The organism is Zunongwangia sp. HGR-M22 (genome assembly GCF_027594425.1).
Classification (GTDB): Bacteria; Bacteroidota; Bacteroidia; order Flavobacteriales; family Flavobacteriaceae; genus Zunongwangia.
This window is the reverse complement of sequence record NZ_CP115159.1, coordinates 2,565,001-2,680,343: the sequence shown is the minus strand read 5'-3', so window position 1 is coordinate 2,680,343 and position 115,343 is coordinate 2,565,001. Positions and strand designations below refer to the sequence as shown.

The 115,343-nt window shown below is 34.6% G+C and carries 103 protein-coding genes, 4 tRNA genes and 1 rRNA gene (1 of these 108 running past the window's edge); 43 read left to right on the top strand and 65 right to left on the bottom strand.

Features of this window, described 5'->3' with window-relative positions:
• Together sucC and PBT91_RS11820 are read left to right on the top strand one after the other, a co-directional pair.
• On the top strand, positions 1 to 356 hold the 3' portion of the coding sequence (gene sucC, locus PBT91_RS11825; protein WP_270058669.1) for an ADP-forming succinate--CoA ligase subunit beta. Its footprint begins 838 nt before the window's first position; the window shows 356 of its 1,194 coding nt (coding positions 839-1,194); its start codon lies beyond the left edge, outside the window; it ends in the stop codon at positions 354 to 356.
• Positions 357 to 730: 374 nt separating this feature from the next.
• Complete coding sequence (locus PBT91_RS11820) at positions 731 to 1,081, top strand: hypothetical protein (RefSeq protein ID WP_270058668.1); 351 nt, start codon at positions 731 to 733, stop codon at positions 1,079 to 1,081.
• A 97-nt stretch (positions 1,082 to 1,178) separates the two neighbouring features.
• Here PBT91_RS11820 and PBT91_RS11815 read toward each other — a convergent pair whose 3' ends face one another.
• Both PBT91_RS11815 and PBT91_RS11810 read right to left on the bottom strand, forming a co-directional pair.
• On the bottom strand, positions 1,179 to 1,991 hold the full coding sequence (locus tag PBT91_RS11815; RefSeq protein WP_270058667.1) for an MBL fold metallo-hydrolase: 813 nt from the start codon (positions 1,989 to 1,991) through the stop codon (positions 1,179 to 1,181).
• A gap of 68 nt (positions 1,992 to 2,059) precedes the next feature.
• Positions 2,060 to 2,518, bottom strand: a complete 459-nt coding sequence (locus PBT91_RS11810; RefSeq protein ID WP_270058666.1) for a GNAT family N-acetyltransferase — start codon at positions 2,516 to 2,518, stop codon at positions 2,060 to 2,062.
• 477 nt (positions 2,519 to 2,995) lie between these two features.
• On the opposite strand from PBT91_RS11810, the gene PBT91_RS11805 reads away from it, so the two are divergent.
• From PBT91_RS11805 to PBT91_RS11790, 4 genes are all read left to right on the top strand, one after another.
• A complete protein-coding gene (locus tag PBT91_RS11805; RefSeq protein ID WP_270058665.1) occupies positions 2,996 to 3,187 on the top strand; it encodes a hypothetical protein in 192 nt (63 codons plus the stop codon).
• A gap of 59 nt (positions 3,188 to 3,246) precedes the next feature.
• Positions 3,247 to 4,872 (top strand): alpha,alpha-trehalase TreF, encoded by a 1,626-nt coding sequence (treF, locus tag PBT91_RS11800; RefSeq protein WP_270058664.1) that lies wholly within the window; start codon positions 3,247 to 3,249, stop codon positions 4,870 to 4,872.
• 43 nt (positions 4,873 to 4,915) lie between these two features.
• A complete protein-coding gene (locus tag PBT91_RS11795) occupies positions 4,916 to 5,734 on the top strand; it encodes an SDR family oxidoreductase (RefSeq protein ID WP_270058663.1) in 819 nt (272 codons plus the stop codon).
• Positions 5,735 to 5,927: 193 nt separating this feature from the next.
• A complete protein-coding gene (locus PBT91_RS11790) occupies positions 5,928 to 6,452 on the top strand; it encodes a sigma-70 family RNA polymerase sigma factor (protein ID WP_270058662.1) in 525 nt (174 codons plus the stop codon).
• A 96-nt stretch (positions 6,453 to 6,548) separates the two neighbouring features.
• Here PBT91_RS11790 and PBT91_RS11785 read toward each other — a convergent pair whose 3' ends face one another.
• The 3 genes from PBT91_RS11785 to PBT91_RS11775 form a co-directional block, all read right to left on the bottom strand.
• The gene (locus PBT91_RS11785; protein WP_270058661.1) at positions 6,549 to 6,926 is read right to left on the bottom strand and encodes a PH domain-containing protein; all 378 of its coding nucleotides are present in this window, start codon (positions 6,924 to 6,926) and stop codon (positions 6,549 to 6,551) included.
• A 128-nt stretch (positions 6,927 to 7,054) separates the two neighbouring features.
• A complete protein-coding gene (locus PBT91_RS11780; protein WP_270058660.1) occupies positions 7,055 to 8,107 on the bottom strand; it encodes an NAD(P)-dependent alcohol dehydrogenase in 1,053 nt (350 codons plus the stop codon).
• Positions 8,108 to 8,214: 107 nt separating this feature from the next.
• Complete coding sequence (locus PBT91_RS11775) at positions 8,215 to 9,954, bottom strand: thiamine pyrophosphate-dependent enzyme (RefSeq protein WP_270058659.1); 1,740 nt, start codon at positions 9,952 to 9,954, stop codon at positions 8,215 to 8,217.
• 227 nt (positions 9,955 to 10,181) lie between these two features.
• Between PBT91_RS11775 and PBT91_RS11770 the strand changes: the two genes are divergently transcribed.
• The 7 genes from PBT91_RS11770 to mazG all read left to right on the top strand — a co-directional run bounded on the left by PBT91_RS11770 (position 10,182) and on the right by mazG (position 14,918).
• Positions 10,182 to 11,324: a trans-sulfuration enzyme family protein gene (locus PBT91_RS11770; protein WP_270058658.1), complete on the top strand. Its 1,143-nt coding sequence runs from the start codon at positions 10,182 to 10,184 to the stop codon at positions 11,322 to 11,324.
• A gap of 21 nt (positions 11,325 to 11,345) precedes the next feature.
• Positions 11,346 to 12,062: a bacillithiol biosynthesis deacetylase BshB1 gene (gene bshB1 / locus PBT91_RS11765; RefSeq protein ID WP_270058657.1), complete on the top strand. Its 717-nt coding sequence runs from the start codon at positions 11,346 to 11,348 to the stop codon at positions 12,060 to 12,062.
• Positions 12,063 to 12,122: 60 nt separating this feature from the next.
• Positions 12,123 to 12,198, top strand: a tRNA-His gene (locus PBT91_RS11760).
• 114 nt (positions 12,199 to 12,312) lie between these two features.
• A complete protein-coding gene (locus PBT91_RS11755) occupies positions 12,313 to 12,573 on the top strand; it encodes a hypothetical protein (RefSeq protein WP_270058656.1) in 261 nt (86 codons plus the stop codon).
• 157 nt (positions 12,574 to 12,730) lie between these two features.
• Positions 12,731 to 13,375 (top strand): hypothetical protein, encoded by a 645-nt coding sequence (locus tag PBT91_RS11750; RefSeq protein WP_270058655.1) that lies wholly within the window; start codon positions 12,731 to 12,733, stop codon positions 13,373 to 13,375.
• Between the two features lie 251 nt (positions 13,376 to 13,626).
• The gene (locus PBT91_RS11745) at positions 13,627 to 14,088 is read left to right on the top strand and encodes a hypothetical protein (protein ID WP_270058654.1); all 462 of its coding nucleotides are present in this window, start codon (positions 13,627 to 13,629) and stop codon (positions 14,086 to 14,088) included.
• A 56-nt stretch (positions 14,089 to 14,144) separates the two neighbouring features.
• Complete coding sequence (gene mazG / locus PBT91_RS11740; RefSeq protein ID WP_270058653.1) at positions 14,145 to 14,918, top strand: nucleoside triphosphate pyrophosphohydrolase; 774 nt, start codon at positions 14,145 to 14,147, stop codon at positions 14,916 to 14,918.
• Positions 14,919 to 15,027: 109 nt separating this feature from the next.
• Here the strand turns inward: mazG and PBT91_RS11735 are convergent, their stop codons facing one another.
• The 7 genes from PBT91_RS11735 to PBT91_RS11705 form a co-directional block, all read right to left on the bottom strand.
• The gene (locus PBT91_RS11735) at positions 15,028 to 17,109 is read right to left on the bottom strand and encodes a DUF349 domain-containing protein (RefSeq protein ID WP_270058652.1); all 2,082 of its coding nucleotides are present in this window, start codon (positions 17,107 to 17,109) and stop codon (positions 15,028 to 15,030) included.
• A 118-nt stretch (positions 17,110 to 17,227) separates the two neighbouring features.
• A complete protein-coding gene (locus PBT91_RS11730) occupies positions 17,228 to 17,959 on the bottom strand; it encodes a shikimate dehydrogenase family protein (protein ID WP_270058651.1) in 732 nt (243 codons plus the stop codon).
• A 6-nt stretch (positions 17,960 to 17,965) separates the two neighbouring features.
• Positions 17,966 to 18,985: a DUF368 domain-containing protein gene (locus PBT91_RS11725; RefSeq protein ID WP_270058650.1), complete on the bottom strand. Its 1,020-nt coding sequence runs from the start codon at positions 18,983 to 18,985 to the stop codon at positions 17,966 to 17,968.
• On the bottom strand, positions 18,972 to 19,916 hold the full coding sequence (locus PBT91_RS11720; protein ID WP_270058649.1) for a DUF368 domain-containing protein: 945 nt from the start codon (positions 19,914 to 19,916) through the stop codon (positions 18,972 to 18,974). Before PBT91_RS11720 ends, PBT91_RS11725 begins: the two co-directional genes overlap by 14 nt.
• 37 nt (positions 19,917 to 19,953) lie before the next feature.
• Entirely contained in the window at positions 19,954 to 21,351 is a 1,398-nt protein-coding gene (locus PBT91_RS11715) for a tetratricopeptide repeat protein (RefSeq protein WP_270058648.1), read from the bottom strand.
• Between the two features lie 100 nt (positions 21,352 to 21,451).
• On the bottom strand, positions 21,452 to 22,639 hold the full coding sequence (locus PBT91_RS11710; protein WP_270058647.1) for an aspartate aminotransferase family protein: 1,188 nt from the start codon (positions 22,637 to 22,639) through the stop codon (positions 21,452 to 21,454).
• On the bottom strand, positions 22,632 to 24,443 hold the full coding sequence (locus PBT91_RS11705; protein WP_270058646.1) for an OstA-like protein: 1,812 nt from the start codon (positions 24,441 to 24,443) through the stop codon (positions 22,632 to 22,634). Before PBT91_RS11705 ends, PBT91_RS11710 begins: the two co-directional genes overlap by 8 nt.
• Positions 24,444 to 24,701: 258 nt before the next feature.
• Here PBT91_RS11705 and PBT91_RS11700 point away from each other — a divergent pair, with 258 nt between their 5' ends.
• A complete protein-coding gene (locus PBT91_RS11700) occupies positions 24,702 to 25,472 on the top strand; it encodes a ferritin-like domain-containing protein (RefSeq protein ID WP_270058645.1) in 771 nt (256 codons plus the stop codon).
• Between the two features lie 24 nt (positions 25,473 to 25,496).
• Positions 25,497 to 26,357, top strand: a complete 861-nt coding sequence (locus tag PBT91_RS11695) for a ferritin-like domain-containing protein (protein WP_270058644.1) — start codon at positions 25,497 to 25,499, stop codon at positions 26,355 to 26,357.
• 83 nt (positions 26,358 to 26,440) lie between these two features.
• Here the strand turns inward: PBT91_RS11695 and PBT91_RS11690 are convergent, their stop codons facing one another.
• The 8 genes from PBT91_RS11690 to PBT91_RS11655 form a co-directional block, all read right to left on the bottom strand.
• The gene (locus PBT91_RS11690; protein WP_270058643.1) at positions 26,441 to 27,715 is read right to left on the bottom strand and encodes an adenylosuccinate synthase; all 1,275 of its coding nucleotides are present in this window, start codon (positions 27,713 to 27,715) and stop codon (positions 26,441 to 26,443) included.
• Positions 27,716 to 27,726: 11 nt separating this feature from the next.
• Positions 27,727 to 28,182: a Fur family transcriptional regulator gene (locus PBT91_RS11685; RefSeq protein ID WP_270058642.1), complete on the bottom strand. Its 456-nt coding sequence runs from the start codon at positions 28,180 to 28,182 to the stop codon at positions 27,727 to 27,729.
• 30 nt (positions 28,183 to 28,212) lie between these two features.
• Positions 28,213 to 30,423 (bottom strand): RelA/SpoT family protein, encoded by a 2,211-nt coding sequence (locus tag PBT91_RS11680; RefSeq protein WP_270058641.1) that lies wholly within the window; start codon positions 30,421 to 30,423, stop codon positions 28,213 to 28,215.
• 183 nt (positions 30,424 to 30,606) lie between these two features.
• On the bottom strand, positions 30,607 to 31,839 hold the full coding sequence (locus PBT91_RS11675) for a M48 family metallopeptidase (RefSeq protein ID WP_270058640.1): 1,233 nt from the start codon (positions 31,837 to 31,839) through the stop codon (positions 30,607 to 30,609).
• A 42-nt stretch (positions 31,840 to 31,881) separates the two neighbouring features.
• The gene (locus PBT91_RS11670) at positions 31,882 to 32,688 is read right to left on the bottom strand and encodes a TrmH family RNA methyltransferase (protein ID WP_270058639.1); all 807 of its coding nucleotides are present in this window, start codon (positions 32,686 to 32,688) and stop codon (positions 31,882 to 31,884) included.
• Positions 32,689 to 32,760: 72 nt separating this feature from the next.
• Positions 32,761 to 34,074, bottom strand: a complete 1,314-nt coding sequence (locus tag PBT91_RS11665) for an amidohydrolase family protein (protein ID WP_270058638.1) — start codon at positions 34,072 to 34,074, stop codon at positions 32,761 to 32,763.
• A 12-nt stretch (positions 34,075 to 34,086) separates the two neighbouring features.
• Positions 34,087 to 37,065 carry an amidohydrolase family protein gene (locus tag PBT91_RS11660; protein ID WP_270058637.1) on the bottom strand — a complete coding sequence of 993 codons (2,979 nt, stop codon included), beginning with the start codon at positions 37,063 to 37,065 and terminating at the stop codon, positions 34,087 to 34,089.
• A gap of 82 nt (positions 37,066 to 37,147) precedes the next feature.
• Complete coding sequence (locus tag PBT91_RS11655) at positions 37,148 to 38,221, bottom strand: DUF3810 domain-containing protein (RefSeq protein ID WP_270058636.1); 1,074 nt, start codon at positions 38,219 to 38,221, stop codon at positions 37,148 to 37,150.
• Between the two features lie 265 nt (positions 38,222 to 38,486).
• Here PBT91_RS11655 and PBT91_RS11650 point away from each other — a divergent pair, with 265 nt between their 5' ends.
• The gene (locus PBT91_RS11650) at positions 38,487 to 39,947 is read left to right on the top strand and encodes an aminoacyl-histidine dipeptidase (protein WP_270058635.1); all 1,461 of its coding nucleotides are present in this window, start codon (positions 38,487 to 38,489) and stop codon (positions 39,945 to 39,947) included.
• 66 nt (positions 39,948 to 40,013) lie between these two features.
• Here the strand turns inward: PBT91_RS11650 and PBT91_RS11645 are convergent, their stop codons facing one another.
• From PBT91_RS11645 to PBT91_RS11635, 3 genes are read right to left on the bottom strand one after another with little or no spacing between them, the layout of a single operon-like run.
• Positions 40,014 to 41,132, bottom strand: a complete 1,119-nt coding sequence (locus PBT91_RS11645; RefSeq protein ID WP_270058634.1) for a peptidylprolyl isomerase — start codon at positions 41,130 to 41,132, stop codon at positions 40,014 to 40,016.
• 41 nt (positions 41,133 to 41,173) lie between these two features.
• Positions 41,174 to 41,728, bottom strand: a complete 555-nt coding sequence (gene gldI, locus PBT91_RS11640; RefSeq protein WP_270058633.1) for a gliding motility-associated peptidyl-prolyl isomerase GldI — start codon at positions 41,726 to 41,728, stop codon at positions 41,174 to 41,176.
• Complete coding sequence (locus PBT91_RS11635) at positions 41,725 to 42,741, bottom strand: DHH family phosphoesterase (protein ID WP_270058632.1); 1,017 nt, start codon at positions 42,739 to 42,741, stop codon at positions 41,725 to 41,727. The genes gldI and PBT91_RS11635 overlap by 4 nt, the downstream gene beginning before the upstream one ends.
• A 485-nt stretch (positions 42,742 to 43,226) precedes the next feature.
• On the opposite strand from PBT91_RS11635, the gene PBT91_RS11630 reads away from it, so the two are divergent.
• Positions 43,227 to 43,646, top strand: coding sequence for a nucleoside-diphosphate kinase (locus tag PBT91_RS11630; protein ID WP_270058631.1), 420 nt, complete (start codon positions 43,227 to 43,229; stop codon positions 43,644 to 43,646).
• Positions 43,647 to 43,720: 74 nt separating this feature from the next.
• Here the strand turns inward: PBT91_RS11630 and PBT91_RS11625 are convergent, their stop codons facing one another.
• From PBT91_RS11625 to recF, 3 genes are read right to left on the bottom strand one after another with little or no spacing between them, the layout of a single operon-like run.
• Positions 43,721 to 44,014, bottom strand: coding sequence for a DUF721 domain-containing protein (locus tag PBT91_RS11625; protein WP_270058630.1), 294 nt, complete (start codon positions 44,012 to 44,014; stop codon positions 43,721 to 43,723).
• Entirely contained in the window at positions 44,001 to 44,438 is a 438-nt protein-coding gene (locus tag PBT91_RS11620; RefSeq protein ID WP_270058629.1) for a lipocalin family protein, read from the bottom strand. Before PBT91_RS11620 ends, PBT91_RS11625 begins: the two co-directional genes overlap by 14 nt.
• A complete protein-coding gene (gene recF / locus PBT91_RS11615) occupies positions 44,435 to 45,514 on the bottom strand; it encodes a DNA replication/repair protein RecF (RefSeq protein WP_270058628.1) in 1,080 nt (359 codons plus the stop codon). Before recF ends, PBT91_RS11620 begins: the two co-directional genes overlap by 4 nt.
• A 147-nt stretch (positions 45,515 to 45,661) precedes the next feature.
• Between recF and PBT91_RS11610 the strand changes: the two genes are divergently transcribed.
• The 7 genes from PBT91_RS11610 to PBT91_RS11580 all read left to right on the top strand — a co-directional run bounded on the left by PBT91_RS11610 (position 45,662) and on the right by PBT91_RS11580 (position 51,970).
• The gene (locus tag PBT91_RS11610; RefSeq protein WP_270058627.1) at positions 45,662 to 46,453 is read left to right on the top strand and encodes a tetratricopeptide repeat protein; all 792 of its coding nucleotides are present in this window, start codon (positions 45,662 to 45,664) and stop codon (positions 46,451 to 46,453) included.
• Between the two features lie 8 nt (positions 46,454 to 46,461).
• Positions 46,462 to 46,959, top strand: a complete 498-nt coding sequence (gene ribH / locus PBT91_RS11605) for a 6,7-dimethyl-8-ribityllumazine synthase (RefSeq protein WP_270058626.1) — start codon at positions 46,462 to 46,464, stop codon at positions 46,957 to 46,959.
• Between the two features lie 142 nt (positions 46,960 to 47,101).
• Positions 47,102 to 47,395 carry a hypothetical protein gene (locus PBT91_RS11600; RefSeq protein WP_270058625.1) on the top strand — a complete coding sequence of 98 codons (294 nt, stop codon included), beginning with the start codon at positions 47,102 to 47,104 and terminating at the stop codon, positions 47,393 to 47,395.
• Positions 47,396 to 49,255, top strand: a complete 1,860-nt coding sequence (gene mutL / locus PBT91_RS11595) for a DNA mismatch repair endonuclease MutL (RefSeq protein WP_270058624.1) — start codon at positions 47,396 to 47,398, stop codon at positions 49,253 to 49,255. It begins immediately after the preceding gene.
• A complete protein-coding gene (locus PBT91_RS11590) occupies positions 49,256 to 50,005 on the top strand; it encodes a rhomboid family intramembrane serine protease (RefSeq protein ID WP_270058623.1) in 750 nt (249 codons plus the stop codon).
• Positions 50,006 to 50,920: a rhomboid family intramembrane serine protease gene (locus tag PBT91_RS11585; RefSeq protein WP_270058622.1), complete on the top strand. Its 915-nt coding sequence runs from the start codon at positions 50,006 to 50,008 to the stop codon at positions 50,918 to 50,920.
• Positions 50,921 to 51,970, top strand: a complete 1,050-nt coding sequence (locus PBT91_RS11580) for an endonuclease/exonuclease/phosphatase family protein (protein ID WP_270058621.1) — start codon at positions 50,921 to 50,923, stop codon at positions 51,968 to 51,970.
• On the opposite strand, the gene PBT91_RS11575 is transcribed toward PBT91_RS11580, so the two are convergent.
• The 7 genes from PBT91_RS11575 to PBT91_RS11545 form a co-directional block, all read right to left on the bottom strand.
• On the bottom strand, positions 51,960 to 52,613 hold the full coding sequence (locus tag PBT91_RS11575) for a WbqC family protein (RefSeq protein WP_270058620.1): 654 nt from the start codon (positions 52,611 to 52,613) through the stop codon (positions 51,960 to 51,962). The genes PBT91_RS11580 and PBT91_RS11575 overlap by 11 nt on opposite strands.
• A 3-nt stretch (positions 52,614 to 52,616) precedes the next feature.
• The gene (gene lepB / locus PBT91_RS11570) at positions 52,617 to 54,194 is read right to left on the bottom strand and encodes a signal peptidase I (RefSeq protein ID WP_270058619.1); all 1,578 of its coding nucleotides are present in this window, start codon (positions 54,192 to 54,194) and stop codon (positions 52,617 to 52,619) included.
• Positions 54,195 to 54,284: 90 nt separating this feature from the next.
• Complete coding sequence (gene dapB, locus PBT91_RS11565) at positions 54,285 to 54,998, bottom strand: 4-hydroxy-tetrahydrodipicolinate reductase (RefSeq protein ID WP_270058618.1); 714 nt, start codon at positions 54,996 to 54,998, stop codon at positions 54,285 to 54,287.
• A 2-nt stretch (positions 54,999 to 55,000) separates the two neighbouring features.
• Positions 55,001 to 55,558: a DUF5683 domain-containing protein gene (locus PBT91_RS11560; protein ID WP_270058617.1), complete on the bottom strand. Its 558-nt coding sequence runs from the start codon at positions 55,556 to 55,558 to the stop codon at positions 55,001 to 55,003.
• Positions 55,559 to 55,586: 28 nt separating this feature from the next.
• Entirely contained in the window at positions 55,587 to 56,486 is a 900-nt protein-coding gene (locus tag PBT91_RS11555) for a ParB/RepB/Spo0J family partition protein (protein WP_270058616.1), read from the bottom strand.
• Between the two features lie 3 nt (positions 56,487 to 56,489).
• Positions 56,490 to 57,254 carry a ParA family protein gene (locus tag PBT91_RS11550; RefSeq protein WP_270058615.1) on the bottom strand — a complete coding sequence of 255 codons (765 nt, stop codon included), beginning with the start codon at positions 57,252 to 57,254 and terminating at the stop codon, positions 56,490 to 56,492.
• Positions 57,255 to 57,355: 101 nt separating this feature from the next.
• Complete coding sequence (locus PBT91_RS11545; RefSeq protein ID WP_270058614.1) at positions 57,356 to 58,237, bottom strand: SDR family oxidoreductase; 882 nt, start codon at positions 58,235 to 58,237, stop codon at positions 57,356 to 57,358.
• 112 nt (positions 58,238 to 58,349) lie between these two features.
• Between PBT91_RS11545 and PBT91_RS11540 the strand changes: the two genes are divergently transcribed.
• From PBT91_RS11540 to PBT91_RS11530, 3 genes are all read left to right on the top strand, one after another.
• Positions 58,350 to 60,074: a tetratricopeptide repeat-containing sensor histidine kinase gene (locus tag PBT91_RS11540; RefSeq protein WP_270058613.1), complete on the top strand. Its 1,725-nt coding sequence runs from the start codon at positions 58,350 to 58,352 to the stop codon at positions 60,072 to 60,074.
• A 10-nt stretch (positions 60,075 to 60,084) separates the two neighbouring features.
• A complete protein-coding gene (locus PBT91_RS11535; RefSeq protein ID WP_270058612.1) occupies positions 60,085 to 60,828 on the top strand; it encodes a LytR/AlgR family response regulator transcription factor in 744 nt (247 codons plus the stop codon).
• A gap of 117 nt (positions 60,829 to 60,945) precedes the next feature.
• Complete coding sequence (locus tag PBT91_RS11530; protein ID WP_270058611.1) at positions 60,946 to 61,764, top strand: hypothetical protein; 819 nt, start codon at positions 60,946 to 60,948, stop codon at positions 61,762 to 61,764.
• 31 nt (positions 61,765 to 61,795) lie between these two features.
• Here PBT91_RS11530 and PBT91_RS11525 read toward each other — a convergent pair whose 3' ends face one another.
• From PBT91_RS11525 to PBT91_RS11495, 7 genes are all read right to left on the bottom strand, one after another.
• Positions 61,796 to 62,845: a zinc-binding metallopeptidase family protein gene (locus tag PBT91_RS11525; protein ID WP_270058610.1), complete on the bottom strand. Its 1,050-nt coding sequence runs from the start codon at positions 62,843 to 62,845 to the stop codon at positions 61,796 to 61,798.
• A gap of 89 nt (positions 62,846 to 62,934) precedes the next feature.
• Positions 62,935 to 65,061, bottom strand: a complete 2,127-nt coding sequence (gene scpA, locus PBT91_RS11520; protein ID WP_270058609.1) for a methylmalonyl-CoA mutase — start codon at positions 65,059 to 65,061, stop codon at positions 62,935 to 62,937.
• A gap of 2 nt (positions 65,062 to 65,063) precedes the next feature.
• Positions 65,064 to 66,464 (bottom strand): methylmalonyl-CoA mutase subunit beta, encoded by a 1,401-nt coding sequence (locus PBT91_RS11515; protein WP_270058608.1) that lies wholly within the window; start codon positions 66,462 to 66,464, stop codon positions 65,064 to 65,066.
• Between the two features lie 42 nt (positions 66,465 to 66,506).
• On the bottom strand, positions 66,507 to 66,821 hold the full coding sequence (locus PBT91_RS11510; RefSeq protein WP_270058607.1) for an FtsB family cell division protein: 315 nt from the start codon (positions 66,819 to 66,821) through the stop codon (positions 66,507 to 66,509).
• An 18-nt stretch (positions 66,822 to 66,839) separates the two neighbouring features.
• Positions 66,840 to 67,448 carry a uridine kinase gene (gene udk, locus PBT91_RS11505; RefSeq protein ID WP_270058606.1) on the bottom strand — a complete coding sequence of 203 codons (609 nt, stop codon included), beginning with the start codon at positions 67,446 to 67,448 and terminating at the stop codon, positions 66,840 to 66,842.
• Positions 67,449 to 67,496: 48 nt separating this feature from the next.
• Entirely contained in the window at positions 67,497 to 67,964 is a 468-nt protein-coding gene (locus PBT91_RS11500; protein ID WP_270058605.1) for a c-type cytochrome, read from the bottom strand.
• A 20-nt stretch (positions 67,965 to 67,984) separates the two neighbouring features.
• Positions 67,985 to 69,169, bottom strand: coding sequence for a PQQ-dependent sugar dehydrogenase (locus PBT91_RS11495; RefSeq protein ID WP_270058604.1), 1,185 nt, complete (start codon positions 69,167 to 69,169; stop codon positions 67,985 to 67,987).
• A gap of 140 nt (positions 69,170 to 69,309) precedes the next feature.
• Here PBT91_RS11495 and PBT91_RS11490 point away from each other — a divergent pair.
• From PBT91_RS11490 to PBT91_RS11480, 3 genes are all read left to right on the top strand, one after another.
• Positions 69,310 to 69,384 (top strand) — tRNA-Pro (locus PBT91_RS11490).
• Between the two features lie 249 nt (positions 69,385 to 69,633).
• Positions 69,634 to 70,050 (top strand): Arm DNA-binding domain-containing protein, encoded by a 417-nt coding sequence (locus PBT91_RS11485; protein WP_270058603.1) that lies wholly within the window; start codon positions 69,634 to 69,636, stop codon positions 70,048 to 70,050.
• Between the two features lie 660 nt (positions 70,051 to 70,710).
• Positions 70,711 to 71,910, top strand: coding sequence for a proline dehydrogenase family protein (locus PBT91_RS11480; protein ID WP_270058602.1), 1,200 nt, complete (start codon positions 70,711 to 70,713; stop codon positions 71,908 to 71,910).
• Positions 71,911 to 72,395: 485 nt separating this feature from the next.
• Here the strand turns inward: PBT91_RS11480 and PBT91_RS11475 are convergent, their stop codons facing one another.
• The 4 genes from PBT91_RS11475 to PBT91_RS11460 all read right to left on the bottom strand — a co-directional run bounded on the left by PBT91_RS11475 (position 72,396) and on the right by PBT91_RS11460 (position 76,040).
• Positions 72,396 to 73,397 carry an NADP-dependent oxidoreductase gene (locus tag PBT91_RS11475; protein WP_270058601.1) on the bottom strand — a complete coding sequence of 334 codons (1,002 nt, stop codon included), beginning with the start codon at positions 73,395 to 73,397 and terminating at the stop codon, positions 72,396 to 72,398.
• A gap of 578 nt (positions 73,398 to 73,975) precedes the next feature.
• Positions 73,976 to 74,560 carry a hypothetical protein gene (locus PBT91_RS11470; protein ID WP_270058600.1) on the bottom strand — a complete coding sequence of 195 codons (585 nt, stop codon included), beginning with the start codon at positions 74,558 to 74,560 and terminating at the stop codon, positions 73,976 to 73,978.
• An 822-nt stretch (positions 74,561 to 75,382) separates the two neighbouring features.
• Positions 75,383 to 75,742, bottom strand: coding sequence for a helix-turn-helix domain-containing protein (locus PBT91_RS11465; RefSeq protein WP_270058599.1), 360 nt, complete (start codon positions 75,740 to 75,742; stop codon positions 75,383 to 75,385).
• 1 nt (position 75,743) lies between these two features.
• Positions 75,744 to 76,040 carry a type II toxin-antitoxin system HigB family toxin gene (locus tag PBT91_RS11460; RefSeq protein ID WP_270058598.1) on the bottom strand — a complete coding sequence of 99 codons (297 nt, stop codon included), beginning with the start codon at positions 76,038 to 76,040 and terminating at the stop codon, positions 75,744 to 75,746.
• Between the two features lie 241 nt (positions 76,041 to 76,281).
• Here PBT91_RS11460 and PBT91_RS11455 point away from each other — a divergent pair, with 241 nt between their 5' ends.
• From PBT91_RS11455 to PBT91_RS11440, 4 genes are read left to right on the top strand one after another with little or no spacing between them, the layout of a single operon-like run.
• Positions 76,282 to 78,651: a type I restriction-modification system subunit M gene (locus PBT91_RS11455; RefSeq protein WP_270058597.1), complete on the top strand. Its 2,370-nt coding sequence runs from the start codon at positions 76,282 to 76,284 to the stop codon at positions 78,649 to 78,651.
• Positions 78,652 to 79,971, top strand: coding sequence for a restriction endonuclease subunit S (locus tag PBT91_RS11450; protein ID WP_270058596.1), 1,320 nt, complete (start codon positions 78,652 to 78,654; stop codon positions 79,969 to 79,971). It begins immediately after the preceding gene.
• A 10-nt stretch (positions 79,972 to 79,981) separates the two neighbouring features.
• Complete coding sequence (locus PBT91_RS11445; RefSeq protein ID WP_270058595.1) at positions 79,982 to 84,412, top strand: sacsin N-terminal ATP-binding-like domain-containing protein; 4,431 nt, start codon at positions 79,982 to 79,984, stop codon at positions 84,410 to 84,412.
• Positions 84,396 to 87,449: a type I restriction endonuclease subunit R gene (locus PBT91_RS11440; protein ID WP_270058594.1), complete on the top strand. Its 3,054-nt coding sequence runs from the start codon at positions 84,396 to 84,398 to the stop codon at positions 87,447 to 87,449. The genes PBT91_RS11445 and PBT91_RS11440 overlap by 17 nt, the downstream gene beginning before the upstream one ends.
• A 91-nt stretch (positions 87,450 to 87,540) precedes the next feature.
• Here PBT91_RS11440 and PBT91_RS11435 read toward each other — a convergent pair whose 3' ends face one another.
• The 12 genes from PBT91_RS11435 to mnmE form a co-directional block, all read right to left on the bottom strand.
• Entirely contained in the window at positions 87,541 to 87,690 is a 150-nt protein-coding gene (locus tag PBT91_RS11435) for a hypothetical protein (protein WP_270058593.1), read from the bottom strand.
• A 420-nt stretch (positions 87,691 to 88,110) separates the two neighbouring features.
• Positions 88,111 to 88,434, bottom strand: a complete 324-nt coding sequence (locus PBT91_RS11430; protein WP_270058592.1) for a hypothetical protein — start codon at positions 88,432 to 88,434, stop codon at positions 88,111 to 88,113.
• 53 nt (positions 88,435 to 88,487) lie between these two features.
• Entirely contained in the window at positions 88,488 to 88,949 is a 462-nt protein-coding gene (locus PBT91_RS11425) for a DUF6730 family protein (protein WP_270058591.1), read from the bottom strand.
• Positions 88,950 to 88,953: 4 nt separating this feature from the next.
• Positions 88,954 to 89,799, bottom strand: coding sequence for a relaxase/mobilization nuclease domain-containing protein (locus tag PBT91_RS11420; RefSeq protein WP_270058590.1), 846 nt, complete (start codon positions 89,797 to 89,799; stop codon positions 88,954 to 88,956).
• The gene (mbpA, locus tag PBT91_RS11415; protein WP_270058589.1) at positions 89,796 to 90,095 is read right to left on the bottom strand and encodes a mobilization protein MbpA; all 300 of its coding nucleotides are present in this window, start codon (positions 90,093 to 90,095) and stop codon (positions 89,796 to 89,798) included. Before mbpA ends, PBT91_RS11420 begins: the two co-directional genes overlap by 4 nt.
• Positions 90,096 to 90,167: 72 nt before the next feature.
• On the bottom strand, positions 90,168 to 90,941 hold the full coding sequence (locus PBT91_RS11410) for a CHC2 zinc finger domain-containing protein (RefSeq protein WP_270058588.1): 774 nt from the start codon (positions 90,939 to 90,941) through the stop codon (positions 90,168 to 90,170).
• Between the two features lie 295 nt (positions 90,942 to 91,236).
• On the bottom strand, positions 91,237 to 92,415 hold the full coding sequence (locus tag PBT91_RS11405) for a VapE domain-containing protein (protein WP_270058587.1): 1,179 nt from the start codon (positions 92,413 to 92,415) through the stop codon (positions 91,237 to 91,239).
• 103 nt (positions 92,416 to 92,518) lie between these two features.
• Positions 92,519 to 92,806 (bottom strand): helix-turn-helix transcriptional regulator, encoded by a 288-nt coding sequence (locus tag PBT91_RS11400; RefSeq protein WP_270058586.1) that lies wholly within the window; start codon positions 92,804 to 92,806, stop codon positions 92,519 to 92,521.
• Between the two features lie 94 nt (positions 92,807 to 92,900).
• Complete coding sequence (locus PBT91_RS11395; RefSeq protein WP_270058585.1) at positions 92,901 to 93,416, bottom strand: hypothetical protein; 516 nt, start codon at positions 93,414 to 93,416, stop codon at positions 92,901 to 92,903.
• Between the two features lie 302 nt (positions 93,417 to 93,718).
• Complete coding sequence (locus tag PBT91_RS11390) at positions 93,719 to 94,564, bottom strand: tyrosine-type recombinase/integrase (protein ID WP_333474181.1); 846 nt, start codon at positions 94,562 to 94,564, stop codon at positions 93,719 to 93,721.
• Positions 94,519 to 94,845 carry a hypothetical protein gene (locus tag PBT91_RS17615; RefSeq protein ID WP_333474180.1) on the bottom strand — a complete coding sequence of 109 codons (327 nt, stop codon included), beginning with the start codon at positions 94,843 to 94,845 and terminating at the stop codon, positions 94,519 to 94,521. The genes PBT91_RS11390 and PBT91_RS17615 overlap by 46 nt, the downstream gene beginning before the upstream one ends.
• A 149-nt stretch (positions 94,846 to 94,994) precedes the next feature.
• Complete coding sequence (mnmE, locus tag PBT91_RS11385; RefSeq protein ID WP_270058584.1) at positions 94,995 to 96,437, bottom strand: tRNA uridine-5-carboxymethylaminomethyl(34) synthesis GTPase MnmE; 1,443 nt, start codon at positions 96,435 to 96,437, stop codon at positions 94,995 to 94,997.
• Positions 96,438 to 96,574: 137 nt separating this feature from the next.
• Here mnmE and PBT91_RS11380 point away from each other — a divergent pair, with 137 nt between their 5' ends.
• Positions 96,575 to 96,931, top strand: coding sequence for a DUF4870 domain-containing protein (locus PBT91_RS11380; protein WP_270058583.1), 357 nt, complete (start codon positions 96,575 to 96,577; stop codon positions 96,929 to 96,931).
• 114 nt (positions 96,932 to 97,045) lie between these two features.
• Here the strand turns inward: PBT91_RS11380 and dnaN are convergent, their stop codons facing one another.
• The 5 genes from dnaN to PBT91_RS11355 form a co-directional block, all read right to left on the bottom strand.
• The gene (gene dnaN / locus PBT91_RS11375; protein ID WP_270058582.1) at positions 97,046 to 98,164 is read right to left on the bottom strand and encodes a DNA polymerase III subunit beta; all 1,119 of its coding nucleotides are present in this window, start codon (positions 98,162 to 98,164) and stop codon (positions 97,046 to 97,048) included.
• Positions 98,165 to 98,356: 192 nt separating this feature from the next.
• Complete coding sequence (gene gldG, locus PBT91_RS11370; protein WP_270058581.1) at positions 98,357 to 100,033, bottom strand: gliding motility-associated ABC transporter substrate-binding protein GldG; 1,677 nt, start codon at positions 100,031 to 100,033, stop codon at positions 98,357 to 98,359.
• 2 nt (positions 100,034 to 100,035) lie between these two features.
• Entirely contained in the window at positions 100,036 to 100,770 is a 735-nt protein-coding gene (gene gldF / locus PBT91_RS11365; protein ID WP_270058580.1) for a gliding motility-associated ABC transporter permease subunit GldF, read from the bottom strand.
• Positions 100,771 to 101,079, bottom strand: coding sequence for a putative quinol monooxygenase (locus tag PBT91_RS11360; RefSeq protein WP_270058579.1), 309 nt, complete (start codon positions 101,077 to 101,079; stop codon positions 100,771 to 100,773).
• The gene (locus PBT91_RS11355) at positions 101,048 to 101,914 is read right to left on the bottom strand and encodes an SAM hydrolase/SAM-dependent halogenase family protein (protein ID WP_270058578.1); all 867 of its coding nucleotides are present in this window, start codon (positions 101,912 to 101,914) and stop codon (positions 101,048 to 101,050) included. The genes PBT91_RS11360 and PBT91_RS11355 overlap by 32 nt, the downstream gene beginning before the upstream one ends.
• Before the next feature lie 218 nt (positions 101,915 to 102,132).
• Here PBT91_RS11355 and PBT91_RS11350 point away from each other — a divergent pair, with 218 nt between their 5' ends.
• The 3 genes from PBT91_RS11350 to acs all read left to right on the top strand — a co-directional run bounded on the left by PBT91_RS11350 (position 102,133) and on the right by acs (position 106,130).
• Positions 102,133 to 103,086: a PhoH family protein gene (locus tag PBT91_RS11350; protein WP_270058577.1), complete on the top strand. Its 954-nt coding sequence runs from the start codon at positions 102,133 to 102,135 to the stop codon at positions 103,084 to 103,086.
• A gap of 29 nt (positions 103,087 to 103,115) precedes the next feature.
• Positions 103,116 to 104,063 (top strand): phosphoribosylaminoimidazolesuccinocarboxamide synthase, encoded by a 948-nt coding sequence (locus PBT91_RS11345; protein ID WP_270058576.1) that lies wholly within the window; start codon positions 103,116 to 103,118, stop codon positions 104,061 to 104,063.
• A gap of 159 nt (positions 104,064 to 104,222) precedes the next feature.
• Entirely contained in the window at positions 104,223 to 106,130 is a 1,908-nt protein-coding gene (acs, locus tag PBT91_RS11340) for an acetate--CoA ligase (RefSeq protein ID WP_270058575.1), read from the top strand.
• 67 nt (positions 106,131 to 106,197) lie between these two features.
• On the opposite strand, the gene PBT91_RS11335 is transcribed toward acs, so the two are convergent.
• Both PBT91_RS11335 and PBT91_RS11330 read right to left on the bottom strand, forming a co-directional pair.
• Positions 106,198 to 106,854, bottom strand: a complete 657-nt coding sequence (locus PBT91_RS11335; protein ID WP_270058574.1) for a 3'-5' exonuclease — start codon at positions 106,852 to 106,854, stop codon at positions 106,198 to 106,200.
• Positions 106,851 to 108,779 (bottom strand): DUF294 nucleotidyltransferase-like domain-containing protein, encoded by a 1,929-nt coding sequence (locus tag PBT91_RS11330; RefSeq protein ID WP_270058573.1) that lies wholly within the window; start codon positions 108,777 to 108,779, stop codon positions 106,851 to 106,853. Before PBT91_RS11330 ends, PBT91_RS11335 begins: the two co-directional genes overlap by 4 nt.
• A 79-nt stretch (positions 108,780 to 108,858) precedes the next feature.
• Between PBT91_RS11330 and PBT91_RS11325 the strand changes: the two genes are divergently transcribed.
• Positions 108,859 to 109,527 carry a hypothetical protein gene (locus tag PBT91_RS11325; RefSeq protein ID WP_270058572.1) on the top strand — a complete coding sequence of 223 codons (669 nt, stop codon included), beginning with the start codon at positions 108,859 to 108,861 and terminating at the stop codon, positions 109,525 to 109,527.
• 46 nt (positions 109,528 to 109,573) lie between these two features.
• On the opposite strand, the gene PBT91_RS11320 is transcribed toward PBT91_RS11325, so the two are convergent.
• Both PBT91_RS11320 and PBT91_RS11315 read right to left on the bottom strand, forming a co-directional pair.
• Positions 109,574 to 110,650 carry a DNA topoisomerase IB gene (locus PBT91_RS11320; RefSeq protein ID WP_270058571.1) on the bottom strand — a complete coding sequence of 359 codons (1,077 nt, stop codon included), beginning with the start codon at positions 110,648 to 110,650 and terminating at the stop codon, positions 109,574 to 109,576.
• A 134-nt stretch (positions 110,651 to 110,784) separates the two neighbouring features.
• Positions 110,785 to 111,873 carry a M42 family metallopeptidase gene (locus PBT91_RS11315; protein ID WP_270058570.1) on the bottom strand — a complete coding sequence of 363 codons (1,089 nt, stop codon included), beginning with the start codon at positions 111,871 to 111,873 and terminating at the stop codon, positions 110,785 to 110,787.
• Between the two features lie 99 nt (positions 111,874 to 111,972).
• On the opposite strand from PBT91_RS11315, the gene PBT91_RS11310 reads away from it, so the two are divergent.
• The 4 genes from PBT91_RS11310 (at position 111,973) to PBT91_RS11295 (ending at position 115,267) form a co-directional block, all read left to right on the top strand.
• Positions 111,973 to 112,665, top strand: coding sequence for a DUF4294 domain-containing protein (locus PBT91_RS11310; RefSeq protein ID WP_270058569.1), 693 nt, complete (start codon positions 111,973 to 111,975; stop codon positions 112,663 to 112,665).
• A 680-nt stretch (positions 112,666 to 113,345) separates the two neighbouring features.
• A 16S ribosomal RNA gene (locus PBT91_RS11305) occupies positions 113,346 to 114,873 on the top strand.
• Between the two features lie 110 nt (positions 114,874 to 114,983).
• Positions 114,984 to 115,057, top strand: a tRNA-Ile gene (locus tag PBT91_RS11300).
• Between the two features lie 133 nt (positions 115,058 to 115,190).
• Positions 115,191 to 115,267 (top strand) — tRNA-Ala (locus PBT91_RS11295).
• The last annotated feature ends 76 nt before the right edge of the window (positions 115,268 to 115,343 follow it).

Below are 115,343 nucleotides of genomic sequence, written 5' to 3'. Positions count from 1 at the left end.
CAACTATGGATCTTATTAAGCAAGCCGGTGGTGAACCTGCAAACTTTTTAGATGTAGGAGGAACTGCAGATGCTAAGCGTGTTGAAGAAGCTTTTAGATTAATCTTGAAAGATGATAAAGTAGAAGCAATTCTTGTAAATATTTTTGGAGGTATTGTACGTTGTGATCGTGTGGCGCAAGGTATCGTGGATGCCTACAAAAATATGGGAGATGCCATTAAAGTACCAATTATCGTTAGATTACAAGGTACAAATGCAGATGTTGCTAAGAAATTAATCGACGAAAGTGGATTAGCGGTTTCTAGTGCAGTACAATTTAAAGAAGCAGCTGATAAAGTACAGGAAGTTCTTGCTTAAATATCAGTCAAATTTATACAAATAAAGCTCGCATTTTGCGGGCTTTTTTATTCTAGGAGGGTAAATACCCCGAGGCTTGCCTCGTTAGTAAATTTTTAAAGTTTGAAAACGCGTTCAGCTAAGATGCTCCGTGGGCTTGCCTCGGAGAAATTTACTTTATAGAGATCAATCTTGGGGGGTTATTAATAATAAACCTTGCCAAAAATTTATATGTATTATAAAAAATGTTCTGTTGACTAGACCTTAAAATATTTGTTTATCAAATTTTTTCACTTCTGTAATAGTTAAAAAGAACTTAAAAAATTATTAGTTGTGTAACATTCGATTGCTAACTGTCGTCTTTAGAGTGTATTAAACTTTTAAAAAATTTAATCATGAAAAGATTACAATCCTTATTGCTCGTAGTAGCAATCGCAATTTGCAGCACGTTCACTACAAGTGCAAACAATTTAGAAATGGCTTTTGAGCCAGATCCCAGAATGATGAGCCTAGAAATTTCTTCTTTACTGAAGAATCATGAGTTGGACTTAAAGAAAGATGTTAGAGCAAATGTACTTTTGGCTATCAATAAAGACAATGAAATTGTTGTGCTTTCTGTTGAAGCAGATAATGACGAAGTAAAGCGTTTTATTAAACAAAAATTGAATTACAAAAAGATTAATTGTGCCGTAGATCCAGATGTAGAAGAATTTAAATTACCAGTTACCCTTAAAGCTAAATCTTAATTCCCGTAGTTTCTAAATATCAATCAATAAACGTAGAAAATAACAAAGGCTGTGAGCACATCAACTCACAGCCTTTATTTTTTGAATAAGAACAAGTTTACATTTCAGGATACCAGTCCAAAAGAATTACCTCAATATCTTTATTCTTTTCTTCAACTAGAGATTTAAATTTTTCTACATCTGCCAACCCATCTTTTCCGCGGTAGTGATAAGGATAAACCTTTTTAGGAGCAAAAGCTAAAACACCTTCTGCAGCCTGATCTACCGGCATAGTGTAAGGAAGGTTCATGCAAACTAACGCAGCATCAATATTCTTGAGATTTCTCATTTCCGGAATATCTTCAGTATCTCCAGAAATATATAAACGCTTTCCATCTTTTTCAATGATATATCCATTACCACGACCTTTAATATGCATGGCATCATCAGCCTCTGGTAAATTATACATAGGAATGGCCTCGATTGTAAAACCATCGATTTCCTTCGAATCTCCGTTATTCATTACCATCAGATTTTGTTGTAAAGAACTTGGTAATTCATCTTTTACTGCTTGCGGAACTATGATCTTTTTATCGTCTAATTCTAATCCTTTTAAAGTAGCTGCATTCATGTGATCGCCATGAATATCAGTCACCAAAATAAAATCTGGTTTATCTACATTTTCAAAAGCTTCTGCTCCTCCAACAGGATCGGTATAAAATACAGCCGTATCCCAATTGATTACTGCAGTTGCATGAGAAATAGGTTCGATATGAATAGTTTCTTTATCTTTTGACTCTGTTTCATCCTCGTTCATGTTTACAACTCCGTCTTCAGCCGGAATCATTGTTCCTGGTTTCGCCTCTGTTTTTTCATTTTTGCAGGCAAATAATGAAAGCACAGTAGCAGCGGTAAAAATTATTTTTTTCATTCTGAATGGTTTTTATTGAATATAAAATTAAGCAAGACAATATCAAATACAGGCTGTTTTACAAAGATTTAAGATAACTGAAGCTTCATTTTTATATCTCCTCGCGCATAGGGATTATTTTCTTCAATAGGGATTTCAGTAAAACCAAACTTTTTATAAATATGAAGAGCATTTTCTAATTTTCTACTACTATAAATTATAAGCGTTTCCCAAGGTTGACGTTTAGCATATTCAATAGTGAAATTTATTAATTTTTGACCAATTTTCTTTCCATGAAATTTTGGCGAAATGGCCATCTTCGTTAATTCGAAAATATTTTCTTCTATTTTCATTAAAGCTACGCATCCTATAATTTCCTCATTTTGCTTAACAAAGAAAATTTGTCCACCAGATTTAATAATGTATTCTTCAGGTTTGCCTAGTACGTCTTCATCATGTGGTTCTACGTAAAAATATTTTTCTAACCACTCTATATTAAGTCTTTTAAAATCCTTGCTGTACTGAGGCTCAAAACTGATGATCTCCATTTTTTTTCTGCTAAAATATGATTTTAAGTAGCAATTTCTAATCATTTTCCAGGCATCTTTATTTATAAGTGATGAATGTATGAGGGCGACTACAGCGATAAAAAATACCTATAATTGGGTATTTTTATTTAATACTGAAAATCAGTATTTTAGATGTTGCTTAGAGGGCGATTAGCCCATTTGAGCGATTTGTATTAGTCAATTATTTTTCTGCTGCGCTCTTCAATATTCATTAGTACCCACTTTTTTAAAAGTCGCAAATCTAATTTTTGCATATGAAAATACTTTTGAAGAGCCTGTAGCAGATTATGTCCATAGATGTTTATTTATGATAAAACTGAGTTCTTCTAATTCAGCTTCAATGAATGTTCCTTTCTAAATTTTACCATGCTTTTTTATTGAATATCCCCTTGCCTGGGTATTCTCCCGTGCGCTGCTGCAGCGTATTATTGTATAAGTTATTCATGAAATAATTCGATGAAATTTACCTTATTTTTAATTTTATTAGTAAGCGTTTCTCTAGTTTCTTGTAGTGGAATACCTGAAACTCGTGATTTGGATACAGGAAATGCTGAGGATGTTCAAGTTAAAAAAATCGACAGTAGTCGTTTTTTTTATGAAGGAATGCATCGCATCAGGAGAAGACAGCATTCAGATAAGCAAACTTAAATTCTTAGAATTTGCCGATCTTGGTTATATTTATAAAACTTCTAATTGAATTTTTAAATATGCGAAGATTTCAACCATATAGTATCTTATTCTTTGTAATTGCTTTTATATCAATTTCTTGTAAAGATAAAAGCAAAGAAGAAAAGGTTTTAGTCCAAGAAATTAGTATTCTTCCGCCCGAGCAGCTTTATGGGGATCTTTTTTATGACATTCAGCAAAATGAGAACTTATTTTCAGATAGTAAAACTTTTGTTGATGCTTTACCCAAGCGTTCTTTAGATTCTATCAAATCTGAATACAGCAATATCAAAGATTCTTCGAATACCTATATTCTTCAATTTTTAAAACAAAATTTTCACATTCCTGGGGAAGAAAAGCGTCAAGAATATAAAACAGATTCTTCAGCTATCGATGCGCATATTACAAAGTTATGGTCGGTTTTAAAGCGCCCCGCAGATCGTAAAATTTCGGGTACACTAATTCCTTTGCCACGTCCCTACATTGTTCCCGGTGGTCGTTTTAGAGAAATCTATTATTGGGATAGTTATTTTACGATGCTTGGTTTGCAAGTAGATGGAGAAATAGAAATGATCCAGCAAATGGTAGACAATTTTTCTTATCTAATTAACGAATATGGCTTTATTCCCAACGGAAACCGTACCTATTATCTTAGCCGTTCTCAACCTCCATTTTATGCGTTAATGGTCGATTTATTAGCTGAAGAAAAAGGAGATTCAATTTACACTTCTTTTTTATCTGAATTGGAAAAAGAATATCGGTTTTGGATGGAAGGCGAGAATCAACTTTCTGAAAATAATTCGGTTTATAAAAGAGTTGTTCGGATGCCGAACGGAAGTATCTTGAATCGCTATTACGATAACAAAAATACACCTAGACCTGAAAGTTATCGAGAAGACTTAAAAACAGCTGAAGCTGCCGTAAAAGAAACCGATAATTTAACGAAAGAACAAGTTTACAGAGATTTAAGAGCAGCAGCCGAATCGGGTTGGGATTTTTCTAGCCGATGGATAAAACCTGATGAAAATGGCAAATTTGACCTTAAAGATATTCATACCACAGCTATTTTACCAATCGACCTAAATAGCCTTTTGTATCACTTAGAGAAAACCTTGGCTAAAGCTTATCTTATTAGCGGCCAGCCAGATCTATCAAAGGAATTTAAAGAACTAGCCGAAATTAGAAAAAAAGCTATCGATAAGTATTTTTGGAATGCTTCAAGCGCATTTTATAAAGATTACGATTTTGTAAAGCAAGAGCAAACATCCGTAATTTCTGCTGCCGGCATTTACCCTTTGTTTTTTGAAATCCCTACGGAAGATAAAGCCCAAAAAGCTGCTGAAACTTTAAAAACTGAATTATTGAAAAAAGGAGGAATAGTGAGCACACCAAATCATAGTGGCCAGCAATGGGACGCGCCCAATGGATGGGCACCTTTGCAATGGATATCTTACAAAGCACTTCAGAATTATCAAATTTTAGATTTAGCCGATACAATAAAAGATCGTTGGATTAATCTAAATGAAAAGGTATATAAAAATACCTACAAAATGACTGAAAAATATAATGTGGAAGATTTATCTAAGGAAAGTGGAGGCGGGGAATATCCAACCCAAGACGGATTCGGATGGAGCAATGGCGTATACAAGAAATTAACGTCTGAATAACATAGTTTAGTTTTTAATTCGGCTAACTTTAAATAAAAAAGTTATGCATACACCCAATAAAAGACTAGAAGGACAGACTGCTATTATCACAGGATCCAGTTCTGGCATAGGTAAAGCCGTAGCATTGGCTATGGGCAAAGAAGGCGCAAATATTGTTATAAATTATCATTCTAGTAAAGAAGAAGCTGAAGATGTCGCTAACGAAATAAGCGAGTGTAAAGCAGGTGGAGAGACCATAGTAGTAAAGGCAGATGTAAGTAAAGAAAAAGAAGTAAAGCAACTTTTTAAAAAAGGAATAGACAAATTTGGGACTATAGATATTTGCGTCCCTAATGCAGGAATGCAACAAGATGCTGAATTGCATAAAATGACATTAGATCAATGGAACCAGGTAATAGCTCTAAATCTTACGGGACAATTTCTTTGCTGTAAAGAAGCGATTATCGAATTTCTGAATCGAGGTATGCGACCAAAAGTTTCTAAATCTCTTGGGAAAATTATAACTATGAGTTCGGTACACGAGATTATTCCTTGGGCCGGGCATGCAAATTATGCAGCATCTAAGGGAGGAATTGAAATGTTAATGAAAAGTATCTGCCAGGAATATGCGTCTAGAAAAATACGCTGTAATAGCATTGCCCCGGGCGCTATTAAAACTGAAATTAATAAAGATGTTTGGAGTACTGAAGAAGGCCGTAAAAAAATGAAAAAGGTGATTCCTTATGACGAAATTGGAGAACCTGAAGACATTGGCAGTGTAGCATCCTGGCTGGCATCTGATGAATCTGAATACATTAACGGTACAACAATATTTGTGGATGGCGGAATGACATGCTATCCTGGTTTTAATGGTAATGGATAAATTTTATATGTAAAATTGTATCTTTTTATAGCATTTTCAGTCTACAAATAAAAACCTGTAGATATGAGTAAATGTAATTGTACCCAGTGCGAATGCGATAAATGTAATTGTATAAATTGCGCCGCTGCTAATTGCCCGTGTAAAGAATGCAATTGTGATAAATGTTCTTGCTGCGGCAAAGAATTATAAGTGTATGAATACCAGAGAAATTTGGGAAAAATACCATATCGAGTTTTATTTCTTTATTCTGAAAAGAGTAAAGAATGAAGAGCATACTAATGATATTCTACAAAATTCGTTTATAAAAATTCATAAAAACTTAGATAAACTGAAAAATCCAGGTAAATTGAAATCCTGGATCTTTCAGATTATTAGAAATGAGATTAACGATTACTTTAAAGACTCGGTATATTGTGTAAGGGACATAAGATTCCAGAATTCAGAAGAGGATTCTAGTCCTTTTACTCAAGTTTGTTGTTTTGATAAATTTTTGAACGAGTTGCCAGAAAAAAATCGCAGGCTTATGAAGCTCGTTTATGTTGATGGAAAACCACAAAAGGAAGCCGCAGAATTAGCAAGTCTTTCACTGGCGAATGCTAAAGCGCTTATTCGAAGATCAAAAAAGATAATGAAAAATCGCTTTAAAGAATGCTGTAAATACGAAACAAATACTGAGGGTAAACTTGTCGGTCAATCGCAATGTTCACTATGTGACTGAAGTGAATAATTGTATGCCAAATAAGTCTGGGATCTATTACTGAAAATATGGATATCTATTCGGTTAAATTTAATTTTGCGATTCTTAGAGAGACAATTAAAGAACAAAAGAGGCCAGTATTTTCTGTACTTCATAAATATCGACACTTGTATTGAACCTTTTACTTATAGAAGGATTTTGTTCCCCAGAAATCCAAATTTTTAGTTCAGCATCCAAATCAAAACTTCCGGCGGTTTCTACGCTAAACCGACTTATACTTTTATAAGTCACTGAAAAATATTCGGTTTTCTTTCCAGTTAAACCCTGAATATCTACCAGAATTAATCTTTTATTGGTGAATATAAAAGTATCTCTAATTAATTTAAATCCAGCTTCTATATTCTCTGAAGGGATTAATAGCTTATGATATTTCTCTTCCAGTTTCTCTTTACTAATAGCCCCGGCGTTGCCCAATAGCGATGAAAATATGCTCATGATTATGTTTTTTGATTAAAATTAAAACTGCCTTTAAATTACACATCCGCGGATTATAACTCAAAGGCAGTTTAGATAAAAAAATGTTATATTTTTTCCCTAATATTGAAAAAATAATTTCAGCTTAATTAGTTTTTTAATGACTGCATGTCGATTACAAAACGATATTTAACATCGTTACTGGTTACACGATCATAGGCTTCATTGATATTTTGCATATCGATCATTTCTATATCCGAAACGATGTCGTGTTCTCCACAGAAATCTAACATTTCTTGAGTTTCTTTAATTCCTCCGATCAAAGATCCTGCAATACTTTTTCTTCCGGCAATCACTCCGCCACCATGGAATTCTAATGGTTCAATTGCGCCAACTAAAACCATAGTAGCATCTCTTTTAAGCAGACCTATATATGGATTGATATCGTGCTTTACAGGAACGGTATTCAGTAGAAAATCAAAACTAGCTTTATGCTCAGCCATTTGTTCGGCGTCTTTAGAAATAAGAACTTCATCTGCTCCTAATCTCTTAGCATCTTCACTTTTGCCAGGAGAGGTTGTAATCATTACCACTTTAGCGCCAAGAGCGTGGGCGAATTTTATACCCATATGGCCCAATCCTCCTAAACCAATAACACCAACTTTATCACCTTCTTTTACATTCCAATTTCTTAATGGTGACCATGTAGTTATCCCTGCGCAAAGTAATGGCGCCACTGCTTTAGCATCTAAAGTTTCTGGCACATCCAAAACAAATTTTTGATCTACAATAATTTTTTCTGAATATCCACCGTAAGTATGACCGCCAAGGTGTTTATCTTTTCCGTTATAAGTTCCCACCATACCATTCTCACAGTATTGTTCTAATCCGTCTTTGCAAGAATCGCAATGCTGACAAGAATCTACCATACAGCCAACACCTACAAGCTGACCTTCCTTAAATTTAGAAACCTTATCTCCAACGCTAATTACTCTACCAACAATTTCGTGACCTGGCACTACTGGATATTTAGAACCTCCCCAATCGTTTCGTACGGTATGTATATCGCTATGACATACGCCGCAATATAGAATATCGATTTCTACATCATCGGCTAAGGTTTCTCTTCTTTCAATGTTTAATTCTTCTAAAGATGCTGTTTTAGATTTAGCACCAAATGCTTTTATTTCTGTAGTATTCATTCTAACTATTTTTGGCAAAACTAATTGAAATCAAATAGCTGTAATTTTGCAGTTTTATCTTTAACTCATATTTAACCAGAACTATTAACCTAGATCAATTTTTGAGGTTAAAATAGCTCTTTCAAATATTTAGCATCAGATTTAGCGGTATCAATTACATCTGCAGATTTTCCATTTATCATCATTTTACCCATGGTTTTCGCAAAACCTTTTATTTGTTCAAACTTAATTTCAGGGGGCATCGCTAAAGCGTCAGGATCGGTAAAAATGTTAACCACTGCAGGTCCGTCATACGCAAAAGCTTCAGCCAATGCTTGTCTAACATTAGATGGACTTTTTACCACCCAACTTTCGATATTCATAGCTTTAGCAATCATGGCGAAATCTGGATTTACCATATCTGTCTGCCATTCGGGATAACCTTCTACCTGCATTTCTAATTTTACCATTCCTAATGAGGAATTATTAAAAATGATAATTTTAGCCGGAATTTTATATTGACTAATAGTCATTAAATCACCCAATAGCATTGAAATTCCTCCGTCCCCGCAAAAAGCAATAACCTGACGATCTGGATGGCCCAAACCAGCGCCAATAGCCATAGGCATAGCATTTGCCATCGATCCATGATTAAAAGAACCCGTTAAATATCTATTTTTCTTTCCCTTTAGATAACGCGCTGCCCAAACGGCACTCATGCCTGTATCTACAGTGAATATCGCATCATCATTAGCTATTTCATCGATAACTGAAGCTACATATTCAGGATGAATTTTTTCATCTTCTCCTTTTTCTTTTACGTAGCTGTGATATTTTTCTTCGATATCTAAGTGCACTTTTCTCATATCATCAAGAAAAGACGTGTCTTTTTTAGCCTCTAACATCGGAATTAGAGCTTCTAAAGTATCTTTAATTTTACCATGATAACCAAAGTTTACTTTCGCTCTTCGTCCTATACGCTCTGGTTTTTCATCGATTTGAATAATTGTATTTTTTTCAGGGAGAAAATCTGTATAAGGAAAATCTGTTCCTAAAAGTATTAGTGCATTGGCTTCGTGCATAGACTTAAATCCAGACTTTGTACCTAAAAGTCCGTTTAATCCTACTACATATGGATTACTTTCTTTATCGAAAAATATTTTTCCTCTAAAGCTTAATCCCATAGGAGCATTAAGTTTTTTGGCAAGTTGCATTACTTCATCTTGGGCATCCTTACAGCCATACCCGCAATAAACCATCACCTTTTTATTTTCATTAATTACTTTAGCTAATGTTTTTAGTTCTTCGTTACTAGGTAAGAGTTTAGAATTTGTGAAATAATTCTGTTCAGATGTTGTTATATGGGCAGCGTCAGCCGAGGCGATATCACCGGGCAATCCTACCACTCCAACTCCCTTTTGGTGTATAGCAGATTGGATTGCACTTTGAAAACCATGCGCGGCTTGTTCTGGCGTGTTTGCCATAAAACAATATTTACTACAGTCATCAAACAATTTTGTGACATTCGTTTCCTGAAAATTTTCGGTTCCCAACTTATTAGTTGGGACTGTAGAAGCGATTGCGATTACAGGGTTACCAGCTCGGTTAGCATCGTAAAGACCGTTTACAAGATGCACATGTCCGGGACCACTACTACCCATACAACATCCAATACCATCTAATTCGGCATCCATTGAAGCTGCATAGGCACCTGCTTCTTCATGGCGAACATGAATCCATTGCAATCTACCATCTCTGCGTACGGCATCATTAACAGGATTTAGGCTATCTCCTGTAACTGCATAGACGCGCTTAACTCCTGCTTCAACAAGCATATTGACCAATAGGTCTGAAACATTTTTTCCCATGATAACTTTTTTTATAGCTCTAAGTTATTGTAAATATCCTATTAGTGCTGTTAAACCAGTGGTAAAGCGATAAATTAATTTCACAACAAAAAGGTAAATTAATCGGCCCAAAATTTTTTATTACGTTTTCGTTTTAAAGAGATGTTAAAGTGCAGATTAAGAAACCCAAATTAACTGTAGCAATTGCAAGCCTAACTTCTTAAATTAGATCCCTAAAATTATAAATCATGGATCAAAAATATAAGGGCATAAATACTATTTGTACGCATGCCGGAGAACTCGAGGATACAGAATTTAAAGGAGCGGTAAGTCCGCTTTATATGTCTACATCTTATGCTTTTGAAGATGTTGCAGTTAAAAGATATCCTAGATATTTTAATACACCCAATCAGGTAGCTTTGGCCAAAAAAATGGCAGCTTTAGAACATGGGGAAGCATCACTCATATTTGGAAGCGGAATGGCTGCTGTAAGCACCGCGCTTTTAGCATTTTTACACCAGGGTGATCACGTGGTTTTTCAGAATACTTTGTATGGCGGAACTAGTAATTTAATTACTGAGGAATTCGATAAATTCGGTATAGAATATAGTTTTACCAAGGATGTAAAATTGTCCTCTTTTGAAGCTGAAATTAAAGAGAATACCAAAGTTATTTATATCGAAACGCCTTCAAATCCATTATTAACTATTACCGACGTTGAGGCCATAGCAAAATTAGCGGAAAGCAAAGGTGTAGTGAGCATGATCGATAATACATTTGCCTCACCCGTAAATCAAAATCCTCTTGATATGGGTATTGATGTGGTAATTCACTCGGCCACAAAATATATGGGAGGTCATAGTGATATTCTCGCCGGAACGGTAATTTCTTCGGAAGCACATATTGATACGATCTTTCAGATGGCTAAAAACTTAGGAGGAAATTTAAGTGATTATACGGTGTGGCTTTTAGAGCGAAGCCTTAAAACCATGGGACTTCGAGTAAAGGAGCAGAATAATAATGCAATGATTTTAGCCGAATATTTATACAATCATAAAAAGGTAGCGAAAGTATATTATCCTGGTTTGGTTTCTCATCCCGATCACGAAATAGCAAAAAAACAAATGAGCGGATTTGGAGGAATGTTGTCTTTTGAGTTAGTTGAAGGAATTAATCCCGACCAATTCCAGAAAAAACTGAAGCTTATTAAATCATCGATGAGTTTAGCCGGAGTTGAAAGCACTATTCTTTCACCTGCTAAAACTTCGCATGGTTTACTTAGTCCAGAAGAAAGAGCAGAGCAGGGGATTAAAGATGGTTTGCTTCGTTTTTCGGTAGGTATAGAAGAAGCAGAAGAATTAATTGATGATATAGAACAGGCATTAGCCTAGATTAAAAACAAATAAAATTTTATGAAATTAGATATTCTTGCCATAGGAGCGCACCCAGACGATGTAGAATTAAGTTGTGCTGCTACCTTGGCTAAAGAAATAGATCGTGGTAAAAAAGTTGGTATTTTAGATTTAACAAGAGGAGAACTTGGCACACGTGGTACTGCGGAAACCAGAGATAAAGAAGCGGCTAAAGCTGCTGAAATTTTAGGTGTTCATGTGCGCGAAAATTTAAGTTTTGCTGATGGATTTTTTATTAATGATAAAGCGCATCAACTAAAAATTATAGAGATTATTAGAAAATATCAGCCAGAGATTGTTTTCTGTAATGCTATAGACGATCGTCATATCGATCATGGTAGAGGTTCAAAACTAGTTAGTGATGCCTGTTTTTTAAGCGGTTTGATGAAGATAGAAACTACTAATGATGGCAATAAGCAGAAAGCCTGGCGGCCTAAACAGGTTTTTCATTATATACAGTGGAAATCAATCGAGCCAGATGTGCTTGTAGATGTTACGGGGTATATGGACAAGAAAATGGATGCAGTAAAAACTTATGCAACCCAGTTCTACGATCCAAATAGTAAAGAACCGAATACTCCTATATCTAGTAATAACTTTTTAGACAGTGTAAACTATAGAGCACGCGATTTAGGAAGAATAATTAATACAGAATATGCTGAAGGTTTTACTGTAGAGCGCTATGTAGCAGTAGATTCCATTTTTGATCTTATTTAATCGATTTTTTTCTTTGCAGGAGCGATAAAATAACATATATTTGCAACCGCAATTTGAAATGGTGGTTGTAGCTCAGCTGGTTAGAGCGCTGGATTGTGGTTCCAGAGGTCGCCGGTTCGAAACCGGTCTTCCACCCTTATTTGTGAAACCCTACTTTTTTAAGTAGGGTTTTTTATATCTTCAAACTTATACATCATTCGTATAAAATTTTTATTTTTGCATCGTATTTTAGTTTACTTAACCCCGCTAAATGGTAACTAGGAATAAAATAAAAAGAATTGAAGAATTTTTAGAAACTCACAATAACGTTGAGGCAAAACTTGAATTTTCTTTTCCCTTACCAAAATATGAGAGTCTTGTAATTATTTTGAATTCTTATGCAGAGCTTGAACTTTTCTCCAGTTATTTTCAGGATTTTGATTTAATTACTGAAGAAGAATATGAAGATATCTGTAATTCCAGAAATTATTCAGTCTCGGCCTACCCAAAATTGAATCTCTACGCTAAATAAATCGCCATTGAATTAGCGACTGAAATAATCTTTCCGAAGCAAAGTGCTAGCTAGCTTTCTTTTTAATTGAATAAATTTATCATAGCAAAAATTGTCTATGCAACGCAACCATGTCGCTGTTATAGCATCTCTATAATAAACCATTAAAATTGGAACTATGAGAAAGTTATTATTTTTTATCTGTGTTTTATTGTTTGCAGCATGCGATAAAGATGATGCAAATACAGAAACTGAACCTTCCGCAGATATCCAGGCTATAATGGATAAAGGAATAACTATTGATACAATTGCATTAAAATATGCAACAATTTATCAAAGTAGTGACAACTTTCCCATAATTAAACCAAACCCTATAAATCAATTTGTAGATAAGAATGAAATTTTAGTTTATTTTGATTTTATATCCAGTAGTCGTGATTCTTTATTAAACTATTATTCCAAAATAGATGAAGAAAACTACGAAAAGGGGATTGTAGTTGATTACGCATTAAAGTATAATGATAGATTAGAAAGTATTTCTATAGATGTTAAAAAGAATAATGGTGAATTTTTTAAAATAAACGATTATTCAAATGCCGTAAAATTAATTCCTACTCCAGAGATTGAAAGTCAACATACGTTTGCAAAATACGAATTCACAATAGAAGAATTTATCGCTAGATGTAAGAATTCATTTCCAGAGTATTTTGTTTTAGCTTATGACGATAAAGAAATGGAAACAAACTCATATATTTTCAGGACAACATTCAGATTTAACAACAATAAGAAATTTGTTTTCAATACACAGAAAATCAATTTTTAATGTTATTTGTCATAATTAATTAGGAATCATTAAAATTATAAATGAGTTAATCTTGCTGTAAGGACAACACCAAATAATAATTATAGACGATGGCTGGTTATCCTAATTTTTGGAATTTTTATAGATTTTCAGTTTATATTTTTCTATAAATCAAGTGAAAGATTAGCATAATCATTAATAACCTCAATATCTCAACTATATATTACGCAACCTTTTAGCTTATTTAGGATCTACATAGAAACTCTTATATTATGAAAACTTATTTACTTAGCCTGTTTGTTATTGTTATATGTCTTTTCTCCTGCAGTAGTGAGGAAGAAGAAAATTTGGAAGAATTACCGGTTTCAGCAATCGACCAAATCCATATTGTTGGTAAATGGAAACTTGTAGAAGAAAAAGTTAGTACAGGAGATGAAGCATCTTGGACGTCAGTTAGTGATGGATACACTATAGATTTTTTTGAAAATGGTACTTTTGAAGGTGGTTTTGCCAACTGCAATACTGGTAATTACAGTCTCGTTAAGCATCCTGATGATAGCGATATAAAGATGCTGGTTTTAAATTACGATTGCGCGATCAATAAAAATATATCTCCAGAGAATGTGTACTATCAGGCTCTAGAGAATATAAATACAGATTATATCGTTTACTATCCAACTTATAAATCCCCAAAATGTACTGAAGGCTGTATTTATAAATTAAAAAGACAGTAAGTAGTTGTATCTATCTAAATCTTCTTAAAATTGTACTTTAGATTTAAAAAGTTACAATGAATTCCAGGGAAGAACAACTAAAAGCATTTGATAGATTATTAACCATCATGGACGATCTTAGGGAAAAATGTCCTTGGGATCGCAAGCAAACCATGGAAAGTTTACGGCATCTTACGATAGAGGAAACTTACGAATTGGGAGATGCGATACTGGATAACGATCTGGAAGAAGTTCGAAAAGAATTAGGTGATGTTTTTTTACATCTTGTTTTTTACGCCAAAATAGGAAGCGAAACTAAGGATTTTGATATTGCAGATGTAGCGAATGGAATTTGTGAGAAACTCATTTCAAGACACCCTCATATTTATGGAGATGTAAAAGTGGAAAACGAAGATGATGTAAAGAAAAATTGGGAAAATTTAAAACTCAAAGAGGGAAAGAAAAGTGTTTTGGAAGGAGTTCCCAGATCTTTACCAGCTTTGGTAAAAGCCACTAGAATTCAGGATAAAGTCTCTGGTGTTGGTTTTGATTGGGAAAATCCAGAGCAGGTATTTGCGAAAGTCCAGGAAGAGTTAGAAGAGTTTCAGGATGAGGTAAACATTGAGGATAAGGATAAAATGGAAGCCGAATTTGGAGATGTATTGTTCTCAATGATTAATTATGCCAGGTTTCTAAATATTAATCCAGAAAATGCATTAGAACGCACCAATAAAAAATTTATTAAGCGTTTTCAATATCTTGAAAGTAAAGCTGAAGAAAACAAAAAGAAGCTAAAAGATATGACTTTAGCTGAAATGGATGTGTTTTGGAATGAAGCAAAAAAATTATAGTATTTAATTTAGAATCTTAATCAATGTAAGTTGAAGTCAAATTAACTATACTGAATACCAACATAAAAGCCGGCAATTTGCCGGCTTTTATGTTGATGCTTACTCTTAATTAATAAAGAGATTTTACTTTTTTAAGTTTTTCTCTCCAAACTTTAAGTTGTGCTTTATGATCATTAATATTCTTATGAACATCTTGTACCAAAGGATTGTCGTCATCTACGTTAGAGAAAAATTGTAAATTATTCTCTAATTGTCGAATTTCGGCTTGAGTTTCTTCAATTTTCTTAGTTAAGAAGAAATGCTCATTTCTAATTTTCTTATCGTCATCAGCGTCATTAAGCGATTGAATTTTATTTTCATACTTCAGCATTTCAGCTTTTGTACGATTTATATCCAATTTATTAAATAACTGATCTAAAGATTTATTAAACTTCCCTTCAATAAAACGCTTATTATAAGGAACGCGACCTAAAGTTTTCCATTCCGCAATAAAAGCTTTTATATGCTCTAAATCTTCTTCTTTATTCCCTGCAAATTCGTATGATCGAACTTTTTCCAAAAGATCTTTTTTCTTGGTAAAAGCTTCCATTTCCTCTTTATTTTCTTCGCTACGATTCTCATGCAAACGATCAAAATAATAGTTGCAGGCGGCTTTAAATTGCTTCCAGATCTTATCGCTGTCTTTTCTTGGAACGTGACCTATTTTTTTCCAATCGGTCTGAATCTTTTTCATTAAAGGAGTAACCGTTTTAAAATCGTCACTATCCTTATTGTCTTCTGCGATCTGGATTAATTCTTTTTTCTTCTCGAGATTCTCGTACTGCTCTTTCTTCAAATTCTTGTAAAAAGAATTTTTCTTTCGGTTAAAGCTTCTAACAGTTTCTTTAAAGTCTTTCCACGTCTCTTCATTTTTGCTACGTGGTACTTTTCCTGCCTTAAAGAAATCTTCCCGTAAAGCTTCAATTTCTTTAATCTTTTGTTGCCATTTACTATGGCTGCTAATATCCTGATTGGCGATTTCGCGAATCTTTTCTATAATTTGCTGTTTCTTTTCCCAGTTTTTATCGAATTCTTTGTCTAAATTTTCGAAATATTCCTGACGGCGATCATGGATTATTTTGGTAGCATTGCTAAATCTTTCCCATATTTCTTCTCGATATTCTTTGGCTACTGGGCCAAGTTCTTCCTTCCACATTTTATGGAGCATCTGCAATTCCCTAAACGCACGATTAATATCCTGTTCTTGCGCCAATTCTTCAGCACGATCGATAACTTTAAGTTTTTGATCTAGATTATGCTTAAAATCCATATCCCTAAATTCGCGATTTAGGTGAAGGAAGTCATAGAAATTTTCTACGTGATGATGATAAGTATTCCAAACATTATTGTACTTATCTCGAGGGATTGGCCCTGCTGTGCGCCATTTATCCTGAATATCTTTAAAATGATTATAGGTGGTATTGATATTTTCTTCAATATTAATAATACCTTTTAACTCTTCAATTATTTCAAGACGTTTGCTAAGATTAGCGTTTAGATCCTGCTTAAGTTGCTGGTAGTATTTATTTCTTTTTTCGCGGTAATCGAAATAAAGTGAGTTGAAACGATTTTTAAGCGGTGTAGAGTAGTGGAAGTCTATAATATTTCCACCTTCTGAAAGAAAATTTTCTTTTTTCTCTTCAAATTCTTCATCAAACTTAGCATTGAATTCTGCTCTAATTTCGATAACATGATCTTTGATGGCCTGTACCTTCTCGTTTTTAAGTAATCGTTCCAGCTCATCGGCTAGTTGCTCATTACTCATCGAATGGTAATCTTTTTTGGGGATGTTGTGACGTTCGGTTACACTCTCATCTTCGCTATCCTCGGCAAGAGAATCGTCTACTCCTTTTTTATGCTCTTCGATAATGGCATCTTCGTGTTCATCTTCATCCTCGTCCTTATCTTGCGCATTTGTAACTTTATTATTTTCAGTATCCTGAACAAAAGTAGATTCGGCTACCATAGCTTCTTCCAGCTCTTCATTTGCAGCCTCTGGATTCTCAACCTCTTCCGAAAAAGATTCATCTACCTTCTTTTCTTCTTTCTTACTTTCTTCTGAAGATTCCTGATTCTGAGTTAATTCAAGGTTCTCAGGATTTTCTTTGTTAGAAAGTTTTTCTTTCTTGTTTTCGTTATCTGATTGAGACATATATTTCAATGTTAAAGTTCGGCTATAGTTATTAAAGCTGAAAGATAACAACTACACTAAACTTGGGCAAGAAAACGAAATTTTTTATGAGAAAATATGCGCAATTTTGATGAAATACTTAGGAATTCCATATAGACCAGGCAGCTTCAGCCTGAAGTTCGAGCATTTTTTTACCATTTATTGCTTCGGCACCATGTTCCTTACTCTTTTTCATAAAACTGGTTTCTGCCGGGTTATAAATCAAATCGAATACCAGATGGTTTTTACCGATATAGTGATATGGGATTTCTGGATATTTATCGGTATTAGGGAACGTGCCTAGTGGCGTGGTATTTATAATAAGCGAATATTTTTGAATAATGGCTTCAGTTAAAGTATTATACGAGAATTGATCTTCATCTGGAGTTCTGGAGACAAATTTATACGAAATTCCCAATGTTTTTAAGGCGTAAGCTACTGCTTTGGAAGCGCCACCGGTTCCAAGAATTAAAGCATGCGTATGTTGAGGTCTTAAATGCGGGGATAAAGCATCTCTAAAACCTATAAAATCGGTATTATGCCCTACCAATTTGCTAGCTTCTTCAAACATAATGACATTTACAGCTTTAATTTCTTTTGCATCTTCAGAAAGTTCATCGAGATATTTTACTACTTCCATTTTATAAGGAATAGTAACATTCATACCTGATAAACGAGGATTTTTGGTGATGATCAATGAGAAGTCTTCAATTTTAGGAATATCAAAATTTACATATTCAGCATCAATTTTTTCATTTTCAAATTTATCGTTGAAGTATTTCTTTGAGAATGAATAATCTATATTTTTACCTAAAAGTCCGAATTTTCTCATGTTTCACTATTTTTTTGCTTGCGCTCTTTTCTCATAAAGAGCCAGTCCCAATACTATAAAAATTCCTACCAGAATAAAAAACATAGCAATATACGTATCTAAATGCTCAAAATCTGGCAAGTAACGGTTGTAGTTATCTACAATTTTGTCACCGTGACTATCTCTTAAAAAATCGCCGCTTTTATTTACTTTGTATATTTTATCTTTCCAAGGCCATACTACGCCTAACGATCCGGTAATAAAGCCGATAATAGTGGCAAAAGTATCTTTTTTATATTTTTTTAAAACATATCCCAAAAGATGGGAAAGTGATACCAGTCCTGCTAATGAGCCTGCGGCGAAGGTGATCATTACCTGTAAAAGGTGCATGCGAGCTTCATTTGAAACAAAGCTGAAGTCTAAGCTAATGATATCTGCTAGTGTATCATAAAGCGCGTTGACTGAATCGACCAGTAACAATACATAATTACCTAATAAAATAAGTATGAAGGAGCCAGATAACCCGGGAAGCGTCATTCCCGAAACGCCAATCATTCCGCAAAAAAACACGAACCATAAATTATCGTTTTGTTTTGCGGGTTCGAGCATGCTAATAGCTATACCAAAAAAAATTCCCAGCATAACGAATAATAGGCTTCGCCGGCTCCATTCGTCAAAATCTTTACTGATGTAATAAATAGAACCGATAATCATTCCAAAGAATGCCGACCACACATAAAGTTCGTAATGAACAATGAGGTAATCTAATAATTTGGACACGCTAAAATAGCTAATGAGCATACCCAAAATAAGCAAAGCTAAAAACTTACCATTTATGTAATGATAAAAACTGCGGAATCTACCAGCAATTAAAAGCTTACCAGCTTTAAGATTAATCTTTTGAAGGGAATAAATAAACTCCTCGTAGAATCCTGCTACAAAAGCTACAACACCACCAGATACCCCGGGAACCTTGTTAGCGGCACCCATGGCCAATCCTTTTAAAATAAGGAAAATTTTATCGGTTAAGGTTCTAGTTTGTTGCATTAGCCTCTTCAGGTTTATTGCTATTGCCTGCTAAACTTTCCAAAAGAAAAATGAGTCCGAATCCTGCTAACATGAGGACAATTGAAAAAAGTAGTTGTGGATCCCCCTCAAAATTCCATGGCAGTACTGAAGTTTCACTTATGGGAATTTCTTTATCATTAAATCGGGCTACTTCCAGAACTTTTTTCCACGGCCATATCTTATTCAGAGATCCCGCTATAAAACCGGTTAATACAGCTAAGGTTAGACTAGTATAATTAGTAAATAACCATTTTAATATTTTAGAAAAGCTAAGCAAACCAAAAATGGCACCTACGCCAACTATTGCTAATGTTTTAATATCGAAGTTGTGTGCAGCATCGGTTACCGGGCGATACGCGCCAAGTAATACTAATATAAAAGCACCAGATATTCCTGGTAAAATCATGGCACAAACAGCAATTGCTCCCGCAATAAACATGAAAAAAGTGCTTTCTGAACTTCCCATAGGAGGTAGCGAAGTGACATATAGGGCTGTCGCAGCACCAATGATAACGGCTAGCACGATTTTATAATTCCAGTTAGGAATTTGCTTACCCACATACCAAATGCTAGCCAAAACAAGACCAAAGAAGAAGGACCAAATTAGTACAGGGTGATTATCTAATAAATAATTAGCCAATCGCATTAAAGTAAAAACGCTAATTAAGATTCCTAGAAATAAAGAAACGATAAACCCACCGTTAAGCTGATTCCACATCGCTTTAAAACCTTCGTTTTTCCAGGTTTTTAAAAGAGAAAGATCAACTCCGCTTATGGTAGAGATCAATTCTTCGTAAATCCCAGAGATAAAAGCGATAGTTCCACCAGAAACTCCAGGCACAACATCTGCGGCACCCATGGCCATACCTTTTAGTGTAACGCTTAAATATTCTTTAAAGCTTCTTTGCATGTCCTAAAAATTAGATTTGGCCAAAGTTAGGAAATTACTATGAAGGCTTTTGGTAAGAATCTATTAATTGTTTAACGCTTTTGCGTTTAAAAATTTCTGGAAAAAGTTCTTCTATTATAATATAATATTCAGCGTCAGCCTTTAATCCACTTTCTAAATGTTTATAAGCCAATTCGGCATTATTCAGCATAAAATATAAACCGCTTAAACGATACTCAATCTCCGCAATTCCGGGATAGAATTCGTTTGCTTGTAAAAGGTTTTGAACAGCAGATTCCCATTCTCCCAGATTAATAAGAATATCACATCTTCTTATCCAGGTTTCAAGTTCATAATTTCCTAAATCTAAGCTTTTTCGATAACCTCTTTCAGCTTCTCTGTTCAGGTTTAATCGGTTATTGATTCTGGCATAGCGTTTCCAGTACAATACATTTTCTTCATCAATATTTATTGCCTTATTGATGTAGTACAATGCTTTTTTAAAGTTTTTCTTCTTGATATAAAAATCGGTAATCGCAATCCATCCTTTATCTAAAAGAGGATCTTCGTGAACCGTTTTTTCGTAATTAACAATGGCAAGTTTATCATTTCCAAGTTGTTCAAAACACTTTCCTATTCTCAGATAAGCGAAAGAAGTGGGATCGTCTAGCTCGAGGGTTACATTATAGCTCTCAATGGCTTCAGGATAGCGTTTGAGCTTTTCTAAAACCTTCCCTTTTTCTAAGTAGGCACCTATAAAAAATTCATCACTTATAATCGCAAAATCAAAGGCTGCCAGTGCTTTTTTATAATCTTTTAAATCGAAATATTGTTTACCAACCTGATGCCAAGCTACCTCACAGTATGGATTTTTATCTAAATACATATTAAGATATTCTATAGCTTCTTCGCTTTCTCCCAGAAAATCAAAACAATACATCACATTGTATAGTGCAGAATAGTCTTCTTCATCTGCTTCTAAACAATTCATGAAGTTAATCTTCGCATTTTGGAAATCTTCAAGGAATAAATATTCCATTCCAATCATAGAGTAGATTTCTGCCAAGTCTTCGGTAACTTCAAGAGCAAGTTCCAGCACTTTAATTGCTTGCTGATGCTCATCTCGCTTAGAAAAGATTTGCGCTTTCTGAATATAAACCTCCTCGTTATTCGCCTCTAAATCCTGAACTTCGGCTAAGAGCCCATCTGCTAAATCTAATTTATCTTCAAAAACCAGAATTTCAACTTTAAGAAGTTTTAAATTTATAGATGAAGGATGTTGAGAAAGTCCCAATTTTACTGCTTTCTTCGCCAGATTAATTTTTCCGATTTCTAAATAATGATGAATAATATTTTCGAATTCGTTGGAATCGAAAAAAAGCACATCATTAGTCTTTAGCATCGATTCGAAACGTGAAAGTGAGAAATTGTTATCTTCGTTATGACTTAACTGCATAAGCAAGTTGTTACGTGGTTCCTACATTACTAAAGTTAAAAAAGGATTTAACCCAGCGAGTGTAGATGCTTCAATTGTTGTTAACAAAGTAATCAACAACTTAAGCTTTAGTTTTTATTTTATTTAGAGCTTCAATTATAATGCCACATCCTTCTTCAATTTCTTCCATAGAAATTGTGAGTGGCGGAGTGATTCTTAACGCTTTTTTCTCGAATAACAGCCAGAATAAAATAAGTCCTTTTTCTTTGCAATCTAGGATGATCTTATTGGCAATTTCTTCAGATTTTACAATGGCCGCGAGCATTAATCCCTTTCCTCTTATTTCTGAAATTAATGGATGAACTAATAATTCTCTAAAGCGTTTTTCTTTTTCTAAGGTTGCTGCCATTAATTCAGTTTCCAGAATCGTTTTTAGCGTGGCATGACAGGCTGCTGCAATCAATGGATTGCCACCAAATGTGGTAATATGCCCCATTTTTGGATTGTCTGAAAGTAAATCCATCAATTTTTCTGAAGCTACAAAAGCTCCTACCGGTAAACCACCGCCCATTCCCTTACCAATTGCCATGATATCTGGAACGACGTCGTAATTTTGAAAGCCGAATAATTTTCCCGTCCTGCCAAAACCAGGCTGAATTTCATCCAAAATCAATAAGGCGCCAACTTTTTCGCAACGTGATTTTACTTTTTTTAAATATTGATCTTTTGGCTGAATAAATCCACCGCCTCCCTGAATGGTTTCTAAAATAACTGCGGCTGTTTTTTCTGTAATTTCGTTTAAATCTTGCTCATTATTGAATTCAATAAAGTCGATATCGCCAATTAAAGGTCTAAATGGTTTCTGGCGTTCTTCAAAATTCATTAAACTCAGCGATCCCATGGTGTTACCGTGGTAAGCGCTCTTGGCTGCAATTAATTGAGTTCTTCCTGTTGCTCTTCGTGCAAGTTTTAGGGAGCCTTCGATAGCTTCGGTGCCAGAATTTACTAAATAAACTTTTTTTAATGGCTGCGGAAGATTATCGGCAAGTAACTTAGAGAATGCTACCGCAGGAGCTTGTGAATATTCGCCGTAAACCATTACGTGCAAATATTTGTCAGCTTGTTCTTTTATCGCTTTAATGACTTCAGGATGGCAGTGCCCCAAACTTGTAGCGGAAACACCCGCCACAAAATCCAAATGTTTCTGTCCATCTAAGGTGAAAATGTAAGAGCCTTCAGCTTTTATTACTTCTAACCCCAAAGGATGGGGTGTAGTTTGCGCCTGATATTTTAAAAAATCTTTATTCAATTGTAGTAGGCAATTTTTTTGTTTTTAAGCTATCTGCTTTTTTATCTTCTGATTCTTCAGTTTTTATTTGAACACGTTGGGGTGTCAAATTTTTAAGGGATGGAATAGAATCCTGTACTTTATCTTTTAAGTCCTCTGGTTTCAATCTGGAGTTTTCGTTGAGTAGCATGTCACCATCCTCACGTTCATCAAAAAAGTCTTCTGCCTGGGAAGGCAGTGGTATACCTTGAATTCGAACCAAATTGGGCAACTCTTTCCCTTTAAATAAATCCTGCTTTTTCAATAGTCTTTCGTCGCCTCGCCAATTAAAACCTTGCAATTCTCTGGTATTTTGGGGAACTTTTTCTTCAGGTTTTAAAGTACCTTCTACAGTTTTATAATAATAAACATCTTGGATTTGTTGTTCTTTAAAAAAGACTTCAATACGGCTAGAAAGTGTTTTGTTAATACCAATAAGATCTTTGTTTTCGGATCGGCTATAGTAAAGCGTTTCCGTGTTTTTATCGATATCTACACGGTATAGTTCGTTATTTTCGAACAAACCAATTAATTCTTGCCCCTTAATTTGATTATAGCCTTCTATACTATCTTTGTTAATTAGAAAAGCATTTTTAAAAACTTTAAGACTATCTAATTGCTCTGTTTCTTTATTGCTTAAAATTTCAATAGTATCTCCCGTCATCTGACTTAAGCCCGACCATAATACAGGATTTCTTTTTACACTAGTAGCGCTATTTTCTCCGGGATTGATATTAATAAGTCTGGTTAGTCCTTGTTTTTGATTTACATAAATAGAATCACTTTTACCACTCATGTCAGTTTTATATAACCGAACATCATAAAATCCTCGAATAATTCTATCCTCAGGTTTGCCGGTAACTAGTAAAGTGTCGCTGTGTATAAATGCCGAATCCTGATCCTGAAGTGAGGCAGCAACTGGCCATTTGGTTATTATTACAGAATCTTTTTCTCTATAGACCTCGGCGTAATGACCGGTGACTTTGCTATTATTAGTCGTATCGATAACTTCGATATTATTTGTTGCTGAAGCAAAACTGGTATTCCTGTCAAAATACAAGCTATCACCTAATACCGTTCGATTATCATAATCTATTTTTGAGTTCTTTACAAAGTATCCAGTGTCACCGCGGGTGTCGTAGAAGCCACGTTCGCAATATACGGTGCTTTCTTCACCTTCGATCGTAGAAGGCCCGTAGAGGTAAGCGTGACCACTATCAGAATAAAAATCAATATGATCTGAATTTACGATATAATCTGGATTTGTAATTTTAACATCTAATAAGAAAGTATATTTATCTTCTTCAAAATAATATCTTCCTATAGTACTGGTAAGAACACTTGCGGTATCGGTTACTTTTCCTCCACTGCGATAGTAAGCCTCTTGCTTTAATCGGTCAAAAAATAGGGTGTCTGTTTCTAAAGTAGTCTGCGGTCTCTTCATTTTTACTTGGCCACTGGCAAAAGCAAATTGAGTGTTGCCATTATATTCAGCATAATCACTACTCATATTAACGGTGTCTCCCTGTTTCATACGGACTTCACCGTATGCCTTAAAAAAGTTATCGCTTTCATAGAAAACAGCATTGTTACACCATACTTCGATCCCCTGATGAGTGAAATGTACCTGATTGGTTACTTTGCTCATTACTAAGGCACCAGGGTATTTTTCTTCATCGCGATATTGCCTATCGTTTTCATAATCAATTTTACGACCAGTTTCCTGAGCGTAGGATGGGATAAGGCTAAAAAGAAAAAATATGGTAAGAAGGAAATTTTTCAACATTAAAAGTTTATGCAAAAATAGCGAAATTCATGAGATAGTTTTAAAAGACTTGAATTGATAATTACAAGGTTTGAAACTGATAAATTGAAAATTTTCAACGCTAAACATTGCTAAATTATTACTTAATGAGTAGTGAAATATTCTAAAAATTGGGATTTTTTAAGTTTTAAATTTTCAGTTTAATAAAATATTAACTCTTTTAGAAAAACCATAAGCCAAACTCCTCCGTAAGTTTAGCATAACTAATAAAATTAAATTATGAAAAAACCAGTTGTAAAAGTGGATTTTCAGGACAATAAGGGACCTGGGAATTCGAGAAGAAGATTTATTAAGATGAGTGGTTTAGCCTTTGCGGGATCAACATTATTATACGCATGTAGCGAAGATGATGATTTTAATCCTGGGGGAGAGGAGCCAGACCCAGACCCAGATCCAGAAGTTTTTGATCTAGGTAGCGGTGATGTTGGTATTTTAAATTATGCATATGCTTTAGAGCAATTGGAAGCAGCATTTTATAATGAAGTTTTGAACGGTTCTTATTTTAGTGGAGCAGAAGACAACGAAAAAGAAATTTTAACCGATTTGAGAAATCATGAAGTTATCCATAGAGAATTTTTCAAAACAGCAATTACTGCTGCTGCGGGTGAGGAGATGACATTGCCTGAATTAGAATTTGATTTTTCTGAAGCAGTGGATTTTTCTGATAGAAATTCTGTACTTACCACAGCCCAATTATTAGAAGATACCGGTGTAAGCGCTTACAATGGAGCAGGTAATTTAATAGAAAATCCTAATTATTTATTGTTGGCTGGTAAAATCGTATCGGTAGAAGCAAGACATGCATCCGCAATCGCAGATTTATTAGATCCAGGTTCTACTGCTTTTGCAAGAGATGGTGTATTAGTTAGTATTGGTGATTCTGAAGCAGCATACGATAAGGCGACACCTCCAGGTGATGTACTTTCTGCTGTAGTAGGATTAGGTGTTGTTCAAACATCATTTACTGCTGATAATTTACCAACTGAGTAATCACCAAACTAAAAAAACAAAATTATGAGTTTATTAAAATTATTAGATAAATTGTCCAATGAGGACGTTCTTAATGCAAAAGGTTCGAGGAAAGATACCTTTAATCGAATGAAAAATTTAGGAAAAGGTGCAGCTTTAGCATCAATTCCATTTGGTTTAGCAGCAACTAGCAATAAAACAAAAGCTGCTACAATGAATATGGCTTCCGCTGCATTTCAAGCCTCTCCGACAGATGTACTTAATTTCGCCCTAACTTTAGAGTATTTAGAAAGAAATTTCTATCAAATGGCTCTAGATACAAATGGATTAATACCCGAAGCAGATAGAGATGTTTTTGGTCAAATCTCTAAGCATGAGGATGATCATGTAGACTTTCTTGTTGGTGCTTTAGGAGAAGATGCTATTCCGGAACCCTCTTTCGATTTTACTGGAGCTCCAGGTGGTTTAGCACTTGATACTTTTAGCAATTATGCAACATTTATGGCATTAGCACAAGGATTTGAAGATACTGGTGTAAGAGCCTACAAGGGACAGGCGGGCGCACTTATTAATAGTAATGATCTATTGAAGTATGCTTTACAGATTCACTCAATTGAAGCTCGTCATGCTTCACAGGTAAGAAGGATGAGAGGAGAAAAAGGTTGGATCGTTAATGCTGAAAATACATTGCCAGCACCATTTGCAGGAATCTATCAAGGCGTAGATACAGATGAAGATGGTACTCCAAATTCAGAAGCTAATTTAGTGCAAGGAGGAGTTGATCTTTCTGGAATGTTTAATGACTTTGGTGGCGATGCAGCTGTAAGTGCAGCTTTTGATGAACCATTAACGATGGGAGAAGTAAATGCAATTGCAGGAACATTCATTGTACCAGAAGAAGATTAGTAATCTTTTGAAAAAATTATATAAAAAAAAGGCTGTTGAAAAACAGCCTTTTTTTTATATCCAAAAATCGATAATTTCGATTGTTATTTTCTTTGTATCGTCTGGGTTCTATCAGGTCCCACAGAAACTACAGAAATTGGTACATTCAATTCTTTCTCTAAGAAATCAACGTAGTCGTTAAATTCTTTTGGAAGTTGCGACGCTTCGGTCATTCCTGTTAAATCGGCTTCCCAACCTTTTAGTTCAGTATATATAGGAGAAATATTTTGCTCTTCTATGTTATAAGGAAGATGTTTAATTTCTTCTCCGCGATACTTATAAGCTGTACAAACTTTCAGCGTATTAAATCCACTTAAAACATCACCTTTCATCATGATAAGTTGAGTAATGCCATTAACTTGTACCGCATATTTTAGTGCAACAAGATCTAACCATCCACAACGTCTGCGTCTACCGGTTGTTGCTCCAAATTCGTTACCAACACGTCCCATTGTTTCACCGTCTTCATCAAAAAGTTCAGTTGGGAATGGTCCACTTCCAACACGAGTAGTGTATGCCTTAAAAATACCAAATGCTTCGCCTATTTGTCTTGGAGATACTCCAAGTCCTGTACAGGCACCTGCAGCAGTAGTATTAGATGAAGTTACATATGGGTAAGTTCCAAAATCGATATCTAAAAGAGAACCTTGAGCACCTTCAGCAAGAACGGTTTTACCTTCAGCCTGTGCTTGTTGTAAAAATTCTTCACTATCGATAAACTGAAGTGATTTTAATGTTTTGATAGCCTCAAAGAATTCTTTTTCTAATTCAGCAAGATCGAATTGCACATCGGCATCATAAAAATCAATCATTTTTACATGCTTATCTACAAGTGCTTGATAACGATCTTTAAAATCATCTAATTCTAAATCACCAACACGTATACCATTTCTTCCGGTTTTGTCCATGTAAGTTGGACCAATACCTTTTAAAGTAGAACCAATCTTGGCTTTACCTTTAGAAGCTTCAGAAGCTGCATCTAGTAAACGATGAGTTGGTAAAATAAGATGGGCTTTTCTGGAAATTACTAATTTAGATTTATAATCTACATTATGTTTAGCCAGGTTGTCCAGTTCTTTTTTAAAGATTACAGGATCAATTACCACTCCGTTACCAACAAGGTTGATGGTGTTGTCGTGAAAAATTCCTGATGGGATAGTATGTAAAACATGTTTTTGCCCGTCGAATTCTAAAGTGTGGCCCGCATTTGGCCCGCCTTGAAAGCGTGCAATAATATCATATTTAGAGGTAAAAACGTCAACAATTTTTCCTTTGCCTTCGTCGCCCCATTGAAGCCCGAGTAGTAAATCTACCGCCATGAAAATTATACTTAATTGGTTGTTTTTTTATTGCCGTAAAAATATAAAGAATGTTTGTTTATTTCTATATCAAACACTTCTTCTATTGTTTGCTTAATAGATTGAATGCGAGGATCGCAAAATTCGATCACCTCACCGGTATCGGTAAGAATAATATGATCGTGTTGTCTATCAAAATAAGATTTTTCGTATTGTGCCTGGTTTTGCCCAAACTGATGTTTGCGCACCAAGCCGCATCCTAATAAAAGTTCGATTGTATTATACAGTGTAGCTCTACTAACACGGTACTTTTTATTTTTCATTTTGATATATAAAGATTCAATATCAAAATGCTCATCACTATCGTAGATTTCTTGCAGAATGGCAAAACGTTCTGGGGTTTTTCTGTGCCCTTTTTCCTCCAAATACTTGGTGAATACGTTTTTAACTACTGCCTGATCGTTTTTATTTACAACTTTTTTACTCATAATTTTTTGCTGCCGCACAAAGGTATGCGATTATTCACGGGTAACCTTATCTATCCCGTTAATTTTTTTCAGTCGGTCTATAATTTTGATTAATGTAGCATTGTTCTTAACAACTACTGTGATACGACCGTTAAAAATCCCATCATCACTTTCAAAATTAATATTCTTCATATTAACATGCATGTTACTGGAGATTTCCCTGGTCACATCGCTTACTAAACCAATATTATCTATACCGTTAAGTTTAATTACCGCTTTAAAATCTTGTTGTGAGGAATCTACCCATTTAGCCTGAATTATGCGATAAGCATAATTACTTTGTAGCTGAATAGCATTTGGGCAATCCATTTTGTGCACCTTAATCCCTTCATTTACCGTTACAAAACCAAAAACATCATCACCCGGTATAGGATTACAACAATTCGCCAGTTTATATTCTAATTCATCTTCTTCTTTTCCAAAAACAAGCTGATCGTAATTAGCGGTAATTTCATCTTTATTAAGGTCTTGATTAACTTCAGGTTTCTTACTTATTTTCCTTTTTATGTAACTTACTAAAGCATTGCTACGAGAAGATGCAAATTCTTTAAGTGACTGGTTATCGATTTTTCCAATACCTACACGATAAAATAGATCCAAGCTTGTTTTAAGATGAAAATGAGCAACAAGTTCGTTTACTGTATTTTCATTAAACGGTATTTTTTGAGCTTTTAATTTTCTCGTTAAAATCGCTTTTCCATCTTCGGCAATAACCGTTTTTTCATCCTTTAAGGAAGATTTTATTTTCGCTCTGGCTCTGGCCGTAGTGGCGTAGTCTAACCAGTTTACATTAGGTTTTGCGTTTTCTGAAGTAATTATTTCTACCTGATCACCACTTTTTAAAACGTGGCTTAATGGTACAAGTTTATTATTAACTCTTGCTCCTCGAGTATGAGTGCCAACCTCGGTATGGATGCTAAAAGCAAAGTCTAAAGGGGTTGAGCCTTTAGGTAAAGATTTTAAATCTCCCTGAGGTGTAAAGACAAATATTTCTTTGGAATAAAGATTTAATTTGAATTGCTCTACAAAATCTACCGCATTAACGGTTTGATTTTCCAATACTTCCTGAAGGCGGTTTAACCACTCTTCAATTCCCTGTTCTTCTTTTTCGCCGGCATTCTTATATTTATAATGTGCAGCATAGCCTTTTTCAGCAATTTCATGCATACGTTCACTACGAATCTGTACTTCTACCCATCGTCCTTTGGGACCCATAACTGTAATATGCAAAGCTTCGTAACCGGTAGATTTTGGTGACGAAATCCAATCTCTTAAGCGGGTAGGGTTGGGGCGAAAATGATCTGTAACTACCGAATATATTTTCCAAGCTAAAAACTTCTCATTTTCTTTATCACTTCTATAAATAATTCGGATCGCAAATTTGTCGTAAACTTCATCAAAACTGATGTTTTGTTTGCTCATTTTACGACGAATGGAAAAGATAGATTTTGGTCTTCCCTTAATATCATAATCCATATTTTCCTTATCTAAGGAATCTTGTATTACTCTGGTAAATTCATTAATATATGCGTCCTGCTCTTCCTTACTTTCCTTTATTTTTGTGAAAATGTCTTGATAAACTTCAGGTTCTGTATATTTTAAACCTAGATCTTCAAGTTCTGTTTTTACATTATAAAGTCCTATTCTATGGGCAAGTGGCGCATAAATATATAAGGTTTCAGAAGCAATTTTAATTTGCTTATCCCTGCGCATTGCATCCATCGTCTGCATATTGTGCAAGCGGTCTGCAATTTTGATGATAATTACACGAATATCATCATTAAGGGTAAGCAGCATTTTCCTAAAATTCTCTGCCTGTAGCGATACGTCTTTATCCTTTTTAAGACTGGAAATTTTAGTTAAGCCGTCTACAATTTTCGCCACCGTTTCGCCAAACATTCTTTCCAGATCGTCTAATGTGTACGAGGTATCTTCTACAACATCGTGCAATAGGGCAGCAGCAATAGAGGTGGCATCCAACCCAATTTCTGAAGCTACAATTTTAGCTACACTTATAGGATGAAAAATATAAGCTTCACCAGATTTTCTACGCTGATCTTTATGTGCATCTACAGCCGTATCAAACGCTGCCCGTATAAGTTTTTTGTCCTCGTCGGTAAGCGTTTGGTAGCTTATTCTCAGCAATTCTTTATACTGCTGAGCAATTTCTTTATTTTCTTTTTCTATAAATGCCTCTGTCATAAAATAAAAATACGTAAACAATAATCAATTAGCAATAAACAGTAATCAATTAAAATTAACTAAAATATCAAATATTGATTTTCAGCATTTAACTCAGCTTTTTTCTCAATTATTTTAAGCTTATTAAATTTTTCAAATTCTCTTATCTCTTATCTCTTATCTCTTTTCTCTTGGCAACCAAAACTAATTCATCAAATTTTTGTAGCGTTGTAAAAGACTAGGATGTGAATAATGCCAAAACACATAAGTTTTATGCGGAGTTAAATTGCTTAAACTATTTTTACTGAGTTTCTTTAAACTGCTAATAAGATTTTCTGAATTATAAGTATGTTTTGCGTAATTATCGGCTTGATATTCAAATTTTCTGGAAATCAGATTCATTAAAAGTCCGGTAATTTCTGAAATTGGACTGTATAAAATTCCGAAGGCGATTAATCCAATATGAAAACTTGGTGTTTCTACGCCTAGGGCCTGTGATAAAATCGGATTTCCAACAAACAAACTCAGTAACCAAAGTGTAAAACCTGTGGTAAGTACTGAAGCAATTAAATTAAAAATGATATGTTTCTTTTTATAATGACCAACTTCATGCGCCAATACCGCAACAATTTCTTCTTCTTCTAAATCGTTCACTAAAGTGTCAAAAAGCGTAATTCGTTTCTCACTTCCAAAACCAGAAAAATAAGCGTTAGCTTTAGTGCTTCGCTTAGAGCCATCGATAATAAAAATATTATCTAATTTAAAACCTACACTTTTAGCGTAGTTTTCAATTTTGGTTCTTAATGATCCATCTTCAAGCGGACTTTGCTTATTGAATAAAGGCACAACAAGTTTGGCATAAAACATATTCAGAAATATGGAAAATACAGCTATCAAAATCCAGGCGTACCACCAAAAATATGAACCTGAAAATTGATAAAACCAAACAATAAGTGCTAAAATTCCGCCACCTAGAATTGCCATTAAAAGCCAACCTTTAATTTTATCTACAAAAAATGTCGATTTTGAAGTTTTATTAAAGCCATATTTTTCTTCGATTACAAAAGTAGAGTAGTAGGAGAACGGCGTGGTAAGTATGTCGCTCCCAATCATTATAATACCAAAGAAAATAAGCGCAATTACAATTTCATTATTAGAAAATGCACGAGCAATATTATCTACATATTCAAAGCCATCCCAAAAAAGAAAGCCTAAAGTTAGGATTAACGAAAATCCTGAAGTCAATATTCCGAATTTATAGCGCTCTTTTTTATAACGCTGCGACTTTTCGTATTCTTCCTTGTCGTAAACATCAGCTAATTCTGGCGGAATTGGATCGTTAAAATGCTTAGCGTTTAAGGTATCCAGGATCTTATCAAAAATAAAATCGGCTAAAATTATAGCGACAATAATGTAAAATAAAGTTTCAGGATTCAAATTGAGAATTTTAAAAATTGAAAAGCAAATTAAATGCCGAATCTACAAAAATGATCGTTGTCTTTTAGCCTCGAAAATAAGAATTCCCGCAGCCACTGAAACATTCATGCTATCGATCGCGCCACTCATTGGGATAATGATGTTTTGCTTTGCCGCATCGCGCCATTCCTGGTTTAGTCCGGTTGCTTCAGTGCCAACGACAATGGCAGAAGCTTGGGTGAAATCCATTTTAGTATAAATTTCTGAAGCCTGCAATGCCGCCGCGTAAATAGCGATATTTTGTTTCTGAAGAAAATCGATAATTTCAGCTGTAGTTCCCGTAGCTATAGTGTTAGTGAACACGCAACCAACGCTAGATCTTATGATATTAGGATTATAAAGATCGGTTTTTGGATTAGCGATTAATACTGCATCGATATTCGCAGCATCGGCAGTCCTTAGAATAGCACCTATATTTCCAGGTTTTTCTGGAGCTTCAGCAACTAAAATAAGTGGATTATTTTTGCTGAAATTAAGTGTTTTGAGACTGTTTTCTTTTGAAGCAAATACTGCAATTAAACCTTCTGTAGTAGAGCGGTAAGCTAATTTTTCATAAACTTCAGTAGAAATTTCTATGATCTCGGCATTAGAATTCTCGAAATTCGGTATAGATTTAAATTCATTTTCAGAAAAAAAATCGGGACAAAAATAAACTTCCAAAAGATTAAAATCTCCCTGAATGGCGAGTCCGGTTTCCCGTAAACCTTCAACCACAAATTTCCCTTCCTTTCTACGATTTCTGGATTTTTCCTGAAGCTGTATAAGATTTTTAATTCTTTTATTTTGAGTGCTCGAAATTTCTGTATTCATAATGCGAAAATACTAAAAAAAGCTGCCCTTTTTGAAGGCAGCTTTTTAGTTTAATTCTCGAAATTAGAAAGTTTATTTACTAGCTTCCTGTCTTTCGTATTTTTGCATATATCGTTTCCAAAGCTTTGTTTGGCGTGTTTCCAGGCTAATTTTTCTACCCTGAATAAAAGCATCGGTAAGCTTATTTGTTCTCATATCTAAAGCATCACCTTCACTTATAAAAAGTGTCGCGTCTTTACCTTCTTCTAAAGTTCCTGCCAAACCGTCTATTCCTAATATTTTTGCAGTATTGCTGGTAATTAGCTTTAGCGCTTCTTCTTTATCTAAACCAAAAGCTACGGCTGTACCAGCGTAGAAAGGTAGGTTTCTAGAATTCATACGTTCCATATCACCGCTACCTTCAATTCCTACGAGCACGCCTTTTTTAGTTAGTTCGGCTGCCAGTTTATAAGGTAAATCATAATCGTCACCATCTTGATTTGGCAGACTGTGTGGTCTTCCGGTCAATACTGGGATGTTATTTTCTTTTAGCTCTTCTGCAATATTTAGTGCATCATAGGCACCAACGATTACAAGATTATCAAGTTCTTCAGCTTTTTTAAAAGCGATAACATCTAATATTTCCTTTTCGCCATTTACATGTACATACACTTTTTTATCGCAGGTAAAAACAGTTTCCATAGCTAAATAAGGAAGATTATTTTCTTTCTGGTCACCTGCTAGATACGCTTTAGCTTCAGCAAAAAAACTTTTTAATTTGTTGATATCATCTTGATATTCTTTGCTAGGTTTCACACTGGGATCTTCACCCATCCACCAGCGACCACGACGAACACTGTTAGGCCAGTTAATATGCAAACCATCATCTGTCTTTATTGCAGCATCTTCCCAATTCCAGGCATCAAATTGTACAATTGATGATGTTCCCGAAATAAATCCTCCTCTGGGTGCAATTTGTCCCATAAGAACTCCATTAGGACGCATGGTTTCGGTTACCTGACTTTCTGCGTTGTAAGCAATCAAACTTCGAATATGCGGCAACATTTCTCCAATTTCGTCTTCATCGTCTGTAGCTTTAACTGCATCAATTTCAACTAAACCCAAACTAGCATTTGGCGCAATGAAACCTGGGTATACATGTTTTCCTTCAGCATTAATAATCATGCCTTTTGCTTGGGAAGCTGCCGTAGATGCATCACCAACTTTAGTTATTTTTCCATCTTCAAAAATGATCAAACTTTTTTCAATCACTTTTCCATTTCCAATATGAGCTGTAGCGCCTACTATGCTAACTGCTTCAGATTGCTTTTTGGCGGGCATTTGTTGCGCATTTAATCCTAAGACAGAAATAAATGCTAGTATAAATGTTATATTAAATAATTTCATTTTCTGAATTTTTTATTGGATTGTTCCCATAGTGTCACAATGCGCTTCAACTTTATCTTTCTTAACAACTGGCTGTGTTTTCATGCCTTTGTTTTTTGCCTGAAGCATTTGAGTGATTAATTCACTTTTTTGTTTCTGAATTTCTTTACGCATTTCCTTATCACGCTCAATATCAAAATAGACTACACCTTGAATCATTGTTTTTTCAGGTTTAGCGTAAACAGAAAGCGGGTGATTATTCCAAAGCACCAAATCGGCATCTTTTCCTTCTTTAATACTTCCAATCTGGTCATCTAAATGAAGCAGTTTTGCAGGATTTAGTGTTACAAATTTCCAGGCTTCTTCTTCAGAAACTCCGCCATACTTCATGGTCTTTGCAGCTTCCTGATTTAAACGACGGCTCATTTCAGCATCATCACTATTTATAGCGACAGTTACGCCCTGGCTGTGCATAATGGCAGCATTATAAGGAATAGCGTCTTCTACTTCATATTTGTAAGCCCACCAATCTGAGAACGTTGATCCCCCAATATTACGCTCGGCCATTTTATCGGCAAGCTTGTAACCTTCAAGAATATGTGTAAAAGTATTTATTCTAAAATCCATACTGTCGGCTACGCTTATTAGCATATTTATTTCGCTTTGCACATAGGAGTGGCAAGAAATAAAACGCTCATCTCTTAGAATTTCAGCAAGGGTTTCCATTTCTAAATCTTTTCGGTAAGAATCTGGATTTTTAGCTTTGTTATCCATGTAATCTTTAGCGCGACCAAAGTAATCTTTGTACACTTGTTCAACTCCCATTCTGGTTACTGGAAATCTGTTTCCGCTTCCCCAATTCGATTGTTTTACATTTTCTCCTAAGGCGAATTTTATAAACTTTGGCGAGTTATCGAAAATCATTTCTTCTGCAGAAGCGCCCCATTTCAGTCTTAAAATGGCTGAACGACCACCAATAGGGTTTGCAGAGCCGTGGAGAAGTTGTACCGTTGTTACACCACCGGCCAAATCACGATAAATTGCAATATCTGAAGGATCGATCACATCTTCCATACTTACTTCGGCAGAAGAATTATGTCCTCCTTCGTTAATTGAAGACGCTGCGATATGAGAGTGCTCGTCTACAATGCCTGAAGTAAGATGTTTTCCTGTAGCATCGATAACCGTAGCGCCACCGGCTTTTAAATCTTTTCCTACTTTAGCGATTTTGCCTTTTTTTACAAGAACATCGGCATTTTCCATAATTCCCTGTTCTTCATTGGTCCAAACAGTCGCATTTTTGAAAAGGATATTTTCTGCTTCTGGCATCTGCGCAAAACCATATGCTTGATTTGGGAAACTTACGGGTAAAACTTCTGGGTTTTCAGTATCTTTTTCTTTTTTCTTTTTCTCGCTTTCTTCTTCGTTAGCTGCTTGCTTAGTAGCTGTAAACGAAGTTGTGTCGCCGTTAGCCAGAACTGCCTTTCCTTTAATATCATCTGAACTAGAATCTACTTTTGCAGTTAATCTAATAAATTCAGTTTTTGTAGTATCTGGTGAAGATATTAATACATTCATCCAGTTATCTTCAAAACTAAGTTTACTGCCCAGCTTCAAATTATTAGTCTCTATTGTGGCATTTGGCTTATCTGAAGAACCGCTTATACTAAGGATATATTCTTTTCCGTCTAAATCCAACTCATACTTTCCGGTAATATCTGTAGTATTCATTGTGTTGATGACTGTTTTTTCTCCCTGAATCCAATTTTCGAAGATTTTTGAATCTTTTTCAAAAAAGTCACCAGAAGTAATAATAAAGTTAGCTAATGCGCCTTCTTTAATCTCACCTAATTTGCCAGATTGACCAATAACTTTAGCAGGAGTAGTAGTAAGCGCAGCTAATGCATCTTCCTTGGGAAGTCCATATTCTATAGCTTTAAGGAGATTTTCTTTAAATTCTTTTGCTGGATCTAAACCTTTGGTTGTGATGGTAAATGGTACCTTAGCATCGGCTAACATTTTTAAGTTTGCCGGTGCTTGGTTCCAGCGTTTCATATCTGCAAGGCTTACATATTCTGCCATGTTTAGATCTTCTACATCGTATGCTGCCGGAAAAGTTAAAGGAACCAAATAAGTTGCATCTGTCTGCTTTATTTCCTCTAATTTCTCGTACTCATAACCGCTACCAAGAATGACAAACTGAACTCCGAATTCATCACCAACTTTATCGGCTCTTAATTCGTTTAAAAGATTATCTGTAGCGAATATTTGCGTCAGATTTTTATTTCTGTTTAAAGCTTCGAGAGCTAGATCTTTATTATTAGCTTGTCCATTGGCGTACCATTCAGCATCATAATAAGCTTGTCTGATTAATGCCATTACACCCATAACTGAAGATGGGTAAGATTGATTGGATTTTACACTTTTATCAAAAGAAAAATACTGTGCAGAGCGATCCTCGAGAATACGGTCACCTTCAGTTCCTTTTGGATTTAAAGCAACAAGAATACCATTACCTCGAATTATTCCGTCTGGAATATGTGTGTTTACAACACCAAAACCGCCGTTATGATATTTTGTAGCTTCTTTGGCATCGTATCTAAAACTTTTAGCAGCATTTTGTTCAGGTCTAATATGGTCGTTCCAATAATAACCTTCTCTTGTTGGTTCATATTGACCTGATCGACGACCAGATTCTCCTTTAGGTTTTTCAATTCCAAATTCACTATAAAGATCTATAAAAGATGCATAAACATCTTTTCCTTTTAAATCGATAACCACACTATTTTTAGGAGTATTAATCGATTTGCCTACAGCGGTGATTTTTCCGTTTTGGATAGCAAACATTCCGTTTTTGATAGTAGAGGTGGGGTCTACATGAATATTTGCATTTTTAAAAACAGTGTAGTTGGTATTGGTAGTTTTGACTCCCGAATTTGTGGGGAAATATTCTTGGGCAAATAGACTTGTAAAGCCCAAAAACAGGAAACATAGTAGAAATTTGTATTTCATAAATGTTAGGGGTTTGGTTAAAATTTAGGTTGATTTTTTAAAAAGCAGAAAATTAAGAAAAAATAAACAAACCCTTAACTTATTAGAAAGCATTTTCTACATCTTCATAATAATTTACAAGTAAAGCCACTACATAACTATAGCTTCTTAAGCCGTCTTGCTGATTATTCACAATTAGAAAACGATTGTAAAATGCTTGAAATAATGGTTCTAAAGGATTTTCATGTTGCAGCCAAAAACTTTCTACTTCCTGGTAATTTTTTAAAATTCCTGGATTCAATAATTTTATCATTTCTTCACAGCGTTCTTGATCTCTTCTAAAAAGTTCAGCAAGACAATAGCGTAATGCAAAGGTGAAACCACAATATCTAAAGTATGTATCTGGATGGTTTATGGTGACCAAACAGGCAATAAAATTGGCTTCGTTTTCTTTAGCAAATCCTAGTTGGTGACCAATTTCGTGGCTGGCGGTGGTTGGTATTTTAAAGGGTACAATGGTTGTGTTTACCTGAGATTCACCGGTAAATGGGTTTAAGTACCCATTAAATCCCATATAAGTTAAAGGTAGGCTGAATATAGAACGCTTTAAGCTTCTCCCAGTGTACGAAAGTTGAGGAAAATCATTTTCAATATGATCATAGCCTTCAACGGTTATATCAAAAATTTCAGCTTTAGAATAAGGAATATCAACTTTGGCGGAGTCATCTTCGGTAATTTCAAGATGAATTTTATTCGATTCTTCAATCAATTTTTCAGTAAGAAGAACTAATTCTTCCGTAGAATATTCATTATCGATATCTAAAGATTCGTGCAGCGGAAGTCGATAATAATTGAATCCCCAAAACAAATGGAAACAAAAATAAATAATAGAAAGTGTGGCTAATGCATCTGTAATCCATCTTTTAGGTTTTTGGAAGCGCGTTTGTATTCGTTTTATTAACCACCTGATAAGAAATATGACTAAAATAGCATATACCAGGTCTCCAAAAGAAAAAGGAAGTATTCCCAACGACCATCTCATAATTTTGGATAGAAATGGATAAATTCCGCGACTATACCAACTTTCTACAAAAAGTTCGTGACCTTTTAAAAGATTGATTATTATAATCTGAAAAGGCAATAGGATGGCGAGTAGTATTTGAGGCTTATTTTTCACACTCCCAAAAATAGGATTTTAATTGTAAAATTTTAATCTCATAAATAGTATATTATCTATTGCCGGTATGTGCTATGCGGAATTTTGATTCTTAGTCAAGATTATAGAATTTTGAAATAACTATTTTTCAGCATAAAATAGCTAAAAATGGCTTTTGAGAATAGCTTATTTATTTTTCCCTTCAAATTAAGATAGAATTATAGTTCTTCTCTTTAATTCTCAATTAAATAGCGTTAATTTTGAAAATACATCAAAAAATAGAACAATGAATGATGAGATAAGGGATTTACAACCCAAAGCGCTATGGAGTAATTTTGCAGATTTAAATGCAGTTCCAAGAGCTTCAAAAAAAGAAGAAAGGGTAATAGAATTTATTAAAGATTTCGGCGAAAATTTAGGCTTAGAAACGCTGGTTGATGAAACCGGAAATGTAGTGATTCGTAAAGCTGCTACTCAAGGTTTTGAAGATCGCAAGATGGTGGTGTTACAGTCTCATTTAGATATGGTGCATCAAAAAAATAATGATACAAATTTTGATTTTGATACGCAGGGAATCAAAATGCATGTTGATGGTGATTGGGTAAAGGCCGATGGTACAACCCTAGGAGCTGATAATGGTTTGGGTGTAGCTACGATCATGGCTATTTTGGAAAGCGAATATATAGCCCATCCAGCTATTGAAGCACTTTTTACTATAGACGAAGAAACCGGAATGACAGGTGCTAAAGGTTTATCACCAGAGTTGTTGAAAGGAGATATTTTACTGAATCTGGATACTGAAGAGGATAATGAAATTGGTATAGGATGTGCCGGAGGTGTAGATATTACTGCTTTGCGTGAATATGAACAAGAAAACAACCCAGAAAACTCTGTAGGATATAAAATAGTTGTTAAAGGATTGCAAGGTGGCCATTCTGGTATGGATATCATAAAAGGTTTGGCCAATGCCAATAAATTAATGGCAAGATTGTTATATACTGCTTATCGTGATTTTGGGTTAAGAATTTCTAAATTACAAGGTGGTGGTTTAAGAAATGCAATTCCTCGGGAAAGTGAAGCTCTTGTAGTGGTCGATAAAGAAGATACTAATGTATTTGTACAGCAAATGTTAGTATGGATTGGAGAAATTAAAAAAGAATATGCCAGTCTTGAACCTAATATGGATATTAGTATTTCTGAAGCTGAGGTTAGCGGTGATGTAATGAAGGTAGAAGATCAAATGGAAATTATTAAAGCTGTCGCTTCCGCACATAATGGTGTTTATAGAATGAGTCCTGATATTGAAGGTTTAGTTGAAGCCTCTAACAATATCGCCAATGTTGTTGTAGCTAATGGGAAAGCGAAAGTAAAATGTCTTACCAGATCCTCTGTAGAGTCTGTTAAGAGCGACCTTGCACATAGTCTTCAGGCAAGTTTTGAATTAGCAAAATTCAAGGTGAAGCAATCTGGAGAATATCCAGGTTGGGCACCAAATCCAAATTCTGAAATTCTTAAAGTTTTAGATGAAATTTATCAAAAGCAGAACGGTGAGAAAGCCGATATTGCAGCTTGCCATGCAGGATTAGAGTGTGGAATTATTGGAAATCACTATCCTGAGATGGATATGATTTCTTTTGGGCCAACCATTAGAGGAGCGCACTCACCAGATGAAAGAGCAAGTATTTCTTCGACTCAAAAATTCTGGGATTTCACCTTAGAAGTTTTAAAGAATATTCCGAAGAAATAAAATAAATCTAAAAATAAAAAAAATCCTGCCAATTGGCAGGATTTTTTTGTTTTATCAGTTGAATTATTAGTCTTTAATCTCAACTAGTTCTACGACAAAAATTAAATCGGTGTTAGGTTCGATTGGTCGTTTACCACGCTCACCGTAAGCAAGATGACTAGGAATGTATAATATTGCTTTATCGCCAACTTTCATTTGCATTATTCCCTCTTTAAATCCTGCAATCATTGGGGAATCTGGGCCATACTTAAGGCTTAAAGGTGCGTAACCACCCTGCATACTTCGCATTTCGTTGAAAATATCAAACTTTTTTGCTATATCTTCTTTGCTAGTGTCAAAAATACCACCATCCAAAAAGTAACCTTCATAATCTACACCTACTTGTTGTCCTATTTTAGGTTTTGGACCGTTCCCTTCTTTCAAAATATAAATTCCTAAACCACTTTCTAGTGTTTTAGCTTCTTCGCGATATTTATCGAACATCGCTTTATTTTCCTTTTTAGTTTCTTCAAGTTTTCTTGCTTCCTCTTCTTCAGCTTGTTTTATTTTTTCAAGCTCTTCTTTAAAAACTTCAGGTGCATCAAACTTTCTGGCAGCTTTTCCTTTTCGTATAATTTCAACAGTATTAATAGTGACATCTTTTACCGGGCGGTCTCTTGGATCTGTCTCTACTTTTCCTATTGCATCTACTACATCTTGCCCTTTAACTACTTTCCCGAAAACAGTATGTCTTCCATCTAAATTTGGAGTAGGTACAAGCGTTATAAAAAACTGGCTGCCATTGGTTCCTGGGCCAGCGTTGGCCATAGAAAGTATTCCTTTAGAATCGTGGCTTAAGCTATCGATAGTTTCGTCTGGAAAACGATAACCCGGGCCGCCACGTCCTGTACCGGTAGGATCACCTCCCTGAATCATAAAACCATCAATAATTCTATGGAAAATAAGTCCGTCGTAAAAATTTTTATCTTTGTAGGTACTATCTACCATTGTGCTGTTTCCTTCGGCTAGAGAGACAAAACTAGCAACAGTAATAGGAGTTTGGTCATAATATAATTCGGCTACAATGGGACCCATTGAGGTGTCGAATTTGGCATACATACCATCTTCTAAATCTGGGTAATCTTCCTTACAGGCTGTAAAAACCAGTACAATAGCGCTTAAAACTAAAAGGCTAAATTTCTTCATTTTAATAATTTTAATTTTAGAGGTAAATGTAATTAAGATTTTTAATTTATAGAGTCTTGATCTATAATAGAATGTAATGTTACAGTAGTTTTAATAGGTATATTGATGCCTATTTTATTTTTATCTCCATAGTATCCAAAAGCTTTGTAAGACGGGAATAAAAAGGTGACCGTTTCGCCTGCTTTCATTAATTTGATACCATCTCTTAAGCCACTAAATAATTTTTCCTGATCTACTGCGTACTCCTTGGTAGGTTTTTCTCCTTTTTCATAAATCATCTGGTTATCCAGCGTACTTATGTAATAATCAAAATTCACTACGTCCCCAAATTCAGGTCGAATAGAGGAAACTGAATCCATTACCTTTTCATTATAAAAGTACCAGAATCCGCTGGTGCTTGCGATATAGTTTTTGGTGCTATCTTGTGCAATTATTTTTTTAATTTTAGATTCTTCTTCTGCCAACAATTTTTTGTTGTACGCAACAGATTCGTTTATATAGCTCCCTGAATTCTGACTCACAGGATAACGTGCTTCTGGAGATTTACAGGAAATCACTGCGGAAATAATTAAAAAAATAAAGAATAATTTTTTCATGCCTGAAGTTGTTCTTTATAATCTGGAAGCAAACTATTAAATTTAACGATGGTGTCATTCATATTTTCGTCGCTTCTGCCGCCGGCCGCGTTGTTATGTCCACCACCATTAAAATGAGTTCTGGCAAATGTATTTACCGAAAAATTACCTTTAGATCTGAATGATATTTTAATAATTCCTTCCTGTTTATTTTCTATAAAAATAGCTGCAAAAATAATTCCATCTAAAGATAAACCGTAATTAACAAAGCCTTCTGTATCACCTTTTCTAAAATTATTGGCATCTAACTCTTCCTGGCTCATGGTTATATAGGCCGTTCTGTACTGTCGGTTAACTTTTAAATTATTAAGTGCGACACCTAATAATTGCAGGCGGCTTTCAGAATTTGTATCAAATACATCTTGATGGATATCACTGTTTTTTGCGCCCTTATCAATAAGATCGGCTATTACGCGATGAGTGGTTGCACTGGTACTGCTAAATCTAAAAGATCCTGTATCTGTCATAATACCGGTGTACAAACAACTGGCAATCTGTGGAGTGATCTTATTTTTAGCGCGCAGTTTATCTATAAAATGATAGACCATCTCGCAGGTAGAACTCATTTTAGGATTACTATAGGTATAATCGGCATAAGTTGCAGGTTCCTGATGGTGGTCGATCATTATAAACGTTGCCTTACTGGCCTCTAATGCTTGTTGCATATCACCACAACGGGAAAGGTCATTAAAATCCAACGTGAAAATAATTTCAGCGTCCTCGATAATGCTGTTGGCATCAGCTGTATTTTCTTCGTAAATTATAACCTCATCATTGCCCGGTAACCATTTTAAAAAAATTGGATACTCGTTAGGAGCGATAACTTTAGCATTATGCCCCTTTTCTTTTAAGAAATGCATTAAAGCCAGGGTGCTTCCTATAGCATCACCATCGGGTCCTTTGTGCGGAACAATAACTATATTATTAGCTCTGGACAACTCCGCCGTAATCTCTAAAATATTTTGTTCTATCATAAGAATTGTAAATATACAATTTAATCCTCTTTAAGAATCTTCATTCTTCCTGTTCCAATTGCAATACTCTTTTTTGCTATACAATTTAAGTATGAAGCTTTTTGCAAGTGAAAGAACAAAAATGCTTAAAATTTTGCGATTTTCAATTGATTAATTGTATTGAAGGAAAATCACCCGTTTATTTTCAGTATCAATTCATATATTTTGACTAGTTCAATTTTCAATCGATTTCAAAATTTTTGAAAAGGATTTACTGTGATTTTCAATTTATTGATTGATGGTTGCTTCGTCGATTAATAACTCTAATCATTGTAATTCATTAGTTTTTTACTGAAAATCAGTTATTTGTTTGTTGATGGTTGAATGCTGAAATTTCATTTTCAACAAAATTTCAACTCTATTTTTAGAAAGTTGATATAAAGTTTTAATAACCTTGTATTTGCAGGAGAATTGGTTACTTTTGCTGAAAATTTAAATAAAAGAAAATGGCAGGAAACAGAACTTTCACCATGCTTAAGCCTGATGCTGTAGAAAAAGGGCATATTGGTGCAATTTTAGATCAGATCAATGCTTCAGGTTTTAGAATCGTAGCCATGAAGTTAACGCAAATGACGAAGGCAGATGCAGAGACTTTTTACGCGGTTCATAAAGAACGTCCGTTCTTTGGAGAATTGGTAGAATTTATGACAAGAGGACCAATAGTTGCTGCAATCCTAGAAAAAGAAAATGCAGTAGAAGATTTTAGAACTTTAATTGGTGCTACAAATCCTGAGGATGCTGCTGAAGGAACTATTAGAAAAAAATATGCTTCTTCTGTAGGAGAAAATGCAGTTCACGGTAGTGATAGCGACGAGAACGCTGCTATCGAGGGGTCTTTTCATTTTGCAGGAAGAGAAATGTTCTAAGAACTTTTTGACTATAAATAAAAAAGCTATCCAATTTGGATAGCTTTTTTTTATGTTTCTTTTTGAAAGTACTATTACCGAAGCACCAACTTTTCGATTAATTTTTTCCCCAACTCTTCATTAAGCATTTTTACGATTTTTTCTTTTCCGTAGCTTAATTCTTCTCGCAATACCGAAGAGCTTAGCTGTACAAATAATGTAGTGTCTTGGAGTTTGATCGCCGTGGTATATTTCTGGATTGCCGGTCCCATTTGTTTATTCCATGCATCGCGAACATGAACTTTGTCTAATCCTTTTTCCAGATTATTTTTTTCTACAAAATCTTTTAGAACGTCGCCTATACTTAGATTTTCGTTATTTCTCTTCATTGGTTTCGATACTTATTGGGGTGTATTTTTTATAGTGATAGATTTTATCCTGGTCGTTTTTTATTACCAATTGATCGTTAGAAGCATTTAGCACCGTTTCTTTCCAGCTATCGTAAGATGTTTTGTAATAAATTCTAAGACTATCTTCTTCAATTTTTAACTCTAATTTTTCTGCGGAATTACTGGTCTTAAACGAACCATCCATTTGAGGTCGAACCTTTGTGCGTTGTCCTGTTCTACCTTCAATTTCTAAGTAATCTACATTTTGATTTACCTTATAGGTGATCGTAGAATCTTCACTAACTTTCACTTTGTCAATTTCCCAATAGCCTTCTAGATATTGTATTTGCTCCTTAGGATTTTGCTTACTACAACTTAAAAGAAATAAACTGAATACAAAAAAGATGAGTCCTCTATTTTTCACAATTTGAAGATTTTATAGGTTTGATTACTTTCTTTTACGACTTTCTCGGTTCTATCGGCGTGGGTATCGCTTATAAAAATTTGTCCTAATTGATTGGTTGCCACCAAAGCCACAATGTGAGCTACACGTTGTTCGTCTAATTTGTCAAAGATATCATCTAATAATAAGATTGGATTAACCCCGCTTATTTTTTTTATAAAATCGAATTGTGCCAACTTGAGAGCGACTAAAAACGATTTTTGCTGTCCTTGCGAACCAAATTTTTTAATAGGATGACCTTCAATTTCAAAGCTTAGATCATCTTTATGCGTTCCTACGCTGGTATATTGCAATACCATATCTTTTTGAAGTTGATCTTCCAGAAGTTGAGAAAGTGATTTCTCGGAAAGCTGACTTTTATACTGAATACTTACCGGTTCTTGATTATTGGTAATGTCTGCATATCTTTTATTGAAGATTGGCACAAATTCATCTAAAAAATCTAAACGTTTTTTATGCAATTTTGTGCCCAAATCATTAAGCTGCAGATTATAAACTTCTAAGGTTTCCCGATCAAAAGTATGGTTAGCAGCAAAATATTTTAAGAGTGAATTTCGCTGCGATACAACTTTGCTGTAATTTATCAAGTTGTTAAGATAGATGTTGTCACTTTGCGAGATCACACCATCCATAAACTTTCTGCGCGTTTCACTACCTTCTATTATAAGGTCGCGATCTGCCGGAGAAATAATCACTGCCGGTATAAAACCAATATGCTCACTTACTTTTTCGTAAGGCTTTTGGTTTCTTTTTATAACTTTTTTTTGTCCGCGCTTTGCGCTCACCAATATTTGTTCGTCTTGATTGTTTTTTTCAAAAGTTCCATCGACTACAAAAAAATCGGCATCGTGATTTATATTCTGACTTGTAATTGGATTAAAATAACTTTTTCCAAAAGCAAGATGATAAATACTGTCTAAAACATTCGTTTTGCCCACACCGTTATGTCCCACCATGCAGTTAATTTTAGGGTCAAAATCAAAAGAAGTAGATTCCAGATTCTTGTAATTTAAAATAGATAGGTGTTTTAAATGCATAAAGTGTTGGAATTCAGTATTTTTAAGCTTTTGGGTTTTAGGTTGCGTATCCAAAGCGAAAGAGCTGAAAATATTGAAAAAATACAAATAAATTCCCTTTTAATTTTCACAAAATATTATATTTTTGCCACGCATTAAAAATATCTTATGGCAACTTATAAGAAAAGAGGATATAAATCACCAAAGGAGAAAATCCAGGACGTTGAAGAAGGAAATGAAAACGAGTATGTAGATGGAGAATCTACTACCGAAGAAGTTTTTAACACTTTAGATGAAGGCGCTAGCCGTACAGAAACATGGGTAGCTGAAAACCAAAAATATATTTATATAGTTTTAGGTGTTGTTATCGTAGCTGTTCTTGGTTACCTTGGTTATGAACAATGGATACAAGAGCCTAAGAAAGCTGAAGCCGCTAACGAGATGGCACAGGCACAAAATTATATGCAGGCAGCTATGAGTGCAGGAGCTTCTGAAAGTGATTCACTTTATAATCTTGCTTTAAACGGAGGTGAAGGTAAATACGGTTTTCTTGATATTATCGATAACTACGGTGGAACGCCAAGTGCTAATATCGCTTCTTATAATGCTGGTTTCGCTTATCTTTATACAGGTAAATATCAGGAAGCTATAGAGCATCTAGAAGATTTTAGTAGTGATGACGAAGTTCTTGCTCCACTTGCAACTGGTGGTATTGGTGATGCATTTATGCAATTAGATCAGCCAGAAGAAGCTTTGGATTATTATGTGAAAGCTGCTAATATGAGATCTAATAGCTTTACGACGCCTAAATTTTTATTGAAAGCAGCTGTTACGGCATTAGAATTAGGAAATGCTGAAGATGCTTTAGAATATCTGAATAAATTGGAAAATGAATATCCAGAGTCTACAGAGGCAGAGCAAGCTCCAGTCTTTAAAGGTCAGGCTCAGGCAACGAAGTAAATACATATATGGCAACCGAAGGAAATAATCTATCGGAATACGATAAATCTACAATCCCAAACGCGAAAGAATTTCGGTTTGGGATTGTTGTTTCAGAATGGAATGAAAAAGTAACTGAAGGTTTATTTCAGGGAGCTTTTGAAACATTAAAAGAACATGGTGTACTAGAAAAGAAAATAGTTCGCTGGAATGTACCAGGAAGTTTCGAATTAACTTATGGCTGTAAGAAAATGCAGGAAACTTATGATATGCTGGATGGTATTATTGCAATTGGTAGCGTGATCCAGGGAGAAACAAAGCATTTCGATTTTGTGTGCCAAGGCGTTTCAAACGGTATTACCCAGTTAAATGTGAATAGTGATACGCCTGTAATTTTCTGTGTACTTACAGATAATAATATGCAACAAGCGCTAGATCGTTCTGGTGGAAAGCATGGTAACAAAGGAACCGAAGCTGCCATAGCTGCCATAAAAATGGCACAATTAAGAAAAGAAGCCAGATTTTAATAATCTTAGGTAGCGCAAAATTATAATCTAAATGCCGCTTTTAAAGCGGCATTATTATTGCTTTTCTATATTTCACAAAAGAGCTCTTCTATTTTAGAAAGCTTTTGATTAAATTTGATGTACCACAGTTAAAGCAATAATTTTGAGAGTCAATTTTTTAAAAACAAAAAAAAATACCCGCTACAACTACACACCTCGTTACTATCAGGGTAAAAAAGTGGGTAATATTTACGATTTTGATTCGAAATTTAATAAATATAGAGAGATCACAAATGATATCGATTTTGGCGCACAATGGTCTAGAGACCGAGAATCTAGCCGAAATCGAGGCAATCGTGAAATTAACCGACGTGTAATTTACGTTGCTTTAATTCTCATATTTATTTTTTTATGGATTATAGATTTTGATTTGTCTATCTTCTCGAATCCTCGTTAAATGAGTGATATAATACAACTTTTACCAGATCACGTTGCCAATCAAATAGCAGCGGGAGAGGTAGTACAGCGACCAGCTTCTGTTATTAAAGAATTGCTGGAGAACGCTATAGATGCTCATGCGCAAAATATTCAGGTTGTAATAAAAGACGCAGGTAAAACCCTAATTCAGGTAGTGGATGATGGTGGTGGAATGAGCCTTACCGATGCTCGTATGTGTTTTGAGAGACATGCAACTTCCAAAATTAAATCTGCTGAAGATCTTTTTAGTTTAAATACTAAAGGATTTAGGGGCGAAGCTTTAGCCTCGATTGCAGCAATTGCACACGTAGAACTTAAAACCAAACCAGAAGACGAAGAAGTTGGAACTTGCATTAAAATTGAAGGAAGCAAAGTAACTTCTCAAGAACCTTGTGTGACACCTAAGGGAACTTCGCTATGTGTAAAGAATCTTTTTTATAATATTCCTGCACGAAGAAATTTTTTAAAATCTGATGCGGTGGAATTACGCCATATTATTGACGAATTTCAACGTGTTGCAATGGCACATCCTTCTATTTCATTTTCTCTTTTTCATAATGGAGCGGAACTTTTTCAGTTGCCATCAACTAATCACAGGCAGCGAATAACAAATATATTTGGCGCTAAGACCAATGAAAAATTGGTCCCGGTAGAGGAGGATACTGAAATTGTAAAAATTTCAGGTTTTGTTGGTAAACCGGAATTTGCTAAGCGGAGTAGGGGTGAACAGTTCTTCTTTGTTAATAATAGATTTATAAAGAGCCCATATCTTAACCATGCAGTTTCTGCGGCATTTGAAGGTTTACTGAAAGAAAAAACCTATCCCAGCTATTTTCTTTATTTGGATGTAAATCCTAAAAGTATTGATATAAATATACATCCAACAAAGACTGAAATTAAGTTTGATGATGAGCATGCGCTTTATGCGATGCTAAGGAGTGCTATAAAACATAGTTTGGGGCAGTTTAGCGTAGCTCCGGTGTTGGATTTTGATCGCGATGCAAACTTAGATACGCCCTATGATTATAAAAACAAACAAGCTGAAGTTCCTAAGATTGAAGTAGATCGCAATTTTAATCCTTTCGAAAATGAATTTAATACGGCTTCAATACGATCAGGAAAAAATACTAGTTTCAAAAGAGAGTCTAGACAATCCTGGGAGAGCTTATATTCAGGATTAGATACAGGTACAGAACCTGATCAAAATCATTTTAATCAGGTTGAATTTGAAAGCGAAGAAGTCACTGGAAAACTGTTCGACGAAAATCATTCAGAACCGGAGGCAGGTACTTTTCAACTTCAGAAGAAATATATAGTTTCTACTTTAAAAAGCGGAATTTTAGTTATCGATCAAAACCGCGCTCATACTAGAATACTTTACGAAGAGCTTTTAAAAAATATTACGATCGCTGCTGCTGTAAGTCAACAGCTACTGTTTCCTTTAGAATTGCAATTTAATACGCATGAAATTGAAATGCTGAAAGAAATTAAGGAATCTTTAGAACAAACTGGTTTTATTTTTTCTAATATTGACAGCGAAATCGTAGAGATTACAGGCATACCCACCTTAATAAGTGAAAGCGAAGTGGGGATGTTACTAGAACAGTTATTGTCTGACTTTGAAAATGAAGTGCCCGATAATGGATTTTCACAAACCGATTTGCTGGCAAAATCCTTAGCAAAAGGTATGGCGGTTAAATCGGGTACGTTATTAAATAGTACAGAACAACAGCATATTGTAAATCGATTGTTTGCGTGTAAAGAACCAGGTGTTAGTCCTTTTAACAGATCTGTGTTTGTTACGTTAACTGTTGATGAATTGGATAAAAAGTTTACCTAAATGGGAAGAATTTCAGAATCTGTAAAAGTAATCTTAGTTGCTAATATTTTATTTTTTATAGGCAGCCAGCTTATTGGTGAAAAAGCTTACGAGTTATTTGCCCTATGGTTTCCTGAAAATCAAAATTTTCATTTTTGGCAAATTATAACGCATATGTTTATGCATGGCGGGATATCTCACATATTTTTCAATATGTTTGGTCTTTATATCTTTGGGAGTTTCTTGGAGCAAAGCATCGGTCAAAATCGATTTTTATTCCTTTATTTTTCAGCAGGGTTAGGAGCTGCAGGACTTCAGATTTTATTTGCCTATCTCGACTTTAATTCGGCCTACAATGCGCTAATTGAAAATGGTGCTACCGTAGCTCAGATTAACGATTTACTCAATCAATTTGATGGGAAAGCCTATGGAATGATGTATAACGGAGGCAATGCATTGGTAAACGATTTGGCGAGTTCTTTTATGGTTCCTATGGTTGGTGCATCGGGAGCAATTTTTGGTGTTATGGCAGCTTTTGCAGTTATTTTTCCCAATTTGCCATTATACATCATGTTTATCCCAGTTCCCATAAAAGCAAAATACTTAATTGGCGGATATTTTCTTTTAAATGTTTACTCGGCAGTTACTGGTCAAACTTTGTTTGGTCCTTCCAATACGGCTTATTGGGCTCATATAGGTGGTGCAATCATTGGATTTATCACAATGTGGTACTGGAAGAAAAATCAGTTCAACCAAAACCGATGGGATTAAATGAAAACATCTGATAAGATAAGGTATAAAATAAATACAGCTTCGGTTACAGAAAAGCTTATTGCTGCAAATGTGATTGCATTTCTATTATTTGGATTATTAAATACCATCTTCACATTATTTAATATTCCTGGCTTCCAATCTTTTTATAATTGGTTTGTTTTGCCATCAGATCCGGCTGAGTTTATTCTAAAGCCTTGGACTATTATAACTTATTCTTTTCTGCATGGTGGTATTTGGCATTTACTATCCAATATGTTGATCCTGTATTTTTCAGGAATGTATTTTTTAAACTTTTTTAGTCCTAAAAGATTGCTCAATTATTATTTTTTAGGAGTGCTTATTGGAGCGTTAGTTTTTATGCTGAGTTATAATTTGTTTCCTGCATTTGCTGGTGGTAAATCTTATTTGGTTGGCGCTTCTGCGGGAGTAATGGCTGTTCTTATTGGCGTGGCTACGCAAGCTCCCAATATGTATATTAGATTAATGATTATAGGAAATATTAAATTTTGGTGGTTAGCTGCTTTCCTTGTCGCTCTGGATGTGATACAAATTCCTATGGGAAATGCAGGCGGACATTTAGCTCATTTGGGTGGAGCTGCATTAGGTTATCTTTATACCACGCAGTTGCATAAAGGAAATGATATTGGTGCGTGGTGGGAAAACATTATGGATGCAGTAGCAAGTTTGTTTAAAAAGAAAGAGAAGAAAGCTCGGATGAAGACTGTTCATAAGAATGTCAGCAAAAAAAAGTCAGCAACTTCAAATTCTTCTAGACATAAATCTAATACGATGTCCAAGTCTGAAAAGCAGCAGGAAATTGATGCTATTTTGGATAAGATAAGTAAAAGCGGATACGAAAGTTTAACAAAAGCCGAAAAAGACTTTCTCTTTCAGGCCGGCAAAGATGATTAAATGAAGAAATTATCATGGTTTGATAAGTTTATTTTTTTTCTAAATTCTTTATTAGCTATTGGGCTTATTATAGCCTATTTTTTACCCTATATTCCACCTAAAAGTTATCCTTTAATTTCGGTTTTAACGCTGGGTGTTCCTATTTTAATAATGGCTAATTTAGTTTTCTTTCTATATTGGTTAATAAGGATGAAAAGGCAAATGCTGCTATCGCTAATAATTATGATAGTAGGTTTTGGCTTTGCTTCTAAGTTTTATCAATGGCCTTATAAAGAGAATAACCCCACGGGTGATTACTCTATAATGAATTATAATGTTCGCATGTTTAACAAGTCTAAATGGACAGATGAAGAAAATATTACCGAAAAAATTAATGCCGTAATTGAAGAAAAAAATCCTGACATATTAACTATCGAAGAGTATTACAAAAATGAATATTTAGAAGCAAAATATCCTTATCAATTTATAAAATATCGAACTGATAATTCTTCATTTGGTCAGGCTATATTTTCTAAATTTCCTTTACTTTCTAAAGAATCTATAGATTTTAATGTTGACGATTTTACAGGAGAAAATAATAATGCTATATTTTCTGATGTCGTAATTGATAAGGATACTGTAAGACTTTATAATATTCATTTTCAGAGTTTAAAAGTAACAGAAGATATTCAGGATGTTAATAATTTGAAGCATAAACAGGAATCTAAAAAAGTAGTCAAAAACATTTCAGGTGGATTTGTTCGTCAACAAAGACAGGCAGAAAGAGTTGAACGATCTTTTAAAGATGTTCGTTATCCTATAATCATTAGTGGAGATTTCAATAACACTGCTTTTTCACATACGTATGCTCATGTGAGAAATGGTCGTTTTCAAGATTCTTATGTAAAAAAAGGAGGTGGGTTTAGTAGTACTTATAATTTAAACTACTTCCCATTAAGAATCGATTTTCATCTTTTGGATACTGTTTTTGAAATTAAATCTTATGAAAGAATCAAAGTGCCATATTCAGATCATTATCCAATATTAACAACATTTTCTTTCAAAAATTAATGTCGGGCAATTTCTGATTTTCAAGAAATTCCAAGCTCTGCGGACCAAGATTGAAAATTAAATCTAGAATACTGAGGTTATTTATAAAACCATGTTTTGGTTCAAATACCTGGGCGTAGCGTTGCGATTCAAAATTAAAGTTTTTCTTAGCTGTGATGAGATGTCTGCCGTTATCCATTTCCTTCGGATTACTAAAATATTCTTTAGTTTTAATAATTTCAGGTTCAATCCCTAGAGCGTCAAAAGCAAAATTTTGACAGTGATAATTAAACTCCATTAAATAATCATATCTATTTTCATATAATGGAAGTAGTTCGTCTTCGTAAAATTCAAAGAAAGGAGAGGTTTGATATGACGCTTTAAGTGCACGCCAGTGTTGCTTTTGCCATTCGAAAGAATTATCAATTAAAACTTTTTTATAACTCTGATGGTCGTTTGATTGATTCTTCTCGATAGACGTTCTATGTTTTATCGGAATATTTAGTAACAATTTTCCATTGGCATCGTAAATGTACATTCGATTGCGATACGTTTGCTTTTGATAATTATCTTCATTTTCAAAGATAATATTCTCGTATTGAGAAATTACGGCATATTGGGAAACCGGCCCAAAATAGGCCGGATGTATTAGAACAGTACTCATTTTTTAAGAATCTGAGTTTCTACGTTTTTTAAAGTAATTAAAAGCCACTATTATTAATACTAAAATTAAGAAATAGGGTAGATAGGAAACAGGAGTGCCATTACCTTTAACGGTTGTAAACATGCGATCCCAGCGTATGCCATCTAAAAATCCAGAGGCATATTTGTCTTTACTAAACCAAATAAATACTGGTTTACCTACTACGTGATTATAAGGAACATAACCCCAACTGCGGCTATCTTCACTATTGTGACGATTGTCGCCCATCATCCAGTAATAATCTTGCTTAAAAGTATACGAATCGAATGGCTGCCCGTTTAAAAGAATTTGAGTGCCATTTTGTGTAATAGTATTTTTTAATCCCATTTCGGTTCCTTCGTAAACCTCGATAATTCTGCGATAAAATGGTAACGACTCTGGGGTTATCTCTACGGTTTTTCCTTCCTCTGGAATATAAATTGGGCCAAAATAATCCAGGTTATATCTTCTTTTTTTATCGTTCGGAAAAAGGCTAGCCGATTTTTGATCTTCAGGATATACTCGTCTTTCGAGTGTCTTTATAAATGGATTATTTCTTAATCTCTCGGCCGATTCTTCAGATAAAGCAGATATTCCAAATTCGTTGGTGTTTGGATTAAACCCAAAACCATCGGTTACATCGTACATTTTGTACATGTACTGCGGTGTTAATTGATGTCCATCTGTTGTTCCGGTATACGAATATTGTGGCTTAGCCCTTTCTGAAAGTTCAAGTTGCTCTCCGTTTATAAATACTTTTCCTTCAATTATTTCTAAAGAATCACCTGCGGTAGCAACACAACGTTTTACATAGTTTGATTTTTTATCAATCGGTTTGTAATAATATTTACCATCACCATATTGCTGAAAAGCATTAACAGTATCTACAGGCCAGTTAAATACTACAATATCGTTCTTCTTAACCTCTTCGAAACCTGGTAATCTTAGATAAGGTATTTGTGGCTCGGTTGCGTAAGATTTTACTCCTAATACAGGAATAGTATCATGAACCATAGGGAACGCGATAGGCGTTTGCGGCACTCGTGCTCCATAATGAAATTTGCTTACAAAAAGATAATCACCAACTAACAGCGTTTTTTCTAGAGAAGAAGTAGGAATAGTAAAGGGCTGCATAAAATAGCCATGTACAATAGTGGCTGCAACGACAGCGAACAAAATAGAGCTCACCCATTCTCCTATAGTTGTTCGTGGTTTTAAATCTCTGTCGTGGATGTAAGTAACCTCTTGTGTATAGTTAATATAATAAATATAGAAACCAAGTGTAAATATAGCTAAAAACGTATCAGTTACACTGTTTTTTCCGAAGCTCCTTAGCGTTTCAACCCAAATTACGGGAAACATAATAAGGTTTACGATAGGTATAAAAAGCAAAATCACCCACCACCAAGGACGGTTGATTATTTTCATTAGGATTACAGCATTATAAACTGGTATTAATGCTTCCCAGGATTGTCTTCCTGCTTTTTGATACAACTTCCAGGTTCCGGCGAAATGTATCACCTGTACAACCAAAAAGAAAATAAACCACTCTGTAAATGTCATATTTTAATATTTCCCTGTTAGTCTAACTCTAACGTAATTTGTTACGATAAAAGCCAGTTTATAGTATTGGACTAATTGTTAATTTATTTATTATAGTAAAGTAGAAAGTACATCTTTCATGCTGTATTCTCCTTTTCTATCCTTAATCCATTCAGCTGCGATCACTGCTCCCTTTGCAAATCCTTCACGAGAATGTGCTGTATGGATAATTTCAATATCGTCAATTTTTGAAGTGTAACTTACGGTATGAGTTCCAGGGATATCATCAATTCGTTTCGCGAGAATTGGAATTTCATTTTCTTTGGCAGATTCTAAACTCCAATTTTCTTTTCTGTCGTTGGTCTCAATAATGTGATTGGCCAGACTAATTGCAGTTCCGCTTGGAGCGTCTAATTTTTTAGTATGGTGTATTTCTTCAATTTCGACACCATATTCATCTAAATTCTTCATTAAGGAGGCCAATTTCTTATTTAATTCAAAGAAAATATTAACTCCTAAAGAAAAATTACTTGCGTAAATAAATCCCGATTTATGTTCGTTACAAATTTCAACAGCTTTATCATATTTATCTAACCAGCCTGTTGTTCCTGATACCACAGGAATACCTGCTTTAAAGCAACTGGTAATGTTGTTGAAAGCGGCATCTGGAATGCTAAAATCGATAGCCACATCGATATCCATTTCTGCCAGACTATAATTTTCTATATCTTCATCGATTTTCACTACAATTTCATGTCCACGATCTAAAGCAATACTTTCTATTGCCTTTCCCATTCTTCCGTATCCTAATAGTGCTATTTTCATGCTTAAAATTTATAATTCAAAGAAAAACCATAATTAGACTTTCCGGTGAATTCATCGAGTTTATAATTCGGTTTAAAACTTAAGTCTTCATTTACATTAAACTGCTGTAAGTGTGCGCTTACATTGGCATCAATAATATTAAGAGCATAAAGCCCTACAGCAAATAATAGTGAGAGCTCTTTGTTTCTCTGATATAATTCTTGTGCATTCCTTAAGCCCTCATCTGAAATTCTTCCAGCAAATTCGTCTTCTTTTCCTGCTAATCGTTGTTTGTAAGCTGTCCTATAACGATTATATTGTTTGTTATTATCTATGTATAAATAAACAGGAATTCCTATTGCAGCATAAGCTATAGGAACTTTCCAGATTTGACCATTATAAATTTGGCCTAAACCTGGAAGTATTGCAGAATAGAAAGCCGCTTTTGCAGGAGCAAGGGCATTATAAGGTTTGTAATCCTTTTCTCTTTCAAAATTTTTAGATTCTGAAATAGGTTGTATAGTCCTGGAATTTTCTACGGAAAGTGAATCCTGCTGAGCACTAAGTTGAACTGTGAACAATAGCAGGAAAATTATGAAAAATAGCTGCTTACTCTTCACTCTGAATTAGTTTTTTGATTCGGTTAAATTCTTCTTCCGAAGAGAAAGGAATAGTAAGTTTACCTTTTCCGTTTTTCTGTACTTTTACATCTACCTTCGTGCCCAAATATTCTGTAAATTCTTTGATACTTCGTTTATAGACTACCGGTACCGCGGTTTTAGCCGTAGTTTTACTTTGAGGACCATTTTTGGCTTCTTTTACCAATTTTTCAGTATCTCTGACAGATAAAGACTTCTGAATAATTTTTTCGTAAATATCCAGTTGTTTTTGGTGATCATCTAAATTAATTAAAGCACGACCATGCCCCATACCTAAAAAACCATCACGCATCCCCGTTTGGATTATAGGATCTAATTTTAATAATCTTAAGTAATTGGCTATGGTCGATCGGTTTTTACCTACACGATCGCTTAGCTGTTCTTGGGTTAAACTAATTTCATCGATTAGGCGTTGATAAGAAAGTGCAATTTCAATTGGATCTAAATCCTGTCTTTGGATATTTTCCACCAAAGCCATTTCTAGACTTTCCTGGTCGTTTGCAATCCTAATGTAAGCCGGGATAGTTTCTAGGCCTATTAATTTTGAAGCGCGATAACGACGCTCACCAGAAACTAATTGGTATTTATCAAATTCTAGTTTTCTTACCGTAATTGGCTGGATTACACCAAGCTCTTTTATAGAACTTCCCAGTTCACGTAAGGCATCTTCGTTAAAACTGGTTCGTGGCTGAAATGGATTTACTTCAATCGAAGACAATTCCAACTCTACTATATTACCTACCAGTTTATCGGCATTCTTATCTTCAGCTGATTGTATATCATTTTGCGGATCTTTCAATAATGCAGAAAGACCTCTACCAAGTGCTTGTTTTTTTGTAGCCTTCGCCATCCTCTAACTATTTTTCTTGATAATTTCGTGCGCCAAACTTAAGTAATTTGTAGCCCCTTTACTAGATGCATCGTAATTTATTATGCTTTCACCGTAACTAGGCGCTTCACTTAAACGTACATTTCGTTGGATGATTGTTTCAAAAACCATTTCATTAAAATGTTTTTGTACTTCTTCTACCACCTGATTGGATAATCTAAGACGGCTATCATACATTGTTAGTAATAAACCTTCTATATCCAGTTTATTGTTGTGAATTTTCTGAACACTTTTTATGGTGTTTAATAATTTACCTAAGCCCTCTAAAGCAAAATATTCGCATTGTATAGGAATGATAACCGAATCTGATGCTGTTAATGCATTTAAAGTTAAAAGACCAAGAGAAGGAGCGCAGTCTATTAATATATAGTCATATTTTTCTTTGAGCGGAGTAATTACCTTTTTAAGCATTGATTCTCTGCTCTCTTGATCTACCAACTCAATTTCAATTGCTACCAGATCTATATGAGCGGGGATCAAATCCAGGTTTGGAGAACTCGTTTCCATAATCGTTTTTTCAGCAGCAATAGAATGTTCCAATAGCTGGTACGTGCCAAGTTCAACCTCTTCAACGTCTATACCTAATCCCGAAGTAGCATTTGCCTGAGGGTCGGCATCTATTAATAATACCTTTTTTTCTAAAACACCAAGAGAAGCAGCAAGATTAACCGAAGTTGTTGTTTTACCTACTCCACCTTTTTGATTGGCAATAGCGATGATTTTACCCATTAATGTGTATCGATTTTTGAAGGTAAAAATACAATTAATTATAGGTTTATAAAATCATTTTGTTAACAGGTTTATTAATAGTTTTAACAATTGCTAATTCCTCATCCTCTTTTTTTATTTTTAATCATCATTTCAAGTTGATCCCACATTTCCTCTGGTATGGCTTCTAGAAGGTTAAATTGCCCCGCACCTTTTAACCATTCACCACCATCGATGGTGATAACTTCTCCATTTACATAAGCGGCAAAATCTGAAACTAAATAAGCAGCAAGATTTGCTAATTCCTGGTGATCACCCACACGTTTTAGGGGCACTTTTTTCGCAAGATCGAATTTGTCTTTTAAATCACCTGGTAAAAGTCTATCCCAGGCACCTTTCGTAGGAAATGGTCCGGGAGCTATTGCGTTACATCGAATTCCGTATTTAGCCCATTCCACGGCCAAAGAGCGTGTCATCGCCAAAACACCAGCTTTTGCTGTGGCGCTCGGGACTACGTAAGCCGAACCTGTCCAGGCATAAGTGGTTACAATGTTAAGGATGGTTTTGTTTTCAGTTTTTTTATCGATCCAATGTTTTCCAAAAGCCAGTGTACAATTTTTACTTCCTTTTAATACAATATCGATTATGGTATCAAACGCATTGGCAGAAAGCCGCTCTGTAGGAGAAATAAAATTACCTGCAGCATTGTTTAGTAATATATCCACTTCTCCAAATTCATCAAGCACCAGGTTTAGCATATGCTCAACTTCTTCATAATTTCTTACATCGCATTGCACCGGTAAACAAATGCCTCCTGTTTCTTTTTCCAGCTCTTGGGCGGTGGTTTGCAATTTCTCTAAATTTCTAGATGAAATAGCAACCTTAGCGCCTAGCTCTAAGAAGTATTTAGTCATCGATTTGCCAAGCCCGCTGCCTCCACCGGTGACTACGATAGTTTTGCCGTTTAAAGCATCATCGCGCAACATTTTTTTAGTATAATCCATAAAATTCGATTTAAATTAAATATAAGGATAAAAATTTATGTTGAGTATTTTATTAAAAGAATGATTACTGCAATTAAAAATGATAATTTTGTAATCATTCATAATTCAATCAATGATTTTAAAATTTCAGAATTCGTTAAATTCATCTTTTTTACTATCAATTATAAGTTTATTTTTTTGCTTTTCTCAACTTCAGGCGCAATCAAAAAAAATTAACCAGGCCGATAGCTTATTACGTATTGGTCAGTTTGAAAAAGCAGCTAAATTCTACGAATTAGAAATAAATTCAACTAAAGATAGCGCACTATTAGCAGCCGCCTATATTGGTTTAGCAAAATCTGAATTAGTAAGATCGAAATTTGATCTTGCGCTGAAGAATTATATTAATGCTGAAAAATTTACTAATAACCGTAATCAACAAAATTTACAGGAAATATACACCGGGATAGGCGTAGTTCACTCTAAGCTTAAAAACTTTGAAAAGGCGGAAGTTTACTTTAAAAAAGCGCTAAATCAAATTACTTCAGAAAATATTTTCGCTCTAAAAGTGTATATCAATTTAGCCGGCCTTTATGTAGAAACTAATAATGCTGAAGCTTTATCCACCTATCAAAAAAGTTTAAAATTAGCTAAGAAACTGAATCGAAAGGATATTCAGGCAGTGGTTTTAAATAATTTAAGCAACTATTATATAGAGCAAAAAAGCTGGGATCTAGCTCGATCTAATGCTAAAGAAAGTTTAGAAATTAGAGAAGAATTACAAATGCAAAATTCTGTAATTTCCTATAATAATTATGGATACGCCCTGGTGCAATTAGGCCAAATAGACGAAGGGATTACTGCCTACAAAAAAGCTTTGCCAAGTGCTTCTCTTCAAGAAAAAGAACGTTTGCTTCTAAATATGATGAACGCTTATAAAGAAGCTGGAAATTATAAAGAATCTCTAGAGTTTTCTCAGCAATACAACGCCGTAAAAGATAGTATTGCGGCCAATCGTTACCGAGAAAAAATAGCAAAAATACAAACGGCTTACGAAACCGAAAAAAATGAAAAGAAAATTGCGCTCTTAGAAACTGAAAACACACACAAAAAGCGTGAATTTCAGCAGTTAATAATTGGCGGGGTTATTTTGTTGGTTTTATTACTTGTTATTATTCTCTTGTACTTAAAAAACCAAAAGGTTAAGCAGAAGTTGGCAAAATCAAAATTAAAGCAGCAACTATTGCAGGTGCAGTTGAATCCACACTTTTTATTTAACGCTTTGCAACAAATTCAATTCTATATTTTCAATAATGAAAAGGAAAATTCGATGGAATATTTAGCTAATTTTAGTCGATTAATTCGATTGGTATTAGAAACTTCCAGTAGTGAATTTATTGCATTGTCTGAGGAAGTAGAAATGCTGAAAAAGTATTTGTATTTACAACAAAGTGCAGCTTCAAAAACATTCAAATATTTTATAAAACTAAATATTGAAACCGACAGTTCTGAATTACAGATCCCGGTGATGTTACTCCAGCCTTTTGTAGAGAATGCAGTGTTGCATGGCATAAAAGATCATGAAAACGGAGAAATTTATATAAGCTTTGAAGAAGACTTAGCAAGCAAAAAAGTTATTGCTGAAATTAAAGATAATGGAAAAGGTATTCAGCAATCAAAAAAAATAAATTCGCAACGTTTGCATACTTCTATGGGAAGTGCCATTTTAAATGAACGAGTAGAGGAATATAATAAAACACATTCTCGAAAAATAAAGCTACAAATAGAAGAAGTTGAAAAAAGTAATGAGAATCGTGGAACACGAATTATTATAGAAATGCCTTATCGACTTGCTTAAAATTTACTAAATGAAAACACTTATAGTTGAAGATGAAGTCGCCTCTGCATTGATGATGGAGAAAATTTTGAACGATAATTTTCCAGAATTGGAGACTTTAAAGGCTGAAAACTTAAAATTTGCTGCTGAAAAATTTGAAGAAGTTAAACCTAAAATTTTATTACTCGATGTAAATTTACCCGACGGTAATTCTATAGATTTTCTAAAAGAGATTTATAATAAAAACACGCACCAATTTAAAGTAGTTTTTATTACTGCGTTTGCTAAATATGCGGTAGCAGCTTTTCAGTTCAGTGCCTTAGATTTTATTTTGAAGCCATTCACACCTAGCCAATTAATCTCGAGTATAAATAAGGTTTTAGAGAGTTGGCAGGAAGAATCTTATAAGCTAAAATTAGAAACCTTATTGCACAATCAGCATGAGCCACAAAAGCGTAAAATTGTTTTGAAAACGCAGGAAGATATTTTTGTGGTCGATATTGCTAATATTATTCGTGCACAAGCGCACAACAACTATACAACTATTTATTGCTCGTCTGGAGATTCCATTTTAGTATCGCAATCTTTAAAGAAAATTGAAGATCAATTATCGATTTCAGGTTTTATTAGAGTGCATCAATCGCATTTAATCAATACAGATTTTATTAGTAGATTTCAAAAGAAAACAAATATGCTTGTGCTTACTTCCGAAGAAGAAATACCTGTTTCTGTCGCAAAAAGGGGAGATTTACTGGAATATTTCAGCAAATTCTAAAGCAGCTCATCTAAATACTAAACCAACTTAGGTTATTACTAAAAAAAGCATCTAAATCTTATAATACGATCGCATAGCCATTAAATTTGTAAATCTAAAAGACCTAATCTAATTTATATGAAATCTGTCTATCACTTTTTATTAGCTACTGCTTTAATGTTGTTGAGTGCACCATCTTCTGAAGCACAAATTTTCGACAAAATAAAAAATAAAATTGAAGATGAAGCCGAAAAAGCGGTAGATAAACAATTGAATAAGAATTCTAAAGATGAAAGAAAGACTGATTCTTCGAATTCTAATCGAATCCAAATAGAAGATAATGGTGCGTTTATAGCCGGAGATTCTTTGGTTTATGCAACCAATTTTGATCGTATGGCTAACGGCTCGATGCCAGATCAATGGAAATCTACAGGATCTGGTTCCATCGTAAAAATAAGCAGATTCCCAGGGAAATGGCTAAATATGAGCGAGCGTACCAGTTATAAATTAAAACAAAATATAGCTTATCCAGATCGCTTTACAGTAGAGTTCGATTTAATTATTGCAGCCGATAAAGTAAACGATCTTTCCTCATTATTCTTTGGGTTTGCCAAAGATAATAGTTTATCTAGATGGATTTCTAATAGCAATATTTGGCACGCCGGGCTTGAATATATGAATAGCAAAGATTTTGTAGTTTCTAGCAAAGTACGCGATTTATATAGGACCGGTGGCTTTGATTTGGGAGTTTATGCCAACCAAAAAATGCATGTTGCTATTGCTGTAGATGGCGATAGAGTAAAGATATATTTAGATGACACAAAAATTGCCGATACAGATCTTTTTAGAGGGCAAAAATTTAAGCATTTCTTTATAAGTAGTCCATTGCGAAGTGATAGTGGTGCAAGCGTATTATTTGGTAACTTCAGAATAGATACTTTTAAGAAAGATTTTTAATTGCTGAATGGTTTAAAATTTAAAAGTTTATCTAAGCCTTAAAATTTCTAATAAGGTTGTGGATAAACTTTAATTTTTTAATGACGTTTTTGCTCAAAATAAACGGATATATATCTGAAAGTCCCATTCCGCGATTTAAGGAATTTAAGGCTAGCGTAAGAGAGATATAATAGTCGATAATTTTATCAAAATCCTTTTGTGAGTAAGGATCAAGCCGAATGCTCATCTCTGGAGTACTCGAAACTACTGGGTTTTGGATCTCAAGGCCATAATAATAGGCAGTTTCTAAGGTATCCATAATATGAAGATAATGAGCCCAGGTTTCAGCCCAATCTTCCCACGCATGGGCAGAGGCATATTTGGTGATATGAAATTGCTTCCAGTTAGTTTTAGGGCCATTGGCGTAATAGGTGTCCAGAGCTTCGCCATAATCTTTTTGATCATCACCAAAAATTTCACGAAATTCAGTAAGTATTTTAGGATCATTAAGAACAATCGCTTCCCAGTAGAAATGCCCAATTTCGTGTCTAAAATGTCCTAAAAGTGTACGCATTTTTTCACCCATTTGCATGCGCATAGCTTCACGCTTTGCATCATTTGCTTCGTCTACGTTTAAAGTTATAAGTCCGCTTAGATGTCCTGTAAGCAATTTTCTGCCATTTTTAGCTTCTATATCGGGTGCTAAAATTTTAAACTGAAGTTGTAATTTTTCACCATTATCAAGATCGAAAGAGAAAGGTAGTCCTAATCTTTTTAAGCTGTAGATTAAGCGGTGTTTTGCAAACTCTACTTTTTGCCATTCCAATAATCTTTTTGGATTATCGAGATTAGGTATAACATCGTTAAGCTGGCAAGATTCGCATAAAGAATCTTCTGCCGAATCATCAATTAGCCAATTGCAGGCTTCAAATTTGTGATTTCTACAGTATCGAAGCTTTTTGCCGTTGTAGGTAAACTCTTGTTCTACCGAAAGCATAGTTTCTTCAGCAGACCAATAGCCCAAATTATTGCCACAAAATTCGCAGGTATCGTTTTCAAAAAAAACGAGATTATCGCACGCAGAACAGGAAAATGTTTTCATAAATCAGCCTAATTACCAGCTTAAAATCTTTGGCGAATATCAGATAATAATTTACTGAAATATAAATCTTTAACTAAAAATTAATTAGGCTAATTATCATCAATCAGAATATTTAATAATTGTACTGCGGCATCACTAATTTTAGTTCCGGGGCCAAAAACAGCCACGGCACCAGCATCAAATAAGTATTGATAATCCTGTGATGGAATCACACCGCCAACAATAACCATAATATCTTCTCTGCCTAATTTTTTGAGTTCTTCTAAAACTTGCGGCACCAAAGTTTTATGTCCTGCGGCTAAAGAAGAAACTCCTAGAATATGTACATCATTTTCAACCGCTTGTTTTGCAGCCTCTTTAGGGGTTTGAAAAAGCGGACCAATATCTACATCAAAACCTACATCTGCATAAGCGGTAGCCACTACTTTTGCGCCACGATCGTGCCCATCTTGTCCCATTTTTGCGATCATAATTCGTGGTCGGCGACCATCCTGCTCGGCAAATTGATCAGCAAGTTTTCTGGCTTTTAAAAAAGTTTTGTTGTCTTTCATTTCTTTAGAATAAACGCCACCAAAAGATTGAATTTTAGCTTTATATCGTCCAAAAGCTACTTCTAACGCATCGCTTATTTCTCCCAACGTTGCTCTTTTTCTTGCAGCATTAATGGCTAAAGCCAACAAATTTTCTTTTCCAGATTTAGCTGCTTTTGTAAGCTTATTAAGCGTATTTTTGACTTCAGTTGGGTTTCGGTTAGCTTTAAGATGTTCTAAGCGTGCTATTTGCTGTTTTTGTACAGTTTGATTATCAACTTCAAGCGTTGTTATTGGATCTTCCTTCTTTAAACGATACTTGTTAGTACCAACGATTACGTCGGTCTCATTATCAATTCGGGCTTGTTTTCTTGCTGCAGCTTCTTCAATTCTCATTTTCGGGATGCCAGCTTCGATAGCCTTGGTCATTCCGCCAAGATCTTCAACTTCTTCAATAAGCTTCCATGCTTTTTCAGCAATATCGTTCGTTAAACTTTCAACATAATAACTTCCCGCCCATGGATCTACCGTTTTAGTGATCGATGTTTCCTGCTGTAAATGCAACTGTGTGTTTCTGGCAATTCTTGCTGAAAAATCTGTAGGTAAAGCAATCGCTTCATCTAAAGCATTGGTGTGTAAACTTTGCGTACCTCCAAAAGCCGCCGCGGCCGCTTCTATGGAAGTCCGCGCAACATTATTAAAAGGATCTTGCTCGGTTAAACTCCAACCGCTGGTTTGCGAATGTGTTCTTAGTGATAAACTTTTTGGATTTTTTGGGTTGAATTGTTTTACCAATTTTGCCCAAAGCATACGGGCTGCACGCATTTTGGCAATCTCCATAAAATGATTCATCCCAATTGCCCAAAAGAAAGAAAGCCGAGGTGCAAAACTATCGATATCCATCCCGGCTTCTAAGCCTTTTCGAATATATTCAAGTCCGTCAGCAAGCGTATACGCCAATTCGATATCACTGGTCGCACCAGCTTCCTGCATGTGATAGCCTGAAATACTTATACTATTGAATTTAGGCATGTGTTGCGAAGTGTACTCAAATATATCTGCGATAATCTTCATCGACGGAGTAGGAGGGTAGATGTAGGTGTTTCTCACCATAAACTCCTTTAAAATATCATTTTGAATCGTTCCTGAAAGTTGCGCTGGTTTTACGCCTTGCTCTTCTGCAGCAACAATGTAAAAAGCTAAAATTGGTAATACAGCGCCGTTCATCGTCATGGAAACCGACATTTTATCTAGCGGAATTTGATCGAAAAGAATTTTCATATCTTCAACTGAATCGATCGCTACGCCGGCTTTTCCCACATCGCCAATCACACGCTCGTGATCACTATCGTAACCGCGGTGAGTGGCCAGATCGAAAGCTACCGAAAGGCCTTTTTGCCCGGCAGCTAAATTTCTACGGTAAAAGGCATTGCTTTCTTCTGCGGTAGAAAATCCTGCATATTGCCTAATTGTCCAGGGTCGTTGAAGGTACATAGTGCTATATGGCCCGCGTAAAAATGGAGCTGTGCCGGCCACAAAATTTAGATGCTCAAAATTTTTAATATCTTCTTTAGAATACGAAGATTTTATATTGATTTCTTCCGGAGTTTTATATCTCGAAATTGTAGATTTTGAACTTATATTTTTATCGATCAACTGTAAATTTTTAAGGTCTTTTCTTCCCATAATTATGCGTTTACAGTTTTTTCGGTCGCTAATCGTTGCTCTTCCAATTTTTCACTTAATCGCCGCTCTAAAATCGGTTCGATTAATGTTTTTCTAGGATTTTTCTTTAAAAAAGGATACAACTGAATCTCATCCTGCATTTTATCTGCCGCATTTTGATATTTGTTGGTTCCAATTAAAATAAGTTCCCCAGCATCGAATTTCGCCTGTTCTTTTTCGGCAGATTCCTTTATTTTTTTCTGAATAATACTTTCCTTCAGTTGTTTTAAAAATCCTCCTCCATTTTCAATATCCTTAAAAATAGCCAATGCTTTTTCAGCAAATTGTTCGGTTAGATTCTCTATATAATAGGCGCCTTCCGCAGCATTTTTTACTTTATTTAAGTGCGCTTCGTGCTTCATTATTAAAAGCTGATTTCGCGCAATTCTATTCCCAAATTCGTTGTTTTTATGATAAAATGCATCGTAAGGCAAATTAAAAATAGCATCTGCGCCGCCAAGAATCGCACTCATACTTTCGGTATTTGTACGTAGTAAGTTTACGTTATAATCGTATAATGTTTTGTTACGTTTTGTAGGCTGTGCGAGAATAAAAATTTCTTTATAGAAACCATAAGACTCAGCCAAACTTGCAAAAAGCCATCGTAACGTTCTAATCTTAGCAATCTCGAAAAAGTAATTTGGACCACTTGAGACTAAAAATTGAAGTTTAATTTTTTTCTTTATTTCTGCGGAAATAAAATTCACCTCGTTAATATGATTCAGATATTCGTTTGCATGTGCCAGCGCATAAGCTAATTGCTGCGGAATTGTTGCCCCTGCGTTTTGATAAAGTGTAGTGTCTACGGAAATAACTGACTCGAAATTCGATGAATTCTGAAGTATTTTATTTAAAATCTCATGATCTGTTTTCAGGTTGTGAAACCAGTTTCCCGATCGCGCCAAATTCCCAATAATATCTATCTGAAGATAAATTTTAGCTTTTTTTTCTTTGAAGAATTCACTTAAACGTTGTAGATAATCTGGTGAAAGAAAGTTGAATTTCAAGTAAACAGGAATACATTCAAAATTGAAATTTTTAAATAATTTTTCAAAATTGATTTCTTCCGAAGCGATTATAAACCATAAACTTTCTGCACCTCTTTTTAATAATTGATGTGCGCGGTGATTGCTTTTTTCTTCGGAAACTACGTAGATCTGATCACAAATAGACCAGTCTTGGGTTGAATTTATTTGTAAACCTTTAATCTTATCATCCTGATGGTAAAATGGTTTAACATCGATGCCATCTAGAGAATGATAAACTAGGCTTTGATAATCTGAACCTTGTAGCTCAAACTGAATTTTTTGTTTCCATTGCTTTGCAGAAACTTCATCAAAATCCTGAAATAATGATTGCTCCATAAGAGATGTGGTTTTTAGAAAACAAGTGGAAAATGCTCAATATTAATCTATAGTATCGTACTCGATAATATAAATGTCTTCGTTTGGGCGTTTCATGTAATATTTTTGGCGGGCAAATTTTTCTAATTCTATCGAATCTCCCAATGTGCCAATTATAGCTTTATCCCGTGAAATTTCTTTTTGATAATACTCCTTGTTTTCTCTAAGCTCGTTAATTTCCTGATCTAATTCGTGATGAACAAACCAGGAATTACTATCTAAAAAGAACATCCAAATGGCGAAAATAAGTCCTAAAAGGATATACTTATTGCTAAGTATTTTAAACCATTTTTTATTACGAAGTTCTTTTAATTTCATCGATTTAAATATACAAAATTAAGATAAGCGATCTTTGATAATTGTTTGCACAATATCAACAGCTACTGTATTGTAACGATTGGTTGGAATTATAAGATCTGCAAATTCTTTGGTGGGTTCTATAAACTGGTTATGCATTGGTTTAAGCGTTGTTTGGTAACGCCAAAGCACTTCTTCTAAATCACGCCCACGATCTGCAATATCGCGTTTAAGACGTCTAATTAAACGCTCGTCACTATCTGCATGTACATAGATTTTAATATCAAACATATCTCGAATATCAGCATGGGCAAGGATAAGAATACCTTCTACGATCACTACTTTACGAGGGTGAACTTCTATAAACTCTCCTGTTCTGTTATGCTCTTTGAAAGAATATACCGGCTGCATTACATTATTACCGGATTTAAGCTCTTTAAGGTGAGAAACCAATAGATCGAAATCTATAGATTTTGGATGGTCGAAGTTAATCTTTTTACGTTCTTCGAAGCTAAGATGGCTGGTATCCATGTAATAGGAATCCTGAGATATTACATCTACTTCTTCGTTTTTTAATTCGTCGATTATTTGATTTACAACGGTAGTCTTTCCGCTACCAGTACCTCCGGCAATTCCAATTATAAGCATCTATCAAAATTTGGGGCAAATTTAATTATTTGCCCCAAAAAATAAATGTTATTCTGTTTTTTCTACGGCGGCAACTTCTTCTTCGGTTACCATATCGTTGATATTGTTGCTCCAGGAGTTCATTGCATAGTTAAGTGCATCTGCAACTTCTTGATTATTTAAGCCCATTGGCGTCATTACATTATCATATTCTTTCCCATTAACGGTGATTGGTCCCTGCATACCATATTTTACACCACGAATACTTTCAGTACGTTTTTCTGTTAACCAGTTAGAACCATCAAGTGGAGGATAAGTTCCCGGAATTCCTTTACCGGTAGGGAGATGGCAGGTGACGCAAAGTTGTGAATATACTTTTTTCCCTCTCGCAATACTTTCGTCTAACGGTGTTTTTTTTGCGGAAGCATTATCTGCCGGGATAGTATAAGATTCCTCTTCTTCTTTAGCATCCTGCTTTTTATCTGATTTGCAGGCCATGGCACCCAGAATAATAGCAATACTCAATAACTTTTTCATTCTTTCTTGTTTGTGTTATTTTATTCTGTTTTCTTAATTAATTTCAAAATACCTTTTCCTTCGACGCCAAGATAAATAATTCCATCGGGAGCTTCAACCACATCTCTTAGTCTTCCTACATTTTCAACTAATTTTTCACGTTTAGTAATTTTCTTTCCGTCTAAAACCAATAGTTCTAAATACTGAAATTTAAGTGATCCAGCTAGCAGATTACCTTTCAACTCTGGGTATTTTTCTGAAGTTACATATTCAAATCCGCTTGGAGCGATAGACGGCAACCAGTAGAAGATTGGATCTTCAAATTCTGGTTTACTACGTTCTTCTGTAATAGGTGTACCATCATAGTTTTCTCCATATGTTACAATTGGCCAACCGTAATTTGCTCCTGCTTTTACAATATTGATTTCGTCGCCACCTTGTGGCCCATGTTCATGCACCCAAATTTCTCCAGTCTCTGGATTTAATATCATTCCCTGTGGATTACGATGTCCATAAGAATAAATGGCTTCTTTAGCATTTTCTTTTCCGACAAATGGATTGTCTTTAGGAATGCTTCCGTCGTCATTCAGCCGGTATACCTTGCCATTATCTCGAGTGATGTCTTGCGGATTTACATCACGTGCACCACGTTCTCCTGCTGAAAAATAAAGATAGCCGTCTTTATCGAAAGTTATTCTAGATCCAAAATGCTGTCCTCTGGTTGTATTTGGTGCCGCTTTATATAAAACTTCAACATCTGAAAGTTTAGTGCCTTCAATTTTGGCGCGGCCCATTGCTGTATTTCCTCCTTCACCTTCTCCTTCTGGAGAAGCATAAGTAAAATAGATCCATCCATTATTTTTATAATCTGGATGAACTGCTATATCTAGAAGTCCGCCTTGCCCTCTAATATACACTTCAGGAACATTGGAAAGTTTTTGTTTTTTCCCATCTTTAAAATGAATCATTTCGCCAGATTTATCGGAGATGAGCATACTGCCATCTGGTAGAAAATCCATTCCCCAAGGAATTTGAATGCCATCAACAACCATCTCGGTAGTGTAATTTTCGTTAGTTTCAGCCGGTATTGGATCTGGAACTTTTGATTGTTCCTGCTGAGGGGCATCGGTTATATTTTCGTTTTCTGCCTTATCTTTATTTTTTGCATCCTCGGCACACGCAAATAACATTGTAGCTATTCCTATGGTTAACAGTGATTTTTTCATGGATTATGTTCTATAGATTAGTTGTAATTTAAGGTATTAAAATCTATAAAATAAACTTATTCGGAAAAAATCTCATATTTCCATTGCAGAGCAAAAAGAATTAGTATATTTGCAGCCGCAATCGAGTAATCATTGCAACTCGGGGTGTAGCGTAGCCCGGTTATCGCGCCTGCTTTGGGAGCAGGAGGCCGCAGGTTCGAATCCTGCCACCCCGACTTTTTAATCTACCAAATTTTGGTTAATTAAGGGTAATTATATGGTTTTCATTTAGTTATCCTTTTTTAATACATTAAATTCTACCAAACTTCACCAGCTATAATGTGAGTTATTCGTGAGTTTTGGTCTTTTTCGTGAGTTAATCGTGAGCTTATTTTTGTATCTTGATTAGCCCCCATGACCCTTAGTACATATTGATCGTTTTGGCTTTCAACCCTTAATTATAGTTTCATTTAAAAAACAAAACGATGCGTACCACTCAAACATTTATGATTTCTTTTTTCATCCGCAAAAAAAAAAACAAGCCGGAAGAAGCCCTCCTTTATGCCCGAATATCAGTTAACGGCATTTATATTGAAATGAGCTTAAAACGTAGCTTGGAAATAAGCCGTTGGAACCAGTCAGCCTGCAAGCTAAATGGCAGCAGTATGGAAAGCCAACAACTCAATAAAAAGATAGACGATACCAAGGCACTTTTATATAAAGCTTATGACAGCCTGCAAAAGGAAGATCAGGTAATTACCGCCAGTGCAGTAAAATCAAGATATCTGGGCATTGATAAAAAACATTACACCTTAACCCAATTGTTGGATTATCACTCCACTAAAATGAAAGGTGTTTTGAAATATGACACGTTAAAGAATTATACGACAACAGAAACCTAGCTGAAGAATGACCTAAAATTGCATAGATTTTAATTCTATTGCTGATATGTCAGATGACGATATTGGGAACACCTTAATAACAGCACTTAACACTAATCTTCTGAAAAAATTTATAACTAGCAGTTAATATCTAATTATAGTCTGATACATAATTTTTTGAAAAAGGTATCCATGCGTAAACAATCTGAATTGCGAAATATAAGTCTTGAGGTGCTCAGGATTATGATCGTATATTTCGACAATTGATAAGAAGAGCATAAATATTTTGGATTACTCTTGGGTTTGTGTTCGTTTTTTTTTAGGACTGTTATATTAATCAACTTCATGTAAAACTATTGAAACACTTGAATTTATCTTTTAAAAATATGATGAGTGGTCATATGCTATTTTTAGACAGAATATAGGAGAGATAAGAACGAATTTTATCTATTTCAAAATAAACCTTCTTAGATTTTTTATGTGGAAATATTCAGTTTTTAAAAGTAATGGAGAAATTCAGAACTATATACCTTAATGCTTTTCTAAATAATCCTTTTAGATGTTAAATAATTATGCCACAAAAACTCATTTTTTGGATAATATTACTTAAATTTTTAGATCTGTGCGTTAAGGTTTATTAATCGTGATTCTTTTTATTGAATCCTATAGTATTTTTATGATATGATAAAAGAGAAGATTTTTAACGATACTGAGACAGCTTTTAGGCTAAAATCGGATATGGAACTGAATAGAGCAATTTTGCTTTTCAATGCGATGGGAATTCCGGCGCTAATGAAACCAGGAATTGCGCTTACCAAATTTTCACTGAAAGCGAAATTGCCAATCAAACCTTTAATTAAGAACACAATTTTTGATCAGTTTTGTGGTGGAGTAAGCATTGATGATTGTAAACCCATTATTCGTGAAATGGAGGAGGTGAATTTGTCTAGTATTTTGGACTATTCTGTTGAAGGTAAAAAATCTGAAGAAGAATTTGACTCTGCTTATCATGTAAAGCTTGAACTTATCGAGTTTGCCAAAGAGGAAAGTGAAATTCCTTTTGCAATATTCAAACCGACTGCTCTTGGACGTTTTAAAATCTGGCATAAAGTGAGTTCTCATGTAAGCTTAAACGATAAAGAGAAAGAGGAGTGGGAACGAGTAAAAGGTCGCGTAGAAGGTTTATGCGAAAAAGCTAATGAACTTAATGTAAGGCTTTATGCCGATGCAGAGGAGTCTTGGATGCAAGAGGCGGCTGATCTTTTAATGGAAGAAATGATGATGAAATATAACCGGGAGGAAGCCTTAATATTTAACACATTACAATGCTATCGTTGGGATCGTTTAGAATATTTAAAAGGACTGCATAATAAAGCAAAAAAGGAAGGTTTTAAAATTGGAGCTAAGATCGTTAGAGGTGCATACATGGAAAAAGAAAATAAACGCGCTCGTAAAAGGGGCAAAGTCTCTCCAATATGTGAATCGAAGGAAGCCACAGATGTTAATTTTAATAGTGTTATGGGCTATTGTCTTGATAATTTAGAAGATATTTCAGTCTTTATAGGAACACATAACGAAATTAGTAACTATTTGGCTTTACAGATTATGGAAGATAAAGGTATTGCTAAAGACGATCAGCGTGTATGGTTTAGTCAACTATACGGTATGAGTGATCAAATTAGTTATAATCTAGCAAGTCGAAAATACAATACAGCCAAATTAGTGCCTTTTGGCCCAGTAAAGGATGTGGTTCCCTATCTTTTAAGAAGAGCCGAAGAAAATAGCTCTGTAAAAGGGCAAACAAGTAGAGAGCTTAATCTGTTAAACAGAGAGAAAGAAAGAAGAAATCAAACTGAAAAATTAGCGCAAGCATCAAGCTGATTAAAAATAAAATTGCTGAATAATTTTATCGAAATTATTCCTTTTTTAGTTTTGATTATTTTCAATTTTTTTTGGATTAAACGATTTTCAGAATACGAAGTAAAACAGTCTTATAAGTTATTTCTCCTTGTCGTGACATTCAAAATTCCCGAATTTTGTACTAGTAATTTATTTACTGCCAATCAAGAAGCCTCATTCATTTTAGTTATTGTTAAGTCGAGAATTTTTGGTTTGTGCATTATAGGCGCTTAAAAAATATATTAAAAAGACAACAAATGGGGTGAGTTGCTTCAAAATGTAGAGGTTTTAAAAGTTTGGTTTATTCCTGATGAAATAGAGATTGAAGAGATATTACATTTATTAAAGAGCCTTTATTTATTCGTATGACTAAATATTTATAAGTCTTCTAAGTTTGAAGATTATTAAAATGAGCAATAAAAGAGTTGAATAACTATTCAACTCTTTTATTTAATAATGAAACTTATTTATTGATTCTCAAAAGTTTCTGAAAGGCTTACAATTACTTTTCCCTTGGCTCTTCCGCTAGCCAAATATTCATATGCTTTTATGGCGTCTTCAAAAGGATAAACAAGATCAATTGTAGGTCTTATCGTTCGATCTTCAACCATTGCTTTAATCTCCTTTAGCTGATCGGCATTTGGTTGCATCCAAGTATGATTGTATTTAGCTGATTTTTCTTCGATAAGCTTAGCTAGTTTTTCGGGCAGCTCGTAATTCTCAATTCCCATTTGCTTAGCAGATTCAGCATCCGGAGGACCAACTATAGAAGTAACTCTTCCGCCTTCTTTAATAATCTCGAAAGCTTCTAAAGTATAGTCATCACCCAGTGTATCAAAAACGATATCCAGGTTATTGGCAACCTCTTTGTAATCTTCATTTTTATAATCGATTACACGGTCTGCCCCTAAAGCTTTTACCCAATCAAGGTTGGTGTTGCTAGTCGTGGTATAAACGATGGCACCTTTAGATTTTGCGTATTGAATGGCAAAGCTGCCCACTCCGCCAGAACCGGCATGTATTAAAACTCGATCATCTTTTTTAATATTCACTTTTTCAAAAGCCTGTATAGCAGTGAGTCCGGTTAAAGGAAGAGAAGCGGTTTTTTCAAATGTCACATTTTCGGGTTTGTGAGCAACTACTTTGCTTTCTACAGCAACGAATTCGGCAACGGTTCCCATATATTCTTGTGGAACTCTACCGAAAATTTCATCTCCTATTTTAAAATCTTTAACTTCATTTCCCACTTCAACAACCTCACCGCTAACATCGTATCCTATAGAGGCAGGCAAATTAAGTTGAAGCATATCTTTTAGGTGACCTTGGACAATTTTATAATCGATTGGATTGGTAGCAGCAGCTTTGACTGCAATCAGTATTTCAGAACCTGAAATCTCCGGTCTCTTTACTTCAGCAATTTTAATGCTGTCTTTGATATCTCCATATTTCGTAATTTGTAGAGCTTTCATAACATTATATTTATTTCTTGGTCATGTTTTCAGAAGCTTTAGATAGAATATTAATTAATAATCTATAATTTTTTCTATAGAATCACATCTGAAACTCCAAGTACTTATTATTAAATTCTGCGGAAAAAAGGAGTTCTTTTTTAGGTTTGTATCCTTTTCTTCAACCTAACTAATATAGAAAGAATAAAAGGTTTTGGAATAAGGTTTAGAAAAGGTTTAACGCTTGATGAATTGAAACATAAGGATAACCTTATAGAAAGAATTTGGCGAAATATTTATTTTCGAATCAGGACAGTTTTTAGAGTTAAAAGAATTACTAAACAAAAATTTTTCAGAAGCTAAAGCTACAATTTGGAGAGTTCGATCCGGAATCCCCTGAAGTTTATGATGTTTATGTCAATTAAAAATAGATTATTTCTCGAAATTTTTTAATCCATCTGCTCAAACTCAATTTTAGTAAAACTTTTTAGAAATATGGTAAACAATAGGCTATATCTCGAAAAATAACAGAACCCTCTTTTCAGACTTTTCAAGTGTATGTTTATGAAAAAAACGGAAGTGAATTAGATAAAGATTTTCTACTTTTTTGGAACAAAATTATAAGAAATATTGCTCCACAAAATAAACTCTTCTTCTTCCTTTAAATCTTTAGGTGAATTCACAATTTTTGGGTATATATCTTTTTCTTCATAAAAACCCAGATTATTGCTTTTACCACTAGTTAATGTGTAATTATCGTTGTCTAAAAAAAATAAATAGGACAGGTATTTCTTATAAATTAATAATCTTTCATTTTCACCTATAACTTTCCCAGTAAAAACATCCTGATTATTATTTCTTATAGATAATTGATTATTATTCATTTCGAATCTATAGGAATATTCCAATTCGCCATTCTCGTAAAACAAGATGGAATCTTTTTTTAATACTATTTCGTTAAACAAAGGATTCTCGTAAAAACTCCAAATATCTTTAAGCCGATCATTTTTATCGATATTGCTATTACCTTCCAATTCCAGATTTTCAATGTTATAAGTAAGGTCATAGACAAAAGTTTCTGACGTATTTTGAATAGGGGGATCTTCGTCGATTATTTCCAATTCATCATCATTAGAACAGGCAAATACTAAAAGTAAAAATATTAGGTAAAAAAATCTATTCATTTTTGATTGTAGTTTTAAGCTAAAAATTCATAATTTAAAAAGCGTTGTAATAAGATTATCCTTCTACTTCAAACTTTATTTAGTTGGCTATCTCCAAATAAAATCAGTATTTAAAATATTGAGATGAAATGTAAGAAATTAGCCTTTAAAAGTATAGTTTTATAGGTTATTTCAATGCAATCAAAAAGTTACTAAACAAGAAATACAGTTTGTGAATTGAATAATTCGCTAATTTCAGTCTGTAATGTTTTAATTAATTGAAATAAAAGATTGCAGGCTTCAAAAAACAGGGAATCAAAATAGGCAAGTCTCAATTGGGTTAAAGACCCACTACGCTAGGCTTGATAATAAAATGTTCGAAGTATTGTAAGTAAAAGCTGAAAACTAACTACTTTTTCTATTTATAATAATTACTATTCATTTTACTAGCCAGCTTACTTCCCGATACAATATCTTGGAATCTTTATTTTAAAAGGGGTAAGAGTTTTTATGTAGTACAAGTGTAGTACTAAAAATCATATTTAGGAAAAATTAAAGTATACAAAAAGAAAGTTGTAGGTATGTCAATATGATTTTTGGAAAGAAAACTTTCCATTCCGACTTAATCTATCTTCTACGCTCTTCATGATGTCTTTTACAGATTTTGAGCTAATGCCACTTTGAAAACCTTCATCTATCTGCAACTTAATCCATTTCTTTTCCTGCGCGGTTAAAAAATTGATTTTCTTACTATACTCATTTTTAATTAATTTTCTAAAAGGAGCTACTTTTTGCAATAGACATAAGTAGGATAATGAAGTTTAGCTCTAAATTTTTATTTCATTATACCCCTAATACAATAGAAGCATCAATTCCCATCTTAATGCTTATTTCTCTAGCAATTTTTAAGGGTGGTTCGCTCTTACCATTTAAATACTCACTAATTCTAGAAGAACTTACTCCTAATAGTTCTGATAGTCGTTTTTGGTTTAAGCCCATTTCAGCCATACGTAATTTTATGACTTCAGCGAGATTAGGTTTAGATATAGGATAGTTAAGCTCTTCATAATCGGCAACTAAATCAGATAATACATTCAATTCTATGTAATCAGCAGATTCTGTGTTTTCTATGTTATCTGGGTTCTCTAAAAGTTTTTCAATACGATTAACTATTGCTTGGTATTCTTTTTCTGTTTGTATCATATCAAATATTTTTGATGTCCTTTATTTTATCATATTCCTTATGTGTACCGATGAACCGAATGTAAAGCTTCTGTGCATTAAACGAAATTATAGCAACAAGCCTATAATCATTTCCTTTAATATTGAAGACATATCTATGGTTACCTACATAATCAACACTATTAAAAGTTCTTTTTAATTCATTTAGGTTGTTCCATTCATTTGCTGTAATTGTGTGATACCAGAAATTTAAAGGTGTTTCAGAATCAGCGTGTTTTTCTGAAAATACTTTAATTCTCTTATAAGTAACAATTCGCATGAAAATTAATTTAATACAAAAATACTATTTAGTTTTGTATTTTGGAATTTTATTTTGTTTAAAGTAAAATAGATTTTTCATTACTTTTCGTTTGATCAGATTTTACTTGACTTTTTAGGGATTTCCATTTTTTAAGATTAAGAAAATTTTTAGATTTACCACGCTGTGATTATAATTCCAGATACCCTACTTCTCGGATTCACATAAAGCACTTAAATTATATTATAATTTATCTACATAAATGACTCAACAAGTTCATAATAAACTAGTTTCTTTTATCTGGTCTATTGCGGATGATTGCCTGCGGGATGTTTACGTTCGTGGAAAATACCGTGATGTGATCCTACCCATGGTGGTTTTACGCCGTCTCGACGCCTTACTGGAACCTACAAAAGATGCCGTGATGGAAGAACTGGCTTTCCAACGTGACGAAGCAGGCTTTACCGAATGGGATGAAGGCGGACTGCGCGAGGCTTCCGGATATGTTTTTTACAATATCAGTGATTTCACCCTTCAGAAGTTACATGACACCGCAACCAATTCGCAGCAGATCCTGAAGGCGAATTTTGAAGATTATTTGAATGGTTTCAGTCCAAATGTAAAAGAGATCATCGACAAGTTTAAACTGAAGAGCCAGATAAGGCATATGGCGAATAAAGATGTTTTACTGGATGTGCTTGAAAAATTCACTTCGCCGCATATCAATTTGACGCCTTTTGAAAAAGAAGATCCCGATGGTAGAAAACTTCCCGCGCTTTCCAATTTGGGAATGGGTTATGTTTTTGAAGAACTCATCAGGAAGTTCAACGAAGAGAATAATGAAGAGGCCGGGGAGCATTTTACGCCGCGTGAGGTGATTGAGTTAATGACGCACCTGGTATTCGAACCTATCAAAGACAAACTGCCTCCGGTAATGACCATCTATGATCCTGCCTGCGGGAGTGGTGGGATGCTTACCGAAGCTCAGAACTTCATCAAGGATGAGGAAGGTGCGATCAAAGCTTTGGGCGATGTGTATCTCTACGGAAAAGAGATCAACGATGAGACCTATGCTATCTGCAAGAGTGATATGATGATCAAGGGGAACAACCCCGAAAATATTCGTGTGGGTTCTACGCTTTCTGTAGATGAATTCGCTGGTACCAGTTTCGACTTTATGCTTTCCAATCCGCCGTATGGGAAATCCTGGAGCAGCGAGCAGAAATATATCAAAGACGGAAAGGAAGTAATAGATCCGCGGTTTAAGATACATCTGAAAGATTACTGGGGCAATGAGGAAGAGGCAGATGCCATTCCGCGTTCCTCAGACGGGCAGTTGCTGTTCCTTATGGAGATGGTGAATAAGATGAAGCCGAAACAGCAAAGTCCTTACGGTTCCAGGATCGCTTCGGTGCATAACGGTTCTAGTTTGTTTACCGGTGATGCAGGTGGTGGAGAGAGCAATATCAGGAGATATATTATTGAAAATGACCTTCTGGAAGCCATAATCCAGATGCCGAATAACCTTTTTTATAATACCGGTATTACCACTTATATCTGGCTGCTGAGCAATAATAAAGCCGATCACAGGAAAGGTAAAGTGCAATTGATCGATGCCGGGCAGCTGTATCAAAAACTTCGGAAAAATCTCGGAAACAAGAACTGCGAATTCTCTCCGGAACATATCGACGAAATCGTAAAGAATTATACCGAAATGCAGCCGGTTAGTCGAAAGATAGATGCTGAAACCAATGCCGAGATCGAAGGCCTGGCTTCACAGGTTTTCGATAATGAGGATTTTGGGTATTATAAAGTAACCATAGAAAGACCGAAACGTTTAAAGGCTCAATTCACTGCGGAAAGGATCGAAGAACTGCGTTTTGATAAACAACTAAAGGAACCCATGCTATGGGCTTGGAATGAGTTTGGAGAGGAAGTTTATACTAAGTTGAAGGAACACGAAAAAGAAATCCTAGCCTGGTGTGAGGAGAATGACCTGAACCTGAGCAGCAAAAACCGGAAAAAGCTGCTGAGCTCTAAAACCTGGAAAAAGCAAAAGGGCTTGTTCGAACTTGCAGAGAAACTGCATAAGGCGATCGGGGAAAAAGAGTATTCCGACTTCAATATTTTTAAGAAAGAAGTAGATGCTAAGCTGAAGGAATTAAAACTGAAACCCGGCGCCTCCGAAAAAAATGCTGTTTTTAGCGCAATTAGCTGGTATGATGCTGAAGCTGAAAAAGTGATCAAAAAGAAGGAAAAGTTGGGCGGGGAAAAACTGAGCAATTTACTGGCTCATTTGAACTGTAAAGAAGAAGACCTTGCCGACTTTGGTTATTTCCCTTCCGGAAAAGCGGGAGAGTATTTGATATACGAAACCGAAAGCGACCTCCGGGATTACGAGAACGTACCTTTAAAAGAGCAAATTCACCAGTACTTTTTAGACGAGGTAAAACCTCACGTACCCGAAGCCTGGATAGACCTTGATAAAACCAAAATTGGGTACGAGATAAGCTTCAACAAATATTTCTACAGGCATACACCTCTGCGTTCGCTGAATACAGTAGCCAAAGAGATCCTGGAATTGGAGGAGAAGAATGAAGGTTTGATCATGGATATTTTAAACCTGGCTTAAATGGAAGTTTTAAAAGAAAAAGTTAAGTTCCAGAAATATCCGGGCTATAAGGATTCCGGGGTGGAATGGCTTGGGGAAGCACCAGAGCATTGGGAAATAAAAAGATTAGGTTCACTGCTAAATCCTATTTCTAAAAAAAACAGACCTGATTTACCTCTTCTTTCCATTACCAGAGAAAAGGGAGTTATAGCCCGAAATATTGAAGATGAGGAAGAAAATCATAATTATATACCTGATGACCTTAGCGGCTATAAAGTCCTTAGGGAAGGGCAGTTTGGAATGAACAAAATGAAAGCCTGGCAGGGATCCTATGGAATTTCAAAATATACAGGAATTGTAAGCCCGGCTTATTATGTATTTGATTTTTTCTATGAGGTAGATCCTAACTTTTTTAATATCGCCATTCGATCAAAAAAGTATGTTTCATTTTTCGGAAGTGCTTCTGATGGAGTAAGAATAGGACAATGGGATCTTTCTAAAAGTAGAATGAAGTCGATACCTTTTCTTCTACCTCCAAAACAAGAACAAATCGCCATCGCCGGTTTCCTGGATGAAAAATGTGTTAAGATCGATGCTGCTATTGCGCAAAAACAAAAGCTTATCGAGCATTTAAAAGAGCGCAAGCAGATCATCATTCAAAACGCGGTGACCAAAGGCCTGGATCCAGATGTCAAAATGAAGGATTCCGGAGTGGAATGGATCGGGGAGATCCCGGAGCATTGGGATTGCATACGTATTAAACATTTGTCTAAAAAAATCACTGACGGTGAGCATATTTCTCCTGAATTTACAAATGATGGCATGCCTTTTTTATCTGCAAAGGATATTCGGGATGGTTATATCAAATTCCCAAACAACAAGTTTGTTAGCTATCGAGATGGCAAAAAATTCAGACAAAGATGTAACCCTGAAAAGGGAGACTTATTGCTTGTAAGTCGTGGAGCTACTATTGGAAGAATTTCTCAGGTAGATACTGATAAAGAATTTTGTTTGCTCGGTAGCGTGATTCTAATCAAAACTAATCATAAAATAGCAAATGATTTTATCGTAGTAGCTATGGCTAACGATAAACTTAAAGAGGAATTTCTTAATACTTCACACCACAGTGCACAGCAGGCAATTTACATCGTTAAAGCTGCAGAAGTTTACATCCCAGCACCTCCATTACTGGAACAAAATGAAATTGTATCCTATTTAGAAATTGAGAGAAAAAAAATAGATAATGCTATTCAACTTCATCAACAGCAAATCGAAAAATTAAAGGAATATAAGAGTAGTTTAATAGACGCGGCGGTGACGGGGAAGATAAAGGTGAGTTAAATAGATTTTGATGAGTATACGAAATAAAGTAAAGGAAATTCTAGAAACGCGTTGGAAAGATTTAAAAAATCCCACCAACCTCCTGAGCGTTTATGAAATAGAAAAACAGACAAATAAAGGATACAATGGCAGGCAATTACTTGAACTTTTTCAGAATTGTGAAGATGAAGGTGCTTCTACAGTACGTATTTTTCTAGAAACCGAAACTCAGACATTGAAAATCAGCAACGATGGTGCTAAATCTTTTTCATTCAAAGGTTATAGATCAATCTTCTATCCAGGTCTATCTGCAAAAGTTTCATCAGGATATATAGGGAATAAAGGATTGGGTTTTCGTTCCATTATAAATTGGTCAAATGAAGTTTCTATCATAAGTAATGGCTTTAAGATTGTTTTTAATGAAAACTTTAAGGAAGATATCCTGGCTAACAAATTGGGATATTCAGAAAATGATTTGAAAGAAATTAGAAAGGAAAGAAACTTTAAGGATAATGTTTTTCCAATTCCATTTCTTAACAGCTGTAAAATAGACGATCTCGACTTAGACCATGCATATACCACGACCATAGAAATCAGGTATAAGAAAGAAAAGGAAGCAGATATAGTTAAGCAATTAGAATCGATCAGTGAAAAGACCTTATTATTCCTTAAGAACATCGATACCATTCAGATTGAAGGTGATGTTCTTGAGAATACTATCTCGGTAAAAAGGAGGAAGATTGATGAGTACCACTCTGAAATAACTCATGAAGGGGAAATCTTCTATGTTATTAGTGATGATGGAATTGTAGATGAAAGTTTGGTAGAGGATCGGGAATCAAATGAACCAAAAAGATATAGTGTAAAGATCGCCTATAATAATGATCTTTCATTTAGTGATGAAGTAATGTACAACTATTTCAAAACACAAATCCCATTTGAACTTCCATTTGTTGTACATGCGAGTTTAGAATTAGACCAGAATAGAAATCATAGCACAGAATCAAAAATAAACGATTTCGTTTTAGAGAAGTTATTTCAACTTCATTTAAGGTTTATTGAAGTTTTAAAGAATAGGCTTGATAAATCGTGGTTGCCATATCTTTCCATTAATAATAATGATTTTGATGTATACCGACCATATTCAGATTTGATCGATGATTACTGGGAAGATTTCAAAGTTTATCCAACTTTATGTGGTGAATATCATACTAAAGAAATTGCTAAAGATCTTGGTAATGGGATTGCTAAATTTATGGAAGAGAACTATCTGCATAATCATTACCGGCATCAAATCATCTACTGTGATTTAGAAGCAGATCCAAATCAATATATCGATAGACCGGACGATTATGAGAAAATTATTGAAAAAATCGCTGTAAACCTGAAAGATAGACAAAGGGCGGAATATGTCAAACTTCTTTTAGAAGAATATCCAGACCAAAAGTTTAGTGTTTTAATCGATGAGAAAGGTCAAATAATACATGCCGAAGATTATGTGTTTACTAATAAAACCTCAAAGAATAGCGAATTAAAAGTTCCGGTTTACTCTCACATAAGATTTCTTAATTCTGAATTATATAAAGCGTTAATTTCAGAACTAGAATTAACCGAAGAAAGAAATAAGGGGAGAGTCTTAAAAGATCGATTAGAAGAAATTTCAAATGTTCAATCTTTCGAACCTCAAACGGTAATTGATAAAATTGTATTCGAAACAAAGAATATCCTTGTGGAAGCTGAGGATAAGCAAGAAATCTTAAAAGAATTTTATCAAACTCTTTTCCATAATTACCAGTACAGAGGCGAGAATCCTTTAATAATTTTTTCAAGCGTCCCATGTTTGAATCGTAGAAATAAGGTGAAGAATATCAATGAATTGGTTCTCTCTAGTGAATTTGAAATTGGTAAAAAATCAAAAGATATCTTTCCAGATTTATATAATCAGAATCAAATTATTTGTGAGCTCAATAAGCTCGGGTTGGAAAATCAAGATATTGATGAAGTCGAAGAATTTTTAAAATGGTTAGGAGTTAATCAATTCACCATTATTCATAAGTTAAATTCCGATATACCTGAGGATTATATTGAATATATAGGTAATGAGCACAGTTCGAATATTACCAGCTATACGCTCTATTCAGCGCTTAATCTTGAAAAAATTATAAATAGCCCAAAATATGACATAAATCAAATAGTTGCCTTAATTTCATTAGACGAACAAATAAAAAATATCTTTTCAAATTTTCATTCAACTTATTCTAATAGAGAAAGTTTAAGCTATAGTTTCCGAGGAACCAAGTATATCTCTAATTTTGAGAATTTTATTTTTTATAGTATCTCTAAAACATATAATGTCGGGAATTATCTTATAACTAATAAGAGGAGTATTTGGTTTAATCCATTTATAATTGATTATGATTATCTCAAGAGTATCAATCCAAGTCTAGAAAAGAATGAAGTAGATAGAATTCTTAAATTTCTTGGTGCTAAGCAGGATTTTAATCAACTCGATATTGAATATTTAAAAGAACAAACTCAAATCCTGGCTGATAAGGAAAACCATAAGGGAGCCCAAGTGTTTTATAAAAGTCTAGTAAGTCATTATAGAGAAAATGAAGAAGAAATTTTAAACGCTAATTTATATGCTAGAGTAGGAAATGACATTAAGGTAAAGAATGCAGAGCAGATATACTATAGTGATAGAATTCAGCTTCCAGAATCCCTTACAACGAAATTTCCGATTCTGTATTATCCATCACGTTCTGGAGGAACTAAAGCTATAGAATTGTTTGGGTTAAAGAACTTAAACGAATTGAACTTAAAAATGGAAAGGATGAGGAGTAACGAACTTATTTCTCCAGAATTCCAGATTTTTCTTCAAGAAATAAAACCATTCATTTTAGCCTTCAGGTTGGATAAGATTACTAAAGAAGATGTCAAAAAAAATCAGGTTCAATTATTAAATAAGTTAAAAATAAATTGCTGTGAGGATCTTATCTGTAGTCTAGAGGATCAAAAATTTGAAATTGCTCCGTTCGATTACATCTATATCAATGATGAGTTTTATTTAAATATACCTGCAGATATAAATCTCACTGATCTCCGAAAAAATAAACAGTTTAGAGATAATCTTTCAGACATTTTTCTAAAGGTTTTTGATACTCAAGACGAGAAAAAAACCTTCGAAACAATTATTATTCAATCTAAAGATGATAATCTATATGATATTAATAATGACCTTGCAGAAGGCATTTTAGAAGAAGCAAAAATTTTACTCGGCGAAATAAGTATTCGATTGTCCATATGGACGGCCATCTTTGATTTGAAAGAAATTAAGATTCATGAAAACTTAGATGATAACAACCTAGAAGAAATTATAAATCAATTTTTCCCAACCTTAGATCAAGATCTTTTTTTTATTTCTGACGATAATCTTGATCAACTTCGGCGAATTAAAGGAGTTTTTGATTTTTTAGGTGTTGACTTGAAGGAATATAATAGTGCCTCTGAATATAAAATCTCCTTTGATAAATTATATAATCAGGAATTTAAAAAATATTACAGCCTAATAAAGAAAAATCTTAAGGATCAAATTTGGGACTATCTTTCATCAAGAGAAGTGGTTTATCAAAAGCAATTCATAAAATGGCTATATAAAATTGAACATTTATTTGATAATCAAGAATTCAAAGAAAGTGCCTCCAATTATGATTTTGAAGAAATTATTATTTCGGAATTGAGGAAAGAGTTTCCCTCACTAAAATTTGAATTAAATAATGATCAGTATCAGCATTATGACCTTATAAACAGAAAAAATCTTTCAATGCTATCAGAAGATGAAGAACTGGAGTTAAGAAGAGATGAGGTTTTAAATAGTTTGAGCTATTTCCGGGGTCAATTAGATTTTATAAAATCGGAACTTAAAATGTTAAGTGTAAAAGAAGAAGAAGCTAAAACCGATGATTTTAATATCGATGACACTGTAACGAGCGATCTAGTTCAGGAATTTGAGATACAATTAGGAAATCAGGAAGAAGAAGTTAGAAGCCCTCAAGGCCCTTGGTTAGGTGACAATAGGGAATTGAATCCTAACCAAAAAAAGAAGCTTGGAAATAAAGTTGAAAAAATTGTAGAAGAATATTTGTTGAGTAGACCGGATTTATATTCTCAGGTTGAGCACTTAGCCAAAACACATGAAGGTGAACATTATGATCTCCGGTATTATGATGCAGTAGAAGAGAAGACAAAATATGTTGAATGTAAATTTTATAATGGAGCCTCCTTTATCATTAGTAGAGAGGAAAAAAAATTTGCTGATGACAATGTAGATCAATTTGAAATTTGGTTAGTAAATAAGGATTCAAAAATCTTCCGCATAAAAGATATCACACTCCTTGGTGAATTAAAGCCGGTCAATTACCGAGTAAATTTAAAATTAAATGAGTATGCCATCTCAAACTAACGAACAAGCCTTAGAAGCTGCCATCCAAGAAACGCTTTCCGGTACCACTATTGAAAAGATCAAAGACCAGGATCCCAATGCGAATATCACCGAGGAGTCTGAGCAATATGTTTCAGGGAATGGTTATTACATTGGGGATCCAGGTGATTTCGATGCAAAATATGCCATCGATAAAAGAAGATTTTGGAGCTTTCTGGAAGAAACTCAAAAAGAAGAACTGGAAAAGCTTCAAAGACATGGAGACTGGAAATTAAAGATCTTGGAACGCCTGGACAGAATGATTAAAAAATATGGCGTTCTTCAGTTGCTTAAAAAAGGTTTGGCGGTAGATGATGCGCATTTCACCTTATTTTACCAGTTACCTTTAGCAAGCAGTAGCGAACGGGTAAAAAAACTTTTTCAGGATAACCAGTTTAGCGCGACCCGGCAGTTAAGATATTCGGTAGAGAATCCGCGAGAGGAGATCGATATTGTAATTTTTATTAATGGCCTGCCTGTTATGACCGCAGAATTAAAGAATCACTGGACGGGTCAGAATGCGAAAGTCCACGCCCAAAAGCAGTATAAGTTTGATCGCGATATAAAACAAACCTTGCTAAACTTTGGTCGTTGCCTGGTGCATTTTGCAGTAGATACCGATGAAGTTTACATGACCACCAAATTGAATGGTGGCAACACTTACTTTTTGCCCTTTAATAAAGGGAACGATAATGGGAAAGGTAACCCGGTAAATCCAAACGGTCATAAAACAGCCTATCTCTGGGAGGATGTTTTAACGAGAAAAAGTCTTGCCAACCTGTTCCAGCATTTTGTTAGGCTGGATGGCAAAGCTAAAGATCCACTTAATACCAGAACCCTTTTCTTCCCGCGCTATCATCAGATGGATGTGGTGCGAGAGATCATAGATCACGCGGGTAAAAATGGAGTAGGGCAGACCTACCTAATTCAGCACTCGGCAGGATCCGGAAAATCGAATTCTATTACTTGGGCAGCATTTCAGCTTATTGAGACGTATCCGCAGGTAGAAGGTATTCATGGGAGTAAAGGCATGGAGAAGCCTTTATTCGATTCTGTTATTGTCGTAACCGATAGGCGACTACTGGATAAGCAGATCAGGGAAAATATCAAAGATTTTTCCGAAGTGAAAAATATCGTTGCGCCAGCCTATTCATCCAGAGAATTAAGAGAAAGCCTGGAGAGTGGAAAAAAGATCATTATTACTACTATCCAGAAGTTTCCGTTTATCATAGATGGAATTTCAGATCTTAGTGATAAACGTTTTGCGGTGGTCATAGATGAAGCTCACAGTTCTCAAAGCGGTTCAGCTCACGATAAGATGAATCAATCCATGGGTCAGCAGGCACAGGAAGAAGACGAGGAGGAAGATGTACAGGATAAGATCATCAAAGCAATGCAGGCAAGAAAGATGCGCGGAAATGCCTCTTATCTGGCTTTTACTGCAACACCAAAGAATAATACTTTAGAAAAGTTTGGGGTAAAACAAGAGGATGGTTCCTTCAGGCCATTTCATTTGTATTCCATGAAACAAGCTATTGAGGAAGGCTTTATTCTTGATGTGCTTGCGAATTATACTACGTATAAGAGCTATTATGAGATAGAAAAATCTATAGAGGAAAACCCTTTATTCGATTCTCAAAAAGCCCAGAAAAAATTAAAGGCTTATGTAGAGAGCCATCAGCAAACTATAGATACCAAAGCCGAAGTAATCCTGGATCATTTTATTCCGAATATTATCAATAAGAAAAAGCTTAAAGGAAAAGCTAAGGCCATGGTCGTAACCCAAAGCATCGTTTCGGCCATTCGATATTACAAGGCTTTAAGTAGGATTCTGGATCAAAGAGGAAATCCCTTTAATATTCTGATCGCTTTCTCCGGCTCTAAAACTGTTGATGGAATTGAATATACCGAAGCCGATATAAACGGATTCGGAGAGAAGGATACTAAAGATAATTTTGATAAGGATAAATATAGAATTCTTGTCGTCGCGAACAAATATCTTACCGGTTTTGATCAGCCCAAGCTTACAGCGATGTATGTAGATAAAAAGCTGCAAGGGGTATTGGCTGTTCAGGCTTTATCAAGATTAAATCGATCTGCCGATAAACTTGTTAAAAAGACTGAGGATATTTTTATCCTGGATTTCTTTAACTCAACAGAAGACATCAAGAATTCCTTTGATCCTTTCTATACAGCAACTTCTTTAAGCGGTGCCACAGATATTAATGTACTGCATGAGATCAAGGAAACTTTAGACGAAACAGGTGTCTACGAACAGGAAGAAGTGGAGCTTTTCTGTGAGAAATTCTTTATGAAAGAAGATGCTCAAAAATTGAGCCCCATCATTGACGCGGCTGCTCATCGTTTTAATACTGAACTGGAACTGGAAGATGAAGATAAAGCCGACTTTAAGATTAAGGCAAAGCAATTTGTCAAGATCTATGGACAGATGGCTGCCATCATGCCTTACGAAATGGTTACTTGGGAAAAACTGTTCTGGTTCCTGAAATTCCTGATCCCGAAACTGATAGTAAAGGATAAGGATTCCGATAATCTGGATGAATTATTAGAGTCTGTAGATCTTTCAACCTATGGCCTGGAGCGCACCAAATTGAATAACTCCATAGGTCTGGATGCATCTGAGACAGGTTTAGATCCGCAAAATCCGAATCCACGTGGCGCCCACGGAGAGAAAGAAGAAGATATTCTTGAAAATATTATCAGGAATTTCAATGAAAGATGGTTTCAAGGATGGGAGGCAACGCCAGATGAACAACGAACAAAATTTATTCAATTAGGAAAACATGTCCAGGCACATCCTGACTTTAAAACGAAAGTAGCCGATAATACCGATAAGCAAAATAGTGATTTGGCTTTAGAAAAGATAATTGATGAAGTAATGAGAAAGCAACGTAAAAATGAGCTTGATCTATACAGGCTATATGCAAAGGATGAAGCTTTCTACCAAGCCTTTTTTGATACAATGAAGAGGATGATAGGGCAGGATTCAGGAAGGTAAGAGTTTGACTTGACAGGCTTTACTCGATACTGCCCTATTTATCTTGCCCCTTAACACCATTCCTCACTTTTTTATTAGATGCTATTATCTCTTATTTCCATATTTCCTTTATTACTTCTCCAATTGTTTTAGGATTAGAGCCTTTTATGCTGTTTTTTTGGGCTTTCAATTCATCCATAGATTTTAGTCCAAAATTTAATGAACCATCAGGATTAGTCCAAATACTACAAAGGTATTCCATTCCTTTTTTTAGGACTATATCTCTGTCAAATTTAACTGGTTTTAAAAATTTGGGTTGTGTTTCTTCTGTTCTGTTTAATCTTTGGGGAATATTAAAATTCAGGCTCGATTCTGTAAACACAATATTTCTTCGATTTATTTCTAACTCATTAGCTAGTTCAGGCAGAAAGAATATTTTCTGAATTCTGTTATTTAATGGATCTCTTTGAATTTCTATTAAAGATAACCGGTCAAGTTTTTCGATAATTGGCCAATAGTGTTCAAAATTAGTTTGAATTACTTTTTTTTGTAGAGACCTATAGTCATCATATTCTATAATTTTTTTTAAAACAGCTAATTCCTCTCTAGTTAACTTATTCCAACACCGAGCTTTTATAGCATACTTTAAGCCATGATTTTTAGAACTTGTAAAGTCATCATTTTATGGAGCGCGATTTAGTTTAGATCTACAATCTGAACAGATGAAATCTGGATTTTCAATTTTATTTTTCGCTGTTGATTGGCTTGTAACAGGAATTATAATTGGTTTTTCACATTCAACACATTCATCTAAAAATAGTTTTGTTTTCGAATTATTTTTTACAATTGAATTTAACCTGGGTTGGGTGATTCCAAATTTATTCCTCAATTTGGTTGGTGAATAAAGAAATGTTCTGTTCTCAATTTTCCAATATTGATTTATAATCTTAACAACCTGTTTATCCAGATTTTCGTTGAATTCTGTTTCTAAGTAAGGATATTTCATTTTATTCTTGTTCTTTATGGTGTATTAGACGGTTATTAATTGTGAAAATTTAGCTATTTATTTAGTTTTAAGGGTTTTGTATTCCACTTCTTAAAATCTTCAAGTGATTCAGGATGATCATTTAAAAATTGTTTGAAATATTCACTAGTATCACTTTTTCCTTTTTCATAGGCATCTTGCTCCAATTGATTTGTTCGAGATATCGCATATATACTATACCCCGAAAACAATAGGACAGATAGTAATAATCCAATCAAAGTTTTGGTAAACCATGCCGGATAGAAGGAGGTATTCTCAAATTTTTCAATCGCCTTATCTGATACCTCTTTTTGTTTCTCAGTAAGTTCTTGAAGATGAATAGAAAACTTTTGCATAATTTCAACCATCTTGGTATTATCTGGCTCTAATTTTATCGTCTTCGTTTTCTCTATCATTCCGTTTAGTTTTTCGACACTCCCTTTAAATTCATCAATTTCTTCGGTTAGCAATGCAGCTAAATCTTCAATTCTGGCCATTTTATCAACGATTTAATGTTATATTTTTTTCTTTAGTTTCATTAGGTATTTTTGTTAGCGAACCGTGTAAATCATAATATTGATCATTAATTTTTATTTTTTTATCTCTCAATGTTTTTCGGAATGCTATCGAATGTTGAAGTAAATCTTTAAGTACATTTTTACCACTTAGGTTTCGGTGTACCTCGCTCCCTTTGAACTTTTTATTGGAGTAATTGAAGGTAAAACCTTGCAATTTGTTAGCAGCATTAATGACTGGTTGTACATCAATCTTATTTTGTCTCATTAATTCTACATAGTCTGTAATACTTTTAGGCTTGACTTTTAAAACTTGCAAATGATGATTGTAAATCAGTTGACGTTCGGCTTTCGTTCTTAACTTATTTTTTTCTAAAACAGATTGTACCGTCTCCAGGCCAAGTTTTGAAGCTGTTTCTGCTGCAATTCTTTGCGATTTTTTTCCAATAAAGGAATCGTCATAGGCTGTACCATCAAAATCTATCCGATTAGTATACAAATGAATATGAGTGTGTTGTTTATCTTTATGCAAAAATCCAATTGCCTGGCGATCTCCTAATTTCATTTTCCGACTAAATTCTTTACAAATTGCATGGAGCATTTTAGTATCTAACTTAGTTTTATCGGCTATAGTTGGGCTTAAAACAAAACTTATAGTGTTTCTATAGCAGTTATCATTTAAGCGCTGGATATACCTAAATTCTTTTGAAAGTTCTTCAGGAGTATGTCCAATAAGATTATTACGATAAACTATTTCAGCTTCTTTTTCATTGTTCCAACCGTATTGCATAGAAGCCTTCGTATGCGAAATACTTTTTCCTTTGCCGATCATCCTTTAAACTTTTGAAGTTCATTTTTTATTTGAATTGTAAGTGTCTCGACTTCTTTGGAGAGTGCTGGATTTCTTTTTTTGAACATATTACTTATTCGGGTAAAATTGAGATGATAGCGAATAAGCATTTTATAGATTTCAATTTGCTCATCACTTAAACGTTCTGTAATTTTTTTATCAAGGGCAGATCGCCTACAAAATTCGCTAACACTTAAACCACATTTTTTGGCTCTTATGGCAATCAATTTTTTCTGGTATTTTGTAGTTCTGAATTCTATTTTGGTTGTTGCTTTCATAATCTTTGTGATCAACGAGAACAAAGCGAGATTGTCCTGACAAGGACACATCTCGAAATGCTAACGCATTAGTTAATTTTTATAATTCATCCACCATTCATTTATATCGGCAAAACCTTCATATAAAAGAGACATATCAAAACATTTTGAGCTTTGTTTTAAGAGTATTTTGGTTGCCTTTTTACCGGAATTATCACGATCTAAATACAGTTCGATACAATCATATTCTTGATAATAATTTTTCAATTCAGAAATAAAGGAGAGCGAATTGAGAATAAGAAAATCTGCATTCTCAATTAAAATAGGCTTGTAACACATAAGAGATAGAAAGTCGAACATTCCTTCGCAAACAATCAAGTTAGATTTATTTTTTTGAAATAAACTTATAGCCTTTGGAGAACTACTATTTTTGCAAAACTTATTTCGAAGTTCATATCCGCCTAATCGATTTTTAAGACCAATAGAGAAATAAGTTTTACCTCTAAAACTGTAATTAACTTCGTAACAAAATTGCTGAGCTACATGTAGATCAATTTTTCGCTCTTTGAGATACCCTTTTAAAGCATTATGCGTAATAGGCATACTCTTTATTATATCTATTTTCTCAACAGATTTATCAAGAGATTTTTGCTGGTGAAAAGAAAAAGAATAGTTACTATCGCTTAGGAATAAAAGTGCTTCCGAAATTGTACAATTTTGAAGTTTCATTACTAAATCAATTACAGTTCCTCCACTGCCAAATCCGAAATCATACCATGTATTCTTTTTTAGATTAATCTTGAATGACGCTTTTTGTTCATTTCGGAAAGGGCTTAAATACCAAATTTCATGATCGTTTTTTTTCATTTCCCTAGCACCCATTTTTTTCAAAACAGCTGTTAAATTTATGTTTTTCGCTTTTTTGCAATTCATAACTTCTATAGAATTTCATTTAATGCTTACCTAGTTACCTAAGCAATTTAATTATTTGATAATGAGTTTTTTAAATTTTAGGTAACCTGATTTTATTAGTTACCTAAGTTACCTAAATGTGCATTTTAGGTAAGTAGATTTATAAGTTACCTACCTAAGTAATATTTTAATTATCAGTTGTTTATAGAGTTTTAGGTAACTAGGTAACTATATTTATAGATTTAAGTATTTATGGATTAAATCCCCACGGACTGTTCTTAAATTTTGGTTTAGCTTTATATCCATAAACCTGCCTTTTTGGATGTTTAACCCGTTCAAAGCCATATTTTTTAAGCGAGGATCCAAGTCGTTGTCTGTTTAATTTTTTGCCCATAACAACCAACTCGGTTTCAATATCTGAAGCTGTTCTAAAATAATCTAAATCATCAGTAATATCATAAAATCTTAGTATGAACTCACTTTCTACGGTTTGAACCGTAAATTGTTCATTTCTCTTCTCGTTTAATGCTACTTCTTCTACAGTAAGATCTGATTTAAATTGAGGTTGATGTCTGTAAATATGATATGCCTGAATCCAAAAGTTGTTAATATCAAATTCATCACTGTATTTAAAGTTAATTCTACCAATGACGTTGAAAACTATCCATCGCACACTTCCGGTATCATCTGTAAGAAATTCCGTTTTATTGGTACTTCCCAAAAAGCTGCAAATACGATATAACAATGTAGATTTATCAGCATAGGGAAGGCGCTCATTAACGGTCATTTGAGAGATAAGAGATTTTATAGAATTTATATCATGTTTACCTAAAATGTTTAGCTCTTCCAGGTTAGCTATAAATCCCTTACAAAGCTTAATTCTATCATCTTTACTTACCCCAATATTTTCATAGTAATAACGCATTAAGGGTTCCGGACAGATATTCTTTAAATAGGTAGACTTTCCGGCGTGTTGAGCACCATTAGCCAAAACCAGGCAATGTTTGTTGATTTGGTTTGGGTGAAATACGGTTTTTATGGCACGCACCGCCCATTTTTTCAATTGCTGATAAAATAATTCATCATCATCAGTTTTAACGTATGAAGCATATTGTTTGATGTAATCTTTTCCATCCCATTTAGCTAGCGAATAAAAGTATTCTTTGATGGGATTATAATCTTGTACGAAATGACTTTTTAAATAGATTTTAAAGTTTTGTGAACTTGTATTAATCTTCTCGCGATTTAGGTGTATAAGCAATGAAGATTCATTAAAAGTAATTTCATTGGTTGTTTTACGATTATAGATTTCATAATCTAAAGATATCTCGTTAAATTTAATCTGATAATGCTTCGTTAATTCTTGATGTATCTTATCGTAAACTGAGTCTTTATGATCTGATTGATCATATGCATTTAATTCTTCCATAATCAATAGAGATTGATTAGAGTATAATGCGTATATTTACATTCTACTCTATGTTACGAGGTAATAAAGATTAAAGGCATTCAAAGCGGCAATTTTGAATGCTTTATTTTTTTGTGGAATTAATGTAGTCTTGGGCTTTATCTTCTATTTGAGATTCAGACTGGCTTTTATTTTGAAGTAGCCATCTATCAATTTCTGATTTTTCAAAAAATAAGGTCTTCCCGTTAGGCTTCGAAAAGGGCAAAATATTCTTATGAACCATCTTGTAAATATAGGAACGCTTATAGCCGGTGTAGTTAATTAAGTCTTCGACGGTAAGAATTTCTTTTGTAGAGCCTACGATTAACTTTTCTAATCGGTTTAACTTTTCTAAGATTAATTGATTTTCCATTGTTACGTTTTATTGGGTTAACGATAACAAAGTTGGAATAAAGGAAACTTTAAAATAGCCGTTTGTTAACCAAGGTTAACAAAATTTTTATAGGTTAACATGTAAAAGCATTATCTATTTCGCTTTTATGGCGTGGTTTTCTGCCTTTATTTTCTGCTCTTTTATACGCTGCGGATAAGCTCCTTGGGTTAGGAGTTTTATTTTTATTTTTGAAGATTTTCAAAAAAACATCAAATGTGAAATTTCGATCACCTGCTGCCAATACATCTTTAAAGTATTTTGTATCTACATGATTCATATTTAAGTTAAAGGAAGGTTCTTCTGGTACTGTGCCATTATAAATTATATTTGCAAAGAGCCTGTAATCTATTTCGTTTGAGTTTATATCGATTAGTTCAATTAAATTGTCACCTACTAATTTTTGATATATCGATATTAGTTCATTTTTCTTCCATTTAAGTTCATAATGCCTGTTACTTTTAGCTAGAATTTTTTTTCGGCGTTTTGCAATAAAACTTTTTTCGAAATCTGGATGCCAGGTATAAAAGAGAAAATAATTGCAAGCTATATAAACTATAATTATCAGTGTAGAAATATAATAACGTTCCAAAAATAGACTTTTGTCCAAATAAATATATTGAACTATAAATAAAATGCTAAAAGCTCCAAATATTACATAAACGAAAAGTCGAGGTCTTTCGATTCTTTTGTTAAAAAAGTCTGTTCTAAGAATTAACATATATGCTATATAGTAGTTTTTAATAACATTTAATTCTTTTAAAAATAGAAAAGAAGTGATCAGGATCATTGTAGCACTCATCATATAGTAACCTGTCTGCGATCCGTAATAGTTTATAAGAGTGGAAATTATAAATCCTATAAAACTAAGTGCGAATAAATGTTTTTTGATACTCATAATTCTATAGTCGGTATTAAATTAGAGGCTTCTTTCATTTTTTGATCTACAATTTTTGCGTAAATAGCGGTAGTCCGTATTTCTTTGTGTCCTAAACGCTTAGAGACAGTATATATGTCCGCTCCATTTTCTAATAGTAATACAGCATTGGTATGTCTGGCACTATGGAAAGTAATATGCTTCGAGATTCCGGCCCGATTACACCAACGTACTAATTCATTATTGTAAACTGCGGAATATTTTAGGCCGGTAAAAACTCGATCCATAGGGTTTTTACGGTCTCCTAATAAATCTCGCGCCTGCTTTGATATATACAAATATTCTACACCATCTGTTTTTTTCTGAATAAAATTGATACGGCTTTGGCTATCTTCATCACGCACTTCAGCCCAATACATCTTATTGATGTCTGACCATCTTAATCCCGTTAAACATGAAAAAAGAAAAGCTGATTTTAAAATTTCATATTTGCATGGAGTTTTCGCTAACTTTTGTAACTCTTGAAATGTTAGATACTCTCTTTGACTCTCGGCCTGCTCAAATGATTTTATCTTACTACTGTAATTAATAGATAAATATCCTTCATCAAAGGCGGCTCTAAGTGCAGCTTTAAATTTATTAAAATAGGTGTATTTGGAATTAAGGGATAGGGGAAGGTTACTTTTTGTTTGTGCATACTTATCAAAATACTGACGCACATTTTTAACAAAATTTTCATCAACTTCTTCAAAAGTAGTATTTGGTGTGATGTGACGTTTAAGGTGTACTAGGGTAGCCGTCCAAGTGCCATAATTTTTTATGCTATCATTTTTTTCCTCGGCTTTCTCATTAAAAAAATCCAAGAAACGACGTTTGGATTTAGCTGTATTTTCAAGTCAAATCTTCCTTGATAAAATTCTGCTTCTCGTATAGCCAGAATCTTTTTGGCTAAAGCTAAAGTTTCTTTGTTTTCTTTTCTTTCAATGGCATTTTTAGGTTCATCGTGTAAAAACAGCTTCAGATTTTCATTTTCACGAATATGCCTTCGTTTACCCTCTGGTGTTGTTTCAGAACCTTTATAATATTCTATGGATAAACTTATCTTTCCACTCTTTAATTTTCTTTGTTTTAGTGATATCTTCATAATGTAGTACGTTTGTACTACATCTTAAAATAATGTAGTACATATGTAGCAACGAATATAGTGACAAAGAACATAAAAGAAAAATAAAAATTATGTAATAATCTGTTTTTCAGATAAAAGAAGCGAAAGTAAACGTAAGAAAAGTTAATTTATTTCCCGATACAGAAATTAGCAAAAATATTACCCAGTAAATCATCATTAGTTATTTCTCCGGTAATTTCTCCAAAATGGTGTAAAGCTTGGCGAATATCGATAGCTAATAAATCTCCAGATAAATCCATGTTTAAACCATCTTCAACTTTATTGATTTCTTCTAAGGCTTTTAATAGAGCATTGTAATGACGGCTATTGGTAACAATGGTGTTATTGTTGCGGAGTGCGCCAGTATTTACATAGTTTAGAAGTTTTTCTTTTAACTCTTCAACACCCAAGCCGGTTTTAGCGGAAAGTAAATGAAGATCAGAAATTCTAGAGGTTAGAGTTTCTATCTTCCCACTAGATAATTGATCGATTTTATTGGCAATAATTACCAGAGGTTTTTGCGGATATTTATTTTTAATTTTTTCAATTTCAACCTGAATCATATTCAGTGAAGTTTCATTTCCCTGAACCTGATCCTGAGTTACGCTACCTTCAGTAAACTCTGTTTGACTTAGTCGAGAAGTATCAAAAAGGTAAATAACAACCTGAGCTTGGCCTATTTTCTCAAAAGTTTTTTTTATTCCGATGCTTTCAACAACATCTTTGGTTTCTCTGATTCCGGCAGTATCAATAAATCGGAAACCAACGCCACCTATGGCTAGTTCATCTTCAATAACATCACGAGTGGTTCCTGCAATTTCAGAAACAATCGCGCGCTCTTCATTTAATAACGCATTTAGTAAAGTCGATTTTCCAACATTGGGTTCTCCAACAATCGCAACAGGAATTCCGTTTTTTAAAACATTTCCGGTAGCAAAAGAATCGATTAGACGCTTAAGCACTTTCTGAATTCTGGCGACCAAATCCCTAAACTGATCGCGATTAGCAAATTCCACATCCTCTTCAGCAAAATCTAATTCCAATTCAATAAGTGAAGCGAAATTCAATAATTCTTCTCGTAAACGCTGAATTTCATTTGAGAAACCACCACGCATTTGTTGCATCGCCATTTGGTGAGAAGCAGCATTTTCCGAAGATATTAAATCGGCTACCGCTTCAGCCTGGCTTAAATCCATTTTTGCATTGAGAAATGCCCGAAGTGTAAATTCACCGGCTTCCGCAGATCGACAACCATTTCTTACTAATAGCTGAATAATTTCCTGCTGAATGTAAGGAGAACCATGGCAACTAATCTCGATGGTTTCTTCGCCCGTATACGACTTTGGTGCTCTAAATACTGAAACTAAAACTTCATCTAAATTACGCTGCCCATCTACTATATTACCTAAATGCAAAGTATGTGTAGGCTGGTCTTCTATTTTTTTACGGCTTTTTGCCTTGAATAATGGAGCAACAATATTAATAGCTTCTGGTCCAGAAACTCTGATAATAGCAATAGCTCCAGCACCAGAAGGTGTGGCAAGGGCAACAATGGTATCGTTCAATTTCATGTGTGCAAAGATAATAAACAAAGAGCGTATTCAAGAATTTTGCAAAAATCTGTAACATTCCTTTTCGATACTCGTCTTTTAAGTGTAGTCCTTTTTATAAAGGACTTTTATTAACCATCAAATATCATCAAAAAATTATGGAAACGTACACAGCAATGAGAGAAGACAGACAAATGTTAATGATAATGCATTTGAGTCAGTTATTAGATTTTGTTACCGGAATAGGAGGTTTTATCGTTCCGCTTATTTTATGGGCAACCCAAAAAGATAAAATTCAGGATATGGACGAGCAGGGGAAAGATATTATGAATTTCCAGATCAGCTTATTTATTTATTCAATAATAAGTATTCCTTTAATGCTTTTATTTGGACTTGGTATTTTTTTATTGATCCTTGTTGGAATTGTAGGTCTTGTTTTTCCTATTATTAATGCGATAAAAGCATCGAATGGAGAACCTGCATTTTATCCATTTACCATAAAAATCATCAAATAATTATATAATATCAGGCTGAATCATCAAATTCAGTTTTAGACATCAATCAAAAACAAAAACCCATTCAGGAAACTGAATGGGTTTTAATTTTATATAATCTGATGTAATTTTTTACTAGCTATTAAGCATTACCGGCATAACGAGCATGGTAATTTTTTCTCCCGGATCTAATCCATCAACCGGAGTTAAAATTCCTGCACGGTTTGGTAAACTCATTTCTAATTGTACTTCATCTGAATTTAAGTTATTCAGCATTTCCGTAAGAAATCTAGAGTTAAAACCAATTTGCATATCGTCACCTTCGTAACCACAAGTTAAACGTTCTTCAGCCTTATTACTGTAATCAACATCTTCCGCAGAAATATTTAATTCAGCTCCCGCAATTTTTAAACGTACCTGGTGTGTTGTTTTATTAGAGAAAATAGAAACCCTTTTTACAGAACTTAAAAATTGATTACGCTCTATCGTGAGTTTGTTAGGATTCTCTTTAGGGATAACTGCTTCGTAATTTGGATATTTACCATCGATTAAACGGCAAATTAGTGTAGTATCATCAAATGTAAACTTAGCGTTACTTTCATTGTATTCAATAACAACTTCACTTTCGCTACCTGCAAGAATTCCTTTTAAAAGATTTAAAGGTTTCTTAGGCATAATAAATTCTGCCGTTTGCGAAGCCGTTACGTCTTCTCTAGAATATTTCACCAATTTGTGCGCATCTGTAGCTACAAAAGTTAAACCTTCTGTAGAAAACTGAAAGAATACACCACTCATCACCGGGCGAAGATCATCATTACCAGAAGCAAAAATAGTTTTGCTAATAGCCGAAGAAAGAATATCACCTTCGATCACCGTATTACTTGGATCTTCTAAACTTACAGGATTAGGAAATTCTTCTCCATCTGCATAAGCTAAAGCGTATTTACCGTGATTAGAACTAAGTTCGATAGTGTGATTATCCTCGGCAACAAAAGTAAGTGGTTGCTCTGGGAATGTTTTTAGCGTATCTAAAAGAAGTTTAGCCGGTACCGCGATTTTTCCTTCGGAATCTGACTCTACATTTAATTTAGCAGACATCGTAGTCTCTAAATCTGAAGCAGAAACCGTTAACTCGTCATTGTTCAAATCAAAAAGGAAATTATCCAATATCGGCAAAGTGTTGTTATTATTAATAACCCCACCTAGTATCTGAAGCTGTTTCAGCAAATAACTGCTGGATACAATAAATTTCATTGGCTTTTTATTGATTTATTAGAATCACCTACAAAGATATTTTAATCCGTGAAAAATCGAAGCTGCCCAATGCAGTTTTTATTAACATTAAATTGATTTTGTTAATAACTAAGCGATTCATTTTCAGTGCTTTTTTGAAAACCGAAGAGCAAAGATTGTTAATATGTTGAAATTGGAGTTTTTCTGAAGTAATTATTTCTTCTTAATATATTTCCTTCTGCGTACCCAATTATAACCAAAAGCAAAAATCCCTAAAACCAATAAAGGAAACAAAATATTTAGTAGTTGCCATTTTGTGCGTTCTTTAGCTGTTTTCTGAGGATCTAAAAACGCAATCTTCACTTTTTTAGTTCGAATATCCATTAATCCGCGATCATCTAGCATATAATTTACGGCATTCAGTAAAAATTCTTTATTGCCATAAGTGGTACCGGTATATTTTTCGAATCCAAGTTCTAGCGGCGCTCCTTGTTTAAGCTCATTTTTAATCACGTCGCCATCTGAAATTACCAACATTTCTGTTGGTTTGCTTTTGTTTAAATTATCCTGAATTTCAAACGGTTTTAAGCGATTATTATAAACCGAAGTAAATAATCCTTCCAATAAAACAGCCAGCGCCTGCTCACCAGCGGTGTACGAAGCAATATCTGGTTCCTTCCCCACAATGTCTAAACTAATTTCGCGCGGAGTACCTTCTACCTTAGATCGTGGAGAACTACTTAGCAATACAGTTTTATCTAAGCTGTTCTTTAAGGTATCGATAGGGTTTGCAAAATCAAATTTCACCGCTTCGATATTATTGATAATTGGGTGATTATTTGGGGAAGAGGTAAGCGGACTGTAAAACCATGGATATGGATTAAATCTTGTATCATTTCCGCTACCTGTAGCCAATATAATTGGTGCCGAATACATATCCTTTACCAGGCTGGGATTTATTCTTATCCCATAACTAAAAAAGAAATCTCCAAGGTTAAGATCCCTCGGTAACGCAAAGGAAGTACCTGTTGGATTTAAAAGACTATCTTTTTCCATCGCAACACTTTCTGTAAGCCATAGCGACTTTCCGCCGTTCATAGTGTATTGATCCAGGATATATTTTTCGTTTTCGGTAAAAGATTCAGTAGGTTTGGCTTCAATAATAAGGTCATATTCCTTTAATTGCTGAAGCGTTTTTTGAGGATTTACGGCAGCCGAATCCAAAGTAAATGGCGCCATAAAATAATATTGCTGCAGTGTCTTTACAAAATCGGCAATATTAGCGTTGGACAATTCACCATTGCCGCGCATCACGGCAATTTTCTTTTCTCTAGGATAAATAAGCTTACTAATTGCATCAGTAAAGGCATATTCTAATTGCTGTACCGAGTTGGTGACACGTTCTTCGTCGCTACTGCCAAGCTGGTTTTTCAATAAACCAATTTTGACCGATTTCTTACCAAGATTAGCCATAGCCCATGGGAAAATAATAGTCTCGCTATTTTGCCCATTTTCCATTACATTAACACGAGCGGGAGACATTCCCATTTTGTAAAATTGCTGTGCTACCTGTTGTGCGTTACCACCTTCAGCTAAAGGATCGATAAAATTGAAATGAATATTGTGGTTTTTGGCAGTATATTCTTCAAGTATCTGCCGTGTTTCGCTTTGTAGTCTTTTAAATTCTGAAGGGAAATCTCCTTTTAAGAAAACATCGATAATTATAGGCTCTTCGACATCATCTATAATTTCTTCAGAAGCTTCAGAAAGTGTATAGCGTTTATCCTCGGTTAGATCTAAACGTTCAAAATATTGAGAAGCAGCAAAGTTTATCGCAATTAAAATAGCAATAAATAAAACAACCGATTTGTATTTAGAAAACTGCTTCAAGATTAATTATTTCTTAGATTTTTTATTCTGAAGTGCGTAAGTTTCAGAAATAACGCAATAAAACTTATAAAGTAAATAAGGTCGCGGGTATCAACTACGCCGCGGCTAATACTGCGATAATGATAACTTATTCCGAAGTAATCAATTCCGTAGTCTGAATTTTTAAAAAGTTGAAATCCAGATATTCCTTCAAACAAAAAGAAACTTAAAAAGCAAAGAAAAACGGCAATGATAAAAGCCACAATTTGGTTATTTGTTAAGCTTGAAGAAAATATTCCTATCGCGGTATAACAACCGCCTAGAAATATGAGACCGAAGTAACTTCCTAACGTCGCACCCAAATCAAAATTCCCCGGAATTCTACCCAATTCTGAAATTGTAAATACGTAAATTATGGACGGAATAATCGCTAATATCACCAAAAATAAAGCACCCAGATATTTGCCTAATATCAGTTTATTAATCGATAGCGGTTTGGTGAGTAAAAGCTCCATTGTACCGAGTTTTTTTTCTTCGGAAAAGCTCTTCATGGTAATGGCAGGGGTCAGAAATATAAAGATCCACGGCGCCATATTAAAAAAGGGTTTAATATTGGCAAAACCGCTATCCAAAATATTATATTCTCCCGTAAATACAAAGAGAAACAGTCCGCTAACTACAAGAAATATCCCAATCACAAGATATCCTATAGGAGTTGCAAAAAAAGACTGTATTTCTTTATTTAAAATAGCTAACAATTATTCTTCTTTTTGATTTGAAACCCAAATTTTATCGACACTCCAGGCTTCTGGTTTTGCGTTGAACAGGGTTTTTGTATTACTCCAAACCACTTTAAAAAATCCTGAATTTCGGTAATTCTGTAATGCATTTTCGTCTTCCCAATAACTATACGTAAAAAATTGGTTGGTATTGTCTTTATCACGATATAGTTCTAAATGTTGGCAACCTTCAAAATCTCTAATTTGGGTTTTGGTAGACTCAAAGATGCTTAAAAACTCTTCAATATTTTCGGGTTTAAAGCTCAGCTTTACGATCCTTACTAACATAAGCTTCAAATTTTATGGTTACCGTATCACGATTTTGCAATCCAAAAAGGCTGGAAGCACTCCCAACGGTAAGTGGATTACTTTTGTAAATCGCAAGTTCGATATATCCGGCAGAATTAAAAACAGCAAGTTTCTTGCCGTCTTCTTCGCCACGATTTTCTTTTTCTATTTTGAAATTAATGCAATCACTATAGGTTTCATAAATCTTATTGAAAGTGACCATTCTTGCACTAATGGTAAATTTTCTGCCTTTACCAATAATCTCAAATAGCTTCCTGGAAATATTGGTAATCACATTTCCGTAGTTGTCAATATAAATAACATGACCAATAATCTGATTTTTATCAGAATTAATTAGCGGTTCGATTTGCTTTAGATATTTAATCTCCTCAATGTTTTTTCCGATAACATCTAAAGTTCCCCCTCTAGCAATGTGACAGGCTACTTTTACAAAAACATCCAAAACCGGGAAATTACTTTCTATTTTATCGTGAATATTAATTTCGACAATTTTTTCAGGCTTAATTTCTGAAGCTAATAAAGATAAGATTCCATTATTGGCGCAAAGAAAATAATGATCATCCAGCAAAACAGCCAAATGCTTATTTTCTGGAGTTAATTCAGAATCGATTCCTATAATATGAATACTTCCTTTTGGAAAACTTTTGTACGCATTTTTAATGATGTAACTCGCTTCACTAATATGAAAAGGAGAAATAGAATGTGAAATATCAACAATTCTAACATCATCTAATTCATTATAGATAGCTCCCTTAACCGCAGCAGCAAAGTAATCTTTCTGTCCAAAATCGGTGGTTAAAGTGATGATTGCCATAATCGATTGTTAATATTTTTTGGGGTTTGGAGGCTAAATTTTCCTTAAGTTTGTATAGGGAGCGAAGATAATTTTATTTTAAGCTTCCCACCTTAAAATTGCGCTAAAAATATAGCGAAAAATCAGTCTGCAAAAATAAAGACAGATTTATTGGAACACAAATTTAATGGTAAAGAAATTTAGCATGTAGCTACCAAATTAACTAAAACCAAACGCTTTTGAACGAACTTGTAATTGAACTTTCAGAAATTAGTCCAAGAGATTTTTTTGGACAACAAAATGAACATATAGAGCTTTTAAAAAAATACTTTCCCAAGCTCAAAATAGTGGCAAGAGGAAGTAAAATAAAAGTTTTTGGAGATGAAGAAATGCTGGAAGAATTCGATAAGCGATTTACGATGCTTATAGATCACTTCGGAAAGTTTAATAAGTTGGATGAAAACGTCATAGAAAGAGTTTTAACCAGTGAAAGTAAAGAAGACTATTCTTCCTCTAGTGAAAGCGGGGAGGTTTTAGTACATGGGGTAAGCGGTAGGCTTATTAAAGCACAAACCGCCAACCAACGTAAGCTAGTTGATCTTAGTAAGAAAAACGATTTGATTTTTGCCATTGGTCCAGCCGGTACCGGGAAAACATACACTGGTGTAGCTTTAGCCGTAAAAGCGCTGAAAGAAAAACAGGTAAAGCGAATTATACTTACCCGTCCTGCTGTAGAGGCGGGGGAGAATCTCGGTTTTTTACCTGGTGATTTAAAAGAGAAATTAGATCCTTATATGCAACCATTATATGACGGTTTGCGTGATATGATCCCTGCTGAAAAATTAGAAACTTTCATCGAAAAAGGCGTGATACAAATCGCACCTTTGGCCTTTATGCGTGGTCGAACTTTAGATAATGCTTTTGTAATTTTAGATGAAGCACAAAATACCACCCATGCGCAAATGAAAATGTTCTTAACCCGTATGGGGAAAAGTGCAAAATTTATGATTACCGGAGACCCGGGGCAAATTGATTTACCAAGAAGAACAGTTTCAGGACTTAAAGAAGCTTTGCTGGTTTTAAAAGATGTAAAAGGAGTAGGGATGGTATATCTAGATGATAAAGATGTAATTCGTCACCGATTGGTGAAAAAGATCATCGCAGCATATAAAACAATAGAACACAACGATTAATTAAGAATAAATCAACCGATTTTAAAGAGATGAGTAATACTCTAACAAAAACAGATTACAATTTTCCGGGACAAAAATCAGTATATAAAGGAAAAGTACGTGACGTTTATGCTTTTGAAGATGATAAGCTGATAATGATCGCTTCAGATCGTCTTTCAGCGTTTGATGTAGTGATGCCTAAAGGAATTCCTTTTAAAGGACAAATCCTTAATCAAATAGCTACAAAAATGATGAACGACACTCAGGATATTGTTCCAAACTGGTTACAAGCAACTCCAGATCCTAATGTAGCGGTTGGTGAAGCATGCGAACCTTTTAAAGTAGAAATGGTAATTCGAGGTTATTTATCGGGACACGCTGCACGTGAATATAAAGCTGGTAAAAGAATGCTTTGTGGTGTAGCCATGCCAGAAGGTATGAAAGAGAATGACCGTTTTCCAGAACCAATTATTACTCCGGCTACCAAAGCTGAAATGGGAGATCATGATGAAGATATTTCTAAAGAAGATATTCTAAAACGCGGAATTGTCTCTGCGGAAGACTATGCGGTTTTAGAGGATTATACTCAAAAGCTTTTTCAGCGTGGAACCGAGATTGCAGCAAAAAGAGGCTTAATTTTGGTAGATACCAAATATGAATTCGGAAAAACAAAAGATGGTAAGATCGTTTTGATTGATGAAATTCATACTCCAGATTCTTCAAGATATTTTTATACCAATACATATGAAGAACTTCAGGAAAAAGGAGAGCCACAGAAGCAACTTTCGAAGGAATTTGTTCGTCAATGGTTAATTCAAAACGGATTTCAGGGAAAAGAAGGTCAGGAAGTTCCCGTAATGAGCGACGAATATATAGAAAGTGTGAGTGAGCGATATATTGAACTTTACGAAAATATCACAGGAGAAAAATTTGAAAAGGCAGAGGTTTCTAATATCGAAAAAAGAGTAGAGGAGAATGTTCTGGCTTATTTAAAATAACTGATATTTTATCAGTAAAAAAAGCGGTATGTTAGATTTTACATATCGCTTTTTTTATGATTAAATTTTTGTAAAAACATAGAGTTTTGCATGTAAAATCAGTGAAAAATCAATATTTTTAGGCATAAAATAAAGAATCCGTACAACCAACTATTATTTATGAGTAATTACCATATTAAAAATCTTGAAGAATACTTTCAGGTGTATAGAAAATCGGTGCGTGAACCAGAAAACTTTTGGGCCGAAATTGCTGAAGAGCATTTTACCTGGAGAAAAAAATGGAATAATGTTCTAAGCTGGGATTTTAAAAAGCCAGAAATTAAGTGGTTTGAAAATGCAAAACTTAATATTACCGAAAATTGTATAGACCGTCACCTTTTAACCAGAGGAGATAAAACAGCGATTATTTGGGAACCTAATGATAGCAAAGAAGAAGCGAAACATATTACTTATAACGATCTTCATAAACAAGTAAACAAATTCGCAAACGTTTTAAAGAGTAAAGGAATTAAAAAAGGAGATCGTGTTTGTATTTATTTACCAATGATCCCAGAGTTGGCTTATGCTGTGTTAGCATGTGCGAGAATAGGAGCAATTCATTCGGTTGTTTTTGCGGGATTCTCGAGCAAAGCCTTAGCAACAAGAACTCTGGACGCCGATTGTAAGATGTTAATTACATCTGATGGTTCTTATCGCGGTTCTAAAACCTTGAATCTAAAGAATATTGTCGACGACGCTTTAGAAGATTGCCCAGATGTAAAATCTGTACTAGTCGTAAAGCGTACGGGCGAGGAGATTAAGATGAAGGATGGTCGCGATGAGTGGCTGCAACCGCTAATGGATAAAGCTTCAGAGGAATGCGCACCTGAAATTGTAGATGCTGAAGATCCTTTATTTATTTTATATACCTCTGGCTCTACCGGGAAGCCTAAGGGAATGCTGCATACCACAGCAGGATATATGGTTTATACCGCGTTTACTTTTAAAAATATTTTTAATTATACTGAAGGAGATGTGTACTGGTGTACTGCCGATATTGGTTGGGTAACCGGGCATTCTTATATCGTTTACGGGCCACTGGCAAACGGAGCAACTACTGTTATGTTTGAAGGTGTACCATCTTATCCAGATTATGGTCGTTTTTGGAAAATTGTAGAAAAACACAAGGTGACGCAATTCTATACGGCACCAACAGCAATTAGATCATTGGCAAAACGTAATATTGAATTTGTAGAAAATCACGACCTCTCTTCTTTAAAAGTATTAGGTTCTGTTGGCGAGCCAATCAACGAGGAGGCATGGCACTGGTTTAATGATAATATTGGTAAAAATCAAAGTCCAATTGTAGATACCTGGTGGCAAACCGAAACAGGTGGAATCATGATTTCGCCAATGCCTTATGTAACGCCAACAAAACCCACATATGCAACTTTGCCAATGCCGGGTATTCAACCAAGTTTAATGGATGATGATGGGAATGAAATAAAAGGAAATCAGGTAAATGGGCGGTTATGCGTTAAATTCCCGTGGCCCTCGATAGCAAGAACAGTTTGGGGCGATCATGAACGTTATAAGGATACATACTTTTCAACTTTTGAAGGAAAATATTTTACGGGAGATGGTGCCTTAAGAGATGAGGTAGGATATTATAGAATTACGGGTAGAACCGATGATGTAATTATCGTTTCTGGTCATAATCTAGGAACCGCACCAATAGAAGACGCGATTAACGAACACCCAGCGGTTGCTGAAAGTGCGGTAGTTGGTTTTCCTCACGATGTTAAAGGAAATGCTCTTTATGCCTTTGTAATTCTTAAAGAATCTGGTGAAAGCCGTAAACGAGATAATTTAAGAAAAGAAATCAATCAGCAAATATCAGAGAAAGTAGGGCCTATTGCGAAGCCAGATAAAATTCAGTTCGTAGAAGGTCTTCCTAAAACCAGAAGTGGTAAAATTATGCGTCGAATTTTACGTAAAATCGCTTCTAATGATACATCAGATTTAGGAGATACTTCCACTTTATTAAATCCTGAAGTTGTAGAAGCTATAATTGCTGAATCTTTATAACTTTCAGAAGAAATAATTTTTAATAAAAGTCCGGATGTAATTATCCGGACTTCATTTTTTTAAGGGCTTAGATCTTAAAAAGTTCCTTTAACTTTTTTCGTTTTAGTCTACCCAGAATTTTTAGGAAAGCAATGGCAGTAATAAAGGCATCGCCAATTGCAGTGTGCCGATCTTTTAGATCGATATTGTAAGCCAGCGCAATTTCATCTAAGCTATAGTTTTTATGCTGATCGATAAAATTGGAAATAATTCTTGTTTTTCGATATAAAATTCCGGTGTCTAGAACGCTGTTTTTTAACTTCGGAAGATGATTTCTCTTCAGTGCGGCATTAATCATATTAATATCAAAGCCTGCATGATGTGCCACCAGGACAGCATTACCGATATATTTTAAAAATAATCGTAGCGCTTTTTCTTCAGTAAAAGTTTCAAACCGCTCGTGCTTTATAAGTCCGTGAATTTCTACCGTATCTGGATTAAACGCCTCTTGCTTTAAATATATTTCAAAACTATTAGAGACTAACAATTTATTATTTACAACCTTAACGCAACCGATGCTTAATATCCGATCTTTTTCTTGATCAAATCCTGTAGTTTCGGTATCTAAAACCACAAATGTGGTATCGTTGATAGGCTGTTCTTTTTGATCTTTGCTGAATTTAGCTGAATATTTCTGCCAAAATTCAGGGAGCTCAGATTCATCTTTTTTAAACCAGTTTATCATTGCAATACCACTGAAGTTTCAAATCTAATTTTAATTAATTCCTGAACTGCTTTAATTGACTTAAAGGTGCGTTTTAATTTCATTCTATCTTCTTTGCTTAATTTAGAAAGATCGATAAAACGTCCACTATCGCGATTTTGTAAACCCTGTTTTGTCCTAAATTTCAACAAGGCTTTGGATGCATAGGCACAGCCTTCAAAAAGCTCTTTGTTTTTAGGTTCTATTTGGGCTAAACGTTCAAACCGCTCTACGGTATTACTAATATTTTTAATTTTGTAGGATAAAATTAATAGTCTGGCCGCTTCTGTTAAAGGTTGTAATCCTCTTTTCTTAATGTCAAAAAAGTCTTTTTTTTCACCATCCTGCTCTACAAGAAATTGCCTAAAAAAACCAAGCGGAGAAGGATTACGAAGAGCATTCGCTCCCATTACTGTTAAGAATTTACGATTTCCTTCAATTAAACTAAGAATGTAATCTGATAATTGATTGGATAAATAGACATCTCCATAAGTTATATCGTAGTCGAAAAAGATATTAGAAAGTAAAATTTCGTCTGGTCCCGGCTCTTTAATCCATTTAGAGACCTGGGCTTTCCATTCACTCAAGCTTAAACACCATCTGGGAGTCTTTGCCATCATATCTGCAGGACAATATTCGTAACCAACTATCATTAATCTTTTATTTACTTTGGTAGCAAGTTGTAAAAAATATTGTCTTGTTTCTTCTAATTTATCGTTTGGTGGATCTGCAAAAATAATTGCGTTATCCTGGTCGGTTTGCAATAACTGTTCTTTTCTACCCTGGCTTCCCATGCTTAGCCATGCAAATTTTACTGGTGGCTCCTGTAGCAGCTTTACTACACATCTTGAGATTACTCTTTTAATTGTAGCATCATTAAGCTCGAATATTAATTTTGAAATATGGGTTAGGGGAATGTTATTTTCGATATAACCGCTAAGTAGAAGATTTATTTTATTTCTAATTTTCTTTAATTCTTTTGTACTTCTAGAGCGCTGAATCGCCTTCATTAATACCGAAGGACTGTTACCTCGCGAAACCATAATATCATGTTCAGATAATATCCCTATAACTCGGGTATTTGGAGTACCATCCTCTGTAATACAAATATGATTGATATTATGCTTCATCATGGTAATCTGAGCCTGGGCAATAGTTACATTTTTAGGGTAACAAATTACTGGATAGCTCATTATTTTTTCTACTGTAGTATCTATGGAAATTTGTCCTGTTGCGATGGTATCTCTAAAATCTTCATCGGTTAGAATGCCCACTGGTAGATCATCTTCGGTAGTAACTATAACCGAACCAATTTTTCGTTTACTCATTAATTGAGCAGCGCTTCTAATTTTAGTTTCTGGAGAAGTGGTAACGATTTTTCGAATAACAGGTGCTGGTTGTAATTCGAAAAGTGGACCGCTATTTAATGGTTCTACAATATCATTGCCAGAAAATAGTTTTCCTTTATCTTCTCTAGCATAGGGGTTACGGGTATTTGTAGCAAAACTTTGTATTAAAAAATGACCGACCTTTTTATTAGATTCGCTAAGCGGTTTAAAGATATCTATAGGTATACCATATACGATACTTTCTTCTTCCGCGATCGCATTCATAATATAGTTTTCTTCAGCAAATAAAGGTCTAAGACCAAAAATATCACCTTCGTCACAAGTATCTAAGGTTTCATATTGATTATTCTTGAATTTCTGTAATTGGATAGCTCCTTTGTGAACAATATAAAATTGAGAATGTCCTTTTTCGTCTTCATGAAACACAATATTGCCTTTATCGATGTAAAGCACTTCAGATTCTTCAGAAATTGCAAGGAGTTCTTCAGCATTCAAAAATGTAAAAGGAGGGAAGTCTTTTAAAAAGTCAGCAATTCGATGTGCAATGGAATTTTTCATTCTAATTTATTTATTAAGGCTGATTTTTTTTGGTATAAAAATTGTTAGATTTATAGTATTATTAATCAAACTTCTAATTATGAAAAAAGAATATATATTTCTTTTGATTTTTGCTTTTTCGTATAATATTTTCTCGTCTCAGAGTTTTATGAACGGTATGCAGAACAGTGCTCCTTTAAAAATTTTCACCAAAAAAAAGACTCCGGAACGTTTCACCGGATCACCATACATTGATGATTCTTTCTCGAGTGCTCAAATCAACGACGGTGAAAGATCAATGTCAGCTTTTGTGCGATATAATGCTGTCGAAGACGTTGTCGAAGTGAAAGTAGATGAACAGAATAGTGAAATTTATATGTTACCTAAATTTAAGAAAATTAAATATAAATTGAAGGATTATCAAATATTTATTGATCAATTTACAGACTCTGATGGAGAGACTGTCAATGGATATATGTTAGATTATTTTTCCAATCAAGGTGTTCGCTTTTTAGCTCGACCAGAACCGGATGTTGTTCCAGCACAACCTGCAAGAACGGGTTATGATAAGGATAAACCGGCTCATCTAAAAGTGGACATGGTTTATTATATTAAAAAAGATGGGGGTAGATTAGAAGAAGTACGTCTTAAAGAGAAAGATTTCAAGAAAATTCTTTCTGATAAAAAGAAGATGATCGATTATTTTAAGAGAAATAAAATTAAAAATGAAGAAGACGTCGTGAAGATGTTGAAATTTTATAGTGAATAATCTAACATGATAATAAGTGTATGAAATTAACTCCATTTTGGGTTAATTATACACTTATTTCATAATCTTCAATAAGCTTTAGCATTACTTTTTCGGTCTCAGATAAGGTGGTGTAATTTTTCGAATCGTCGTTTTTTATTTTTTTGAAATAGGGCACAATACTACCGTTCTTGTAAGATTCTACAATTTTAGGATGTACATAATAGCTTCTACAAACGGCTCTGGTGTTGCCTAAACCACTTGCGGCAGCATCATAAGAAGTTAGGATTGTCTTTTTATTCTCTTTTTCGTCCTCAATATATCCCAATTCGTGGATAGTTTCGAAAAATATTTTTGAAGCCGACCAGGTTCTAAAATCTTTGGCTGAAAATAAATCACTAGTAACTTCGTGAATATAATCGTTAATCATTCCGCTGTCGATCGTATGCTTTTCGTTATTTTCATCTATAAATTTAAAAAGTTCCCAGCCCGGTATTTCTTCGCATTGATTAATTAGATTGATAAGCTTTGGATTTTCAACACTTATAGAATGTTCTTTGCCTTTTTTACCTACAAATTCAAATTTGACTTCATCATCATATGTCTTTAAATGCTTTGTTCTAAAAGTTGAAAGTCCATACGTTTTATTTTTTTGTGCGTAGTAATCGTTACCAATTCTTATGTGTGTTTCTTCCATCAATCTAATGATAAGAGCAAGAACTTTCTGCTTGCACATCCCAGGAAGCTCAAGATCTTGATTGACTTTTTTTCTAATCTTAGGTAATTTTTTACCAAAAGCTGTCATTTTAAAAAACTTAGATTCGTTTTTTATCTTAGACCACATCTGGTGATAAATATACTGTTTGCGATTTTTCTCGTCTCTTCCTACGGCTTGTAGATGACCATTATCGAATTTGGAGATTCTCACGTTGGTCCATGCAGGAGGGATTACCAGTTCTTTAATTCTTTTTATAGTTCGCTTATCTTTTATTTTTGCGTCGTCCTTTAGATATGAGAATCCTCTACCTGCTTTTTTTCGGGAAATAGAAAGGTGATGTTCAGAAACGTATATTAGATTAGCCAATTTGGCTGCCTCCTTAGGTTCCTCTAAAATTACATTAATATCTTCACCAGAAAGTGTCATTCCTCTTTTTTTGTAAATATAGTGGAGCAAGCGATGTACGATTAATAAATAATTGTGAAACCATACTTAAGGAAAATAAAAAAGCTCCTAAAAAGGAGCTTTTTAATAATTTCTGAAACAATTATAACTAGATCTTAGTCGAAATAACTAAAAGTTTCACCGTCTTTTATTTTTAAAATACTCTCGTAAATTAATTTTATTACGTTTTCGACATCTTCTCTATGTACCATTTCTACCGTAGTATGCATATATCGAAGAGGTAAACTTATTAGAGCTGAAGGAACCCCGCCGTTACTATAAGCAAAAGCATCAGTGTCGGTTCCGGTTAATCGGGAAGAGGCATTTCGCTGAAATGGAATCTTTTTTTCTTCAGCAGTGTCAATCAAGAGTTCTCTTAAATTGTTTTGTACTGCAGGAGCATAAGTAATTACCGGGCCGTCTCCAATTTTCGCTAAACCATTAGACTTTTTATCAATCATTGGTGTAGTGGTGTCGTGAGTAACATCGGTTACAATAGCTACGTTGGGTTTTATTCGTTGCGTAATCATTTCAGCACCTCTTAAACCAATTTCTTCTTGTACCGAATTAGTGATATAAAGACCAAAAGGTAATTTTTTGCCGTTTTCTTTTAGGAGTTTAGCAACTTGCGCAACCATAAATCCGCCGATTCTATTATCAAGAGCGCGACAAACAAATTTGTTTTCATTCAGAATAAAAAATTCATCGGGATAAGTAATAACACATCCAATGTGCACCCCAAGTTGCTCCACTTCTTCTTTAGTGGTACAGCCAACATCAATACAGATATTCGATAATTTTGGTGATTGTTCTTTATCTTTATTTCTGGTGTGAATTGCCGGCCATCCAAAAACTCCTTTTACAATTCCTTTTTTAGTATGAATGTTTACACGTTTGGAAGCTGCAATTTGGTGATCACTACCACCATTTCTAATTACATATATAAAGCCCTCATCACTAATATAATTTACATACCAGGAAATTTCATCAGCATGTCCTTCTATAACTACTTTAAAGTCGGCTTCAGGATTTATAACGCCAACAGCAGTGCCGTAAGTGTCGGTAATAAACTCATCTACATAAGGTTTAAGATAGTCCATCCAAAGTTTTTGTCCTTCAGACTCGTAACCCGTAGGTGCCGCATTATTCAAATACTTTTCTAAGAAATCTATGGATTCTTTATCTAAAATACTTTCTTTACTCATATTTATCTGTGATTTGTAGCGAATTTAATAAGAATAAAATTGAAGACAATTGTATAATGTTTAATTTTGGAATGATTTTGGATATTTTTAGTTTGATTTATGCTGAATAATTCGCAGGTGAAAACATATTTATTAATTCTTTTTTGCTTTACCGCTTTAGTTGAAGTTAGTGCGCAGGATGATACATTACAGAATTCTGAAGAGCAGGATAAAAAGTATATGATTATCGCTGGAGATTCTATAGTGCGTGAGAGTATAGATTTAGATGAAGTTTTAATTCTAAAACGTCTTCATTTTAAAAATAATGCAGATAGAAGACGATACCTTATATTGAGGAGAAAGACAAGAAAGGTTTATCCTTATGCAAAATTAGCGGCAGAGCGTCTTATTGCTCTTAATGAAAGATTAGAAAGTATAAAGTCGAAAAGGGATCGAAAGAAGTATACAAAAATTGTACAAAATTATATTGAAGATCAATTTGCAGAAGAGCTAAAGAAAATGACGCATACTGAAGGTCAAATCTTGGTGAAACTAATCCATCGACAAACAGGTGTTACTACATTTGAATTAATTAAAGAACTGAAAAGTGGGTGGAGAGCTTTTTGGTATAATACGACAGCCAGTCTTTTTGAAATTTCTTTAAAAGAAGAATATGATCCTGTTAATAATGAAGAAGATTATATTATTGAAGACATTTTGCAAAGATCTTTTCAGAGAAATATTTTAGAACCTCAAAGCTCAGCACTCGATTTCGACTTTCTTGAGCTTACAGATAAATGGAATGTTCTTTAATTTGATCAATTAATTTTGTCAATAATATTTTTTTCTCTAATTTAGTAGGTCTCAACATAAATTAAATCAGGTAGTTATAAAATACTTTTTCAAATCGATAAAAAAATTGATTTGGAAGTTTGTTTTGGTCGAAAAAAAGAGATTATATTTGCACCCGCTTAGCGCCGGATTTGTTGGCTGCGAGGGTGGATGTTCATTGAGGGGATACTGAAAAAGGAGCTTAAAAAAAACTTAAAAAAGTTTTGGTGTTTAAAGAAAAAGGGTTGTATATTTGCAGCCGCTTTAACGGCGAGGTTCTTTGGAGGTAGCGTTTAAAAATACAGAAAAATAATTTTTATTTTTTCTTGTGAGTTTAAAAATTAGTTGTAGATTTGCAACCGCTTTCAGAGAAAGCGACACGGTTCTTAACACGCTGAATAACTAAGAAATACCGATTGGGGTTTGGTTAAGGTTCGAGTCCTTAATTTCTATCGAAGGGAAGTAATTCCCGGACTTTTAAATGAGTTCATTGACATATTGAATTGACAAACGACATTTTTTAATAGTACTGTATGGTATTATAAAAAAAATGGAAGTGTAGAATTAAGAATTAAGACTAGAGAGTCGTCTTTTGAGCTTTAAACTTCTTATTTATATAAGAACGCAAACTTAAGATTTGATTGTTACATATTAATGAAACAACGATGAAGAGTTTGATCCTGGCTCAGGATGAACGCTAGCGGCAGGCTTAACACATGCAAGTCGAGGGGTAACAGGGGAAAGCTTGCTTTTCTGCTGACGACCGGCGCACGGGTGCGTAACGCGTATGCAATCTACCTCTTACTGAGGGATAGCCCATGGAAACGTGGATTAATACCTCATAGTATTATGAATTAGCATTGATTTATAATTAAAGGTTACGGTAAGAGATGAGCATGCGTCCTATTAGCTAGATGGTAAGGTAACGGCTTACCATGGCAACGATAGGTAGGGGTCCTGAGAGGGAGATCCCCCACACTGGTACTGAGACACGGACCAGACTCCTACGGGAGGCAGCAGTGAGGAATATTGGACAATGGGCGAGAGCCTGATCCAGCCATGCCGCGTGCAGGAAGACTGCCCTATGGGTTGTAAACTGCTTTTACAGAGGAAGAAACCCCTTTACGTGTAAAGGGCTGACGGTACTCTGCGAATAAGGATCGGCTAACTCCGTGCCAGCAGCCGCGGTAATACGGAGGATCCAAGCGTTATCCGGAATCATTGGGTTTAAAGGGTCCGTAGGCGGATTTATAAGTCAGTGGTGAAAGTCTTCCGCTTAACGGGAGAACTGCCATTGATACTGTAGATCTTGAATTATTATGAAGTGGTTAGAATGTGTAGTGTAGCGGTGAAATGCATAGATATTACACAGAATACCGATTGCGAAGGCAGATCACTAATAATATATTGACGCTGATGGACGAAAGCGTAGGTAGCGAACAGGATTAGATACCCTGGTAGTCTACGCCGTAAACGATGGTTACTAGCTGTCCGGCCCAATTGAGGGCTGGGTGGTTAAGCGAAAGTGATAAGTAACCCACCTGGGGAGTACGTTCGCAAGAATGAAACTCAAAGGAATTGACGGGGGCCCGCACAAGCGGTGGAGCATGTGGTTTAATTCGATGATACGCGAGGAACCTTACCAGGGCTTAAATGCAGTCTGACGTATTTGGAAACAGATATTTCTTCGGACAGATTGCAAGGTGCTGCATGGTTGTCGTCAGCTCGTGCCGTGAGGTGTCAGGTTAAGTCCTATAACGAGCGCAACCCCTGTGGTTAGTTGCCAGCACGTAATGGTGGGAACTCTAGCCAGACTGCCGGTGCAAACCGTGAGGAAGGTGGGGATGACGTCAAATCATCACGGCCCTTACGTCCTGGGCCACACACGTGCTACAATGGTAGGGACAGAGAGCAGCCACTTCGCGAGAAGGAGCGAATCTATAAACCCTATCACAGTTCGGATCGTAGTCTGCAACTCGACTACGTGAAGCTGGAATCGCTAGTAATCGCATATCAGCCATGATGCGGTGAATACGTTCCCGGGCCTTGTACACACCGCCCGTCAAGCCATGGAAGCTGGGGGTACCTGAAGTCCGTTACCGCAAGGAGCGGCCTAGGGTAAAACTAGTAACTGGGGCTAAGTCGTAACAAGGTAGCCGTACCGGAAGGTGCGGCTGGAACACCTCCTTTCTAGAGCAGAACCTTATTTTAGAATAAGGAACTGGCAATTAGATTTAGGGAAGTTCAAAAGCAAGTCCTTTTGGTCTTGATTCTTAATTTGTCAATTTGATTATATGGACAGTCTCATAGCTCAGCTGGTTAGAGCGCTACACTGATAATGTAGAGGTCGGCAGTTCGAGTCTGCCTGAGACTACTTTAAAGAAGTACTTGGAGGGCGAGAGTTTAAAAGTATATGTTCTTACAGATTTATTGAAAGGAAATTTTAGAGGTTGAGTAGCCGTTATAAGTACTGTTAACTGATAACTGGTTAACTGATCACTAAAAACGGGGGATTAGCTCAGCTGGCTAGAGCGCCTGCCTTGCACGCAGGAGGTCATCGGTTCGACTCCGATATTCTCCACCAGGCAATGCTTGGAGATTTGAAAGATAATCTTCATGGTTTGCAGTGGGAAGCATAGATTGTTTATACGTCTATCGCG

What these genes read in the sequence shown, in the direction of transcription:
- PBT91_RS11820 (WP_270058668.1), top strand. Translation starts at nt 731, where the DNA reads ATGAAAAGATTACAATCCTTATTGCTCGTAGTAGCAATCGCAATTTGC.
- PBT91_RS11815 (WP_270058667.1), bottom strand. Translation starts at nt 1,991, where the DNA reads ATGAAAAAAATAATTTTTACCGCTGCTACTGTGCTTTCATTATTTGCC.
- PBT91_RS11810 (WP_270058666.1), bottom strand. Translation starts at nt 2,518, where the DNA reads ATGGAGATCATCAGTTTTGAGCCTCAGTACAGCAAGGATTTTAAAAGA.
- PBT91_RS11805 (WP_270058665.1), top strand. Translation starts at nt 2,996, where the DNA reads ATGAAATTTACCTTATTTTTAATTTTATTAGTAAGCGTTTCTCTAGTT.
- treF (WP_270058664.1), top strand. Translation starts at nt 3,247, where the DNA reads ATGCGAAGATTTCAACCATATAGTATCTTATTCTTTGTAATTGCTTTT.
- PBT91_RS11795 (WP_270058663.1), top strand. Translation starts at nt 4,916, where the DNA reads ATGCATACACCCAATAAAAGACTAGAAGGACAGACTGCTATTATCACA.
- PBT91_RS11790 (WP_270058662.1), top strand. Translation starts at nt 5,928, where the DNA reads ATGAATACCAGAGAAATTTGGGAAAAATACCATATCGAGTTTTATTTC.
- PBT91_RS11785 (WP_270058661.1), bottom strand. Translation starts at nt 6,926, where the DNA reads ATGAGCATATTTTCATCGCTATTGGGCAACGCCGGGGCTATTAGTAAA.
- PBT91_RS11780 (WP_270058660.1), bottom strand. Translation starts at nt 8,107, where the DNA reads ATGAATACTACAGAAATAAAAGCATTTGGTGCTAAATCTAAAACAGCA.
- PBT91_RS11775 (WP_270058659.1), bottom strand. Translation starts at nt 9,954, where the DNA reads ATGGGAAAAAATGTTTCAGACCTATTGGTCAATATGCTTGTTGAAGCA.
- PBT91_RS11770 (WP_270058658.1), top strand. Translation starts at nt 10,182, where the DNA reads ATGGATCAAAAATATAAGGGCATAAATACTATTTGTACGCATGCCGGA.
- bshB1 (WP_270058657.1), top strand. Translation starts at nt 11,346, where the DNA reads ATGAAATTAGATATTCTTGCCATAGGAGCGCACCCAGACGATGTAGAA.
- PBT91_RS11755 (WP_270058656.1), top strand. Translation starts at nt 12,313, where the DNA reads ATGGTAACTAGGAATAAAATAAAAAGAATTGAAGAATTTTTAGAAACT.
- PBT91_RS11750 (WP_270058655.1), top strand. Translation starts at nt 12,731, where the DNA reads ATGAGAAAGTTATTATTTTTTATCTGTGTTTTATTGTTTGCAGCATGC.
- PBT91_RS11745 (WP_270058654.1), top strand. Translation starts at nt 13,627, where the DNA reads ATGAAAACTTATTTACTTAGCCTGTTTGTTATTGTTATATGTCTTTTC.
- mazG (WP_270058653.1), top strand. Translation starts at nt 14,145, where the DNA reads ATGAATTCCAGGGAAGAACAACTAAAAGCATTTGATAGATTATTAACC.
- PBT91_RS11735 (WP_270058652.1), bottom strand. Translation starts at nt 17,109, where the DNA reads ATGTCTCAATCAGATAACGAAAACAAGAAAGAAAAACTTTCTAACAAA.
- PBT91_RS11730 (WP_270058651.1), bottom strand. Translation starts at nt 17,959, where the DNA reads ATGAGAAAATTCGGACTTTTAGGTAAAAATATAGATTATTCATTCTCA.
- PBT91_RS11725 (WP_270058650.1), bottom strand. Translation starts at nt 18,985, where the DNA reads ATGCAACAAACTAGAACCTTAACCGATAAAATTTTCCTTATTTTAAAA.
- PBT91_RS11720 (WP_270058649.1), bottom strand. Translation starts at nt 19,916, where the DNA reads ATGCAAAGAAGCTTTAAAGAATATTTAAGCGTTACACTAAAAGGTATG.
- PBT91_RS11715 (WP_270058648.1), bottom strand. Translation starts at nt 21,351, where the DNA reads ATGCAGTTAAGTCATAACGAAGATAACAATTTCTCACTTTCACGTTTC.
- PBT91_RS11705 (WP_270058646.1), bottom strand. Translation starts at nt 24,443, where the DNA reads ATGTTGAAAAATTTCCTTCTTACCATATTTTTTCTTTTTAGCCTTATC.
- PBT91_RS11700 (WP_270058645.1), top strand. Translation starts at nt 24,702, where the DNA reads ATGAAAAAACCAGTTGTAAAAGTGGATTTTCAGGACAATAAGGGACCT.
- PBT91_RS11695 (WP_270058644.1), top strand. Translation starts at nt 25,497, where the DNA reads ATGAGTTTATTAAAATTATTAGATAAATTGTCCAATGAGGACGTTCTT.
- PBT91_RS11690 (WP_270058643.1), bottom strand. Translation starts at nt 27,715, where the DNA reads ATGGCGGTAGATTTACTACTCGGGCTTCAATGGGGCGACGAAGGCAAA.
- PBT91_RS11685 (WP_270058642.1), bottom strand. Translation starts at nt 28,182, where the DNA reads ATGAGTAAAAAAGTTGTAAATAAAAACGATCAGGCAGTAGTTAAAAAC.
- PBT91_RS11680 (WP_270058641.1), bottom strand. Translation starts at nt 30,423, where the DNA reads ATGACAGAGGCATTTATAGAAAAAGAAAATAAAGAAATTGCTCAGCAG.
- PBT91_RS11670 (WP_270058639.1), bottom strand. Translation starts at nt 32,688, where the DNA reads ATGAATACAGAAATTTCGAGCACTCAAAATAAAAGAATTAAAAATCTT.
- PBT91_RS11665 (WP_270058638.1), bottom strand. Translation starts at nt 34,074, where the DNA reads ATGAAATTATTTAATATAACATTTATACTAGCATTTATTTCTGTCTTA.
- PBT91_RS11660 (WP_270058637.1), bottom strand. Translation starts at nt 37,065, where the DNA reads ATGAAATACAAATTTCTACTATGTTTCCTGTTTTTGGGCTTTACAAGT.
- PBT91_RS11650 (WP_270058635.1), top strand. Translation starts at nt 38,487, where the DNA reads ATGAATGATGAGATAAGGGATTTACAACCCAAAGCGCTATGGAGTAAT.
- PBT91_RS11645 (WP_270058634.1), bottom strand. Translation starts at nt 41,132, where the DNA reads ATGAAGAAATTTAGCCTTTTAGTTTTAAGCGCTATTGTACTGGTTTTT.
- gldI (WP_270058633.1), bottom strand. Translation starts at nt 41,728, where the DNA reads ATGAAAAAATTATTCTTTATTTTTTTAATTATTTCCGCAGTGATTTCC.
- PBT91_RS11635 (WP_270058632.1), bottom strand. Translation starts at nt 42,741, where the DNA reads ATGATAGAACAAAATATTTTAGAGATTACGGCGGAGTTGTCCAGAGCT.
- PBT91_RS11630 (WP_270058631.1), top strand. Translation starts at nt 43,227, where the DNA reads ATGGCAGGAAACAGAACTTTCACCATGCTTAAGCCTGATGCTGTAGAA.
- PBT91_RS11625 (WP_270058630.1), bottom strand. Translation starts at nt 44,014, where the DNA reads ATGAAGAGAAATAACGAAAATCTAAGTATAGGCGACGTTCTAAAAGAT.
- recF (WP_270058628.1), bottom strand. Translation starts at nt 45,514, where the DNA reads ATGCATTTAAAACACCTATCTATTTTAAATTACAAGAATCTGGAATCT.
- PBT91_RS11610 (WP_270058627.1), top strand. Translation starts at nt 45,662, where the DNA reads ATGGCAACTTATAAGAAAAGAGGATATAAATCACCAAAGGAGAAAATC.
- ribH (WP_270058626.1), top strand. Translation starts at nt 46,462, where the DNA reads ATGGCAACCGAAGGAAATAATCTATCGGAATACGATAAATCTACAATC.
- mutL (WP_270058624.1), top strand. Translation starts at nt 47,396, where the DNA reads ATGAGTGATATAATACAACTTTTACCAGATCACGTTGCCAATCAAATA.
- PBT91_RS11590 (WP_270058623.1), top strand. Translation starts at nt 49,256, where the DNA reads ATGGGAAGAATTTCAGAATCTGTAAAAGTAATCTTAGTTGCTAATATT.
- PBT91_RS11585 (WP_270058622.1), top strand. Translation starts at nt 50,006, where the DNA reads ATGAAAACATCTGATAAGATAAGGTATAAAATAAATACAGCTTCGGTT.
- PBT91_RS11580 (WP_270058621.1), top strand. Translation starts at nt 50,921, where the DNA reads ATGAAGAAATTATCATGGTTTGATAAGTTTATTTTTTTTCTAAATTCT.
- PBT91_RS11575 (WP_270058620.1), bottom strand. Translation starts at nt 52,613, where the DNA reads ATGAGTACTGTTCTAATACATCCGGCCTATTTTGGGCCGGTTTCCCAA.
- lepB (WP_270058619.1), bottom strand. Translation starts at nt 54,194, where the DNA reads ATGACATTTACAGAGTGGTTTATTTTCTTTTTGGTTGTACAGGTGATA.
- dapB (WP_270058618.1), bottom strand. Translation starts at nt 54,998, where the DNA reads ATGAAAATAGCACTATTAGGATACGGAAGAATGGGAAAGGCAATAGAA.
- PBT91_RS11555 (WP_270058616.1), bottom strand. Translation starts at nt 56,486, where the DNA reads ATGGCGAAGGCTACAAAAAAACAAGCACTTGGTAGAGGTCTTTCTGCA.
- PBT91_RS11550 (WP_270058615.1), bottom strand. Translation starts at nt 57,254, where the DNA reads ATGGGTAAAATCATCGCTATTGCCAATCAAAAAGGTGGAGTAGGTAAA.
- PBT91_RS11545 (WP_270058614.1), bottom strand. Translation starts at nt 58,237, where the DNA reads ATGGATTATACTAAAAAAATGTTGCGCGATGATGCTTTAAACGGCAAA.
- PBT91_RS11540 (WP_270058613.1), top strand. Translation starts at nt 58,350, where the DNA reads ATGATTTTAAAATTTCAGAATTCGTTAAATTCATCTTTTTTACTATCA.
- PBT91_RS11535 (WP_270058612.1), top strand. Translation starts at nt 60,085, where the DNA reads ATGAAAACACTTATAGTTGAAGATGAAGTCGCCTCTGCATTGATGATG.
- PBT91_RS11530 (WP_270058611.1), top strand. Translation starts at nt 60,946, where the DNA reads ATGAAATCTGTCTATCACTTTTTATTAGCTACTGCTTTAATGTTGTTG.
- PBT91_RS11525 (WP_270058610.1), bottom strand. Translation starts at nt 62,845, where the DNA reads ATGAAAACATTTTCCTGTTCTGCGTGCGATAATCTCGTTTTTTTTGAA.
- scpA (WP_270058609.1), bottom strand. Translation starts at nt 65,061, where the DNA reads ATGGGAAGAAAAGACCTTAAAAATTTACAGTTGATCGATAAAAATATA.
- PBT91_RS11515 (WP_270058608.1), bottom strand. Translation starts at nt 66,464, where the DNA reads ATGGAGCAATCATTATTTCAGGATTTTGATGAAGTTTCTGCAAAGCAA.
- PBT91_RS11510 (WP_270058607.1), bottom strand. Translation starts at nt 66,821, where the DNA reads ATGAAATTAAAAGAACTTCGTAATAAAAAATGGTTTAAAATACTTAGC.
- udk (WP_270058606.1), bottom strand. Translation starts at nt 67,448, where the DNA reads ATGCTTATAATTGGAATTGCCGGAGGTACTGGTAGCGGAAAGACTACC.
- PBT91_RS11500 (WP_270058605.1), bottom strand. Translation starts at nt 67,964, where the DNA reads ATGAAAAAGTTATTGAGTATTGCTATTATTCTGGGTGCCATGGCCTGC.
- PBT91_RS11495 (WP_270058604.1), bottom strand. Translation starts at nt 69,169, where the DNA reads ATGAAAAAATCACTGTTAACCATAGGAATAGCTACAATGTTATTTGCG.
- PBT91_RS11485 (WP_270058603.1), top strand. Translation starts at nt 69,634, where the DNA reads ATGCGTACCACTCAAACATTTATGATTTCTTTTTTCATCCGCAAAAAA.
- PBT91_RS11480 (WP_270058602.1), top strand. Translation starts at nt 70,711, where the DNA reads ATGATAAAAGAGAAGATTTTTAACGATACTGAGACAGCTTTTAGGCTA.
- PBT91_RS11475 (WP_270058601.1), bottom strand. Translation starts at nt 73,397, where the DNA reads ATGAAAGCTCTACAAATTACGAAATATGGAGATATCAAAGACAGCATT.
- PBT91_RS11470 (WP_270058600.1), bottom strand. Translation starts at nt 74,560, where the DNA reads ATGAATAGATTTTTTTACCTAATATTTTTACTTTTAGTATTTGCCTGT.
- PBT91_RS11465 (WP_270058599.1), bottom strand. Translation starts at nt 75,742, where the DNA reads ATGATACAAACAGAAAAAGAATACCAAGCAATAGTTAATCGTATTGAA.
- PBT91_RS11460 (WP_270058598.1), bottom strand. Translation starts at nt 76,040, where the DNA reads ATGCGAATTGTTACTTATAAGAGAATTAAAGTATTTTCAGAAAAACAC.
- PBT91_RS11455 (WP_270058597.1), top strand. Translation starts at nt 76,282, where the DNA reads ATGACTCAACAAGTTCATAATAAACTAGTTTCTTTTATCTGGTCTATT.
- PBT91_RS11450 (WP_270058596.1), top strand. Translation starts at nt 78,652, where the DNA reads ATGGAAGTTTTAAAAGAAAAAGTTAAGTTCCAGAAATATCCGGGCTAT.
- PBT91_RS11445 (WP_270058595.1), top strand. Translation starts at nt 79,982, where the DNA reads ATGAGTATACGAAATAAAGTAAAGGAAATTCTAGAAACGCGTTGGAAA.
- PBT91_RS11440 (WP_270058594.1), top strand. Translation starts at nt 84,396, where the DNA reads ATGCCATCTCAAACTAACGAACAAGCCTTAGAAGCTGCCATCCAAGAA.
- PBT91_RS11435 (WP_270058593.1), bottom strand. Translation starts at nt 87,690, where the DNA reads ATGGAATACCTTTGTAGTATTTGGACTAATCCTGATGGTTCATTAAAT.
- PBT91_RS11430 (WP_270058592.1), bottom strand. Translation starts at nt 88,434, where the DNA reads ATGAAATATCCTTACTTAGAAACAGAATTCAACGAAAATCTGGATAAA.
- PBT91_RS11425 (WP_270058591.1), bottom strand. Translation starts at nt 88,949, where the DNA reads ATGGCCAGAATTGAAGATTTAGCTGCATTGCTAACCGAAGAAATTGAT.
- PBT91_RS11420 (WP_270058590.1), bottom strand. Translation starts at nt 89,799, where the DNA reads ATGATCGGCAAAGGAAAAAGTATTTCGCATACGAAGGCTTCTATGCAA.
- mbpA (WP_270058589.1), bottom strand. Translation starts at nt 90,095, where the DNA reads ATGAAAGCAACAACCAAAATAGAATTCAGAACTACAAAATACCAGAAA.
- PBT91_RS11410 (WP_270058588.1), bottom strand. Translation starts at nt 90,941, where the DNA reads ATGAAAAAAAACGATCATGAAATTTGGTATTTAAGCCCTTTCCGAAAT.
- PBT91_RS11405 (WP_270058587.1), bottom strand. Translation starts at nt 92,415, where the DNA reads ATGGAAGAATTAAATGCATATGATCAATCAGATCATAAAGACTCAGTT.
- PBT91_RS11400 (WP_270058586.1), bottom strand. Translation starts at nt 92,806, where the DNA reads ATGGAAAATCAATTAATCTTAGAAAAGTTAAACCGATTAGAAAAGTTA.
- PBT91_RS17615 (WP_333474180.1), bottom strand. Translation starts at nt 94,845, where the DNA reads ATGAAGATATCACTAAAACAAAGAAAATTAAAGAGTGGAAAGATAAGT.
- mnmE (WP_270058584.1), bottom strand. Translation starts at nt 96,437, where the DNA reads ATGAAATTGAACGATACCATTGTTGCCCTTGCCACACCTTCTGGTGCT.
- PBT91_RS11380 (WP_270058583.1), top strand. Translation starts at nt 96,575, where the DNA reads ATGGAAACGTACACAGCAATGAGAGAAGACAGACAAATGTTAATGATA.
- dnaN (WP_270058582.1), bottom strand. Translation starts at nt 98,164, where the DNA reads ATGAAATTTATTGTATCCAGCAGTTATTTGCTGAAACAGCTTCAGATA.
- PBT91_RS11360 (WP_270058579.1), bottom strand. Translation starts at nt 101,079, where the DNA reads ATGTTAGTAAGGATCGTAAAGCTGAGCTTTAAACCCGAAAATATTGAA.
- PBT91_RS11355 (WP_270058578.1), bottom strand. Translation starts at nt 101,914, where the DNA reads ATGGCAATCATCACTTTAACCACCGATTTTGGACAGAAAGATTACTTT.
- PBT91_RS11345 (WP_270058576.1), top strand. Translation starts at nt 103,116, where the DNA reads ATGAGTAATACTCTAACAAAAACAGATTACAATTTTCCGGGACAAAAA.
- acs (WP_270058575.1), top strand. Translation starts at nt 104,223, where the DNA reads ATGAGTAATTACCATATTAAAAATCTTGAAGAATACTTTCAGGTGTAT.
- PBT91_RS11335 (WP_270058574.1), bottom strand. Translation starts at nt 106,854, where the DNA reads ATGATAAACTGGTTTAAAAAAGATGAATCTGAGCTCCCTGAATTTTGG.
- PBT91_RS11330 (WP_270058573.1), bottom strand. Translation starts at nt 108,779, where the DNA reads ATGAAAAATTCCATTGCACATCGAATTGCTGACTTTTTAAAAGACTTC.
- PBT91_RS11325 (WP_270058572.1), top strand. Translation starts at nt 108,859, where the DNA reads ATGAAAAAAGAATATATATTTCTTTTGATTTTTGCTTTTTCGTATAAT.
- PBT91_RS11320 (WP_270058571.1), bottom strand. Translation starts at nt 110,650, where the DNA reads ATGACACTTTCTGGTGAAGATATTAATGTAATTTTAGAGGAACCTAAG.
- PBT91_RS11315 (WP_270058570.1), bottom strand. Translation starts at nt 111,873, where the DNA reads ATGAGTAAAGAAAGTATTTTAGATAAAGAATCCATAGATTTCTTAGAA.
- PBT91_RS11310 (WP_270058569.1), top strand. Translation starts at nt 111,973, where the DNA reads ATGCTGAATAATTCGCAGGTGAAAACATATTTATTAATTCTTTTTTGC.